General features: G+C 61.9%; 87 protein-coding genes, 1 tRNA gene, 1 other RNA gene and 1 pseudogene. 50 read left to right on the forward strand and 40 right to left on the reverse strand.

What is annotated here, in order from left to right; translation table 11 throughout:
• Positions 1 to 839 (reverse strand): thiamine pyrophosphate-dependent enzyme (locus tag AC1DJO_RS25620; RefSeq protein WP_477973572.1); only part of this gene is annotated, 839 nt, incomplete at its 3' end.
• Positions 840 to 1,181: 342 nt separating this feature from the next.
• Between AC1DJO_RS25620 and AC1DJO_RS25625 the strand changes: the two genes are divergently transcribed.
• The 3 genes from AC1DJO_RS25625 to ssrS all read left to right on the forward strand — a co-directional run bounded on the left by AC1DJO_RS25625 (position 1,182) and on the right by ssrS (position 2,067).
• Entirely contained in the window at positions 1,182 to 1,457 is a 276-nt protein-coding gene (locus tag AC1DJO_RS25625) for a DUF4164 domain-containing protein (RefSeq protein ID WP_112385709.1), read from the forward strand.
• Positions 1,458 to 1,470: 13 nt separating this feature from the next.
• Complete coding sequence (locus AC1DJO_RS25630; RefSeq protein ID WP_112385469.1) at positions 1,471 to 1,848, forward strand: cell division protein ZapA; 378 nt, start codon at positions 1,471 to 1,473, stop codon at positions 1,846 to 1,848.
• A gap of 60 nt (positions 1,849 to 1,908) precedes the next feature.
• Positions 1,909 to 2,067, forward strand: a non-coding RNA gene (ssrS, locus tag AC1DJO_RS25635) — 6S RNA.
• A 10-nt stretch (positions 2,068 to 2,077) separates the two neighbouring features.
• Here ssrS and AC1DJO_RS25640 read toward each other — a convergent pair.
• Complete coding sequence (locus AC1DJO_RS25640) at positions 2,078 to 2,230, reverse strand: hypothetical protein (RefSeq protein ID WP_162698732.1); 153 nt, start codon at positions 2,228 to 2,230, stop codon at positions 2,078 to 2,080.
• Positions 2,231 to 2,315: 85 nt separating this feature from the next.
• Between AC1DJO_RS25640 and AC1DJO_RS25645 the strand changes: the two genes are divergently transcribed.
• On the forward strand, positions 2,316 to 3,236 hold the full coding sequence (locus AC1DJO_RS25645) for a LysR substrate-binding domain-containing protein (RefSeq protein WP_477973574.1): 921 nt from the start codon (positions 2,316 to 2,318) through the stop codon (positions 3,234 to 3,236).
• A gap of 4 nt (positions 3,237 to 3,240) precedes the next feature.
• On the opposite strand, the gene AC1DJO_RS25650 is transcribed toward AC1DJO_RS25645, so the two are convergent.
• A complete protein-coding gene (locus AC1DJO_RS25650; protein ID WP_112538695.1) occupies positions 3,241 to 3,642 on the reverse strand; it encodes a hypothetical protein in 402 nt (133 codons plus the stop codon).
• A gap of 276 nt (positions 3,643 to 3,918) precedes the next feature.
• On the opposite strand from AC1DJO_RS25650, the gene AC1DJO_RS25655 reads away from it, so the two are divergent.
• The gene (locus AC1DJO_RS25655; protein WP_477973576.1) at positions 3,919 to 5,115 is read left to right on the forward strand and encodes an MFS transporter; all 1,197 of its coding nucleotides are present in this window, start codon (positions 3,919 to 3,921) and stop codon (positions 5,113 to 5,115) included.
• 38 nt (positions 5,116 to 5,153) lie between these two features.
• Here the strand turns inward: AC1DJO_RS25655 and AC1DJO_RS25660 are convergent, their stop codons facing one another.
• A complete protein-coding gene (locus AC1DJO_RS25660; RefSeq protein ID WP_477973578.1) occupies positions 5,154 to 5,480 on the reverse strand; it encodes an ArsR/SmtB family transcription factor in 327 nt (108 codons plus the stop codon).
• A 56-nt stretch (positions 5,481 to 5,536) separates the two neighbouring features.
• On the opposite strand from AC1DJO_RS25660, the gene AC1DJO_RS25665 reads away from it, so the two are divergent.
• A complete protein-coding gene (locus tag AC1DJO_RS25665) occupies positions 5,537 to 6,031 on the forward strand; it encodes an SRPBCC domain-containing protein (RefSeq protein WP_477973580.1) in 495 nt (164 codons plus the stop codon).
• Positions 6,028 to 6,402 (forward strand): VOC family protein, encoded by a 375-nt coding sequence (locus tag AC1DJO_RS25670; protein WP_477973582.1) that lies wholly within the window; start codon positions 6,028 to 6,030, stop codon positions 6,400 to 6,402. The genes AC1DJO_RS25665 and AC1DJO_RS25670 overlap by 4 nt, the downstream gene beginning before the upstream one ends.
• Position 6,403: 1 nt before the next feature.
• Here AC1DJO_RS25670 and AC1DJO_RS25675 read toward each other — a convergent pair whose 3' ends face one another.
• From AC1DJO_RS25675 to AC1DJO_RS25685, 3 genes are read right to left on the reverse strand one after another with little or no spacing between them, the layout of a single operon-like run.
• Positions 6,404 to 8,572 (reverse strand): glycosyltransferase family 2 protein, encoded by a 2,169-nt coding sequence (locus AC1DJO_RS25675; RefSeq protein ID WP_477973584.1) that lies wholly within the window; start codon positions 8,570 to 8,572, stop codon positions 6,404 to 6,406.
• Entirely contained in the window at positions 8,557 to 9,846 is a 1,290-nt protein-coding gene (locus AC1DJO_RS25680) for a hypothetical protein (RefSeq protein ID WP_112538699.1), read from the reverse strand. The genes AC1DJO_RS25675 and AC1DJO_RS25680 overlap by 16 nt, the downstream gene beginning before the upstream one ends.
• Positions 9,847 to 9,900: 54 nt before the next feature.
• Positions 9,901 to 11,199, reverse strand: a complete 1,299-nt coding sequence (locus AC1DJO_RS25685) for an HlyD family secretion protein (protein ID WP_477973587.1) — start codon at positions 11,197 to 11,199, stop codon at positions 9,901 to 9,903.
• Between the two features lie 578 nt (positions 11,200 to 11,777).
• On the opposite strand from AC1DJO_RS25685, the gene gnd reads away from it, so the two are divergent.
• From gnd to AC1DJO_RS25705, 4 genes are all read left to right on the forward strand, one after another.
• A complete protein-coding gene (gene gnd, locus AC1DJO_RS25690) occupies positions 11,778 to 12,797 on the forward strand; it encodes a phosphogluconate dehydrogenase (NAD(+)-dependent, decarboxylating) (protein ID WP_112385460.1) in 1,020 nt (339 codons plus the stop codon).
• Between the two features lie 89 nt (positions 12,798 to 12,886).
• On the forward strand, positions 12,887 to 15,040 hold the full coding sequence (locus AC1DJO_RS25695) for a mechanosensitive ion channel family protein (RefSeq protein ID WP_477973589.1): 2,154 nt from the start codon (positions 12,887 to 12,889) through the stop codon (positions 15,038 to 15,040).
• A 203-nt stretch (positions 15,041 to 15,243) separates the two neighbouring features.
• Complete coding sequence (gene mprF, locus AC1DJO_RS25700; RefSeq protein ID WP_477973591.1) at positions 15,244 to 17,847, forward strand: bifunctional lysylphosphatidylglycerol flippase/synthetase MprF; 2,604 nt, start codon at positions 15,244 to 15,246, stop codon at positions 17,845 to 17,847.
• The gene (locus AC1DJO_RS25705; protein WP_477973593.1) at positions 17,844 to 19,223 is read left to right on the forward strand and encodes a virulence factor family protein; all 1,380 of its coding nucleotides are present in this window, start codon (positions 17,844 to 17,846) and stop codon (positions 19,221 to 19,223) included. Before mprF ends, AC1DJO_RS25705 begins: the two co-directional genes overlap by 4 nt.
• 9 nt (positions 19,224 to 19,232) lie before the next feature.
• Here AC1DJO_RS25705 and AC1DJO_RS25710 read toward each other — a convergent pair whose 3' ends face one another.
• The 8 genes from AC1DJO_RS25710 to ruvC form a co-directional block, all read right to left on the reverse strand.
• Positions 19,233 to 19,796, reverse strand: a complete 564-nt coding sequence (locus AC1DJO_RS25710) for a DinB family protein (protein ID WP_477973595.1) — start codon at positions 19,794 to 19,796, stop codon at positions 19,233 to 19,235.
• 30 nt (positions 19,797 to 19,826) lie between these two features.
• Positions 19,827 to 20,045 (reverse strand): hypervirulence associated TUDOR domain-containing protein, encoded by a 219-nt coding sequence (locus AC1DJO_RS25715; protein WP_477973597.1) that lies wholly within the window; start codon positions 20,043 to 20,045, stop codon positions 19,827 to 19,829.
• Positions 20,046 to 20,095: 50 nt separating this feature from the next.
• Entirely contained in the window at positions 20,096 to 20,608 is a 513-nt protein-coding gene (locus AC1DJO_RS25720; RefSeq protein ID WP_477973599.1) for an NUDIX hydrolase, read from the reverse strand.
• 8 nt (positions 20,609 to 20,616) lie between these two features.
• Positions 20,617 to 21,657, reverse strand: coding sequence for a Holliday junction branch migration DNA helicase RuvB (gene ruvB / locus AC1DJO_RS25725; protein ID WP_112385455.1), 1,041 nt, complete (start codon positions 21,655 to 21,657; stop codon positions 20,617 to 20,619).
• Between the two features lie 76 nt (positions 21,658 to 21,733).
• Complete coding sequence (ruvA, locus tag AC1DJO_RS25730; protein ID WP_477973601.1) at positions 21,734 to 22,348, reverse strand: Holliday junction branch migration protein RuvA; 615 nt, start codon at positions 22,346 to 22,348, stop codon at positions 21,734 to 21,736.
• Between the two features lie 10 nt (positions 22,349 to 22,358).
• Positions 22,359 to 22,772, reverse strand: a complete 414-nt coding sequence (locus AC1DJO_RS25735) for a type II toxin-antitoxin system VapC family toxin (RefSeq protein WP_477973603.1) — start codon at positions 22,770 to 22,772, stop codon at positions 22,359 to 22,361.
• Between the two features lies 1 nt (position 22,773).
• Entirely contained in the window at positions 22,774 to 23,025 is a 252-nt protein-coding gene (locus AC1DJO_RS25740) for an AbrB/MazE/SpoVT family DNA-binding domain-containing protein (RefSeq protein WP_477973605.1), read from the reverse strand.
• Between the two features lie 56 nt (positions 23,026 to 23,081).
• Positions 23,082 to 23,594 carry a crossover junction endodeoxyribonuclease RuvC gene (gene ruvC / locus AC1DJO_RS25745; RefSeq protein WP_477973607.1) on the reverse strand — a complete coding sequence of 171 codons (513 nt, stop codon included), beginning with the start codon at positions 23,592 to 23,594 and terminating at the stop codon, positions 23,082 to 23,084.
• Between the two features lie 231 nt (positions 23,595 to 23,825).
• On the opposite strand from ruvC, the gene AC1DJO_RS25750 reads away from it, so the two are divergent.
• Positions 23,826 to 26,141, forward strand: a complete 2,316-nt coding sequence (locus tag AC1DJO_RS25750) for a methyl-accepting chemotaxis protein (RefSeq protein WP_477973609.1) — start codon at positions 23,826 to 23,828, stop codon at positions 26,139 to 26,141.
• Between the two features lie 67 nt (positions 26,142 to 26,208).
• Here the strand turns inward: AC1DJO_RS25750 and AC1DJO_RS25755 are convergent, their stop codons facing one another.
• Positions 26,209 to 26,376, reverse strand: a complete 168-nt coding sequence (locus AC1DJO_RS25755; protein WP_477940574.1) for a hypothetical protein — start codon at positions 26,374 to 26,376, stop codon at positions 26,209 to 26,211.
• A gap of 359 nt (positions 26,377 to 26,735) precedes the next feature.
• On the opposite strand from AC1DJO_RS25755, the gene AC1DJO_RS25760 reads away from it, so the two are divergent.
• Complete coding sequence (locus tag AC1DJO_RS25760) at positions 26,736 to 27,737, forward strand: LLM class flavin-dependent oxidoreductase (RefSeq protein WP_477973611.1); 1,002 nt, start codon at positions 26,736 to 26,738, stop codon at positions 27,735 to 27,737.
• On the opposite strand, the gene AC1DJO_RS25765 is transcribed toward AC1DJO_RS25760, so the two are convergent.
• The 5 genes from AC1DJO_RS25765 to AC1DJO_RS25785 form a co-directional block, all read right to left on the reverse strand.
• Positions 27,734 to 28,291, reverse strand: a complete 558-nt coding sequence (locus AC1DJO_RS25765; RefSeq protein ID WP_477973613.1) for an SH3 domain-containing protein — start codon at positions 28,289 to 28,291, stop codon at positions 27,734 to 27,736. The two genes, AC1DJO_RS25760 and AC1DJO_RS25765, sit on opposite strands and share 4 nt — an antisense overlap.
• 1 nt (position 28,292) lies before the next feature.
• On the reverse strand, positions 28,293 to 28,781 hold the full coding sequence (locus tag AC1DJO_RS25770) for an invasion associated locus B family protein (protein WP_477973615.1): 489 nt from the start codon (positions 28,779 to 28,781) through the stop codon (positions 28,293 to 28,295).
• A 152-nt stretch (positions 28,782 to 28,933) separates the two neighbouring features.
• Complete coding sequence (locus AC1DJO_RS25775; protein ID WP_477973617.1) at positions 28,934 to 29,368, reverse strand: DoxX family protein; 435 nt, start codon at positions 29,366 to 29,368, stop codon at positions 28,934 to 28,936.
• A 62-nt stretch (positions 29,369 to 29,430) separates the two neighbouring features.
• Complete coding sequence (locus AC1DJO_RS25780; protein ID WP_477973619.1) at positions 29,431 to 29,916, reverse strand: tetratricopeptide repeat protein; 486 nt, start codon at positions 29,914 to 29,916, stop codon at positions 29,431 to 29,433.
• Positions 29,917 to 29,936: 20 nt separating this feature from the next.
• Positions 29,937 to 30,911 carry an MBL fold metallo-hydrolase gene (locus tag AC1DJO_RS25785; RefSeq protein WP_477973621.1) on the reverse strand — a complete coding sequence of 325 codons (975 nt, stop codon included), beginning with the start codon at positions 30,909 to 30,911 and terminating at the stop codon, positions 29,937 to 29,939.
• A 292-nt stretch (positions 30,912 to 31,203) separates the two neighbouring features.
• On the opposite strand from AC1DJO_RS25785, the gene AC1DJO_RS25790 reads away from it, so the two are divergent.
• Both AC1DJO_RS25790 and AC1DJO_RS25795 read left to right on the forward strand, forming a co-directional pair.
• On the forward strand, positions 31,204 to 31,947 hold the full coding sequence (locus AC1DJO_RS25790; RefSeq protein WP_477973623.1) for a sigma-70 family RNA polymerase sigma factor: 744 nt from the start codon (positions 31,204 to 31,206) through the stop codon (positions 31,945 to 31,947).
• Positions 31,944 to 32,747 (forward strand): anti-sigma factor family protein, encoded by an 804-nt coding sequence (locus AC1DJO_RS25795; protein WP_477973625.1) that lies wholly within the window; start codon positions 31,944 to 31,946, stop codon positions 32,745 to 32,747. Before AC1DJO_RS25790 ends, AC1DJO_RS25795 begins: the two co-directional genes overlap by 4 nt.
• 57 nt (positions 32,748 to 32,804) lie before the next feature.
• Here the strand turns inward: AC1DJO_RS25795 and AC1DJO_RS25800 are convergent, their stop codons facing one another.
• Positions 32,805 to 33,551 (reverse strand): YebC/PmpR family DNA-binding transcriptional regulator, encoded by a 747-nt coding sequence (locus AC1DJO_RS25800; RefSeq protein WP_310297382.1) that lies wholly within the window; start codon positions 33,549 to 33,551, stop codon positions 32,805 to 32,807.
• Between the two features lie 174 nt (positions 33,552 to 33,725).
• Here AC1DJO_RS25800 and AC1DJO_RS25805 point away from each other — a divergent pair, with 174 nt between their 5' ends.
• On the forward strand, positions 33,726 to 34,229 hold the full coding sequence (locus AC1DJO_RS25805; RefSeq protein ID WP_112385703.1) for a pyridoxamine 5'-phosphate oxidase family protein: 504 nt from the start codon (positions 33,726 to 33,728) through the stop codon (positions 34,227 to 34,229).
• A gap of 191 nt (positions 34,230 to 34,420) precedes the next feature.
• Here AC1DJO_RS25805 and AC1DJO_RS25810 read toward each other — a convergent pair whose 3' ends face one another.
• The 4 genes from AC1DJO_RS25810 to AC1DJO_RS25825 form a co-directional block, all read right to left on the reverse strand.
• Entirely contained in the window at positions 34,421 to 35,266 is an 846-nt protein-coding gene (locus AC1DJO_RS25810) for an MBL fold metallo-hydrolase (RefSeq protein ID WP_477973627.1), read from the reverse strand.
• A 317-nt stretch (positions 35,267 to 35,583) separates the two neighbouring features.
• The gene (locus tag AC1DJO_RS25815) at positions 35,584 to 36,408 is read right to left on the reverse strand and encodes a TIGR00282 family metallophosphoesterase (protein WP_310297390.1); all 825 of its coding nucleotides are present in this window, start codon (positions 36,406 to 36,408) and stop codon (positions 35,584 to 35,586) included.
• A 3-nt stretch (positions 36,409 to 36,411) separates the two neighbouring features.
• Positions 36,412 to 37,005, reverse strand: coding sequence for a 5-formyltetrahydrofolate cyclo-ligase (locus tag AC1DJO_RS25820; protein WP_477973629.1), 594 nt, complete (start codon positions 37,003 to 37,005; stop codon positions 36,412 to 36,414).
• Positions 37,006 to 37,072: 67 nt separating this feature from the next.
• Complete coding sequence (locus tag AC1DJO_RS25825) at positions 37,073 to 37,777, reverse strand: hypothetical protein (protein WP_477973631.1); 705 nt, start codon at positions 37,775 to 37,777, stop codon at positions 37,073 to 37,075.
• Positions 37,778 to 38,007: 230 nt separating this feature from the next.
• On the opposite strand from AC1DJO_RS25825, the gene ybgC reads away from it, so the two are divergent.
• The 13 genes from ybgC to serA all read left to right on the forward strand — a co-directional run bounded on the left by ybgC (position 38,008) and on the right by serA (position 53,518).
• Positions 38,008 to 38,463 carry a tol-pal system-associated acyl-CoA thioesterase gene (gene ybgC / locus AC1DJO_RS25830; RefSeq protein WP_112385435.1) on the forward strand — a complete coding sequence of 152 codons (456 nt, stop codon included), beginning with the start codon at positions 38,008 to 38,010 and terminating at the stop codon, positions 38,461 to 38,463.
• Between the two features lie 395 nt (positions 38,464 to 38,858).
• A complete protein-coding gene (gene tolQ / locus AC1DJO_RS25835) occupies positions 38,859 to 39,578 on the forward strand; it encodes a protein TolQ (RefSeq protein ID WP_112385434.1) in 720 nt (239 codons plus the stop codon).
• A gap of 21 nt (positions 39,579 to 39,599) precedes the next feature.
• Complete coding sequence (gene tolR / locus AC1DJO_RS25840; protein WP_112385433.1) at positions 39,600 to 40,055, forward strand: protein TolR; 456 nt, start codon at positions 39,600 to 39,602, stop codon at positions 40,053 to 40,055.
• 8 nt (positions 40,056 to 40,063) lie between these two features.
• Complete coding sequence (locus AC1DJO_RS25845) at positions 40,064 to 41,200, forward strand: hypothetical protein (RefSeq protein ID WP_112541090.1); 1,137 nt, start codon at positions 40,064 to 40,066, stop codon at positions 41,198 to 41,200.
• A 21-nt stretch (positions 41,201 to 41,221) separates the two neighbouring features.
• Positions 41,222 to 42,532 carry a Tol-Pal system beta propeller repeat protein TolB gene (tolB, locus tag AC1DJO_RS25850; protein ID WP_112541091.1) on the forward strand — a complete coding sequence of 437 codons (1,311 nt, stop codon included), beginning with the start codon at positions 41,222 to 41,224 and terminating at the stop codon, positions 42,530 to 42,532.
• 157 nt (positions 42,533 to 42,689) lie between these two features.
• Entirely contained in the window at positions 42,690 to 43,220 is a 531-nt protein-coding gene (gene pal, locus AC1DJO_RS25855; protein WP_477973634.1) for a peptidoglycan-associated lipoprotein Pal, read from the forward strand.
• A gap of 163 nt (positions 43,221 to 43,383) precedes the next feature.
• On the forward strand, positions 43,384 to 44,421 hold the full coding sequence (gene ybgF / locus AC1DJO_RS25860; protein WP_477973636.1) for a tol-pal system protein YbgF: 1,038 nt from the start codon (positions 43,384 to 43,386) through the stop codon (positions 44,419 to 44,421).
• A gap of 11 nt (positions 44,422 to 44,432) precedes the next feature.
• Entirely contained in the window at positions 44,433 to 45,767 is a 1,335-nt protein-coding gene (gene tilS / locus AC1DJO_RS25865; protein WP_477973638.1) for a tRNA lysidine(34) synthetase TilS, read from the forward strand.
• 98 nt (positions 45,768 to 45,865) lie between these two features.
• The gene (ftsH, locus tag AC1DJO_RS25870; RefSeq protein ID WP_112385427.1) at positions 45,866 to 47,797 is read left to right on the forward strand and encodes an ATP-dependent zinc metalloprotease FtsH; all 1,932 of its coding nucleotides are present in this window, start codon (positions 45,866 to 45,868) and stop codon (positions 47,795 to 47,797) included.
• 247 nt (positions 47,798 to 48,044) lie between these two features.
• Positions 48,045 to 49,397, forward strand: coding sequence for a phosphoglucosamine mutase (gene glmM, locus AC1DJO_RS25875; protein ID WP_112518006.1), 1,353 nt, complete (start codon positions 48,045 to 48,047; stop codon positions 49,395 to 49,397).
• Positions 49,398 to 49,599: 202 nt separating this feature from the next.
• Complete coding sequence (locus tag AC1DJO_RS25880; protein WP_477973640.1) at positions 49,600 to 50,457, forward strand: outer membrane protein; 858 nt, start codon at positions 49,600 to 49,602, stop codon at positions 50,455 to 50,457.
• A gap of 190 nt (positions 50,458 to 50,647) precedes the next feature.
• A complete protein-coding gene (locus AC1DJO_RS25885; RefSeq protein WP_477949969.1) occupies positions 50,648 to 51,829 on the forward strand; it encodes a phosphoserine transaminase in 1,182 nt (393 codons plus the stop codon).
• A 93-nt stretch (positions 51,830 to 51,922) separates the two neighbouring features.
• Entirely contained in the window at positions 51,923 to 53,518 is a 1,596-nt protein-coding gene (gene serA / locus AC1DJO_RS25890; protein WP_112385423.1) for a phosphoglycerate dehydrogenase, read from the forward strand.
• A 67-nt stretch (positions 53,519 to 53,585) separates the two neighbouring features.
• Here serA and AC1DJO_RS25895 read toward each other — a convergent pair whose 3' ends face one another.
• Both AC1DJO_RS25895 and AC1DJO_RS25900 read right to left on the reverse strand, forming a co-directional pair.
• Positions 53,586 to 54,179 carry a YidB family protein gene (locus AC1DJO_RS25895; protein ID WP_477973642.1) on the reverse strand — a complete coding sequence of 198 codons (594 nt, stop codon included), beginning with the start codon at positions 54,177 to 54,179 and terminating at the stop codon, positions 53,586 to 53,588.
• A gap of 88 nt (positions 54,180 to 54,267) precedes the next feature.
• Positions 54,268 to 56,493 carry a heavy metal translocating P-type ATPase gene (locus tag AC1DJO_RS25900; RefSeq protein WP_477973643.1) on the reverse strand — a complete coding sequence of 742 codons (2,226 nt, stop codon included), beginning with the start codon at positions 56,491 to 56,493 and terminating at the stop codon, positions 54,268 to 54,270.
• Between the two features lie 70 nt (positions 56,494 to 56,563).
• On the opposite strand from AC1DJO_RS25900, the gene AC1DJO_RS25905 reads away from it, so the two are divergent.
• The 4 genes from AC1DJO_RS25905 to AC1DJO_RS25920 all read left to right on the forward strand — a co-directional run bounded on the left by AC1DJO_RS25905 (position 56,564) and on the right by AC1DJO_RS25920 (position 59,732).
• Positions 56,564 to 56,986, forward strand: coding sequence for a MerR family transcriptional regulator (locus AC1DJO_RS25905; protein WP_112385420.1), 423 nt, complete (start codon positions 56,564 to 56,566; stop codon positions 56,984 to 56,986).
• 51 nt (positions 56,987 to 57,037) lie between these two features.
• A complete protein-coding gene (locus tag AC1DJO_RS25910) occupies positions 57,038 to 57,244 on the forward strand; it encodes a hypothetical protein (protein ID WP_477973645.1) in 207 nt (68 codons plus the stop codon).
• Positions 57,205 to 57,459 carry a pyridoxamine 5'-phosphate oxidase family protein gene (locus AC1DJO_RS25915; protein ID WP_477973647.1) on the forward strand — a complete coding sequence of 85 codons (255 nt, stop codon included), beginning with the start codon at positions 57,205 to 57,207 and terminating at the stop codon, positions 57,457 to 57,459. Before AC1DJO_RS25910 ends, AC1DJO_RS25915 begins: the two co-directional genes overlap by 40 nt.
• 119 nt (positions 57,460 to 57,578) lie before the next feature.
• A complete protein-coding gene (locus tag AC1DJO_RS25920; RefSeq protein WP_477973649.1) occupies positions 57,579 to 59,732 on the forward strand; it encodes a putative bifunctional diguanylate cyclase/phosphodiesterase in 2,154 nt (717 codons plus the stop codon).
• Here the strand turns inward: AC1DJO_RS25920 and AC1DJO_RS25925 are convergent.
• A complete protein-coding gene (locus tag AC1DJO_RS25925; protein ID WP_477973651.1) occupies positions 59,709 to 60,602 on the reverse strand; it encodes a LysR family transcriptional regulator in 894 nt (297 codons plus the stop codon). The genes AC1DJO_RS25920 and AC1DJO_RS25925 overlap by 24 nt on opposite strands.
• A gap of 96 nt (positions 60,603 to 60,698) precedes the next feature.
• Here AC1DJO_RS25925 and AC1DJO_RS25930 point away from each other — a divergent pair, with 96 nt between their 5' ends.
• The 3 genes from AC1DJO_RS25930 (at position 60,699) to AC1DJO_RS25940 (ending at position 63,450) form a co-directional block, all read left to right on the forward strand.
• Positions 60,699 to 61,826 carry a TDT family transporter gene (locus tag AC1DJO_RS25930; RefSeq protein WP_477973653.1) on the forward strand — a complete coding sequence of 376 codons (1,128 nt, stop codon included), beginning with the start codon at positions 60,699 to 60,701 and terminating at the stop codon, positions 61,824 to 61,826.
• Positions 61,827 to 62,042: 216 nt separating this feature from the next.
• Positions 62,043 to 63,242 (forward strand): tRNA 2-thiouridine(34) synthase MnmA, encoded by a 1,200-nt coding sequence (gene mnmA, locus AC1DJO_RS25935; RefSeq protein ID WP_477973655.1) that lies wholly within the window; start codon positions 62,043 to 62,045, stop codon positions 63,240 to 63,242.
• A gap of 131 nt (positions 63,243 to 63,373) precedes the next feature.
• Positions 63,374 to 63,450 (forward strand) — tRNA-Met (locus AC1DJO_RS25940).
• 611 nt (positions 63,451 to 64,061) lie between these two features.
• On the opposite strand, the gene AC1DJO_RS25945 is transcribed toward AC1DJO_RS25940, so the two are convergent.
• Positions 64,062 to 65,633, reverse strand: coding sequence for a putative bifunctional diguanylate cyclase/phosphodiesterase (locus tag AC1DJO_RS25945; protein WP_477973657.1), 1,572 nt, complete (start codon positions 65,631 to 65,633; stop codon positions 64,062 to 64,064).
• A 227-nt stretch (positions 65,634 to 65,860) separates the two neighbouring features.
• Here AC1DJO_RS25945 and AC1DJO_RS25950 point away from each other — a divergent pair, with 227 nt between their 5' ends.
• From AC1DJO_RS25950 to AC1DJO_RS25965, 4 genes are all read left to right on the forward strand, one after another.
• Complete coding sequence (locus tag AC1DJO_RS25950; protein WP_112385414.1) at positions 65,861 to 66,103, forward strand: DUF6894 family protein; 243 nt, start codon at positions 65,861 to 65,863, stop codon at positions 66,101 to 66,103.
• A gap of 74 nt (positions 66,104 to 66,177) precedes the next feature.
• Positions 66,178 to 66,522 carry a hypothetical protein gene (locus tag AC1DJO_RS25955; RefSeq protein WP_477973659.1) on the forward strand — a complete coding sequence of 115 codons (345 nt, stop codon included), beginning with the start codon at positions 66,178 to 66,180 and terminating at the stop codon, positions 66,520 to 66,522.
• Positions 66,523 to 66,636: 114 nt separating this feature from the next.
• Positions 66,637 to 68,130, forward strand: a complete 1,494-nt coding sequence (locus AC1DJO_RS25960; RefSeq protein WP_477973661.1) for a sensor histidine kinase — start codon at positions 66,637 to 66,639, stop codon at positions 68,128 to 68,130.
• Positions 68,127 to 68,570 carry a response regulator gene (locus AC1DJO_RS25965; RefSeq protein WP_112385412.1) on the forward strand — a complete coding sequence of 148 codons (444 nt, stop codon included), beginning with the start codon at positions 68,127 to 68,129 and terminating at the stop codon, positions 68,568 to 68,570. Before AC1DJO_RS25960 ends, AC1DJO_RS25965 begins: the two co-directional genes overlap by 4 nt.
• 257 nt (positions 68,571 to 68,827) lie before the next feature.
• Here the strand turns inward: AC1DJO_RS25965 and AC1DJO_RS25970 are convergent, their stop codons facing one another.
• The gene (locus AC1DJO_RS25970) at positions 68,828 to 69,385 is read right to left on the reverse strand and encodes a histidine phosphatase family protein (RefSeq protein ID WP_477973663.1); all 558 of its coding nucleotides are present in this window, start codon (positions 69,383 to 69,385) and stop codon (positions 68,828 to 68,830) included.
• A 206-nt stretch (positions 69,386 to 69,591) separates the two neighbouring features.
• Between AC1DJO_RS25970 and AC1DJO_RS25975 the strand changes: the two genes are divergently transcribed.
• The 3 genes from AC1DJO_RS25975 (at position 69,592) to AC1DJO_RS25985 (ending at position 71,332) form a co-directional block, all read left to right on the forward strand.
• Positions 69,592 to 69,801, forward strand: coding sequence for a CbtB domain-containing protein (locus AC1DJO_RS25975; protein WP_097590488.1), 210 nt, complete (start codon positions 69,592 to 69,594; stop codon positions 69,799 to 69,801).
• A gap of 12 nt (positions 69,802 to 69,813) precedes the next feature.
• Positions 69,814 to 70,551, forward strand: a complete 738-nt coding sequence (locus tag AC1DJO_RS25980) for a CbtA family protein (protein ID WP_477973665.1) — start codon at positions 69,814 to 69,816, stop codon at positions 70,549 to 70,551.
• A 169-nt stretch (positions 70,552 to 70,720) separates the two neighbouring features.
• Positions 70,721 to 71,332 (forward strand): hypothetical protein, encoded by a 612-nt coding sequence (locus tag AC1DJO_RS25985; RefSeq protein ID WP_477973666.1) that lies wholly within the window; start codon positions 70,721 to 70,723, stop codon positions 71,330 to 71,332.
• Here AC1DJO_RS25985 and AC1DJO_RS25990 read toward each other — a convergent pair.
• Positions 71,317 to 71,979, reverse strand: coding sequence for a sulfite oxidase-like oxidoreductase (locus AC1DJO_RS25990; protein ID WP_477973668.1), 663 nt, complete (start codon positions 71,977 to 71,979; stop codon positions 71,317 to 71,319). The genes AC1DJO_RS25985 and AC1DJO_RS25990 overlap by 16 nt on opposite strands.
• A gap of 212 nt (positions 71,980 to 72,191) precedes the next feature.
• Here AC1DJO_RS25990 and AC1DJO_RS25995 point away from each other — a divergent pair, with 212 nt between their 5' ends.
• From AC1DJO_RS25995 to AC1DJO_RS26025, 7 genes and pseudogenes are all read left to right on the forward strand, one after another.
• Complete coding sequence (locus tag AC1DJO_RS25995; RefSeq protein WP_477973670.1) at positions 72,192 to 73,985, forward strand: sensor histidine kinase; 1,794 nt, start codon at positions 72,192 to 72,194, stop codon at positions 73,983 to 73,985.
• Positions 73,982 to 75,313, forward strand: coding sequence for a sigma-54-dependent transcriptional regulator (locus tag AC1DJO_RS26000; protein ID WP_477973672.1), 1,332 nt, complete (start codon positions 73,982 to 73,984; stop codon positions 75,311 to 75,313). Before AC1DJO_RS25995 ends, AC1DJO_RS26000 begins: the two co-directional genes overlap by 4 nt.
• A 200-nt stretch (positions 75,314 to 75,513) precedes the next feature.
• Positions 75,514 to 76,497, forward strand: coding sequence for a tripartite tricarboxylate transporter substrate-binding protein (locus AC1DJO_RS26005; RefSeq protein WP_477973674.1), 984 nt, complete (start codon positions 75,514 to 75,516; stop codon positions 76,495 to 76,497).
• Between the two features lie 179 nt (positions 76,498 to 76,676).
• A complete protein-coding gene (locus tag AC1DJO_RS26010) occupies positions 76,677 to 77,138 on the forward strand; it encodes a tripartite tricarboxylate transporter TctB family protein (RefSeq protein ID WP_477973676.1) in 462 nt (153 codons plus the stop codon).
• 10 nt (positions 77,139 to 77,148) lie between these two features.
• Positions 77,149 to 78,654, forward strand: a complete 1,506-nt coding sequence (locus AC1DJO_RS26015; RefSeq protein WP_310297477.1) for a tripartite tricarboxylate transporter permease — start codon at positions 77,149 to 77,151, stop codon at positions 78,652 to 78,654.
• A gap of 93 nt (positions 78,655 to 78,747) precedes the next feature.
• On the forward strand, positions 78,748 to 79,917 hold the full coding sequence (locus AC1DJO_RS26020) for a M20 aminoacylase family protein (protein WP_477973678.1): 1,170 nt from the start codon (positions 78,748 to 78,750) through the stop codon (positions 79,915 to 79,917).
• 17 nt (positions 79,918 to 79,934) lie between these two features.
• Positions 79,935 to 80,136 (forward strand): annotated as a pseudogene (locus AC1DJO_RS26025) (hypothetical protein); the annotation flags it as partial.
• On the opposite strand, the gene AC1DJO_RS26030 reads toward AC1DJO_RS26025, so the two are convergent.
• The 8 genes from AC1DJO_RS26030 to AC1DJO_RS26065 all read right to left on the reverse strand — a co-directional run.
• Positions 80,110 to 81,900, reverse strand: coding sequence for an adenine deaminase (locus AC1DJO_RS26030; protein WP_477973680.1), 1,791 nt, complete (start codon positions 81,898 to 81,900; stop codon positions 80,110 to 80,112). The pseudogene AC1DJO_RS26025 and the gene AC1DJO_RS26030 overlap by 27 nt on opposite strands.
• On the reverse strand, positions 81,897 to 82,817 hold the full coding sequence (locus tag AC1DJO_RS26035; RefSeq protein ID WP_477973682.1) for a nucleoside hydrolase: 921 nt from the start codon (positions 82,815 to 82,817) through the stop codon (positions 81,897 to 81,899). Before AC1DJO_RS26035 ends, AC1DJO_RS26030 begins: the two co-directional genes overlap by 4 nt.
• A gap of 4 nt (positions 82,818 to 82,821) precedes the next feature.
• A complete protein-coding gene (locus AC1DJO_RS26040; RefSeq protein WP_477973684.1) occupies positions 82,822 to 83,844 on the reverse strand; it encodes an ABC transporter ATP-binding protein in 1,023 nt (340 codons plus the stop codon).
• Entirely contained in the window at positions 83,837 to 84,616 is a 780-nt protein-coding gene (locus tag AC1DJO_RS26045; protein WP_477973686.1) for an ABC transporter permease, read from the reverse strand. Before AC1DJO_RS26045 ends, AC1DJO_RS26040 begins: the two co-directional genes overlap by 8 nt.
• The gene (locus tag AC1DJO_RS26050; RefSeq protein WP_112385400.1) at positions 84,613 to 85,440 is read right to left on the reverse strand and encodes an ABC transporter permease; all 828 of its coding nucleotides are present in this window, start codon (positions 85,438 to 85,440) and stop codon (positions 84,613 to 84,615) included. The genes AC1DJO_RS26045 and AC1DJO_RS26050 overlap by 4 nt, the downstream gene beginning before the upstream one ends.
• Before the next feature lie 64 nt (positions 85,441 to 85,504).
• Positions 85,505 to 86,524 (reverse strand): ABC transporter substrate-binding protein, encoded by a 1,020-nt coding sequence (locus AC1DJO_RS26055; protein WP_477973688.1) that lies wholly within the window; start codon positions 86,522 to 86,524, stop codon positions 85,505 to 85,507.
• A complete protein-coding gene (locus tag AC1DJO_RS26060) occupies positions 86,521 to 87,570 on the reverse strand; it encodes a LacI family DNA-binding transcriptional regulator (protein WP_112517975.1) in 1,050 nt (349 codons plus the stop codon). Before AC1DJO_RS26060 ends, AC1DJO_RS26055 begins: the two co-directional genes overlap by 4 nt.
• A gap of 165 nt (positions 87,571 to 87,735) precedes the next feature.
• Positions 87,736 to 88,099: TolC family protein (locus AC1DJO_RS26065; RefSeq protein WP_477973690.1), on the reverse strand; the 364-nt coding region annotated here is incomplete at its 5' end.

Genomic DNA, 88,099 nt, shown 5'->3' on the forward strand with positions numbered 1-88,099 from the left:
GCTTCCCAGTTCAGAGCCTTGCGGGTAGCGGCGATTTCCTCGGCACCGAGCGGGTTGCCGTGAACCTTGTGGCTGCCCTGCTTGTTCGGAGCGCCGAAGCCGATGATCGTCTTGCAGGCGATGAAGGTCGGGCGGTCGGACTTGTGGGCGGCTTCGATGGCAGCGGCGATTGCTGCCTGGTCGTGACCGTCGACTTCGATCGTGTTCCAGTGAACCGCCTTGAAGCGCATGATCTGGTCGGTCGAGTCAGACAGGGAGACGGCGCCGTCGATGGTGATCGAGTTGTTATCCCAGAAGAGGATCAGCTTGTTCAGCTTCAGGTGACCGGCAAGCGCGATCGCTTCATGGCTGATGCCTTCCATCAAGCAGCCGTCGCCGTTGATGACATAGGTGTAGTGGTCCTGCAGGTCGGAACCGAATTCCTCGCGCAGCTTGCGCTCGGCGATCGCCATGCCGACAGCATTGGCAATGCCCTGGCCGAGCGGACCGGTGGTCGTTTCGATGCCGGTCGCGTGGCCGTATTCAGGATGGCCGGCGGTCTTCGAACCGAGCTGGCGGAACTGCTTCAGGTCCTCGATCGTCATGTCCGGATAGCCGGTTAGATAAAGGAGCGAATAGAGAAGCATCGAGCCGTGGCCTGCGGAGAGGACGAACCGGTCGCGGTTCGGCCAATGCGGCTTCTTCGGGTCGAAGCGGAGATACTTGCTGAAGAGGACAGTGGCGACATCAGCCATGCCCATCGGCATGCCCGGATGGCCGGAATTAGCCTTTTCGACTGCATCCATGGCGAGGAAGCGGATCGCATTTGCCATCCGGTCGTGTTGTTCAGGAGAGGTCATGGCTATTCCACGGGTTCCGGGTGTCGGGGGATGGCCTCGAGCCTTCTGAAGACCATCGATGAGAGCGGGGTGACACATAGCAGTTGGAACGGCCAAGTCAATAAATTGCAGGCCGAATCCGGGACGGGTGCGACGATTTTTAACATTTGACCATCAAATTTTACAAAAGACCAATTCACTGCAAAGACTGGGACTATTTCAGTCATCCACAGAATAGGGCCGGTGCCCCCATGCCGCCTTTATTGACGGGCAGTTGGCGAGCTGCATATCCTCTTGAAAACACTGAACCGGCACCGCTTGCCGATTCGAATGGTCTTCTGCGGGAACACCGGACTTAAGACAATGACGCCGACAGGCAACGCCATGGAAGCAGCGCTCAACGAGCTCAAACAGGCCATCTCAGGCCTGGAGAACGCCGTCGACATGCGCATCGAACGCCAGCGCGAGCAGGGCGATATCGAGGGCGAGGTACGGCGCGTTCATGCCGACCGCTCGAAACTGGCGCAGGAGCTGGATCAGGCGGAATTCCGGGCGAACCGCCTGGAAGAGGTCAATCGTGAGGTCTCCCGCCGGCTGGTAACGGCGATGGAAACCATTCGCGCGGTTCTGGACCGGTAAAGGAAGCAGCGACATGGCGCAGGTGACTGTTACGATCGACGGCAAGGCCTATCGCATGGCCTGCGAAGAAGGCCAGGAAGGCCATCTGACGGATCTCGCCAACCGCTTCGACGGCTATGTAGGCCATCTCAAGGGCCAGTTCGGCGAAATCGGCGATCTCAGGATCACTGTCATGGCCGGTATCATGGTGATGGACGAGATTGCCGAACTCACGCGCCGGGTGGCGGGTCTCGAGGCGGAGCTCGATGGTCTGCGCAGCAACCGTGATACGGTGCTTGCCGCGACCTCGCGCACCGAGGAGACGCTGGCATCGGCGCTTGGCGAAGTTACCAGCCGCCTGCGTAGCATCACCGAAAAGCTGAACGGCCGGACGCCTGCCGAGCTGAATTAATTCGCCGAAACACTGTCTTCTGCCACTGGCGCGGCCTCGAGAACGCCTTTATATATTGAAGGCGATCTGCGCCTCTCGACAGGAATCACAATCCCTGGGGCCATACTCGATCCAACGGGAGCTGTCCCTGACCAGGCTCGTGGGCCTGGACATATGGCGCCCACCTACGTTTGTAGGCACCCAGGATCGTAAACATCCACCGGTTGCCGCGGATCGCACTTTTTCCCCTTCACAGTTTCCCTTCCCCGATTGCCACGTCCTTCTTCAGGTGAGCGCTTAGGTCGTTGGCCTTGGCGGGGCGGGGCGGTTTGGCCGCCGATTTGGCCCGATATGGCTGAACCAAGCGCAGCAAGATATTCAGAAATTTCATGGAAACGGTCATGGTCTTTCCTTCCATGACGCCAATTTACTGCTGTGTAGTAGCGCAGTATAATGAAACTCCCTCCGCTCAATGGTGAAGGATTTTCATGCCAAATCGAGTTCTGCCGCCTGTCGCCACATTGCAGGCCTTCTGCGCAATTGCGGAAACCGGTGGCTTTGCCAAAGCGGCGGAGCGGCTAGGGCTGACGCAGACGGCGGTCAGCCACCAGATCGCGCAGCTGGAAGGCTGGCTTGGCGGGCGGCTTTTCGACCGCGGGCGGCATGGGGCCAGGCTGTCAGCTTTCGGAGCGAAGCTTCATCCGGAAATCTCCGCAGCGATGACCGCGCTGGAGACGGCCCTGCATCAGGGCCGTGCGGCAAGCCTCAATCCTTCGCTGGTCATTGCCACGACACCTGAATTTTCCAGCCAATGGCTGGCGCCGCGTCTGGAAGCCTTCTGCCGCCGTTATCCGAAGATTGAGGTGCGCACCGCGGTCACCTATCAGCGCCCCGATTTCACCAGCGTCGATCTGGCGATCTGGCTTGGGCATGGCGGCTCAGAGCTTGTGACCGAATCTTTATTGCTCGACGACGAATTCGTGGTGTGTGCGCCGGAAGTCTCCGCGCGGCTTCCGCGCCGGGGTGCGGTTCGTGCGGCACCTCTGCTTGCCTATCGCGGCATGCGTCATACCGTTCTCGATTGGCAGCGATGGTTCGAGCAGGTTGGTGGCGACCTGAATTCGCAGGAACTTGCCGGTTTCGATATTGGCGAAGCGGTGCGGGAAGCACAGGTCTTCGATACATTCGAGGAGATGCTGGAAGCCTGCGGCCGGGGCGAAGGCTTTGCGCTCGTTCGAAGTTCGCTGGTGGATGCAGATCTTCAGTCGGGAAAATTGGTGCGCTGTTTCGTCGAACAGCAGCCGGCGGCATTGAATTATGCGATGCTTTATCCGGCGGGCGCCCTGGAAAAATCGTCAGTCGCGCTCTTCAGGCAGTGGCTGCTCAGCCAGACAGGGCCGCAGCAATAGGTTCTTATTCGGCTGCAGCCAGATAGATGGTGTTCTGCGAGGATGCGGCGAGCGCCTGCACTCTTGCTTCGGCCTTGGCGATCAGCTGGTAGAACTCGTCCTGTGCATCGACATCGAGCTGGATGACGGCGTTGACGTCCTCCGGGGTATCGCAGACGCAGGCAACAGCCGATATCGGACAGATGCCGCCCGGATAGCGCTTTCCATTGCCGGTATAGGCGCGGCGGCCCCAGCGCTCAGAGAAAACTGTCTCTTCGCGGTCGAGATGCAGAATCGTGCCCTTGCAGGCTGTCACGATCGCAGCCTTGCCGTAAGCGAACCAGTGATAGTTCAGCTTGCGCAGGATATATTTGCCAGTGATGTCTTCTCCGGCCAGTTCGGCGGGATCTTGAATCATTCTGATCATAACGGCGTCCTCGAAGTTGCCTTCAATATCCGGTATGTCGGTTTCCGCCGCAAGTCGAAAAACATCAGGTTTTGTATAGACTTAGTCACAAACTATTTCCAATTTTTACAAACGGACCGCTGTCGCGCATGCCGGACTGAGTTCCATTTGGTGAATTGAATTCATAAGTGTTGGGATTTTCATCCGGATTATCGTCGTAATGGCGGTCGCCCATATTGTGAGCCGAACAATAATTTGCCGCGCCGTTCGGATGCGGCTTTCACATCGGATCTCATTATGCCCCTTGCACTTTTTGCTTTGACGATCGCGGCCTACGCGATCGGAACCACCGAATTCGTCATCGTCGGCCTGCTGCCGACCGTGGCCGATGACCTTCACATCACCTTGCCGCTCGCCGGCCTGATCGTCAGTGTCTACGCCCTCGGCGTCACTTTCGGTGCGCCCATCCTGACGGCGCTCACCGGCCGGATCGAGCGCAAGCCGCTGTTGCTCGGGCTAATGGCGCTGTTTGTCCTCGGCAATGCGATGGCCGCGCTCAGCCCCGGCTACCTGCCGCTGCTGGTCGCCCGTGTGCTGTCGGCCTTTGCCCATGGCGTGTTCTTCTCGGTCGGCTCGACGATCGCCGCCGGTCTGGTTCCTGAAAATCGCCGTGCCTCGGCCATTGCGATGATGTTCATGGGCTTGACGGTGGCGATCGTCACCGGCGTGCCGCTCGGCACGTTCATCGGCCAGACTTTCGGCTGGCGCGCGACATTCGCAGCCGTTGCCGGGCTGGGCGTCATCGCCTTGATTGCGATTGCCGTCCTACTGCCCTCGACGCTGACGAGAGCTGAACCGGCGACGCTGCGCCAGCAGGCGGGCGTCCTCGGTAGCGGGCGCCTGCTGATGGTGTTTGGAATGACGGCACTCGGATATGGCGGCACCTTCGTGGCCTTCACCTTTCTGGCTTCCATCCTGCAGCAGGTCACCGGCTTCTCGGCTTCCTCAGTTAGCCTCATCCTGGTGCTCTACGGCCTGGCGATCGCTGCCGGCAACGTCGTCGGCGGGCGGATCGCCAATCGGGATCCGGTGCGGGCGCTGACCTGGCTCTTCGTTGCCCAGGCCGCGGTTCTGGTGCTCTTCAGCTTCACGGCCGTCTCTCCCTGGCTGACGATCCCGACGCTGGCGGCGCTCGGCTTCCTCTCCTTCGCCAATGTGCCGGGCCTGCAGCTCTATGTCGTTCAGCTTGCCAAGCAGGTTCGGCCGGCAGCCGTCGATGTGGCCTCGGCCCTGAACATCGCCGCCTTCAACCTCGGGATTGCCGCAGGCGCCTGGATCGGCGGGCTGGTCGTGGAATCCCGTCTCGGCCTGCAGGCGACGCCATGGGTCGGCGCCATTCTGGTCGTTGGTGCGCTGCTTCTGACGCTGAAGAGTGCGGCTCTCGACCGGCGGGCGACGGTTCCGGCGGCGGAGCCGATGCGCAGGGCGGCCTGAACGGTCATGCAATCAACGGGCGCCTCGGCGCCCGTTTTCTATTGCGCTTCAAGATCGCTCTTCAACCGGTCGATAATCGAAAGCGCGTGCCCGGCATAGGCGCTGATCCAGCGGTCGTAGATGTGCTTGATCGGCAGGCTGTTGAGGTGGTTCCAGCGTTCGCGGCCCTCCTTCTTCGCGATCACCAGACCGGATTCCTCCAGAACCCTCAGATGCTGCATCACCGTGCAGCGGTCCATATCCGGAAAATTTTCGCAAAGCATGCCGGTCGTGCGCGGTCCGTCCTTCAAAAGGTCGAGGATCTCGCGGCGCCGGAAATGGGCGAGGGCCTTGAAGACAGGGTCGTTTTCCGATTCGCTTGACATGTTATGTTTTTATAACATAATGGCGCCGATCACAATGGAAAAGAGGAGGAAGTGCCATGTCCCTCGGTATTCGTGTCGGAGGCCGGATCGGCCGCCCTGCCGCGGAGGTTTTCGATGCGGTGGTCAATCCGAAAAAGCTCTCGGGCTATTTCACGACGGTCGGTGGCGCGAGCGCGCCGCTCGTCAAGGGAACCACGGTGACCTGGTGGAAGGACGCGCCGGTGGAGGTCGTCGATCTGGTGCCGGAGAGCCTGATCGTGCTGCGCTGGGACGGCGGAACGGATGCGGACAAGGTCCGCTACAAGACGAGGGTCGAAATGAAGTTCGAGGCGCTTGAGGATGGCGGCACGATGGTGACCATCTCCGAAGACGGCTGGCACGAAGACGAAGCCGGACGGCGCGGCACCTATCTCAATTGCGAGGGCTGGGCCAACATGCTGTGCTGCATGAAGGCCTTTGTCGAGCACGGCATCAACCTGCGCGATGGCATGTTCCTCAGCGAGATGCGCGGTGAGCCGGCTGAAGCGCCTGACTACGAGGCGCGGACATGAGCGCGGCTTTCGAGGGCGGCGTCGATGTCGCGATGAAGGTGCCGCCGCATCAATATCAGCCCGTCTTGAATTTCTACCGCGATGTCGTCGGGCTGAAGGAAATCGGCAATGAGGGTACGCGCGGTTTCGAACTCGGGCCGATCCGGCTTTGGATCGACGAGAGTCCGGGCATGAGCCAGGCGGAACTCTGGCTGGAGCTCTTCACGCCGGATTTCGGCCAGGCCGCAGAGCATCTTCGCCAGGCTGGCGTGACGCGCTGCGATGCCATCGAGCCGCTCGGCGAGAATTTTCGCGGCGGCTGGATCCTCAATCCAGCCGGCATCGTCCATATGGTGCGGGAGCCGGATACCTGGGAACCGCCCTCGGAGTGACCTATTCGGCCGCGGGCGGCAGCAATCCCTGGCCCGGCGCCGGCAATGCCCTTGATCCGCTCGCCAGGATGCCGCCCGGCGACGGGCGCCATCTGGAGCGGCGCACGGAGACGGTGTTGGCTGCCATCCGCGTCTGGCCGGAATAGGCGGACGGCTTCTGGAACATGCGGCTGAACAGGGCGCGGAGCGCTGCCAGCGGATAGGCCCTGCCCGGCATTGCTTCCGGCATCTCGCTGTAGAGCCGCTGGATCATCTTGCGCCGGACGATCGCCGGATGGGCGTGGATATCCTCGCTTTCGCGCCGTTCCTTCACCGCGACGACGGAGACGGTGAAGGACGACCGGTTCTGATCAATGCGGTCGATGCGTCCGGCAACGTCGAAGCCGGGGAAGGGCGAAAAGAGAAGCAGATCGCCGACACCGGCATTCATGCCGATGCGCGGCTGCTGCAGGCTGATTTCCGCCTGTGTCAGAGACAAGCTATCGACGGTGCAGGGCAGGGCCTGGCCGTTGCAGGTCATTGCCGTCTTGCGTCCGACCGGAAACTTGATGGCATCGAGCGGCTCGCGGGGCAGCTCGATACACACGAGCATCGAGACGAATGCATAGACCATCACCACCATGCCCCAGGCGACACTAAAGCTGTCGAGCCCGCTGTAGTTACTGAGTAGCGGTCCGTTCAGCATGCCGGTGAAGGTGAGAATGATGATCAGCGCGAAGGTGGTGGCGATCGGATAGAGGATATCGACGCGGGTGCGGTACTCGCCCTTCGCCGTCACCTTGAATGGCCGTCCGAAGGGGTGGGCGATGGCGTGGCAGATGGCGATGGTGATCGGAATGGCCGAGACCATCTGCGAGACCTCGGTGAACAGCGGCAGGCTGCGCCAGCCGGAGACCCAGGCGTGGAAGGTCCACATCGCGCCGACCATCGGCAGCGCATAAAGGAAGAAGGCTTCGGGCTCCATCAGGATCGCCGGCAGGCCGAGGAAATAGAAGAGGATCGGCGCTGCCATCAGAAGCAGCATGAACGGCCGGCAGAACCAGAACAGCAGCCCGTGGAAATAATGCAGCCGCTGCATCAGCGTGTAGCCGCGGCCGAAGAACGGCCCGTCGCGCAGCAAGGCTACCTGGATGGTGCCGAGACACCAGCGGCAGCGCTGGGTGATGTAGCCCGACAGGCTTTCGGCGGAGAGGCCGACGCTGAGCCGCTCGTTCAGCCAGCGCGTCCGCAATCCCTTCTGCATCAGGCGGTAGGTGAGATGAATGTCTTCGGTAACCGTCTCCTCGGGCATGCCGCCGATCAGTTCAAGGGCATCGCGCCTGACGACGCAGGATGTGCCGACGCAGAAGGCCGCGCCCCAGCCGTCCTTCGACGGCTGCATGACGTCGAAGAAGATGCGCTGGTCGTCGACCCAGGCTTTGGACGCCAGAAGGTTATGCTGCACCGGGTCGGCATTATAATAGAATTGCGGGGTCTGGATCAGGCCGATCTCGGGATCGACGAACTGGCCGATGATGCGCTTCAGGATTGGCCGCTGCGGCGCGAAGTCGGCATCGAGGATCAGGATGAAGGGGGCGTTGGTGATCTGCTTCGACCAGCGGATGGCATTGTTGATGTTGCCGCCCTTGGCGCCCTTGTTGTCGTCGCGCGTCAGATAGCGCACGCCGAGTTCGCCGCAGTAGTCGCGCAGCCATTCGCGCCGCCCGTCGTCGAGGATCCAGATGGTGAAGTTGCCGTAGTCGATCGCCTTGGCGGCGAGGATCGTCCGCTCCAGGATGGTGACATCCTCGTTGTAGGTGCAGATGAAGACGTCGACGGCCGGTGGCTTTCCCATGCGCGAGATCATCGCCTCGCTGGTATCGGCTGCTCCCGTATGGTCGGTTCGACGGAAGAAGAAGACGATCGACAACAGTGTGTAGAGAATGACCACGGCCTCGAAAGTCAGGTAGATGCGCGGCCAGATCGCGTAGGCGCTCCAGTCGAAAGCCGGCAGCGTCGTGGTCAGCCGGAAATAGACGTAGTTCGCAAGCATCAGGATCAGGATGGTGCCGAAGACGGCGCGGTCCTTGCTCCTGTTACTGTCGAGTAGCAGTGCGCAGCCCAGAATGAGGGCAAGCGTCACCAGCGAGAAGAGGATGGCATCCGAGAGAGTGACTACTTCTGGGGACATGGCTTTTCCTCGTTCTTAGCCGCAAAGGAATCTGCATTGAAGGGATTGAGCCTGAGCGCCGCGAGCACGGCCCATCCCGTCGCCCCGACATGGGGCAGGCGATAATATTTGAAGTCGCCGGGCTCGGAGTTCGGCCCGACCTGCAGCCCGGTGGTCAGCTGCTCGTCGACGGTGGCGTAGATCAGTTTCTCGGGTGAGATCTGGGCCGATATGGTCTGGAACAGCGGCTCCGCCTTCTGCGCATCGCCGACCATCTGATAGATCAGCGCAGCCTGCGCGGTGCCTTCCAGCCAGATGCCGTCGCGATCGTCGTTGAAGTCGAAGCCGCCGGGAACGCCGTGGTTGGCCTCGGTCCATTCGAGCACCTGCGGTGCCTTGGCGGCGAAATCCTTGACGGCGATCAGCGGCCAAAGCTCGGCATCGAGACCGGACATGTTGACGTTCGGCGCGTTGCTGTCCGGCACGCTGCCGATATAGAAGCGGCCCTCTGCCTTGTTCCACATGGCGTCGAGGAAGTCCTTGGCGCTCTCGCCGTCGTGCTCCCAGTCGCCGGCCTCGTCGATTGTCGCCAGCCAATGATCGGCAGCGTAGATATCGAGATTGTGCTCGGTGGATTTCCAGGTCATCCGGTCGGGCGTCGGCTCGTGGCCGAAGAAGCCGCCGAAATAGCCGGGGTTCTTGGGGTCGGCAGTCGAACGGTGGATGAAGTCCATGATCTTGCGGGCGCCGTCGAGATAAGCTGTCTGGCCGGTCTCGGAATAGGCGGCGAGCAGGCCCAGCGCGCCCCAGGCGGTGCTGCCGGTGGCGCTGCCGACCTGATAGCCGTCCTCGATCCAGGAATTGCTGGCCGTGCTCCAGTAGCCGGGAAGCAGCATGCCGTCCTTGCCTGTTATGACCGGCCCGGAGCGATAGGCGTTGCGCAGCCGTCCGTCGTGATAGTGGCGGTCGGTTTCCAGCGCCAGCACCAGCGCATCGGCGACGCGTTTGGCCTCCTTGGCGCGGCCGCAGCCATAGAGCGCCATCATCGCCAGCGCGTTGTCATAGGTGAAGCCGGTATTGTCGAGCGCCGGGTGCAGCTTCGAGCCGCCGTTTGCCGGTTCGAAACTTCGAAAGACGAAAGCCTGCTCCGGTTCGCCCGTCATCAGCGCGGCAAGGCCGTCGCAGAGCGTGCAGGCCAGTTCGTCATGTTTGCCTGCGGCCGCAGCAGGCGGTGGGCTGAAGGCAAATGCCGCCATGGCGAGCATCGCCGCTAGGAACGTTCTACGCAAAACCATATCAAAGTCTTCCCTGTTATCGCCGCTCGATAACGTGAAGCGAAAGCGCGCTTGTTACTGGTGGAGGCTCGCCATCTTGTGGCCCTTGTCGAAAAAGGCCGACGCGGAGAGCAGGCCGTCCGCCTCTGACAATTTGTCGACGGCCATTTTCGAATAGCGGGTGAGGCGCGCGACGACGGTCTCTCCAAGCGAGACAATCACGTCCTCACCGACATTGCATCCAAAGAACTTGTCGTTGTTCGGCTGTCCGGCAGCGGTCAGCTCGACAGGATCGTCATCGACCTTGACGAGGACATAGACCTCGTCGCCCTCGGCCTTCGGAAACTTGGCGAAATAGCGGTTCTGCTGGCCACTGTCGAAGTAGCGGACGATCTTGTAGACGTGGCCGCTTTTCTTGACGCCGAGCGAGCGGAAATTGACCATCGCCGGCGTGCCGATATCGAGGGAGGAGACGTCGCGGCTTCTGTAGACCGCCGCAGCGAACGCCTCGGTGCAGTCGAGAGACTTGGCGACCGCCTGACCCTGCATGACGAAATCGCCGAAGGAGGCGTCGACGCTGACGACCTGGCCGTGATGGTCTGCGACCACCTCGGCTGCCCCCGACTTGCCGAGCCGGCCTTCCTCGCGGTTGATTAGTTTCTCGACCTGCGCCTTGCGCTCGGTCATCTGATTGATCTCGATATTGTCTTCGGCGATGTCGCCGGCGAGCTTGGTGCGCTGCATTTCCAGCGTCAGCAGGTTGGCTGCGACCGTGCCGCCCGTATAGATGTCGCGGCTGACCAGCGACTGGACGATCTCGTTGCGCTTCAGTTCGCCGCGGGCTGCATCGAGCTCGCCCTGGGCGGCATTGCGTTTCTGCCGCTGCGGCTCGACACTCGCTTCGGAAGTCATCCCCTTCTTCAAAAGCACGGTGGCGCGCTGCAGCAGTGCATCCTGCTCGGCAAGCCGCGCCTCGTAGATCGAGACATTCGATTGAGCGTTGCTGATGACGGCGCCGAGCTCGCTCAGAACCCCGTCTTTCACATCCGATATCTGCGCCTTGACCTTGCTCAGCTGGTCGTTGCGCTCGGCAACCACGTTGATCGTGTTGTTGAGCTTCTCTGTCAGGTCGAGCTTCTCAAGCCGGAGACCGGTGAGAGACGTCTGATCCTGATTGGGATTGGAGACGGTTGCCGTCACGTCGCCGAGATTGACCACCTGGCCGACCTGAAGCGAAATCTTGTCGACGCGGCCGTAGATCGGCGAGGCGATCATCTGCACGGGCGCGTTAATCACCGCCTTCGGCGAAACGACGAAGAACTGGTTGGGTACCATGGACATGCCGATGGTGAAGAGCAGCAGGAATGCGAACAAATACCCGGCAATCCGCGAAGCGGACAGTATTCGTACGTCTTTTGGATGAATATTAATTGGTGTGGCCTTCATAGTCTTCAATCCTGAACTGACAAATCATAGATCGAAATTGAAGGGCACTTCCCCCGTTGTTTTTTTATTTAGTTGTTAATCAAAAAGTACCATCGAGATTTCGCCAAGGCAACTGCTCACCAAGTGCAAAATTTTGCGGGACAGTGTTGTGACGAAGATGAGCGATAAGTTAAGAATATGAAAAGAAACGGATTAATCAGCTTTATTTCGGGCATAGAAAATTTTCGTGACTGCTTTGATTGGCCGCTTGAAAGCATCCGCCGGTAACTGCGGCATGCTGCAATGCAACTGCCATACGTCTTTGCCGCCGGGCTCCGGGCGGCTCTTTTACTGAGTTTTTCACTCCGATTTTAACAGGGCTACACCCATTGCGCGAAACGTTTCGCGGTATGAAAGCAAGGCAGCGCGGTTTCATCTCCCGAATGTGACAGAGACTTCGCTTGCCTGCGGCGGCATGAGTGCTAATTTCCGGAATCATATCGATTAGATTCCCAGGAGAATATAAAATGCAGCTTGGCATGGTAGGTTTGGGCCGTATGGGCAACTACATGGTCCAGCGCTTGATGCGGGATGGCCATGAATGCGTGGTCTATGACGCGAAGCCGGAAAGTGTTGCGGACTTGACGGGCAAGGGCGCCACCGGAGCCAGCTCGCTGGAGGAGTTCGTTTCGAAACTGTCGCGTCCGCGCGCCATCTGGCTGATGCTGCCGGCTGCCATTACCGACAAGGTGATCGCCCAGCTTCTGCCGCTCCTGCATGATGACGACATCATCATCGACGGCGGCAACTCCTATTATCACGACGATATCCGCCGAGGCGCGGAGCTGATCACCAAGGGCATCCATTATGTGGATGTCGGCACCAGTGGCGGCGTCTTCGGTCTCGAACGCGGCTATTGCCTTATGATTGGCGGCGAAAAGGGCATCGTTCAGTCGCTGTCGCCGATCTTTGCATCGCTGGCGCCTGGCGTCGGCGACGTGAAGCCGTCGGAAAACCGCACCGCTGGCGAACACAGCACGGCCGAGCAGGGCTATCTGCATTGCGGTCCGCATGGCGCCGGCCATTTCGTGAAGATGGTCCACAACGGCATCGAATACGGCCTGATGGCCGCCTATGCCGAAGGCTTCAACATTCTGAAGAATGCCAATATCGGCGCGGCGACGCATGAAGCCGATGCCGAGACGGCGCCGCTCGCACATCCGGAACATTACCGCTACGACTTCAATCTGCAGGATGTTTCGGAAGTCTGGCGCCGCGGCAGCGTCATCACCTCCTGGCTGCTCGACCTGACGTCGGATGCGCTGCATGCCGATCCGGCTCTGGCGAAATATGCTGGCCGCGTCTCCGATTCCGGCGAGGGACGATGGACGATCATGGCGGCAATCGACGAAAGCGTTCCGACGCCGGTGCTGAGTGCTGCGCTCTACGGCCGCTTCTCGTCGCGCGACCAGGATGAGTTCGCCAACAAGGTGCTCTCGGCGATGCGTGCCGGTTTCGGCGGTCACGTCGAGAAGCCGAAGGCGTAAAGCCCAACAGGTACTCATATAGTCTTGAAGACCCGCGCTTTCCGAGCGCGGGTTTTTTCGTGCCCATTGCCTATGGCATCGCAAGCGATATGGTTGATTCCAGTCATACCGGAGGGCGTCGGGTGTTGGGTTCAAGGTTCGTGAGGGGGAGCCTCTGGGCTTGCCTGTTTTCGTTGACGATTTTTCTCGGCACTTCCGATGGCGCATACGCGCAGACCGCGCCGGCGCCACCCGCAGCCGATGCCGCCACGCCGCCCGACAAGGTGCGGCAGATGATGCAGCTGATGCAGGCGCCCGAGGTGCAGACATGGATGGCGTCACAGATGAAGACGGCGCCAGCGGCAGCGGCCGATGACGTCGGACAGATGTCGGTGCTGTCAGACCTACTTGCTCATGCGCGCCACCATGTCGAGATGGTCTCGGACGCGGCCATGGAACTGCCGCAGGAGGTCGAGGCGGCCGATGGCATCGTCGATCGCGAGGTCGAGCCGACGGGGCCGGGCTGGATCGCTGTTCAGGGCCTGACGCTGCTGCTGATCGGCACTTTGGCTGAGCTCTTGTTTCGTGCCACGACGCCGCGGCCGCGCATCCGCCGCTCCGATGTCGAGGAGCCAGCGGTCCTGCATCACGCTGGCGCCAATCTCTTCTATCGCGTGATCCCGGCCATCGTGTTTGCCATGGCGACGATCGTGCCGCTGGTTGCGTTCAGCTGGCCGCCGATCAGCCAGGCTATAGCGATTGCCGTTGCGATCGCGCTGATCGCGACCCGCTTCACCATTTCCATCGGCCGGATGCTGGTCGTGCTGGTGACGCTGCCGCGCGCCGACGGCGAGCGCGATATTTCCCGCGCCAAGGCGCTGTACTGGTTCCGGCGCTCGGCCATATTCGCCATCTACTTCGCCTTCGGCTGGGTGGTGATCCAGATCATGGAGCCGCTCGGCTTTTCAGTCGGTTCCCGCTTGTTCGTCGCCTACATCCTCGGGATCGGGCTCTTCCTGATTGCCGTCGAGGCGGTCTGGTCGCGCCCCAGCGATGGCGTCAGGCACAGCACGGCAACAGCCTGGTTTCTGACGATCTACTTCCTCGCGCTCTGGCTCCTGTGGGTTACCGGCTTCATGCTGCTGCTCTGGCTCGGCATCTATGCCCTGCTTCTGCCCAAGGTGCTGCGTGTCGCGACGGCTGCGGTCCGTTCGCTGCATCAGGCGGAAGCGGGTTTTCTCGCCAATCGCCGGATGGCGACCGTGCTGCTGGACCGCGGCGTTCGCGCCATCATCATCGCGGCAGCGGCGGTCTGGATGGGGCGGATCATGGGCTTTGCGGCAGACAGGATGGCGGCGGGCGACACCATGGTCGATCGCATCACTCGCGGCGCCATCGGCGGCATCGTCATTCTGCTTGCGGCTGACCTGCTGTGGCACATCGTCAAGGCCTATATCAACGGCAAGCTTATCGATTCACCRCTCGACGCTTCGGCTTCGGATGAAGAGAAAGCCAGGCGCGCGCGCCTGCAGACCTTGCTGCCGATCTTCCGCAATATCTTCGCGGTGGTCATCGCCGTCATCGCCGTTTTGATGGTCCTGTCCGGTCTGGGTATCGAGATTGGACCGCTGATTGCCGGCGCCGGTGTCGTCGGTGTTGCGGTCGGCTTTGGGGCGCAGACGATCGTCAAGGACGTGATCAGCGGCATGTTCTATCTTTGGGACGACGCCTTCCGGGTCGGCGAATATATCGAGAGCGGCAGCCACAAGGGCGTTGTCGAAGCCTTCAGCCTGCGCTCCGTGAAGCTGCGTCATCACCGCGGACCGCTGACGACCGTTCCGTTCGGCGAGCTCGGCGCGGTCAAGAACCTCAACCGCGACTGGACAATCGACAAGATCAGCCTGAACGTCACCTACGACACCGATCTCGTGAAGGCAAAGAAGGTCGTCAAGCAGATCGGCCAGCAGCTGCTCGACAACCCCGATTTCGGCCCGCACATCATCGAGACGCTGAAGATGAAGGGCGTTGAGCAATTCGGAGAGTTCGCCATCGAGATCCGGCTGTCGATGATGACCAAGCCGGGGGAGCAGTTCGTCATCCGTCGCAATGCGCTGGCGATGATCCGCAACGCCTTCAAGGAAAACGGCATCGAGTTCGCGGTGCCGACGGTGCAGGTTTCCGGCGACGGGCGGGACCACGAGGCGATGGCCGCTGCCGCACGCTATGCGGCCCAAGCGCGGGCAGGCGGCGAACCTGCCGCCTGACATCAGGAAGGGGTGCGACGGAATGCTACAAAAGCGCTGTGGAGGACTATGTCACCCAGCGCTAATTTTGCCCCAATTCGGGCCGATGAGGCGCGCTTGGCGGTAGCGGGGTAGCGCTGTCGGGGGCCGATAGAGCTTGCCTGCAGCATATGCTAGTTCTTTGCCGAACGACTCACGCCAAGCTGGCAGTCGGCAGGGGTAAGATGGCGAATCAAGGCAGTCTGGAAGAAATGGAAAGCGAGGAAGCCGGTGGCTTTCGGGGCTTTATCCGGCGTTACCGTACGCAGCTTGTCGCGGCAGCGACGCTTATCCTGTTTTGCATGGTCGGTTATGCGATCATGCAGCTCACCAATGAAGTCCGCTATGACGACGTCGTCCAAGCGCTTGCCGACACGCGCTTCAGCTCCATCCTGCTGGCACTTCTCTTTACAGGCCTCAGCTTCTTCGCGCTGATCTTCTACGATCTCAATGCGATCGAGTACATTGGCAAGAAGCTGCCCTTTCCGCATGTGGCGCTCACGGCTTTCAGCGCCTATGCGGTCGGCAATACGGCCGGCTTTGGCGCGCTCAGCGGCGGCGCGATCCGCTACCGCGCCTATTCGCGCCTCGGCCTGACGCCCGAAGATATCGGCCGCGTCATCGCCTTCGTGACGCTGTCCTTCGGTCTCGGTCTTGCCAGCGTCGCGGCGATCGCGCTGATGATCATCGCCGATGAAATCGGGCCGTTGATCAATACCAATGCGCTGCTGCTGCGGATCATCGCCGGGGCGATCCTGGCGGGGCTCGGCGTCATGGTCTATCTCGGGCGTGATGGCCGGGCGGTCGCTCTCGGCCCGATCGCCGTCCGCCTGCCGGATTCGCGCACATGGTCGCGCCAGTTCCTGGTCACCGCCTTCGATATCGCCGCGTCGGCAACCGTGCTTTATGTGCTGCTGCCACAGACGGCGATCAGCTGGCCGGTCTTCCTGGCGGTCTATGCGATTGCCGTCGGCCTCGGCGTTCTCAGCCATGTTCCGGCCGGTCTCGGCGTCTTTGAGACTGTCATCATCGCCTCGCTCGGCAGCGCGGTGAATATCGACGCGGTTCTCGGATCGCTGGTTCTCTACCGCCTGATCTATCATGTGCTGCCGCTGCTGATCGCCGTTCTGGCAGTGTCGTTGACCGAGCTTCGGCGGTTCGTCGATCATCCGGCCGCTTCCAGCATCCGCCGCATTGGCGGGCGCCTGACACCGCAGCTGCTGTCGGCCTTCGCGCTGATCCTCGGCGTCATGCTGATCTTCTCGAGCGTTACGCCGACGCCGGATGAGAATCTCGAATTCCTCGCCAATTATCTGCCTCTGCCGATCGTCGAGGGCGCCCATTTCCTGTCGAGCCTGCTCGGTCTGGCGCTCGTGGTTGCCGCGCGTGGTCTTGGCCAGCGTCTCGATGGCGCATGGCTGGTATCGGTGGTCTCCGCCGTTCTGGCGCTCACCCTGTCGCTGCTGAAGGCGATTGCGCTGGTCGAAGCGATCTTCCTCGCGATCCTGATCTTCAGTCTGTTCGTCAGCCGCCGTCTGTTCACGCGCCACGCCTCGCTTTTGAACCAGACGCTGACGGCGGCGTGGCTGATGGCGATTGCGGTCATCTGCGTCGGCGCCGTCGTCATCCTGCTCTTCGTCTATCGCGATGTCGAATACAGTAACGAGCTCTGGTGGCAGTTCGAATTCGCGGCCGAAGCGCCGCGCGGTCTGCGTGCCGTGCTCGGGATCACCATCATTTCCTCGGCGATCGCCATCTTTAGCCTGCTGCGCCCCGCGGCCTTCCGGCCGGAGCCGGCGAGCGAAGACGCGCTGCAGCGCGCCGTCGATATCGTCAGGGCGCAGGATTATGCAGACGCCAATCTGGTGCGCATGGCCGACAAGAGCATCATGTTCTCCGAAAAGGGCGATGCCTTCATCATGTATGGCCGCCAGGGGCGCTCATGGATCGCGCTGTTCGATCCGGTCGGCGAGCGGCATGCCATTCCGGAACTCGTCTGGAGCTTCGTCGAGGCGGCGCGGGCTGCGGGATGCCGCGCGGTCTTCTATCAGATCTCGCCTGCGCTGCTATCCCATTGTGCCGATGCGGGTCTGCGTGCATTCAAGCTCGGCGAGCTCGCCGTTGCCGATCTCGGCGCCTTCGAGATGAAGGGCGGCAAGTGGGCAAACCTGCGCCAGACGGCCAGCCGCGCCCAGCGCGATGGCCTGAGCTTCGAGGTCATACCGGCGGAAGAGGTGCCCGCCATTCTCGCCGATCTGGCTGCGGTCTCCAGCTCCTGGCTGGAAGACCACAATGCCAAGGAGAAGGGTTTCTCGCTCGGCGCCTTCGAGCCTGACTATGTCAATTCGCAGCCGGTCGGCGTGTTGAAGAAGGACGGCAAGATCGTCGCCTTCGCCAATATCCTCGTTACAGAAACAAAATCGGAAGGCACGATCGACCTGATGCGCTTCTCTCCAGAGGCGCCGAAGGGCTCGATGGACTTCCTCTTCGTGCAGATCATGGAATATCTGCGCGAGGAGGGATACCGCCACTTCAACCTCGGCATGGCACCGCTTTCCGGCATGTCGAAGCGCGAAACGGCCCCCGTCTGGGACCGCATCGGCAGCACCGTCTTCGAACACGGCGAGCGCTTCTACAATTTCAAGGGCCTTCGGGCATTCAAATCAAAGTTTCATCCGCACTGGCAACCGCGCTATCTTGCGGTTTCCGGAGGGGGCAATCCGATGATCGCGTTGATGGACGCGACCTTTCTCATCGGTGGCGGATTGAAGGGAGTCGTCAGGAAATGATCAGAAAATATATCCTCGCCGCAGCATGTGCCACGGCGCTTGCGTTTCCGGCCTATGCCGCCGACGAGAGCACGCAGGACTTCGAAACCGGGCTTATCCCGTCGCCGCACATCTTTCTGCCGAAGGGCGATGTGAAAGGCGCCGTGATGCTGATCTCGGATGCCGCCGGTTGGGGTGACAACGAGAAGACCGAGACAGACAAGCTGGTGGATGCCGGTGCCGTGGTGATCGGTGTCGACTTTCCGTCCTACATGGATGCGCTGCGCAAATACGATGCCAGCGATAATGACGGTTGCATCTATCTGGTCTCTGACATTGAGGCGCTGAGCCAGCAGGTTCAGCGCGCCGCCGGCAACAGCGCCTATCATCTGCCGATCATTGCCGGTGTCGGCGAGGGCGGCGCCCTGGCGCTGGCGATTGCCGCGCAGACCCCGGATGCGACGATCGGCCAGACGCTGGCGATCGATCCCGCGGCGGGCATTCCGCTGACGCAGCAGCTCTGCACGCCGGCCAGCAAGAAGACCGTCGGCGACCGGATGATCTACGGCCTGACCGAGGGCAATCTGCCGGATCCCGTCGTGGTGGCCCTGACGTCGAATGCACCGAAGGATGGGCGCGAGCATGTTGCGGAGCTGAAGAAGACGCATCCGGCGATCGATGTTCGCGATGCCGATGACGACGCGCAGACGACGCTGTCCGATACGCTTAACGACATGATCGACGCATCGGGCAATGCCGACAATCCGCTCGGCCTGCCGCTTGCGGTTCTCGATGCCAAGCCGGCGATGGATACGATGGCGATCGTCTATTCCGGCGATGGCGGCTGGCGCGATATCGACAAGGAAGTTGGCAGCAAGCTGCAGAAGGAGGGGATTCCCGTCGTCGGCATCGACTCGCTGCATTACTTCTGGTCGGAACGGAAGCCGCAGGAGACCGCCGACGATCTCGGCAAGATCATCGACCTCTACCGGAAGCAGTGGAAGGTCAAGCATGTGCTTCTGATCGGCTACTCGTTCGGCGCTGACGTGGTGCCGGCGACATACAAGCTGCTGAAACCGGCCGAGAAGGCGTCGATCGTCCAGATCTCGCTGCTGTCGCTGTCGCACGAGGTTGACTACGTGATCTCCGTCATGGGTTGGCTCGGCCAGAAGACCGACGGGGCCGGTGGCGATCCGGTCGCCGATCTGAAGGATGTCGATCCGAAGCTGATCCAGTGCATCTACGGCAAGGAAGACGATGATGAAGTCGCCTGCCCGGATCTCAAGCAGAGCGGCGCTGCCGTCGTTGAACTCGCCGGCGACCACCACTTCGACGAAAACTACGATCTGCTGACCAAGACGATCGTCGATGCGCTGAAGTCGCGGCTGAACGACTGAGTCTGGCGGTCAACGCATCAGCTTTTCCTCGCTCCAGCCGAGGGCGGCAATCTCGCCGCCCCGGAAACGGGCATCATCGTTGACAATGAATTCGTCGAGTTGCGGTGGGCGGACACTGGATTCCGCCAGCATCGCATGCACCTGGCCCCGATGATGGGTCTGGTGCTGGAAGAGGTGGCTGAGGATATCGTCCGCACGCTCCTCCTGAAACCGGCCGCCGCGATCCAGCCTGACGGTGGCCGCCAAGGTCTCCGGCGTCAGCGCCTCGCATAGCGCAACAAGGCGTGCATCGACATTCCGCTGCTCGGGGCTCAGCGCTTCAAGCGTATCGAACGGCTCTTCGATCTTCCATGCATCGGGTCCGAGGCTGCCGCCTTCCAGCCCATCCACGTAGAACCAGTCGACGGTGATGATGTGGTTCAGCGTCATCTTGATCGAAGGGAAAAAGCCGGTGCGATGGGCTTCGAACTCGCCCGGCTGCAGCAGGAGGCAGGCGTCGAGCAATCTGACATTGGCGAGCGCATTGTTATAGGCGAGCTTGCGGAAAGCCCGGCAGGGATCGAAAACGGTCATGTCATCTCCTGTCGGGCCGGTCATCGACCATCAATGAACCTTCCTGATTTCCGAGTGGCTCTTCAAGACCTTGCCGCCATCTTCCTGCTCGATCAGATAGGCGGGCTCCTCGCTGGTCGCCTTCCGCTTGATGTCGGCGCCCTCGATGGTGCGCTCGACGTCTTCGGTGAAACTCTTAGCGATCCTGCCCGTTCCCTTGCCTTTGCCCCATGTCCACTCGACGCTCGTGCCCGTCCTGTATTTCTGCATGGCGATGCTCCTTGTTCAGGATGCAATGCGCGGAGAAGGGGACAGTTCCCTCAATCGTCCCGGTCGAGGTCGCCGTCGCGCCAGACGACGTGGTGCGGTGCCGGAGGAAGCGCCTCGATCTCGTCGGCAATGAAATAGGGCGGAATATCAAGCGCCTTCAGCGCTTCGCGGGTGGCGGGCACCCATTTGAACTCCAGAATGCTCTTGCCGTCCTCGATCTGATGGACGATCTCGTTTGGCCGGAAGGGGAAGCTTTCTGGGACTTCCATCAGATAATAGAGCCCGAGTTCGTGCCAGTCGCGCTTCTCGAAATGGAAGAAATTCTCGACGATCCAGAGCAGGCGGCCGACCTCGACCGTTACACCGAGCTCTTCGACCATTTCCCGCCGCAGCGTTTCTTCCGAGGTCTCGCCAATCTCGGCGCGGCCACCCGGGAATGTCCAGAAATGTTCATGGACGGCCCGGTGAACGAGGACATGCTCATCACGGAAGCCTAGTCCGGCAATACGGTAGTTGAAGCGTCCGGCACTGCCATCCAGCCGGATCATCGTTCTCTTCGGCATCGGCGCGCTCAGTCGTCTTGCTGGAAGAGCCGGAACTGTGCGGCTTCCAGGTCCTTCGGCGGCTGCATGCCGAGGTGCTTCCAGGCGGTTGCGGTAAGTACACGGCCGCGCGGCGTGCGCTGGATGAAACCCTGCTGGATCATGTAGGGCTCGATGATGTCCTCGATCGCATCGCGCGGCTCGGAAAGGCCGGCGGCGATGGTTTCGATACCGACTGGGCCGCCGCCGAAGTTGACGGCGATCATGTTGAGGTAGCGCTTGTCGAGCTGGTCGAGGCCCATATTGTCGACGAGCAGCCGGGTCAGCGCCTCGTCTGCGATCTCGCGGGTGACGGCCTCGGCCCTGGCGACTTCGGCAAAATCACGGACGCGACGCAGCAGCCGCCCGGCGATGCGCGGCGTGCCGCGGGCGCGGCGGGCGATTTCCTTGGCACCCTCGTCGGTCATCGGCAGGTTCATCAGCCGCGCGCCGCGGCGGACGATCAGCTCCAGTTCCTCGACGGTGTAGAAGGAGAGACGCACCGGAATGCCGAAGCGATCGCGCAACGGCGTGGTCAGCAGGCCAAGGCGGGTTGTGGCGGCGACCAGCGTGAATTTCGACAGGTCGATCTTCACCGAGCGTGCGGCCGGGCCTTCGCCGATGATCAGGTCGAGCTGGAAGTCTTCCATCGCCGGATAGAGGATTTCTTCGACGGCCGGGCTCAGGCGGTGGATTTCGTCGATGAAGAGCACGTCACGCTCTTCGAGATTGGTGAGCAGCGCCGCAAGGTCGCCGGCCTTGGCGATAACAGGACCAGATGTGGAGCGGAAGTTGACGCCGAGTTCCTTCGCCATGATCTGCGCCAGCGTCGTCTTGCCGAGACCGGGCGGGCCGACGAACAGCACGTGATCCAGCGCCTCGCCACGATTCTTGGCGGCCTCGATGAAGATTTTCAGGTTTGCGCGTGCTTCCGCCTGGCCGGTGAACTCATCCAGCGACTGTGGACGCAGCGTCGCGTCAAAATCTTCGCCCTTCTTTTCCGGCGATATCAGGCGGGCGGGGTCGCTCATGTCAGCATTCTTCCAATTCGGTACTCACTCAATCCATACAGAACACGGCGCGGTTTTGCATCAAACCCATACGGAATTATCGCGCCAGTTCCTTCAGCCCCAGCCGGATCAGCTTGGCGCTATCGGCACCTTCGCCGGCGGTCTTCATGGCGGCGGCGACGGCATTCGCCGCTTGATCACGCGAATAGCCGAGATTGGTCAGCGCCGAGACCGCGTCGGCAACCGGGGCCGAAGCCACGCCTTCGCCGAGTTCCTGCTTGAGGCCGATATTCATCGCCTCGCCGGCGTAGGCGGGCGCCTTGTTCTTCAGTTCGGTGACGATACGGACCGCGACCTTCGGCCCAACCCCTTGAGCGCGTGAGACGGCGGTCTTGTCCTGGAGGGCAATGGCATTGGCGAGTTCCGGCGGCGTCAGCGTCGAGAGCACGGCGAGCGCCACCTTGGCACCGACGCCCTGAACGCTCTGCAGCAGGTTGAACCACTCGCGCTCAAGCACGCTCATGAAGCCGAAGAGCTTCAGCTGGTCTTCGCGGACATAGGTCTCGATGAAGAGGACGCAGGCCTCTCCGACGGAACCGAGCTTCGACAGGGTGCGACCCGAGCAATGGGCGATGTAACAGACACCATGCACATCGACGAGCACATAGTCTTCGCCGATTTCTTCGATGGTGCCTTTGAGCTTGCCGATCATGATATGTCCGTCAGGGGTGGGTTTCGGGAGTGATGAGGTCGAGCGACGGGAAGTAAGCGTGGTAGCCCTTCACATCGCGTGTCAGCAGTGAATAGCCGCGTATGGCGGCATGCGCGCCGATCAGAAAATCCGGCAGCACACGTTCGCGCTGGCCGCCGGCCTTGCGATAGATGCGAAATGCGGCTGCGGCCGCAAAAGCCGCTGGCCAGGGGAGATTTTCCCTGCGGAAGGCATCTTCCGGCAGTGCGTTATCGACTTCATCGATATCGCGGTAGCGTACCGAAAACTCGGCATAAATGATCGGGTTGATGAGCACCGGCCCCTGATCGAACGCTTCGATCGTTCGTTGCCGTGACCAGCCATGCCAGTTCGATGACGGGATGGCGAGATCGACCAGCACGTTGGTGTCAATCAAGGTCGCCATGTCAACGGTCACGTGTCATGGACATGAGCGCGTCGGCATCGATCGCCTGATCGCCGGTCCCTTCAAGCTTGGAGATCGCCCTGAGGACTTGATCAAGACGGTTTCGATCTTCGATGGCGCGACGACCAGTCTTCGGGGAGACAACCAGCTTGCCGCCTTCCATGGAGAACACGACTTCGCTGTTTGGCTCTATGCCGGCCAGCTCGCGGAGATCGCGGGGAATCGTGACCTGACCTTTCGAGGTAACGCGCATGACTTGCTCCTTCAAAGTAAGAATAATCCTTACCTATAGAACAAGTCAAGAACAAACTATCCGGCCAAGGCTGCCAGGCGCATGCGGTTGCTGCCACGATTGTGGGCATGGCAAATGGCAATCGCCAGCGCATCGGCCGCGTCGTCGCCCTTGAATTCCACCTTCGGCATCAGGATCTTCAGCATCATGTGGATCTGCTTCTTTTCCCCATGGCCAACGCCGATGACGGCTTTCTTGACGGCGTTCGGCGCATATTCGGAAACCTGTAGCCCGGCACGCGCCGGCACCAGCATGGCGATGCCGCGGGCTTGGCCGAGCTTCAGTGTCGCGACCGCGTCCTTGTTGACGAAGGTCTGTTCGACGGCGGCTTCATCGGGTGTGTAGCTGTGGACGATCTTGGCAAGCCCGTCATGCAGCTGGCAGAGGCGGGAGGCCAAGTCCATGTCGCCGTCCGACGTGACGGTGCCGGAGGCTACGAAGCGCAGCGAATTGCCCAGCGTGTCGATGACGCCCCATCCCGTGCGGCGCAGGCCGGGATCGATGCCGATGATGCGAATCGTGTTTTGCATGGCTCACCATATTGCAGTTGCAAAATAACTGCCATCGATATGTGAACAAAACAAAAACATCCCTTGTTTTTGTGTCGCGCCGTTTACTGCGAATTAAATCAGTTGTCTGAAATCTAATCCATCAAATGTGAGAGGGGCTCCTTTTTCGGAAGGTTAAGGCCCCCAGTGTTCTGTTTTCGGTCAAGCCAGCTGCGAAAAGCCAGGCAAGCCGCTCCGGAAGGGTTCTAGTTTATGGCTCAGAGATTTCAGTCTCTATCGTTTAAAGTGATTGCTACTTTCATTCTGCTCACGGCACTTGCCGTCAGCACCATCAGCGTGCTCGGCTATTTCGCCAGCAGCCGCATTTCCGACGAGCAGGCGCTGAAGGCGAAGGAGAGCGTGCTCATCTTCCGCGGCGACATGCTGCAGGATCAGCTGGAGCAGCTTGAAAACCAGGCGAACTCGATCGCGCGTATCGAAGCGCTGCAGATGTCGATCACCAGCCTGAAGAGCGGCTGGAAGACCATCGAGAAGTCCTCGGGCGATGCCCGCGCGGAACTGAAGAAGGTCTTCATCACCAACAATCCGAACCCGGCCGACCAGCGCGAAAAGCTGATGAAGCCGGAGGGGCCGAGCGGCTTCTACTACTCGAACCATGAGAAGACGCAGGGCGAAGTCGCCCGCGACCTCGAAAACACGGCCTTCAGCGATCTGCTGATTGCCGACATGGATGGTTCTGTCCTCTATTCCTACAAGAAGGACGACAATTTCGCCGAAAACCTGAAGGCCGATGCCTGGAAGGCGACCGGTGCCGGTCTCGCCTATGCGAAGGCTGTCGAGAACACCGCAAAGGCGACCGACGATTCCGCGCCGACAGGCTTCTCGGGTCTGCGCGTCGACGCGGGCAAGTCGGGGATCTTCTATGCCGTTCCGATCGTCAAGCTGGGCCTCGCGAAGGGCATCATCCTCTTCAAGGTTCGCGATGACATCGTCACCGGCATCCTGTCGAAAGGCATTGTCTCCGGCAGCACGGCGCAGGCGGCGATCATTTCCAGCGATGGTTCGGCTGTCGGCCTTGCCGACGGCAAGCTGGCGACGCTCGATACTGCGGCCTTTACCTTCATCCCGGACGCGCTTGCCAACAACCAGGGCATGACGGTCGATGATTTCGACCGCGCCGATGGCTCGGCCCGCGCCTATGTTCGCGGGATCGACTATCACGGCGACCGCTTCCTGGTGGTCGAGAGCGTCCGTCTCAGCGAGCTCAATGCCGGCTCGATCGAGATCGCCACGCTGCTGACGATGATCGGCCTCGGTGCACTCGTCGTTATGGCGATTGCTACCGGCCTGATCACCAAGCTCCTGTTCTCGCCGCTCGCCCGTCTTGCCGGCAACACCCGCGACGTGGCCGACGGCAAGCTCGATACCGAGATCGGCAGCCAGAACCGCCACGACGAAATCGGCACGATGGCAAAGGCGCTGGCGCGCTTCAAGCAGTCGCTGCTCGAAAGCCGCGAGCTCGAAGCCGCAAGTGCCGAGACCCGTACCCGCGCCGAGCGCGATCGCCAGGAAAACATGGCGCTGCGCGAAGCCGAGGCGAAGAGCCTGCAGGATGTCGTGCAGGCGCTGGACGAGGGCCTGCATCATCTGGCTAGCGGCAATCTCGCTTATCAGATCGAGACGCGCTTCCCGACCGAACTTGAGGGCCTGCGCGTCAACTTCAACGAGGCGCTGGCAACGCTCAGCGAAACGATGACGGCGATCGGCGGAAATTCGATGGCAGTTCGTTCAGGCTCGGAAGAGATGCGCAACGGCGCCGATGATCTGGCCGGCCGCACTGAGCGGCAGGCCGCCTCGATCACCGAGACCGCCAATGCGATCGATGCCATCACCCAGTCGGTTCGCATCCAGATCGAGCGCGCCGAGCAGGCCGAGCGGATCGCCCGTGACGCCAAGAAGGAAACGGCCGGTTCGAGCGATATCATGCGCGAGACCATCGCGGCGATGGAGGCGATCCAGTCGTCTTCGCGCCAGATCAACTCGATCATTTCGGTCATCGACGAAATCGCCTTCCAGACGAACCTGCTGGCGCTGAATGCCGGTGTCGAGGCAGCGCGTGCCGGTGAATCCGGCAAGGGCTTTGCCGTTGTCGCCATGGAAGTGCGTGAACTGGCACAGCGCTCCTCGAGCGCCGCCAAGGAAATCGCCAGCCTGCTGCAGAAGTCGACACATGAGGTCGAAAGTGGCGTATCGCTGGTCGAGAGGGCAGGGGTTGCGCTGACCGGTATCGGCAGCCGCGTCGAGGCGATCAACGGCCAGATCCACGAGATCATGGAATCGACCCGTGAAGAGGCCGATACGCTGCGCCAGATCAACAGCGCGGTCTCCGAACTGGATTCGATGACGCAGCAGAATGCGGCGATGGTCGAGGAAAGCACGGCGGCGATCCACCGTCTCGCCAGCGAGGCTCTGGAGATGGATCGCCAGCTCGGTAACTTCACGCTGCCGCAGGGCTATCATCACCAGAACGCGGAAGTGCATGTGCTCCGGCACCGCCGCGCTTCGTAACACCCTCAAAGTGTCAGGCGACTCCAGCCATCAGTTGGATCTGGAGTCGCTTGAAACAGCGGCCTCATCAGAGGCTCAGGTCCAGGCCGAGCTTCCTGCTCAGCAAGAAGGCGGCAAGCCCCACGCCAAGTACTGCCAGCGCGAAGACTGCAGCCATCATGCCGCCTGATCGCAGTAGCGCTCGCCTGTCGCTTTTCTCCGCACGGTCATAATGCCACTTGATGGCGAAGAACATGGCTATTCCCAAGGCAAGAACCTTGAATGTAACGAAGACTACAGGGACCCAATCCATCTCAAACACTCTCGTATGCATAAGCTGCGCTTCTTATGATCCCATCGCAGACAAGCGCCTACTTCCGATTATGCAACGCAGATATGTAATAGTAGGTGGTGGTTATTTAGCCTGTACTGCTGGCTCAGGAATGACCGTCTAGGGCCTGCGATAACAACGACATGCGGAATGCCGGAATTTGGCTTCCACATCTGAGTTGGTGGCAGGCGGCCGATCGGCCCTTTTTCTTTTCTCAGGGTTTGGATGCGGCGCCGTTACCACCTACATAGCCGGTAGCCCCATTATACCGACGGCAGGTTCTCATGATCCCCTTTTCCATCCTCGATCTTTCGCCCGTTCCCGAAGGGACGACCGTCAGCCAATCTCTTGCGGGTTCCGCCCGGATGGCGCAGAAGGCGGAAGAGTATGGTTACAAGCGCTTCTGGCTTGCCGAGCATCACGGCATGCCGGGCATTGCCAGTGCGGCGACTGCCGTCGTCATCGGTCATGTTGGTGCTGCGACGAAGCGGATCCGCATCGGCTCGGGCGGCATCATGCTGCCGAACCATTCGCCGCTTGTGATCGCCGAGCAGTTCGGCACGCTGGCGGCGCTCTTTCCCGGCCGCGTCGATCTCGGTCTCGGCCGTGCGCCGGGTACGGATATGCGCACCGCCCAGGCGCTGCGCCGCAATCTCGATGCCGGCGCCCAGAGCTTTCCGCATGATGTCGTCGAACTGCAGCAGCTGCTCGGAGAGCCTGTCGAGAACCAGGCGATCCTCGCGGTGCCCGGCAACCGGACGCACGTGCCGGTCTGGCTGCTTGGCTCCAGCCTCTACAGCGCCCAGCTCGCTGCCATGCTTGGTCTGCCCTATGCCTTCGCCTCGCATTTCGCACCGGATTCGCTGCTCGATGCGATCGATATCTACCGTAGCAAGTTCCAGCCATCCGCGGTCCTCGACCAGCCATATGTGATGGCCGGTGTGATGGGCTCCGTCGCGCCGACCGATGAAGAGGCCGAGTATCACTTCACTTCGGCGCAGCAGCAGTTCGTCAATCTCCGGCGCAATGTTCGTGGCCAGTTCCCGAAGCCGGTGAAAGATATGGAGAGCTTCTGGTCGCCGATGGAAAAGCTCAATGTCGAGCATACGCTGCGCTATGCCGTCGTCGGCTCGCCGCAGACGGCTGAAGCCAAGCTTAAGGAATTTCTGAAAGAGACGGAGGCCGACGAGCTGATCATCTCCATGCCGATCCACGATATCGAGGCGCGGCTGAAGTCGGTCGAGCTCTTTGCGGGCCTCGGCAGCTTTATGAGCGCCGCCGCCTAATCGGCGATGGCTTCGCCGGGATAGACGCCCCAGAGGGCCGATTGCTCGACGAAGCCGGTGAGATTCTGGTGTGGCAGGCCGATGCTGCACCACGCTCCGTCGCAGCGTCCGACATGGACGAGGACGCGGGCCATCAATGCCGCCGAGATAGCCGCACTTTCCCGGGCTCCGGTGTGAAGTGCGGCGGGCTCTCTCAGCCAGGGGCCGATCACCGCGGTCCGGCGCGATGAGAGCAGGGCGCGATGCATCCAGCCTGTGATGCCATCGCTGTCGCGCACCTGACGCCAATTGTCGTATTCGGCGGTGATCTCCAACGGCAGGCCTGATTTCACGTAGATCCACTTGGTCCCGTAATCCAGCGACGGCCCGATGCGCATGCGCGCGTTGGCCGATTTGAGCGAGACGAAGCGGGGAACCGGCAGACCGGTTTCCCGGCCCTTTGGTGTGCCCATCTCAACCGGGACTGCCGATGCCTGGCTGGCTAGGCAGGCGGCAAACAGGCTGCAGAGGGCAAGCAGCCCCATCGTCCGGCGCAGAAGAGAAAGACGGCGCATGTCAGCTACAGCTGGCCACCTGTTTCAAGGCGGCGGTGATGCCATCGAGCGAATAGGTGTAGCTGGTGTCCGTCCCACGGCTGGAGGTCGCCTCGATCACCATCTCGCTGCCGCCGCGCATGGCGCGGATCATTTCCGGTTCACGCTCCTCATGCTGCATCCAGGCGGCGTTCTCGCGGGTGAACATCCAGAATGTCTGGTCGCCAATGCGCACCTTCACGCGCGATCCCTGCTTCAACTCGTAGCCCATCCGTGCCTGCGGCTCGTATTTCGCCGAGGCGCCGGGGCCGACCATGAAGAAATTCTTGCCGTGATCGACACTGGTCGGCGTCTGGCCGGTCGGCACGGTCAGCAGATAGCAGACCGTCTGGCCACCGGCCTTGTAGGAATAGACGCCCCAATCGTTGAAGCGCTTGACCATTGTGGGCTGCGCTTGTGCGGAGAAGGCGCAAAGCAGCGAAATGGAGAGAGTGAGAGCAAGTTTCTTCATGGCATTTTCCCCGCCGATGGTGTGAGAGACGCTGGCCTGAGACAGACCGGCTGGAGGCAGGGACATTGAACGGTTGCAGCGTTACCGCTTTCTTAAAATCAGGCTGCGGCTCACGGAGCTGTGAACCGCTTTGATCCAGATCCTCGCGGAGGTCAGAAGAAGACAGCCATCGGCACCGGGACGATGCGCTTCAGGACTGCATCGACAGACAGCGATCCGGCGCCCGAGATCGCCAGCACAAACATGCCACCGGCGATCGCAAAGTCCTTCTCGAAATGCAGCAGTTCGTTCTGGCTGGTGAAATCGGTGTGGAAGAGCAGGGCCGTCATCAGGCAGAAGATGCCGAGCGCAACAGCACCCAGCCGTGTGGCCATGCCTGCCGCGACCGAGAAGCCGGCCGCAAGCTGCAGCAGGATGACGCCGATAGCGACCGGTAGTTCGAGACCGAGCCTTTCGAAGGCCGCTGCCGTGGCGTTGAAGTTCAGCGCCAGCGTTGCGCCTTCATGCAGGAAGATGGCCGAGAGCAGCAGACGTCCGGCGAGAAGTGCTGCATTGCTGCCGGCGGATCGGATAGGGGAATGTTCCATGATCATCTCCAATGGGTGAGCAGGGCGAGCGGCATCTGCCGCCCGCCCCGGGGCAATCACCGTCAGTTGCCGCCCCGTGCGGCGATCGCCTCTTGTAGGTCTTCCAGCTCCTCGCAGCCTGCGGGGCACAGCTGCTTCAGCGAAGCGAGCTGCTCGTTCGCCTTGTCGGGCTTGCCGGTCTGCAGATAGAGCTCGCCAAGATATTCGTGCGCTGCCTTGTGATCGGGCTGCAATTCGAGAGCCTTGGTGTAGTAGGTCAGCGACGTGTCGTAGTCGCCGGTCATGCGCAGCGTGTAGCCGAGCAGGTTGTAGACATCGGCCTGCTGGTTATCCTCGGCGAGGCCGCGCAATTCCTCGAGTGCGCCCTGATAGTCCTTGGCAGCGATCTTGGCGCGGACGGAAGTGAGGTCCGGACCGTCGCCGGTTTCCATGTTGTCGACGGCAAAGGCGGGCATCGCCGTCAATGCCGAGATGGTCGAGCCGCCTGCCGACAACGCGCAGAAGCTGATGACGCCGAGAACGGCGTAGCGGGTGAATGATCTTTTCATGACGATAGTCTCCTCAGGCGTCAGGCCTGGCTGGTAGGCGTGAAGGCATAGGCATTTCCGTCCTTGACGAAGCTGCCGGAGCCGGGGAAGGGGAAGTGCGAGCCGCAGATGGCGATCTTGTCCGATATGACGCGATCGATCAGTTTGCGGCGGCTGGTGATGGCAAGCGGCCCGTCCTGATCGTAGCTGCCCTGCCATTCCGGATGCGGCGCCAGCAGCGCCGGGACGTACATGATGTCGGCCGAAACCAGCAGCTGGCTTTTTCCGGAGTTGACCAGATAGGTCGAATGACCCGGCGTATGGCCTGGCGCCGAAATCAGCTCGATGCCGGGCGCCACTTGCGCACCGTCCTCCACCAACTTCCAGTTCTTCCATTTCGGGAAGACTTCGGCGATGCGCTTTCCGGCAGGCTTGCGCCCCTCCGGGAGTTTCGAGAGGCGGCCGGGATCGGTCCACCAGTTATATTCGGCCGAATGAACGATGAGCTCGGCATTCGGGAAGACAGGCGCATTGGTGCCCTTTTCCATCAGGCCCCAGACGTGGTCAGGGTGGAAATGCGAGATCATGACCGTGTCGATCTTGCGGTAGTCGATGCCGGCGGCTGCCATGTTGCCGGGAAGGTTGGTTGCATTGGCCTGCCACTGGCCGACGCCGGAGCCGGCATCCATCATGATCAGCCGTCCGCCGACCTTCAGGACGACCACCGTCAGCGGGATCGGCATGAAATCGGTCGGCAGATGCGCCTTGGCGAGCGCATTCTTGGTCTCGTCGACCGTGGCATTCTTGATGAAGGCGGGATCGTGCGGCTTACGCCAGATGCCGTCATAGATGGCCGTCACTTCGATATCGCCGACATTGTAGCGGTAGAAGCCGGTTGCCGGTTCGTCCGGCGATGCGGCGAAGGCCGGGGGCACGAATTCGAGCTTCGATGCGAGGCCGAATGCGGCTGCCGCGGCGGCCGAACCAAGCAGTGTACGGCGTGACATTTCAAACATTGGGGTGCCTCCTCTGGCTTGTCCTGTGTCTCAGCGGAGACGGGATGGGTTCGACGCCGCCGCTGAAGAACTAGACCGGAGAGGCCTGCTGCTTATTCCGAGCCTGGCGTAATTTTCCATGCAAGTCATTGAGAATGAATGGATAATTTTTTCACCCCGGCAAAGCGGTAAAAAAATCTCAGTTGGCAGGGAATAAAACCGGGTGCTTGGCGATCTAGGCAATAAAGGGTCGCATTGCGCTGAGGGCGGCCCGAGGACTAGAGTCGGCTGCGCCGCAGCCGCAGAGGGTGTGATGACCGAAGCCTGTCTTGCTATCCCCACATCGTTCGACGATCAGGTGGCCGCGGCTCTGCTGCGCTGGCGCCGCCGCTCGCGATCGTTTTCTCAGCTCGCAAGCTGTTTTCTCGCCGAGGCAGCGTCGGTCCTCGTCGGCTATATGGAAATGGCACAGGCGAGGGGCGGGCGGCAGACCGCTGCCGCCTCCGCGCAGCCCGATCACACATTGCGTTTCCAGCAGAACATCCTTCCGCACATGGATGCAGCCTACAACTTCGCGCGCTTTCTCAGCCGCGATCAGGATGCGGCGCAGGATATCGTCCAGGACGCCTTCCTGCGCGCCTATCGCAGTTTCGAGACCTATCGCGGCGGCGATTCACGGGCGTGGATTTTTGCCATCGTCCGCAACTGCCATCTCGCCTGGCAGCAGCAGGGACGGCGGAAGGCACGTTTCGAAACGCCGCTGGATGCCGATGCCGGAAGCGACAGCCCGGCCCATGAGATCGCATCGGATGACGAGACGGCGGAGACCGCGATGATCCGCGAGAGCGAGACGTCGCGCGTGCGCCATGTCATCGGCCTGCTTCCGGAGGCGATGCGGGAAATTCTGGTGCTGCGCGAACTCGAGGAGCTTTCCTACAAACAGATCGCCGAGGTCATCGATGTGCCTATAGGTACCGTGATGTCGCGCATCGCCCGGGCGCGGCGCGAATTCGGCGAGGCCTGGGATGCGTTTGAGAATGGCGGGGTGCGGGCATGACCGAGGCGCCGAAGCAGGGCTGCGACCAGTGGGGCCCGGTGGTGCATGCCTTCATCGATGGCGAGCTGGATCTGGTGCGCGCGGCCGAGCTGGAAAGTCATCTGGCGGGGTGCCCGGATTGCCGGGCGGAGATCGAAAGGGTGCGCGGGGTGCGGCAACGGATCGGACAGGACGGCGTGCGCTTCAAGCTTCCGGACGAGGTCCGGTCGCAGGTTCTTTCCGCGCTGTCGCACGAGCAGGCCATCTCCTCATCCGCTCTTCAGCCGCGCCAGAAGCCTGCTTCGCCGTGGGAGCGGTTCTTCCGTTTCGTTCGCGACTGGAGCTTCGTGCCGTCACTGGCGGCGCTGGCGGCGAGCGCAATGCTCTTCATCAATGCACCGGCGCCGGATCTCGGCATTGAGGACCAGCTGCTGGCGAGCCACGTTCATTCAATGCTCGCCGATCACCTCGTCGATGTGCAGACCTCGAACCAGCATACGGTAAAGCCCTGGTTCAACGGCCGCATCGATTTCTCGCCGCCCGTCAACGATCTCGCCAAGGATGGTTTCCCGCTGGTCGGCGGCCGGGTCGATTATATCGGCGGCCGGGTGGTGGCAGCGCTCGTCTACCGGCGCAACGGCCATGTCATCAACCTGTTCATCTGGCCGCAGGCGAAAGGCGGGCAGGCGACGCGCGAGCATGAGGGGTACAACATGACGGACTGGTCGTCCGATGGACTTGTCTTCTGGGCGGTCTCCGATGTCAGCGCCGGCGATCTTGCCGCCTTCCGCGACAGCTTCATCCGGGCGGCGGCCCCCTGATCCAACGAAAAAGGCGGGCATCAAGCCCGCCTTTGAAAACAGTTCCGGAAGAGGCGATCAGGCCGAAAGCTTGGCCATTACTTCTTCGGAGACTTCGAAGTTCGAATAGACGTTCTGGACGTCGTCATCGTCTTCGAGGTTGTCGATCATCTTCAGCAGCGACTGAGCCTTTTCCTCGTCCACCGGCACGTTGTTCTGGGCGCGCCAGACGGCCTTGACGGTTTCGGCTTCGCCGAGCGTCGCTTCGAGCGCCTTGGCGACTTCGCCGAGCGATTCAAAAGCGCAGGTGATGTAGTGGCCGTCTTCGTCGGTCTCGACATCGTCGGCACCGGCTTCGATGGCGGCTTCCATCATTTTGTCGGCATCGCCGGCTGCGAGCTTGTAGGTGATTTCGCCGACGTGGTCGAAGGAGAAGGAGACCGAACCGGTTTCGCCGAGTGCACCGCCGGCCTTGGTGAAGATCGAGCGCACATTCGAGGCGGTACGGTTGCGGTTGTCGGTCAGCGCCTCGACGATGACGGCGGTGCCGCCCGGGCCATAGCCTTCGTAGCGGATCTGCTCGTAGTTTTCGCCGTCGCTGCCTGCCGCCTTCTTGATGGCGCGGTCGATATTGTCCTTCGGCATGGACTGGGCCTTGGCGTTCTGGATGGCCAGGCGCAGGCTCGCATTCATCGACGGGTCGGGCAGACCGGCCTTGGCGGCGACAGTGATTTCGCGCGCGAGCTTGGAGAACATTTTCGATCGCACGGCGTCCTGACGGCCCTTGCGATGCATGATGTTTTTAAACTGTGAATGGCCAGCCATGGCACCCCTGTTCACGTCTCATTATTCGGAATGGGCCGCCTTATAAGAGCGAAACGGGCCGTATTCAAGCGGAAAGCACCTTTTCACGCAGGCGGTTGGCTTGTGCAGCGCGGGGGAACAAAGGCGGCAGACCTGACGTTTTGAACCGGAAACTGAAAACGGAAGGGAATGGCCATGGCAAGCTTCAGCGAAGCCCGCGAACATCCGGCGCAGCAGCTCTGGGATCAGGTGAACGGCATTCATGCCGGCATGCTCGGTGTCGATGGCGCAGACATGCATATGCAGCCCATGGCGCCGCATGCCGATCCGAAGACCAACACCATCTGGTTCTACACCAAATCGGACGCGGATATCGTTCGTGCCGTGAAACCGGGAACACGCGCGCATTTCTGCGTGGTCGGCAAGGATCACGACTATCACGCCTGCCTGGCAGGCAAGATCGAACTGAAAGCCGATCCGTCGAAGATCGAGGAATACTGGAACTCCGTCGTTGCCGCCTGGTACGAGAACGGCAAGAAGGACCCGAAGCTGACGATGCTCGCCATGCATGTGGACGATGCCGAAATCTGGGTCTCGACCGGCAGCAAGCTCAAATTCGGCTGGGAGATCGCCAAGGCCAATCTCGATGACGACAAGATGCCGGATGTGGGGATAAAGCGGCATCTGCAGTTTGCTTGAACAAATTCCCGTTTTATCGCGAGGCCCCCCTCATCCGGCCCGTTGGGCCACCTTCTCCCCGCTGGGGAGAAGGGACGCCGGAGCCGCAGCGTCCACTTCCCCCTCTCCCCTCGGGGGTCCGAAGGACGGGTCGAGACCGTTGGCTCGGCCCCGGTGGGTAGGGTGAGGGGGCTACGGGCGCCAAGCACGCTCTACTGCACGTCCCTCATCACATAAATCTGCGGCTTCCTTGGCAGCGTCCGCAGCGACACCGTCAACGTGTTGTTCTGCGCCATCTGAATATCGAATTCCTTGCCGATCATCGACAGGAAGCGCTCGACCGGCGGCCCACGGCGGTGCATCGGCAGGACGATCGAGGCGCGCAGGCGCTTGATCACCCGGCTCATGCTGTCCGGTCCCATGGTCAGCCCGCCATCGACGGGCACCATCACCACGTCGAGACGGCCGATCTCGGTGTAATGCGCATCCGTCAGCTCGTAATGCAGATGGCCGAGATGGCCGATGCAGAGACCGGCGATCTCGAAGATGAAGATCGAATTGCCGTCCTGCTGTGATCCGCCGAGGCCGTAGCTGAAGCGGATGTCGGTCGTGACGTTGCGGATATAGGCGTCGCCGACGACGAGATCGACCTTGGCCTTTTCATCGGGGATATCGCTCCAGCCGTGCAGCACATGCTGGATCGCCGGATCCGGCGTCAGCGTGTAATGCGTCTGGTGCGCCTTGTTCATGGTGACGACATCGGGGGTCACCGAGGGCTGGTAGATGCCGTTATAGTCGGTGGCGATGACGATGCCGCCGGGCGTGTCGATCTCGAAGGTGGAGTGGCCGAGAAAGGTGAAGGTGACGTCCTCGCCTTCGGAGACGGCTGGAATCACGGGTGCGGTGGTCGAGAAGCTGGCGAACTGCGCCTTCGGAATGCGTTGGGCAATCGCCTGGCACTGGCTGACGTTCCTGCGCTGCTCCTGGGCGCTCGGGGCCTGCGGCAGGGCGAAGGTGGCAAGGCATGCGATAGCGAGGATAAGCAATTGCGGCTTCATGCCACCCCTCCGGCGCTTTCACGAAGCCGGGAGGATGCGGCAAGGCGCCGCAGGGGTCCAGATGCGGGGTGCTCACAAATGCGTGTTGGGGGTTGTCTGCATTTGCGTCGGTGGGTGCCGGCCCCCCCCCTCTGCCCTGCCGGGCATCTCCCCCACAGGTGGGGAGATTACAAGTGCCGAGCTCCCCATTGCCTAGCGAACGTTGCGGCTCGTGGAACGGCGATTTGGAGTGACCGGGCGCGCCCAGCCAATCTCCCCACCCGTGGGGGAGATGCCCGGCAGGGCAGAGGGGGGCTGCCACCCGCGAACGTCAAATGTTACCGCCAGAACTCCGGGATAGTCTCCGCCAGTCTCGGCCCCAGCCGCAGTGGCGCAATCTTCTCGGCCAGTCCCGTCGCATCCGAAATCTCGACGCCGACGCCGCAGATCGTCGCAGGCCCGGTCGCCGCCTCCATCCGCCCCTTCGGCATCTTGGAGATGAACCGGTTGAGCGGCTCCTCCTTGTCCATGCCGAGCGAGGAGTCGTAGTCGCCGCACATCCCGGCGTCAGACATATAGGCGGTGCCGCCGTTCAGGATCTGGTGGTCGGCGGTCGGCACATGCGTATGCGTGCCGACGACAAAGCTGGCGCGGCCATCGACGAAATGGCCGAAGCATTGCTTCTCGCTGGTCGCCTCGGCATGGAAGTCGAAGATGATGGCGTCGGCCTGTTCCTTCAGAGGCGCAGCGGCGAGGATCGCCTCGGCCGACTTGAAGGGGTCGTCCAGCTCGGGATGCATGAAGACGCGGCCCATGATGTTGGCGACCAGAACGCGCGCGCCGTTGCGGGCATAGAACAGGCCGGAGCCGCGGCCGGGCGTGCCCTGCGGATAATTGGCCGGGCGCAGGAACTGGTCGTGGCGGCCGGCGAAAGCGACGGCGTCCTTCTGGTCCCAGACGTGATTGCCTGTCGTCACGACATCAGCGCCGGCATTGATCGTCTCGAGGAAGATGTCTTCGGTGATGCCGAAGCCGCCGGCAGCGTTTTCGCCGTTGACGATGACGAAATCGAGTTTCAGGTCCGAAACGAGCCCCGGCAGGCGGTCCCAAACCGCCGTCCGTCCCGTCTTGCCGACCATGTCACCCAGAAAAAGCAGTCGCATTCACTATCCAATCCAAGAGGCAAAAAAGCGAAGGCCGCTTTCTGTCAGGATGGCATCCAGGCTTATGTCATGCGGCTCGTCAGGCACATGTGCCACTTCCTGGCAGTCGAATGCAATGCCGATCAGCCGAGGCCTGTGGCCTTTTTGCCGCAAAAGGCTAATGGCGCGGTCATAATAGCCGGCGCCATAGCCGATCCGGTGGCCACGCGCATCGAAGGCCGAGAGCGGTACGAGCATGATATCGGGGTCTAGAACCGGCGCGTCCGGGCCGGGGCCGGAGGTGCCGAAGCCGGTCGCGATCAATGGCGCATCGCGCAGCAGTTCGCGGAAGACAATCGTCTGCTTGTCGAGAATGGCGGGCACGCAAAGGCGGGCGCCGCGGGTCTGAAACCTTGCCATCAGTGGCCGCAGATCGGCCTCCGAGCGGATCGGCAGGAAGCCTGAAATGACGGCGCCGGGATCGAAGGCGACGGCGTCGCCTGCGTGGGCGGCCATGGCAAGGGCCATGTCGATGCGCGCTTCTGGGGCGATCGCATCGCGAAGGGCGAGCCGTTCGGTTCGCAGATCCGCCTTGAGTTGCTTGAAATCGGTCAGCATGCCGCAAACCATAAACCGCTGACGGGCCAATGCAATGCGTGAAAGCGGCGTTCGCTTTGCCGATCGGCTAGATGACGATGCTCGAGGGAATGCCCGACGAACCGGTTGGAAGCGGCATGGCCTGCGTGTAGTCGCCGCCGGTCTTACCGTTTCTCACTTCATCCATCGCCTTTTCGAGAATCTGACGGACCTCGCGCAGAAGCGACTGCAGCTTTTCCAGCGATACGCGGTCTTCGTTCGACACGCCTGATGCCTGTTGCTCGCCATCGGCGGCCGTGTCCTGGTAGGCCTTGCGTGCCTGCGCGGTATCAACAGGCTCGGTTTCTCCGGCGGGCGGATCGGCGGGTGTTTCGCCCGAGGCGGAATCTGCGGAAGCAGAACCGGCCGTTGTTCCGGCGGTGCCCGCTTCGGCGGAAGCAGCTGCAACAGCACCTGGCGTGGCGCCCGCGCCAGCGATGGAAGAGGCAAATTGCGCGGCGGCCGAGGCAATCTTCTGTGACAGCTGTGCGGCGAGCCGCGCCGTGGCTTCGGGCGAGAGCCCGCCGCTCTTCAGCATCTCCACCTGCTGCTGCAGTTCGGCAAGTTTGCGCGCGGCGCGTTCCTTGGCGATATCGGAAGACGATTTCTTGTCCTGCTGCAGGGCAGCGAGGGCCTGATCGGCGCGCTCGGCCAGCCGCACCTGCGGATCGCTGCTCGGTGTTGCGGAGGCCGCAATCGACTGTTGTGGTGTGCTGCGCAGTATGTTCAGCGCATTCGACTGTGCGACCTGCATCATATCCCCCGATATCGTCAGGGATGGTTTCTGCAACTTCAGGCTTGCGCGGGCCTTGGCAGTAAACGCCGGGCGAGCGTCTTTTGTGTCTCGCAACGATGCAGCGCGGCAGGGGGGCGGATGCAGCCCTCTCTGCAATCCTCTCCGCATTGCCTCCGGCTTGCTCATCCACTATCGGGGGGGACGCAGAACGATAACGACCTGGCAGGCATGCCCATCTGGAGACGGCTATGGTGGATGAGAGTTTTTCGATTTCGGGCAAGCTGACGGACGAGGGCCACAAGCTGGTCCAGCGCGTCTATTATGAAGACACCGATTTCTCCGGCCTCGTCTATCACGCCCGCTACCTGCATTTCCTCGAGCGCGGACGCACCGACTACCTGCGTTGCCTCGGTGTCGAACAGCGCGAGCTTATCACCGCCGATGATGAAGGGCTGGTTTTCGTCGTCCACCGCATGGAGATCGACTTCAAGAGCCCGGCGCGGATGGATGATATCCTGACAATCGTGACGCGGACCGAAAAGGCGGGCGGCGCCAAGATGATTCTGTCGCAGGAAATCCGCCGCGGCGAAACGCCGCTGATCGCGGCAAAGGTCATCATCGCTGTCATCAACGCCAAGGGCCGGCCGCGCCGCCTGCCGGAGGGCTTGGCGAAGCAGATGCTGATTGCGGCTGACGCAGGCTAAAAGGAAGCGTTTTATGCTGTAGAACGGCTGTAAACCGGCTCTTGCAAAAACATGAGTTTCATGTGAAGGAATTTCCGCGCTGCAGGAAATGCGCGGTGCTCCGCCGCCGGACCAGCTCAGATCAGTTCTGACCGGCTAGAAAAACCCAGCTGAATTAAAGCTTTCAGTCGCACTCTGACACTAACGATGTGTTAACCATAATGGTGTCTTACTCTGAATGTCAGAGTTTGTGCGGTGCACGCCTTCCTTTGACCAAATTTGACGGCAAGGAAGGCGGAAGAAAAGCTTCAAGCTTGACCAGGGCTTAGGGCGGCGGTCGCCAGACATTTCTTGCGAGATCACTTTTGTGCCGCCCGGTCAAGCACCGGGCGTTTGGATTCGGGGATTTTGGATCAATGGAACAAGCAGGATTGGCAGCAGCAACGGCCGACGTCAGCCTCTGGTCGCTGTTCATGCAGGCAGGCATCGTCGTCAAGCTCGTCATGCTCGGGCTTCTCGCGGCCTCCGTCTGGACGTGGGCGATCGTCATCGACAAGTATCTGGCTTATGGCCGTGCGCGGCGCCAGTTCGACAAGTTCGAACAGGTGTTCTGGTCGGGCCAGTCGCTGGAAGAACTCTACAGGACGCTCTCCGAGCGCAACAACACCGGCCTCGCGGCGATCTTCGTTGCGGCGATGCGCGAATGGAAAAAATCCTTCGAGCGCGGTGCGCGCTCGCCGATCGGTCTGCAGATGCGTATCGACCGTGCCATGGACGTGACGCTGTCGCGTGAATCTGAAACACTTTCGTCCCGCTTGGGCTCGCTCGCGACGATCGGTTCGGCCGGTCCGTTCATCGGTCTCTTCGGTACGGTTGTCGGTATCATGACCTCGTTCCAGGCTATCGCCGGCTCGAAGTCGACCAACCTCGCGGTTGTGGCGCCGGGTATCGCCGAAGCGCTTCTTGCGACGGCTATCGGCCTCGTCGCCGCTATTCCGGCGGTTATCGCCTACAACAAGTTCTCCGCCGATGCCGGCAAGCTTTCGGCTCGCATGGAAGGCTTCGCGGATGAATTCTCCGCCATCCTTTCGCGCCAGATCGATGAAAAGCTGCAGCCGCGTCAGGCCGCGCAGTAACGGAACGGCGGGAGTACGACCATGGGTATGGCTGTTGGAGGCAATTCCGGGAGCGGTGGCGGACGCCGCCGCCGCGGTGGCCGGAACAAGAATGTAATTTCCGAAATCAACGTGACGCCGCTCGTCGACGTCATGCTGGTGTTGCTCATCATCTTCATGGTCGCAGCACCGATGATGACGGTCGGCGTGCCGATCGACCTGCCGGAAACGCAGGCCAAGGCGCTGAATTCCGAGACCCAGCCGATCACGATCTCGGTCAAGAACGACGGCCAGGTGTATCTGCAGGAAACGACGATCCCGGCTGAAGAGATTGCCGCGAAGCTCGAGGCGATTGCGACGACGGGTTACAACGAACGCATCTTCGTGCGCGGCGACGCGACGGCGCCTTACGGCGTGATCGCTGATGTGATGGCGCGCATCCAGGGTGCGGGCTTCAAGAATATCGGCCTCGTCACACAGCAGAAGAAGGACCAGTAGAAAGCAAGATGAAGACCAGCGTCGTCACATCTGCTGTTCTGCATGGACTGGTGCTCGCTGCAGCGCTGGTGACCATCGGCTCGCCCGAGCATTTCAAGGTTGATGATTTCGAAGCGATGCCAGTCGATCTGGTGCCGGTCGAATCGATCACCCAGATGCAGCAGGGCGACAAGAAGGCGCCGATGAAGGAAACGTCGGCACCGAAGCCGACGACGCGGCCGCCGACCCCTGATCAGGGCGAGAATGTCGGCGACAACAAGGTTGATCTCAAGACACCGCCGGTGCCGAACGCCAAGCCGAGCAATACGGATGCGGCGGCTGCCAATTCGAGCGAGAAGCCGGCGCAGAAGATCGATCCTATCCCGAACGAAGTGAAGGAAATCAACAAGGAAGAGACCGAGGTCGAGCAGCCGAAGGAAGTCGCTTCCATTCCGCAGACCAAGCCTGACGTCGCGCCGACCCCGCCGAAGCCGGAGGAAAAGCCGGTCGAGGAAGCAAAGCCCGAAGAAGCGCCGAAGCCCGATGCTGAAGCGCTGCCGGACAAGGTCCCGACCCCGGTTGCCAAGCCACAGGTGAAGCCGCCTGAGGAAAAGCAGGCCGAGAAGCCGCCGGAAAAGCCCCAGGACCAGCCGAAGACGGCTGAAAAGCCGACCGACAAGAAGAAGGACGACCAGAAGCGCGACGTGGCGAAATCCGCATCGTCGATGAAGAGCGACTTCAACGCCGACGATATTTCTGCGCTCCTGAACAAGACCGATCCTTCGGCCGGCGGCACGAAACACTCGACACAGGAAGCCTCGCTTGGCGCCAAGAAGGCGACGCAGGGTGCTTCGAAGCTGTCGATGAGCGAGATGGACGCGCTGAAGAGCGCGATCGCCGGCAACTGGAATGTCATTCCGGGCATGGAAGGCATGGGCGACGTGCGCATCAAGGTGCACATGAAGCTCGACGAAGACGGCAACATCATCGGCCAGCCCGAAGTCGAAGCAACCGGCGGCGACAACGATTCGACCCGCCGCGCGCTTGCCGGCGGTGCCTATCGCGCGATCATGAAGTCCGCGCCGTTCTCCACGCTTCCAAAAGATAAATACGATGCCTGGAACGAAGTTGTCGTGAACTTCGATCCCAGCGATCTAGGGATTTAAATGCTGAAAGGCCTCTGTCATATGAGAAAGTCTTCCCTTCTCCGCGCCTTGATGATGGTGGCGGGTCTCGTCACCGCGGGTGCGTTTACGACGCCTGCGAACGCGCTCGTCGAAATCAACATCAACAAGGGTAACGTCCAGCCGCTGCCGATCGCCGTCACCGACTTCCTGCAGGGCGACATGGGCGCGCAGGTTTCTCAGGTGATCGCCGCCGACCTGCAGCGCTCGGGCCTTTTCGCGCCCGTCAACAAGAATGCCTTCATCGAGAAGATCTCCAACCCCGATGCTGCTCCGCGCTTCGAGGACTGGAAGGTCATCAATGCGCAGGCGCTGGTGACCGGCCGGGTTACGCAGGAGGCCGATGGTCGCCTTCGCGCCGAGTTCCGCCTCTGGGATACGTTCGCCGGCCAGCAGATGACCGGCCAGCAGTTCTACACGCAGCCGGAAAACTGGCGCCGCGTGGCCCACATCATCGCTGACGCGATCTACAAGCAGATCACCGGCGAAGAGGGCTATTTCGACACCCGCGTCGTCTTCGTGTCGGAATCCGGCACCAAGCAGCAGCGCAAGCGCCAGTTGGCGATCATGGACCAGGACGGTTTCAACGTCCGCACCCTGACCGATGGCAGCGACCTGGTTCTGACGCCGCGCTTCTCGCCGAACCGGCAGGAAGTCACCTACATGTCCTTCGCCAACCAGCAGCCGCGCGTCTATCTGCTGCAGCTGGAAACCGGACAGCGCGAAGTGGTCGGCAACTTCCCGGGCATGACCTTCTCGCCGCGCTTCTCGCCTGATGGCCAGAAGGTGGTGATGAGCCTTCAGCAGGAAGGCAACGCCAATATCTACACGATGGATCTGCGTTCGCGCACCACGACGCGCCTGACCTCGACGGCGGCGATCGACACGTCCCCGTCCTATGCGCCGGATGGCGGCCGCATCGTCTTCGAAAGCGACCGCGGCGGCCACCAGCAGATCTACGTGATGAATGCCGATGGCTCCGGCCAGACGCGTATCTCCTTCGGCGACGGCAACTACTCGACGCCGGTCTGGTCTCCGCGTGGCGATCTGATCGCCTTCACCAAGCAGTCGGGCGGCAAGTTCTCGATCGGCGTGATGAAGCCGGATGGCTCCGGCGAGCGTATCCTGACGACGGGCTTCCACAACGAAGGCCCGACCTGGGCGCCGAACGGCCGCGTGCTGATGTTCTTCCGCCAGGCCGCCGGTGCCGGTGGTCCGCAGCTCTACTCGATCGACCTGACGGGCTACAACGAACAGCTCATCAAGACTCCGAACTACGCTTCCGACCCGGCATGGTCGCCGCTGCTGGAGTAGTGGACGGCCTGGAATACGCCTTCATGTCGCCGCAAAGTCCTGAAAATGGGCAATGTAGGGACAAATCAGTAAATCATTAACCATACTTCTTGAGCGCCGATTAACCTCGTACGGTTACAGTCCGGCAACCCTGATGAAGTCGCAAGGAGACCCGGCCATGAGCCGAATTCATACCCCGGCAATGAGCCGCATGCAGAGCCTCGCCCGCAACCCCGTCATGATCGCACTCGTCGCTGGCCTCGCTCTCGCAGGCTGCGCCAACAAGAAGAACATGGCCAACAGCGCTGGCGATCTCGGCCTTGGCGTCGGTGCAGCAACGCCGGGTTCGGCTCAGGACTTCACTGTTAACGTCGGCGACCGCATTTTCTTCGACACCGACTCCACGTCGATCCGCGCAGACGCTGCCCAGACGCTCGACCGTCAGGCACAGTGGCTTGCCCGCTACCCGAACTACGCGATCACCGTCGAAGGCCATGCCGACGAACGCGGCACGCGCGAATACAACCTGGCTCTCGGTGCCCGCCGTGCGGCTGCCACCAAGGACTACCTCGCTTCGCGCGGCGTTCCGGCTCAGCGCCTGAAGACGATCTCCTACGGCAAGGAACGTCCGGTTGCTGTCTGCGACGATATTTCCTGCTGGTCGCAGAACCGCCGCGCCGTGACCGTTCTCGGTGGAGCAGGCATGTAATCTGCGGAAATCGCATTACATTTTGGAAAGGCGGTCCGTTCGCGGGCCGCCTTTTCTTTTTGAACACACTTTGGCCAGACTCCGTTGCTTTTTGAAAGCAATTGGCAAAATCTCCTGTTCGTGCCATCGGGGCGCGAAGAATCACTGGGACAGGACGATACCTATGAAGAAATATGTCGTGGCAGGGGTGCTCTGCCTTGCGGCTGTGACGGGGACCGAGCGAGCGGCGTATTCCGCCTCGTTTCTCGGTCTGAACCTTGGCGGCAAGCCGGTGCAGACGCAGGCGCAGCCTCCCGTCGTCAACGTGCAGAGCAGCGGCACGGAAATGCGCGTCCAGCAGCTGGAAGATCAGCTGCGCCAGCTGAACGGCCGCATCGAAGAGATGAGCTATCAGATCCTGCAGATGCAGGAATCGCTGCGCAAGACGCAGGAGGACAACGAGTTCCGTTTCCAGCAGCTTGAAAAGGGCGGCGGCGGCGCTGGCGGCGGTTCGACCGGCGGCAGCACCAAGGGCACCAAGAAGAGCGAAGCCGACGTTCCCCCCGCATCGACGAACCAGGCGCAAGCCGGTTCTCAAGGGCAGGGCGGCGATGATGTTGCGACCATTATCGAAGCACCGCAGGGAGCCGAAACGGCTCCCTCCAACGACGTGCCGTCGAACAGCGGTCTTGGCCAGCCGCCGCAGCAGCTGGGTTCGATGGACTTCGACCAGAACGGCACTCCGATCGGCGGCACGGTCAATCCGGGCGCCGAGGTCGGCTCCGCGCCGCTTCCGCCTCCGGGCTCCGGCGCCTCGCCGCAGCAGACGGCATCGCTCGGCAGCGAGGCCGACCAGTACAAAGCTGCCTACGGCCATGTTCTCTCTGGCGATTACGGCACGGCGGAGCAGGAATTCACCCAGTACATCGCGCAGTATCCGGGCAGCGCCCGGGCGGCGGATGCAAATTTCTGGCTGGGCGAAGCGCTTTATTCGCAGGGCAAGTTCAATGAAGCGGCCAAGACCTTCCTGAACGCGCATCAGAAATACGGCTCATCTGAGAAGGCGCCGGAAATGCTGCTTAAGCTCGGCATGTCGCTGGCTGCGCTCGACAACACCGATACGGCCTGCGCCACGCTCAAGGAAGTCTCGAAGCGTTATCCGAAGGCATCGCGCGCCGTCATAAGCAAGGTCGCGAGCGAACAGAAGCGTCTCGCCTGCTAAGGGTTTCCGGTTTGTCTCCGGAAGCCATCCTGCCGCCCAAGGCCGCGGTCCGCCGCTTCCTCCAATCGCTTGCCGAGCCCACGCGCTTTCTCGTCGCGATTTCAGGGGGCAGCGATTCCACCGGCCTTCTCGTCGCCCTCAACGAAGCGATCAAATCCCAATCGAAATTCTCGCTCTGCGCCGCCACCGTCGATCACGATCTGCGTGCTGGCTCTGCGGATGAAGCGCGCGCTGCCGCTGCTCTCTGCCATTCGCTTTCCATAGATCACCTGATCTCCCGCTGGACAGGTCCGAAGCCGAAGACCGGCATCATGGCCGCTGCGCGCGAGGCCCGCTATCAGTTGCTCGCGGCCGCCGCGCGGCAACTCGGCGCAAATCTTGTTGTCACCGCCCACACGCTCGACGATCAGGTCGAGACGCTGGCGATGCGCGCCAGCCGTGGCGCCACGTCCGCGGCCGAGACCGGGATTGCCGACGCTGTACTGTTCGATAGCAGAATGTGGATCGCGCGGCCGCTGCTTGCTTGCAGCCGCAGCGGCATTCGCGCACTGCTCACCGCCAGCCATATCGGCTGGTCGGATGATCCGAGTAACGAGGACATGAAATACGAGCGCGTTCGAACGCGCGCGGCCCTTGCTGCGCAATGCGCCGACCGTCTCGACATGCCTTCCATGGAAACGAGGGCGGCGCTTGCGGAGAGTGCTGCAGACTGGCTCGACCGGCATTTCGCTCTCGCCGCACCCGGCCTGGGGCGCGTCTCGCCTGAGGGGATCGAAGTTGGCGATCCGGCCTTTTGCTATGCGCTTGGCCGTCTGGCAGCGGTTTTCGGCGGGCAGGCGTTTCCGCTCTCGTCTTCGTCGCTCGAACGCGTCCTCGCATTTCTCGGAACCGGCGAGCCGGGGAGGGTGACGGCTGGCCGCGTGGTCTTCGACAGGCGGCGTGACGGTCTTTACCTGACGCGCGAGGACCGCGGCATCTTGCCACTCGCGCTTGCGCCCGGCGCCTCCGCCATCTGGGACGGGCGGTTTGTGATCACCAACCATTCCGGCTTGGAAATCCGTGTCGAAAAGCAGGGTGCCAAGCCAGACCAATGCGGCGTTGACGATCGCCTGCCGCGATCAGCCCTCAAGCGCGCTCTGGCTGCGGCTCCGGCCGTATTCGCTGGAGATGACGCAAATGTGTCCGGAGCATTTTCCGCCGGCGTGGAGGTCATCCCGTATTTCGCGCCATTCGACCGCTTTTTGACACGATTCGACTTCAAGTTCGCCCAACGCCTCGCGGCGGCTTTTGGAACACGCCCCTATCCAAGGCCACCTTTAGGTCTTATTGACGGAAAAACCATCTGACGGATCGGATCGCCTTGGCAATGACACGGCGCAACCCTATGTTAGAGTTCAAATAAGACGGCCGCCATGAGGCGGCTGTTCCAGTGCTGGGGAGTTCGATGAACCCTAACTTACGTAATTTCGCCTTGTGGGCGATCATAGCTCTGCTGCTGATCGCTCTTTTCAGCATGTTCCAGACGACGCCGGCACAGACCAGCTCGCGCGAAATCCCTTACTCGCAGTTCCTGCGTGAGGTTGATGCGGGCCGCGTGAAGGAAGTCGTGGTCACGGGCAACCGTGTCTCGGGCAGCTATGTTGAAAATGGCACCACCTTCCAGACCTATTCTCCTGTGATCGACGACAACCTGCTCGATCGCCTGCAGCAGAAGAACGTCCTGGTTTCGGCCCGCCCGGAGACCGACGGTTCTTCCGGCTTCCTGAGCTATCTCGGCACGCTGTTGCCGATGCTGCTGATCCTCGGCGTCTGGCTGTTCTTCATGCGGCAGATGCAGGGCGGCTCGCGCGGCGCGATGGGCTTCGGCAAATCCAAGGCCAAGCTTCTCACCGAAGCGCATGGCCGCGTGACGTTTGAAGACGTCGCCGGTGTCGATGAAGCCAAGCAGGACCTCGAAGAAATCGTCGAATTCCTGCGCGATCCGCAGAAGTTCCAGCGTCTCGGCGGCAAGATCCCGCGCGGCGTGCTGCTCGTCGGTCCTCCGGGTACCGGTAAGACGCTGCTGGCGCGCTCCGTTGCCGGCGAAGCCAACGTGCCGTTCTTCACGATCTCGGGTTCCGACTTCGTTGAAATGTTCGTCGGTGTCGGCGCAAGCCGCGTCCGCGACATGTTCGAACAGGCCAAGAAGAACGCGCCTTGCATCATCTTCATCGACGAAATCGACGCCGTCGGCCGCCATCGTGGCGCCGGTCTCGGCGGCGGTAACGATGAACGCGAGCAGACGCTGAACCAGCTCCTCGTCGAGATGGACGGCTTCGAAGCCAACGAAGGCATCATCCTGATCGCCGCGACCAACCGTCCTGACGTTCTCGACCCCGCACTCCTGCGTCCGGGCCGTTTCGACCGCCAGGTTGTGGTTCCGAACCCTGACATCGTCGGCCGCGAGCGTATCCTCAAGGTTCACGCCCGCAACGTGCCGCTGGCACCGAATGTCGATCTCAAGGTTCTGGCCCGCGGTACGCCCGGTTTCTCCGGTGCCGATCTGATGAACCTCGTCAACGAAGCTGCTCTGATGGCCGCTCGCCGCAACAAGCGCGTCGTCACCATGGCGGAGTTCGAAGACGCCAAGGACAAGATCATGATGGGTGCCGAGCGCCGCTCGTCCGCCATGACCGAAGCCGAGAAGAAGCTGACTGCCTATCACGAAGCCGGTCACGCCATCACCGCGCTCAAGGTTGCCGTGGCCGATCCGTTGCACAAGGCGACGATCATTCCGCGCGGCCGTGCTCTCGGCATGGTCATGCAGCTCCCCGAGGGCGACCGCTACTCGATGAGCTACAAGTGGATGGTCTCGCGCCTGACGATCATGATGGGTGGCCGTATCGCGGAAGAGCTGACCTTCGGCAAAGAGAACATCACCTCCGGTGCGTCCTCCGACATCGAGCAGGCCACCAAGCTTGCCCGTGCCATGGTGACCCAATGGGGCTTCTCCGACGTGCTTGGCCAGGTCGCTTACGGCGAGAACCAGCAGGAAGTGTTCCTGGGTCATTCGGTTTCGCAGTCGAAGAATGTTTCGGAATCGACGGCTCAGAAGATCGATAGCGAAGTGCGCCGTCTGATCGAGGAAGCCTATGCCGAGGCACGTCAGATCCTGACGGACAATCACAACGAGTTCGTTGCGATCGCCGAAGGTCTGCTTGAGTACGAAACGCTGACCGGTGAAGAGATCAAGGCCCTGATCCGCGGCGAAAAGCCGGCGCGCGATCTCGGCGACGATTCACCGCCGAGCCGCGGTTCGGCTGTTCCGAAGGCGGGCGCACGCCCGGCATCGAAGGGCGATGAAACGGAAGGTGGCCTCGAGCCGCAGCCGCATTGACCGAAAGTACGAAAGCCTAAGCTTAAGAGAGGCCGGGTTTCCCCAGGAAATCCGGCCTTCTCGTATCGGTAACGCGATATAATCGGTTTTCGCGGTAATTGACGTGATGGCGCCTGCGTTTTGTGGCATGCCGCTATTATGAGCAAGCCGCGTTAGGGACATCGAACGAATTGATTCGTTCTTGCGGCCAGGATTTGCTTGGCACATGGCGCCGTCTGCTTGGCGCGCCGGAAGCATAGGGGTACATATGAAGAGACGTTACTTCGGCACGGACGGCATTCGCGGCCAGTCGAACATTTTCCCGATGACGCCGGATCTGGCGATGCGGGTCGGCATCGCGGTCGGTACCATCTTCCGCCGCGGCAATCACCGCCACCGCGTGGTCATCGGCAAGGACACACGCCTGTCCGGCTATATGCTCGAAAACGCGATGGTTGCGGGTTTTACTGCTGCCGGCGTCGATGCCTTCGTTCTCGGCCCGATCCCGACACCTGCTGTCGCCATGCTGACGCGCTCGCTTCGCGCGGATATCGGCGTGATGATCTCGGCCTCGCACAATCCTTACGAAGACAACGGCATCAAGCTTTTCGGCCCCGATGGCTACAAGCTTTCCGATGATATCGAGCAGCAGATCGAGGACCTTCTTGAAAGAGACCTGTCCAGTCAGCTCGCCAAGTCCGACGATATCGGCCGCGCTAAGCGCGTCGATGGCGTCCACGACCGCTATATCGAACATGCCAAGCGTACACTGCCGCGCGACGTGACGCTGCAGGGCCTGAGGATCGCGATCGACTGCGCCAATGGCGCTGCCTACAAGGTTGCGCCGGCCGCGCTCTGGGAGCTCGGCGCCGAGGTTGTCACCATCGGCAACGAGCCGAATGGCACCAACATTAACCTGAATTGCGGCTCGACCAGCCCGGTTGCCCTGCAGAAGAAGGTCGATGAAGTCCGGGCCGATATCGGCATCGCGCTCGATGGAGACGCGGACCGCGTGATCATCGTCGATGAGAACGGTGCCGTCGTCGATGGCGACCAGCTCATGGCTGTGATTGCCGAGAGCTGGGCCGAAAGCCAGCAGCTGCGCGGCAATGGCATTGTCGCAACCGTGATGTCGAACCTTGGCCTGGAACGCTTCCTTGAGGACAAGGGCATGACGCTGGCACGCACCAAGGTCGGCGACCGCTATGTGGTCGAGCACATGCGCCAGAACAATTTCAACGTCGGCGGCGAACAATCCGGCCATATCGTCATGTCCGACTACGGCACGACGGGTGATGGCCTCGTGGCGGCGCTGCAGATCCTGGCTGCCGTCAAGCGCACCGGCAAGACCGTCAGCGAAATTTGCCGCCGCTTCGAGCCCGTGCCGCAGCTGCTGCGCAATGTGCGCATCTCCGGCGGCAAGCCGCTTGAAGATATCCAGGTGCAGAAGGCGATTGCCGATGCCGAAGCCGAGCTGTCGAAGAACGGCCGCCTCGTTATCCGCCCGTCGGGCACCGAGCCGCTGATCCGCGTCATGGCCGAGGGCGACGACCGCGCCCAGATCGAGCGCATCGTCAACGACCTGATCGGCACGATCTCGAACGTCCGCAGCGCGGCGTAAGATCCTCCCGATGTCTTGCATTGAACCGGCGCCACAAGCGCCGGTTTTTTGTTGCGGCAAGAATTATGGTGTCCGCTCTATGAACAAACACGGTAAATATTCGTAGTTAAGCGGGTTTTAACGTTTCCCGTTCATTATCCAGACAAAGCGTATCAGATTGGCAGGCTCGCGCTCGGCCAATGTAACTTCTTTGGAGTGGATCATGAAAAAAGGCTTGGCCGGCATCTTCGCCGCACTGCTTATGACCTCGAATGCACTGGCAGCCGATCTCGCTCCTGTCGAGCCGGTTCCGGAAATGCCGCCTGAGGTGACTGTTACCGAAGCAACCGGCTGGTATCTGCGCGGCGACGTCGGCTATGGCTTCAATGATCTGCGCGGTGCCAACTTCTACCAGGGCGGAAGCTCCGCTGACGAGGTGGACTTCACTACCTCGGACCTGCGCGATAGCTTCACCGTCGGCGGCGGTGTTGGTTATCAGGTCAACAGCTACCTGCGTACCGACTTGACCCTCGACTATCTCGGCAAGAGCGACTTCCACGGCTCGACGACCGGCGGCGGTTCTGCCTTCGGTGCCTGCCAGGTCACCTGCTCTTCGACCGATCTGTCTTCCCTGACGGCATGGACGCTGATGGCAAATGCCTATGTGGATCTTGGCACCTACGGCGTCTTCACGCCTTATGTCGGTGCCGGTATCGGTGGTTCTTACGTTAAGTGGAAAGATCTGCGCAACACGTCTTGCGACACCAGCGGCAGCGGCTTTGGTTGCGACGATACCGTCACGCATAACGGCAAGGGCGACTGGCGCTTCAGCTACGCTCTGATGGCCGGTACATCGATCGACGTCACCTGCAACGTCAAGGCTGATGTCGGTTACCGCTTCCTGCATGTCGATGGCGGCAACATGTTCGGCTATGCTGAAAACGGTGGCCCGGGCCGCGACAAGGGCTTCAACGTCCACGAAGTCCGCGCCGGCGCGCGCTACCTCTTCGGCGGTTGCGAGCAGCCTGTCGCTTACGAGCCGCAGCCGGAAATTCCGCTGCAGCAGCCTGTCTACAAGTAATCGGATCTCTATCGATCTTGCGAAAGCCGCCTTCGGGCGGCTTTTTGCTTTTCAGGCCTCGCGTCGCACCTGCGTCAAAAAATCCCCAGTGTGCGACACTTCTCCGTTGACCATGACGGGCGAGGTCTGTATTTACGGCGGCGGGACACCTCTCCCCAACGAGAGGCTAATTACCTGGAAGGGTATACATATGGCCGCTGCCACCGCAAAGCCGGACGTCCGTCCGAACAACACTCATTTCTCTTCTGGCCCTTGCTCGAAGCGCCCCGGTTGGTCGCTCGATGCTCTCTCCGACGCGCCGCTTGGCCGTTCGCACCGCGCGAAAGTCGGGAAGACGAAGCTGAAGCAGGCCATCGATCTTACCCGTGAAATTCTGGAAGTGCCGGCGGATTACCGCATCGGCATCGTTCCTGCCTCCGATACCGGCGCCGTCGAAATGGCGCTCTGGTCGCTGCTCGGCGAGCGCGGCGTCGACATGGTCGCCTGGGAAAGCTTCGGCGCTGGCTGGGTCACCGATGTCGTCAAGCAGCTGAAGCTGAAAGACGTCCGCAAGATCGAAGCCGGTTATGGCGAGCTGCCGGATCTTTCGACCATCGATTTCGACCGCGACGTCGTCTTCACCTGGAACGGCACCACCTCGGGTGTCCGTGTTCCCAACGCCGATTTCATTCCTGCCGACCGCAAGGGCCTGACGATCTGCGACGCGACGTCCTCTGCCTTTGCGCAGGACATGGACTTTGCCAAGCTCGACGTCGTCACCTTCTCCTGGCAAAAGGTTCTCGGCGGCGAGGGCGCACATGGCGTCATCATCCTGTCGCCGCGCGCTGTCGAACGCCTGACGACCTATGCACCGGCCTGGCCGCTACCGAAGATCTTCCGCATGACCTCGGGCGGCAAGCTGATCGAGGGCATCTTCACTGGCGAAACCATTAACACGCCGTCGATGCTCTGCGTCGAGGACTATATCGATGCGCTGCTCTGGGCCCAGAAGCTCGGCGGCCTGAAGGCGCTGATGGCGCGCGCCGATGCCAATACCAAGGTCATCGCCGACTTCATCGTTGCCAACGACTGGATCGCCAACCTGGCCGTCAAGGCCGAAACGGCTTCCAACACCTCCATCTGCCTGAAGATCGTCGATAAGGATGTCACCGCTCTCGATGCCGATGGCCAGGCAAATTTCGCCAAGGGTCTCGTCGCTCTCCTCGAGAAGGAAGGCGTTGCCTATGACATCGGCGCTTACCGCGACGCCCCGTCGGGTCTGCGCATATGGGCCGGTGCCACCATCGAAGCTTCCGACATGCAGAAGCTGATGCCGTGGCTATCCTGGGCGTTCGAAACGCAGAAGGCCACGCTTTCCCAGGCTGCTGCCTGAGTTCTGAGTTGATCGCATAAGGCTCCGCCGGAATGGCGGAGCCCAGCATCCCTGATTTCATCCATCGCTGAACACTTTTGAAGGAAGCCCACAATGGCACCTCGCGTTCTCGTATCCGACGAACTGTCGGAAACCGCCGTCCAGATTTTCCGCGACCGCGGCGTCGAAGTCGATTTCCAGCCGCAGCTCGGCAAGGACAAGGACAAGCTCGCCGAGATCATCGGCAACTATGATGGCCTTGCCATCCGCTCGGCCACCAAGGCCACCGAGAAGCTGATCGCTTCGGCGACCAACCTCAAGGTCATCGGCCGCGCCGGTATCGGCGTCGACAATGTCGATATTCCGGCTGCCTCGCGCCGCGGTATCATCGTCATGAACACGCCGTTCGGCAACTCGATCACCACCGCCGAGCACGCCATCGCGCTGATGTTTGCCGTTGCCCGCCAGTTGCCACAGGCCGATGCCTCGACGCAGGCCGGCAAGTGGGAAAAGTCGAAGTTCATGGGTGTCGAAATCACCGGCAAGACGCTCGGCGTCATCGGCGCCGGCAATATCGGCGGCATCGTCTGCAAGAAGGCGATCGGCCTCGGCATGCATGTCCTGGCCTACGATCCCTTCCTGTCGGCCGAACGCGCCCAGGAAATGGGCGTTACCAAGGTCGAGCTCGACGAGCTGCTGGCTCAGGCCGACTTCATCACCCTGCACGTGCCGATGACCGACAAGACCCGCGGCATTCTCGGCAAGGACAACCTTGCCAAGACGAAGCCCGGCGTTCGTATCATCAACTGCGCCCGCGGCGGTCTGGTCGATGAAGCCGCACTCGCCGAAGCCATCAAGTCCGGCCATGTCGCCGGCGCTGGCTTCGACGTCTTCGAAGTCGAACCTGCCAAGGAAAGCCCGCTCTTCGGCCTGCCGAACGTTGTCTGCACGCCGCATCTGGGCGCATCGACCACGGAAGCCCAGGAAAACGTTGCCCTGCAGGTTGCCGAGCAGATGTCGGATTATCTCGTCAAGGGTGCGGTTTCCAACGCCATCAACATGCCGTCGATCACTGCCGAGGAAGCGCCGCTTCTGAAGCCGTTCATCAAGCTTGCCGATGTTCTCGGCGCCTTCGTCGGTCAGGTCACAGACGAGCCGATCAAGGAAATCGAGATCCTCTATGACGGCGTCACCGCTGGCATGAACACCCGCGCGCTGACCTCGGCAACGCTTGCCGGTCTGATCCGCAGCCAGGTGGCCGACGTCAACATGGTTTCGGCACCGGTGATGATCAAGGAAAAGGGCATCGTGCTCTCCGAGGTCAAGCGCGACAAGACCGGCGTCTACGACGGCTACATCAAGCTGACGGTCAAGACCGACACGATGACCCGCTCGATCGCCGGTACCGTGTTCTCGGACGGCAAGCCGCGCTTCATCCAGATCAAGGGTATCAACCTCGACGCCGATGTCGGCTCGCACATGGTCTATATTACCAACACCGACGTCCCCGGCATGATCGGCTTCATCGGCACGACGCTCGGCTCGGCTGGCGTGAACATCGCCAACTTCCAGCTCGGCCGTGACAAGCAGGGCGGCGATGCGATCGCGCTGCTTTACGTCGATGGACCGCTGAACGACGAAGTCCTTGCCAAGCTGACCGCCAATGCGGCGATCCGCCAGGCCAAGCCGCTGGTCTTCGCAGTCGATTGATTTTCCTCCCAGGAAAACATGAAAGCCCGGCGCGGGAAACTGCGCCGGGCTTTTCCGTTTTGAGCGATCAGGCGCTGATGCTGCCTGCGTCGGGCACGCGGCCCTGCGGCGTCAGCCCGTCGACCGCCTGCGGCGGGGTCTTGGAGAGGCGGGCGAGAAGGTCATCCTTGTTGAGGCCGGTCGCCTTGGCGAGCTCGTCGAGAATATCGGGGCCGAGGGCCTGGGAGAGCTGGCCGTTGTCGATCGGCTTGTTCTCGCCAGAGGAAACCCAGGAATTCGCCGTGTCGCCGAAGCCGTTCTGCTGGAAGTGATCGAGCAGTCCGCCAAGGCCGCCGCTCAATATGCCGCCGGCCGAGCCGCCTTTCAGCAGGTCGCCAAGGCCGCCTGCACCGGCAAGCCCCCCGAGAATGCCACCCAAGCCGCCGAGGCCGCCAGTTTGTGTCGCGCCGCCGCCATCTTGCCCGCCGCCGAGAATGCCGCCAAGGAGGCCGCCCAGGCCGCCGCCATCGGCTTGCGGCGCGGCTCCGCCGGGCTGGGTGCCCGAGGCTTGCGGCTGTGCGCCGCCGGTCAGTTCGCGAAGCGTGGCTGCAATCTTGTCGCGGTTCTGATAGCCCGCAACGGCCAATATGCCCAGCAATGCCGTAAGATTCCTGCGATCCATGGTGTCCTCCCGCTGAAATCGCCAGGGCGCAATCCGCCCGGATGCCTCAATGCACGAGACGGCAAAATGTTCCGCAGCGCCGGTGTTTTCAGCCGCGCGGCTTGAGCAGACGAAGCGCGTTCATCGTCACCAGCACCGTTGCGCCGGTATCGGCCAGGATTGCAGGCCACAGACCGGTGACGCCAATGATCGTCGTGACCAGGAAAACCGCCTTGAGACCGAGCGCGATCGTGATGTTCTGGAAGATGTTGCGCATCGTCCGCTGCGACAGTGCGATCATCTCTGCGACATCGCCGACGCGTCCGTGAAGGATCGCCGCATCCGCAGTTTCGAGCGCGACATCGGTTCCACCACCCATGGCGATGCCGATATCGGCGGCGGCAAGCGCCGGGGCGTCGTTGATGCCGTCACCCACCTTGGCAACGGTGAAGCCCTCGCGCTTCAATTCGCCGACGATGCGCTGCTTGTCCTCGGGCATCAGCTCGGCGCGCACATCGATACCGAGCTGCTTGCCGATCGCCTGGGCGGTGCGGGCATTGTCGCCCGTCAGCATGACGATCTTGACGCCGCGGGCCTTGAGAGCGTCGAGGCCGGCCCGCGCGTCGTCTCGCGCTTCGTCGCGCATGGCAATCAGACCGGCAATCGTATCATTGACGAGAAGGATCGAGACGGTCTTGCCGTCGTCGTTCAGTGTCTGGATCGCTTCGCCCTGCTGGTCGGTCAGCCGCTCGCGCACGGCGGCAGGGGAAAAGAGGTCGAGCTTCTCACCACCGGCACGGCCGCTCATTCCCTTGCCTGCAATAGCCGAGGCTTCAAGGGCAGGCGGGACCGGCAGCTTTTCGGCCGTCGCCCTGTTGAGGATTGCCAATGCCAGAGGGTGGCTCGAATTGCGCTCGAGCACGGCAGCGCGCGACAGGATCTGCGCCTGGGTCAACGTGCCGAAGGAGACGATGTCGGTAACCTTCGGTTTGCCTTCGGTCAGCGTGCCGGTCTTGTCCAGCGCCACGGCGTTGATCTTGCCGAGGCCTTCCAGCACGGCGCCACCCTTCAACAGCAGCCCGCGGCGCGCACCTGCCGAGAGCGAGGCGGCGATGGCGGCGGGCGTCGAGATCACCAGCGCGCATGGGCAGCCGATCAGCAGGATCGCCAGCCCCTTGTAGATCCATTCATCCCAGGCGCCGCCTGCGACAAGAGGCGGCAGCATGGCGACCAGTGCGGCAACTGCGACGACACCGGGCGTATAGTAGCGCGAGAAGCGGTCGATGAAACGCTCGGTTGGCGCCTTCGATTCCTGCGCTTCCTCGACGAGCTTGACGACGCGGGCAATGGTGTTGTCGGCCGATGCCGCGGTGACGCGGATGCGCAATGCGCCATCGCCATTCACCGTTCCGGCAAAGACGGTATCGTCAGGCGTCTTGCGAACCGGAACGCTCTCGCCTGTAACGGGCGCTTCGTCGATTGCGCTTTCTCCGGAGACGATGATGCCGTCGGCCGAGATCCGGTCGCCGGGGCGCACCAGAATGATGGCGCCGACGGCAAGCGTCTCGGCCGGGACTTCGCGGGTTGCGCCGTTTTCCTCAAGCAACGCGCTTTTCGGCACGAGCGCGGTCAGCGACTGGATGCTTGCCCGGGCTCTACCCGCCGCAACGCCTTCCAGCAACTCGCCGACAAGGAAGAGGAAGACGACGGCTGCGGCTTCTTCGGCCGCGTTGATCACGACGGCGCCCACCGCGGCGATGGTCATCAGCATCTCGATCGAAAACGGCGTTCCCGCCAGCGCCGCCATCACCGCCCGCCTTGCGATCGGCACCAGACCGATCAGCATCGCGACCATGAAGGCGTAAGGCGCGATCGCCTGGACAAGGTGACCCGCCGCATAGGCTATGACGAAAGCGGCTCCTGACAGGATGGTGAGCCGCCCCTTGCTGCTTTTCCACCAGGGGCCGCTGGACGGCGTGTGATCATGACCATGCAGGCCGGGGATTTCGGCCTCATCATGCGAATGCCCTGTATGCTCATGCTCGTGATTGTGGTCATGTCCGGAATGGTCGTGGTGGACAGCGGCCTTTTCGCGCCTCGCATCTTTGCCGCCCGCTGCCATTGGCACGACGGAGTAGCCGAGGCCGGTGACGCGTTTCTCGATGGTGCCGAGATCGCTGCTGCCATCGTGGCTCACCGTCATCGTACCAGCCGTCACGGAGACCGAGACATCCTCGACGCCAGGCACGCGGCGCACCGCCGTGTCGATCTTTGCCGCGCAGGAGGCGCAGTCCATGCCGCCGACGCGGTATTTTGCCTGGGATGTTTCGGCCATGATCCGGTTCCTTGTCTTCTACCGGTTTTCTTCCTACATCCTCTAGTCACTAGAGGTGCAAGAGGCGATCATGAAAAAAATCACCATTGGAGATGCCGCGCGTCAGAGTGGCGTCAAGGTGCCGACGATCCGCTATTACGAAAGCATCGGATTGCTGGCCGCGCCAAGCCGCAGTGAGGGCAATCAGCGCTCTTATGAAGTGTCGGACATCCGGCGGCTGGCCTTCGTGCGGCACGCGCGCGAGCTCGGTTTCGAGGTCGACGCCATCCGGGCGCTATTGACGCTGCAGGACGATCCGCATCAATCCTGCGCTTCCGCCGATGCCATCGCCAAGGCCCGTCTCATCGAGGTCGAGCAGCGTATCCGCAGCCTGACGGCGCTGAAGGCGGAACTGGAGACCATGGTGGAGGGTTGCTGCCACGGGCGCGTCGACCAGTGCCGGGTCATCGAGATCCTCGCCGATCACGGTCAATGCATGCACGACCATCATTGAACTTAAAACCGCCGTGGCCGTTTCTTCGACTGGACAACGGAGGAGCCAGTCATGACGAAGATGAGCCTTGCGGATATTTCCAAGAAGATGCGCGATATCGATGTCGCGATGCTATCGACCCATACCGACGGCGGCGCAATTGCCGGCCGGCCGATGAGCAACAACCGGGAGGTCGATTACGACGGCGATTCTACTATTTCACATGGTCGGATTCACGCATGGTCTCCGATATCGAGCGTAACCCCAAGGTCTCGCTGACATTCCAGGGGAAGCAGTTCTTCTCGATCGCCGTCGAGGGTAAAGCCGAGGTCGTGCGCGACAAGAAGGCCTTTGAGGAACATTGGACCAAAGACCTCGACGATTGGTTCAAGGATGGTATCGACACCAAGGGCGTAGCGATGATCAAGGTCCATGCCGATCGCATCCATTACTGGAGTGGCGAAGAGGACGGCGAGGTGAAGCTGAAGAACTAGGCCATGCGGCGCCGGTGGCAAAAGAATAGTCATCGGCGCGGTGACGGGAAGCACTTGCCGAGATTTTACAGAACGACGATGCCTATTCATCGGGCTTTCGCCTAAAGTTTAGGCGCGCTATGATTCTGATTTTATTTAGCTTTTTCAGTTATAACGGCGGAGTTCCGTTTCAATTTCCGATAAGATTCATGGCATCCACCACGACGAATCCAGATGATTTCCACGCCCCGAACGATGACTTCCGTTCGCTGTTCGAGACCCATCCGTCGCCGATGTGGGTCTACGATCCCGTCACGCTGCGTTTCCTGATCGTCAACGATGCGGCCCATGATCTCTACGGCTATTCCGCCGAGGCCTTCGCGCGGATGACGGTGCTCGACATCCGGCCCGCGACCGAGCGCGAGCGGATGGTCAGCGCCATTCAGGGCCGGACCGATATCGAGCGCGCCGAGCGCTGGACGCATCTGAAGGCCAGCGGCGAGCCCTTCGAAGTGCTGACCTACGGGCGCGAAGTGCGCTTCGACGGCGGCAATGCCATTCTTGCCATCGTTCAGGACCGAACCGAGGTCAACGCCGCCAGACGGCAGGTCACCGATGCCCGCTCACTGCTTGACAGCATCGTCGATAACCTGCCGGTCGGTGTCTTCGTCAAGGATATGGAAGACGACGGGCGCTATGTGCTGTTCAACCGCCAGAGCGCCACGATTGCCGAAATGCCCGGCCGCGAGATCGTTGGCAAGACCGACCGCGTGGTGTTTCGCGACAAAACGCGGTTCTTCCGCGAGCAAGACAAGCGGGTTCTGGAAGAAGACATCACGATCACTTTCGAGGAAGTCATTGCCAAGAAGGGCGGTGGTCACCGTCTGCTGAAGACGGTGAAGCGTGCGCTTCCAGCATCTGAGGGCCGTCAGCGCCGCTATCTTCTCGGCATCTCGCAGGACGTGACCGAGGAGCGCGCCTTCGAAGCGCGCCTCGCGCATCTTGCCATGCACGATGCCCTCACCGGGCTGCCGAACCGCGCAGCCTTTGCCGATCATATCGAGAGCCATGCCGCGGCGGCGACGGCGCAGACGCCGATCGCGCTGCTTTACCTCGATGTCGATCACTTCAAGCTGATCAATGACAGCAAGGGTCACGCGGCCGGCGATGCGCTGCTCTGCCAGGTGGCGCGGCGGCTGAAGATGCTGCTGGAGGAGGGGGATCTCGTGGCGCGCCTTGGCGGCGACGAGTTTGCGATCGTGCTGAAATCCGGCGATTGCGGCCGGACGGGACGCTTTGCCGAGCAGCTGCTCGCCGTGCTCAGCGCGCCCTTCGATCTCGACGGCAGCAACGAGCACGTGACCTGCAGCATCGGCGTTGCCTTGGCACCGGATCATGCCGGCGATGCCGACGTGCTGATGCGACATGCCGATCTAGCGCTCTACGCCGCCAAGGAAAGCGGCCGGTCTACCTACCGCTTCTACGAAACGGAAATGCGCCTCGAAGTGGAGCGGCGTCATCAGCTCATCGCCGAATTGCGCGACGCTGTCGAGAAGGGGCAATTCGAGCTTCACTACCAGCCGATCGTGCAGGCAGCGAGCGGCGAACTCGCCGGTTTCGAAGCGCTGATCCGCTGGCATCATCCGAGCCGCGGGCTTGTGGCGCCGATGGAATTCATTCCGCTCGCCGAAGAAACCGGGCTGATCGTGCCGATCGGCGAATGGGTGCTGCGCGAAGCCTGCCGCGTTGCCGCCGGCTGGCCCGAGCATCTGAAGATCGCCGTCAATCTTTCGGTCTGCCAGTTCCGCCACAACACGCTGCTCGCCACCGTCGTTTCGGCGCTCGGCGACAGCGGCTTGCAGGCGCAGCGGCTGGAGATCGAAATCACCGAGTCCGTCTTCCTCGCCGATGTCGAACAGAGCCTGCCGCTGCTTCGGGCCCTGAAGGAGCTCGGCCTGCGCATCGCCATCGACGATTTCGGCACAGGCTATTCGTCTTTCAGCTATCTGCGGGCCTTTGCATTTGACAAGATCAAGCTCGACCGCAGTTTCGTCGCCGGTATGGAGAGCGACCCCGGCAATCTGGCGATCATCCGTGCCGTTGCCGGCATCGGCTCAGGGTTCAATGCGGTGACGCTTGCCGAAGGCATCGAGACCGAAGAGCAGCTGCAGATGCTACGGCGGGAAGGCTTTGCGGAAGTGCAGGGTTATCTGCTCGGTAAGCCGATGCCGCAGGCCGACGCCGAGCGGATGATCGAAGGCGATGTGCCGTTAAGGCGCGCCCGGTACCGTTGAGATCATCGCATCGAAGGCGTCTGCTGCCTTGCTGCGATAACGCTCTTCATGCCGCAGCAGGAAGAAGGGCCGCGGCAGCGGCTTTATGGCCGCTTCGACGATCGTGCCGCTCTTGAGCAAGGGGTCGGCGAGGATCCGCGACATCAAGGTCGCCCCCAATCCAGCCTCGACGGCGCTGATGATCGGCTCGTTGGCGGGCAATTGCAGGGTAACGTCAAGCTCGGCGAGACTGAGACCCTCTGCCTCGATCATGCTTTCGAAGGCATGCCGCGTGCCCGATCCCGCCTCGCGCATCACCCACGGGGTTTGCCGGAAGTCGCCGATGCTGCGCGGCTTGCCGTCCGTCCAGGGGTGACCGCGGCCGACGATGACGATCATCTCGTCGATCGCAACCCGCCGGGCCGAAACGCCGCGGCGATCCTCGCGCCATTCGATAAGCCCGATTTCCGTCTTGCCGTTCATCACGGCGTCAGCCGTTTCGACGGTGTTGCCGATGCCGATATTGAGCTTGATGCCGGGATAGAGCTTGCGATAGGCGGCCAGCTTCGGCGCCAGCCAGTGGGCGGCGGCCGTCTGGCTGGCGATGATCGACAGCTCGCCATGCATCAGGCCGGAGAGATCCATCAGGGCCGCCTCCGCCGCCTTGGCACTTGCCAGCACCTGCTGTGCTTCCTTGAGAAACAGCTGGCCCGTCCGGTTGAGGACGATCGAGCGGCCGACGCGGTCGAAGAGCGTCACGCCGTGACGGGTCTCCAGCGCGGTTATTGCGGCGCTGACGGCCGATTGCGTCATGTTCAGATATTCGGCGGCGCGGGTCACATGCTGGCGGGCGGCGACTTCGACGAAGATGCGGAGCTGCTCAAGGGTCATTTCATCGATTTTATCGAACGTTCTTACAATTACAATTCGTTGGAAGCGATTAATTCAAGGGGCTATTCGTGACGCCGAAAGATGAGGCGGGCGGCAATGACCATTTTGATGAAAACCGGTGCGGGTGATGTTCCCAGCGAAGGGCTGCGACTTGTCCGCCATTTCACGCCCAACTGGTTTGCAGCGACGATGGGGACCGGGATGTTCGCCGTCTGCCTGGCGCAATTTCCATCGGTTCCGGCGCTCTACAGCCTCGGCGAAACGCTCTGGGTGCTGAACATCCTGCTTTTTGCGGCCCTTTCGCTGATCTATGCGGCCAAGTGGATGATTTATCCCGGCGATGCCCGCCGGATCTTCGATCATCCGGTGCTTTCGATGTTTTTCGGCTGCATTCCGATGGGCCTCGCCACCATCATCAACGGCTTCGTGATCTTCGGACAGCCGCTGATCGGGGATTTGGCGATCGATATCGCGCAATCGCTCTGGTGGTTCGATGCGGGGATGGCGATCCTTGCCGGTCTTTCCATTCCGTTTGCCATGTTCACCCGGCAGGAGCACGCGATCCATCAGATGACGGCGGTCTGGCTGCTGCCTATCGTCGCCTCCGAGGTGACCGCCGGCAGCGGCGCGATGCTAATGGCGCACCTGCCGTCCGGTGCGCCGCAATTCACCATGCTGTTCGCGAGCTATGTCCTCTGGGCCTGCTCCGTGCCGCTGGCGCTCGGCATTCTGGTAATCCTGTTCCTGCGCATGGCGCTGCACAAATTGCCGCCTGCCAATATGAGCGCGACGAGCTTTCTGGCGGTCGGCCCGATCGGCACCGGTGCTTTCGGTCTGGCTCTCTTTGCCGCCAATAGCGGCAGCGTGCTGGAAGCAAAGGGGCTCGGTGAACTGGCGACGGCGATGGCTGGCGCTAGCCTGCTCGGCGCCGTTCTGCTCTGGGGCTATGGGCTCTGGTGGCTGGCGATCGCCATCGCGACGACCGTCAGCCATGCGCGCGAAGGGCTGCCGTTCAATCTCGGCTGGTGGGCCTTCACCTTTCCGATCGGCGTCTATGCGGTGACGACGCTGCGGCTGGGTCAGCTGCTCGACTTTCCGCTGCTGACAAGTTTCGGCGGCGTGCTGGTGATGGCGCTTGCGATGATCTGGCTGGTCGTGGTCGGCAAGACGCTCTCCGGCGCGCTGAAAGGTTTTCTTTTTGCCGATCCCTGCCTCGAGAACTGAATTCTGCGCAGTATAGGCCATTCACTCGTCGGGACGGCGGCCGAATTCCGGCCGTGGCGGCTGCCCCTTGCGTGGGCGGCCAATCCTTTCTATATCCAGCGGCACAGAAAGCCCGGCGGACGAGCCCGCCGGTGGCATTGAAACCGGCCGTATTTGCAGCGCAAAGCATGCCGGTCGCATCAATCGCGGAACTCGCGCAGAATTTGGCAGTCGGACGTGAATACACTGGATTTTGACAAGAAGCCGGAAGACACCCGTGTCGTCGTTGCCATGTCGGGCGGCGTCGACAGCTCCGTCGTGGCCGGAATTCTGAAACGCCAGGGCTATGACGTTCTCGGCATCACCCTGCAGCTTTACGATCATGGCGCCGCCGTTCACCGCGCCGGTTCGTGCTGCGCCGGTCAGGATATCGACGATGCGCGCCGCGTCTGCGAGACGCTCGGTATTCCGCATTACGTGCTCGATTATGAAAAGCGCTTTCGCGATACGGTGATCAACCCGTTCATGGAAAGCTATGTGGCCGGTGAAACGCCGATCCCCTGCGTGTCCTGCAACCAGACAGTCAAGTTCGCCGATTTGCTGGAAACCGCCAAGGAGCTCGGCGCCGATGCCTTGGCCACCGGCCATTACATCCGCTCGCGGCCCAATCCTACAAGCGGCGCGGCGGGACGCCGGGCGCTCTATCGCCCTGCCGATGCCGATCGCGACCAGAGCTACTTCCTGTTCGCGACGACGCAGGAGCAGATCGATTACCTGCGCTTTCCGCTCGGCGGCCTGCCGAAGTCCGAAACCCGCAAGCTTGCCGAAGAGATGGGTCTCGTCGTTGCCAAGAAGGCCGACAGCCAGGACATCTGTTTCGTGCCGCAAGGCAAGTATTCCGATGTCATCAACAAGCTGAAGCCAAATGCTGCACTGGCCGGGGAGATCGTTCATCTCGACGGCCGCGTGCTCGGCCGTCATGACGGTATCCTGCATTATACGATCGGCCAGCGCCGCGGCATCGGCGTCGCCACCGGCGACCCGCTCTATGTCGTCTATCTCGACGCGCGCTCGCGCCGCGTCATCGTCGGCCCCAAGGAAGCGCTGGAAACTCACCGCGTCTACCTGCGCGACGTCAACTGGCTGGGCGACGAACCGCTGCTGCAGGCTGCTGGCGGCGAAGGCTTCGCCTGCTATGCGAAGGTGCGCTCCACCCGCGTGCCGGAACCGGCTATCCTGCGTGCCGACGCATCGGGCATCTATGTCGATCTGACCGTCGGCGAAGCCGGTATCGCACCGGGCCAGGCCTGCGCGCTCTATTCGGCGCCGGGCGATGACGCCCGCGTTTTCGGCGGCGGCTTCATCGAGCGCTCCGAACGTGAGCCCGCAGCGGAAGCCTCGCTGAAAGCGCTTCTGAGCCAGCCGGTGGCTGCGTGAAATTGTTGGGAAAAGCCATGCTGCAGCGCTCCCTTTTTCTCCTTCACGTGCTTGACACAAAGCCGAGACGCTCTTAATAACCCGCTCATCCGACGGGCCGCCGCTTTGCGAAGGGCTTGTCCGGATGGTGTGGCTGGGTAGCTCAGTTGGTGAGAGCGCAGGATTCATAACCCTGAGGTCGGCGGTTCAATTCCGCCCCCCGCTACCATTCTTCATCACCGAATACGCATTCTAAGGTGAGGCTTGAGAAAGCCTCTGATCGCTCTTTTGCGATGAGACTTTTGGGCAGCTCTGCTTGCTTTGATTCTGGTCAGATGCGTTCTGTGCCGGCAGCGTCTTCATCCTGACATTTCCCAAGCGCTCGACGTTTTGATCAAAAATGCCCGCCGCAATGGTGTGCGACGGGCATAGGTTGATCCGAAGACTGATCTGTCAGGCTATCACCGGCAAATCCGTTCACGTCTTTGAATGAGATCACCGTGACGCCAATAGCGAACGGTCTCCGTATGGCAACGTGGACGGTAACGTCTGTCGTCGCGGTAATCGCGGCTATGGCGCAACGGACGATACTCCTGTCCGTGGGTTCTTGCCCACGTTTCCCTTTGCCGCTCCGTGGGAGCCGCCATGCTTGGCGACGGGATTGCCGAAATCGAGGTGATGGCGAGCAGGCAGGCCACTATTATTTTCTTCATGCTTCTTCCAACGTTCTGTTGACGAGACTGGAAAAGCAACGCGGTCTACGCGGTTTGGTTCCTGAGAGCGTGGTGATTTGCATCGGCTCACCGGATTCAGACCCGTAGGCTTTCAGGATACCCCCGGCTATCCCGCAGCAGACAGCGTCTGCATCCGTTCCGCGATAAACGCGCTGGCCTGTTCTGCAGGCATCGCCTTGCCGAACAGATAGCCCTGGCCGATATCGCAGCCGAGGCGAGTGAGGTAGCCGAGCTGGCTGTGTTCCTCGATGCCCTCGGCCGTCGTTTTGATGTTCAGGCTGTGGCCGAGGCCGAGCATGGCGCGGACGATCTTTTCCTGGCGTTCGTCGTCCTGGTAGGTGGCAACGAAGCTCTTGTCGATCTTGATCTTGTCGAAGCGGTAGCGGGCAAGCTGGGCAAGGCTGGAATAGCCGGTGCCGAAGTCGTCAAGGGCGATCTGGACGCCCGCCGCATGCAGTTCGTCGAGGATGACGGCGGCAACCGCCGGATCCTGGATCAGCGCGTTTTCGGTGATCTCGATCTCCAACCGCTCCGGCGGCAGGCCGGAGGCGACCAACACTTTGAGTACGCGCGAGGCCAGCAATCTGTCTTCCATCTGCACCGGCGAGATGTTGAAGGAGAGCACGATCCGGTCATGCCAAGCCAGTGCATCGCTGCAGGCCTGGGTCAGCAGGTTTTCGAAAAGCTCGGTGATCATTCCTGTCTCTTCGGCAATGCCGATGAAGACAGGCGGCGGGATGCTGGTGCCGCTATCGTCGGTCCAGCGGGCTAGCGCCTCGAAGCCGCAAATATCACCGGTCTTCAGGTCGATCAGCGGCTGGTAGAAGGGCCGGATGGCCTTTTGCTGGATGGCGGTACGCAGTTTGGCTTCGAGGGCAGCGCGTTCGGCGACCTTGTCCTGCATCGAGGCTTCGAAAGCGAGGGCATGGTTGGGACCGCGCGACTTTGCCTCGTACATGGCAAGATCGGCCCGGTGCGCGGCGTTTTCGAGCGGCTCGCTGCCCTCGATCCACCGCTCGTAGCCGACACTGGCGCCAACCTCGACGGCAAAGCCATCGATGCTGATTGGCCGGGTGACGGCCTGAATCAGGACGCGCGCGAAATGCCGCTCGCGCTCCTCGGTCATGCCGGCGCCGATGATGACGAATTCGTCGCCGCCGAAGCGGTAGACGCAATCGGCATTGCCGAGCGAACAGATGCGCCGGGCAACCTCGATCAACAGGATGTCGCCGCCCTTGTGGCCGACGAGATCGTTGACCTTCTTGAAGCCGTCGAGATCGACGGAAAACACGGTGACATTCAGCGCTTCCGTCTCCGCATGCTCGTGGTTCTTCGGTGTGGAGCGGGTGAGTTTCTTGCGCTCGAAGGCGTAGCGGTTTGGAAGCTTGGTCAGGTGATCGTGGGTGGCCGTCCAATCGGCCTTGAACTGGGCCGCGGCACGAAGCTCCATTTCCTGGCGGAGATCAGCTATGCGCAGGATCGAATAGATGAAGCTCATCGCACCGGCGATGACGAAGGCGAGCACCAGCTTCTCGGCGCCGTAATCATCGAACATCTGTACAAAAGCCGACAGCCCGTCGCCGAATTGCAGCCAGGCGCCGAGCAGCCAAAGGACCGTTCCCAGCATCATGACCGATAAACATTGCCTTCCGGCACGGCTACGAAAGAACCCCGGCATCGTCATTCCTCACCCCATATAAGACATAGCAATATCATCGAAGTCTGAAATGTTCGTTGAAAACGGGTAGTGATTGTTTGCTGCAATCGGGAGGCTAGGGAAAGGCATTCCGGGCCGGTGATGCCACCTCAAAGTCTGATCTCGGCCAGGAGCATCATATTTTTCCACACGAATTGAAACCTTTAGCCTGTTTCCCGCTTTAAAGAGCAAAACCAGAGTGGGAAGCAATGTCCGCATTCTATTTCAAGACGCATGACAATGACGGCACTGTGCCAGCCGACCGGGCTTTCGAGTTTCCGGATCTGATCTCGGCCGTTGAACAGGCCAAGCGCGTGCTGGCGGAAATGGCGCTGGATGGGTTGCCGTCGGCGCCGGGCGAGCGGCTCAGCATTGAGGTACAGAACGGTCAGCGCATGCCGATCGTCAATCTCGAACTGGAGCTGACGATCAGCTACCTGCGCCAATCGTGACGGTGGCCGGCGGAACCAAGCGATCGCTCCTGCCGTTTGGACATTGAAGTTGAAACGCTTAGGAGGATAGGTCCATGCAGGTCGTCGGCACTCAGGTCATTCCCAGCCATGGCGGAAAATCGGGATTCACCGTCGAATTCGTCAGTGATGGCGGCGAGGTCGTTTCCGTTCAGATGAAGGGAGCCGATGATCTCAACCGGCAAAACGCGATCGACAAGGCGAAGGCGCTAATGGGCGAATTTGCTTCGGCCGAGGCGCGGGACGGCGGCGACATGCGCGTTCGCGAGAGTGCGCGCGTTTCCAAGGCAGAGCAGGAGCTGGAAGCGCAGCTTGATCGCGGCCTTGAGGATACGTTTCCGGCAAGCGATCCGGTTTCGGTGACCAGTCCGTCAATAGCGGGCGACGGCGTCAAACACTGACGCAAATCCCATTTATAGTCACGCTGGATATCATTGCCTTGCGGTCATCGGGTTGATCGCAAGGCGTTTTTCCGTCACTTGTATTTCAGAAAATCCTTTTCAGAGAAATCCCTGATGTCATCCAACACCTCCTTCGTTCGCTCGACGCTGATCATGCTCGGGCTCGGCGTTCTGCTTCTGGTGGGCATCGTCGGGACCTCGCTGTGGTTGACGAGAGAAAACCGGGTCTATTCCGATACCGTTGCCGAGATGCGCCGGATCCGCAGCGGCTCGGCCGATCTGCTTTCGGCGCTTCAGGATGCCGAAACCGGCCAGCGCGGCTTTCTGCTGACCGGCGAGCAGAGCTATCTCGATCCTTTCAATCTGGCCTTGAAAAATCTGCCGGAGCGGCGAAAGCGCCTTGCCGATGCCGTTGCCAACTACCCGGAATATGCCGGGAAACTGCCTGACCTCGACAAGGCGATCGACGGCAAGCTGGCAGAGGTCGAGAACACTGTGGCGCTCGCCCAGAGCGGCAGGCAGCAGGAAGCGCTTGCCATCGTCAGCAACGACAGCGGGCGCGTCTACATGGACGATGCCCGGCGCATTATGATCGGCTTCATTGGGCTGACCGACGAGCATTTGCGGGTGATCGTTGCCGAGCAGCTTGAGGCCGCCAGCGATCTGCAATGGGTCACCGTCGGCGGTGCGCTGGCGATCGTGATTGTGCTTGGCGGCGCCATCCTCATTATCTTCCAGCACGTGCGCGATCTGTCGCGGGCGCGTGAGGAACTGGAAGCGCTGAACAGCGGCCTCGAGGAGCGCGTCAACGAGCGCACGGAGGATCTGATGCAGGCGAACCAGGAGATCCAGCGCTTCGCCTATATCGTCACCCACGACCTCCGCGCGCCGCTGGTCAATATCATGGGCTTCCTCAGCGAACTGGAGGCGAGCCTCATTGCAGTGACGGCCTATGTGATGGCAGACGAGAAGAAGCCGAGCGAAAGCGAGATCAAGGAAGCGCGGCTGGCGGTGGAGGAAGACCTTCCGGAGGCGATGAGCTTTATCCGCTCGTCGACGCGGAAGATGGATTCGCTGATCAACGCCATCCTCAAGATTTCCCGCGACGGGCGCCGCAAACTGGTTCCGGAGAGGGTCGATCTCAAGGCCGCGATGGAGACCGCGGCTGCGAGCGTTCACCATCAGGTGGTTGCGGCCGACGGGACGATGGAGATGGACATTCGCGTTCCCGCACTCATAACCGACCGCTTCTCGCTGGACCAGATCGTCGGCAACCTTTTCGACAATGCGGTCAAATACCGCTATCCTGGCCGCCCGGTAAACATTGCGGTCCGGGCAATGCCTGCCGGCAAGGGCCGCATCAAGATCGATGTCGAGGATAATGGCCGCGGTATTGCAAAGAACGACCGCGAGCGCGTTTTCGAGCTGTTCCGCCGCGCCGGCGAGCAAGACCAGCCGGGCGAGGGGATTGGCCTCGCATATGTGCGTTCGTTAATACGAAATTTGGGCGGCGACATTACTGTCGAGTCGACGGAGGGTACCGGCAGCACGTTCACGCTGCTCCTGCCTTCGGATCTCACCACCATCGTAAAGGGTACAGAGTCATGAAAGCCACGGGCCAGGAAGTCACGATCGTGATGATCGAAGACGATGAGGGGCATGCCCGCCTCATCGAGAAGAACGTGCGCCGGGCCGGCGTCAACAACGAGATCGTTCCCTTTACTAACGGGAAGAGTGCTCTCGATTTCATACTCGGTGCCGATCGCAGCGGCGAGGTCAGCAGGGACCGCTATCTGCTGGTGCTGCTCGATCTGAACCTCCCCGATACGTCGGGCATCGACATTCTCGAGCAGATCAAGGGCAACGAGCACACCAAGCGCATGCCGGTGGTGATCCTGACGACGACCGATGACGAGCGTGAAATCCAGCGCTGCTACGATCTCGGCGCCAATGTCTACATCACCAAGCCTGTGGACTATGAAGGCTTCGCGCACGCGATCCGCCAGCTCGGGCTGTTCTTTGCGGTCATCCAGATTCCGCAGCAATAAGCGAAAAGGCGAGCAGTTTGACTGCTCGCCCTTCTTTCAGCTCACCAGCATCGGGATGCTGATGACAAAGCCTATGAGAACAACGGCGGTAACGATCTTCAGAAGACGCACGCGCCGTGTACGCTCCCCACTCCAATCATACGTCATGGCTGGTCTCCCAGGGGCAAGGACTTAGCGCCCGGCAAGCCGGGTTCAATAGGTATCGCGCAACTTGCTTGCGTAAGGCTTATCTAAATTTCGCGTTGGGAATGGTCGCCTTAGCGGCCGAAGCGCAGCGCCCAGCGGCGGCCGTCATGGCTCATGCGCAGGATGGCAAGCGGCTCGATGTCGGCCAGCCAAAACGAGGCGAGCGGCGCGTTCAGTACATGGAGAACGGCTGTCCGGATCACCGCAGCATTGGCGATTGCGATCATGTGCCCGTCGAGGCTCTGCTGTTCTTCCATCCAGCCGGTGACGCGAGACTGAAGTTTGGCGAGACTTTCTCCGCCATGCGGCGCCGATTGCGGGTCCGTCATCCATTGAGCCAGGGCGTCGGGTTCCTTTGCCTGCAGATCGGCAAGTGAGCGTCCCTTCCAGCGGCCGTAGTCTGGATCGGCGAGCCTTGGGTCGCCCGTGGCGGCAAGGCTCAGGATTTCGGCCGTCTGCAATCCTGCCAGGGCAGGGCTGCTTGCGCTACGATCGGCGTGCTGAAGCCTCTCCGTCAACGCTGCGGTTTCCACAACGGCGCTCTGTTCCAGTGGCTCGTTCAAAGGGAAGCGGCCTTCGCGGTTGGCGCTGGTCGGGCCGTGGCAGATCCAGGTCAGCCGGGTATGCACAGGTGAGCCTCCGGCTTGCCGTGGATGGCAAATGAAGTTTCGTTGACAGTTCTCAGCCTAGAGATATAACGGGCATGTTGCGGGTTTGGAAGCCGGTGGAAATCCGGCGCGGTCGCGCCACTGTGACCAGGATGCGAAAGCAAGCTGGAAGTCAGACCTTGCCGCCAACACTCTTTCGACTGAACGCGTCATTCCAGGAGGAATACATGTCTGACACGACTTTTGCGCCCGTCGCAGCACCGGCGCCAATCCCGGTAGGCGAAATCCTGCCATGGGCGATCTTCGGCGGCCTGCTGATGATCATCGCCATCTATTTCGTCGGCACGGAAGAAGGCGCCATGGCGCTTTTCAACGGCATGTATGTGCACGAATTCGTGCATGACGGCCGCCACCTTCTCGGCTTCCCCTGCCACTAAAGGACGACAGACATGGTTGGAAATCTTCTACTCCGTGGGATGATCGCGGGGGCGATTGCTGGCATCCTGGTTTTTGCCTTCGCCCATACATTCGGTGAGCCGCTGGTCGACAAGGCGATTGCCTTCGAGGAAGCCGCAGCCACGGCTGCCGGTGAAGCCGCCGAACCCGAAATCGTCAGCCGCGCCACGCAGGCCGGCATCGGCCTCTTCACCGGGGTAATGGCTTACGGCATCGCCGTCGGCGGTCTCTTTGCTCTTGCCTTCGCCTTCGTGCATGGCCGCTTCAGCAAGCTCAGCGCCCGCGGCACGGCTGCGGTCATCGCGCTGGCAGCCTTCGTCGCCATCATCCTCGTTCCCGGCATCAAGTACCCGGCCAATCCGCCGGCTGTCGGCAATCCGGACACGATTGGCGTTCGCACCGAGCTGTTCTTCCTGATGATCGTCGTCTCGGTTGGGGCGCTCGTTGCCGCCGTGGCATTTGCCCGCAATCTGGCTATCCGCTTCGGCATCTGGAACGGTTCGATCATCGCCGGTATCGCCTATATCGTCTTCATCGGCGCCGTGCAGTATCTGCTGCCGCCGATCAACGAGGTGCCGGAAAACTATTCGGCAGCGGTGCTCTGGAGCTTCCGCACGACGTCGCTTGGCATGCATGTGATCCTGTGGTCGGTGCTTGCAGTGGTCTTCGGTTTTCTGGCCGAGAAGCGGCTGGAAGCACGGTCCCCGGTTGGACGTCCGGCGTTTCGGTGAGAGGTTGGTGAGGGAGGTGTTCCGCACTCTCCCTCATTCCTGTGCTCGTCACAGGAATCCAGCCACCGCGCGTCGGCGCGGTGAATGACTCTAGTTTCCCGCGTCCATGGACATGGACGCACTGGATTCCTGTGACAAGCACAGGAATGAGGGATTGGTAAGGGCTGCGATGAAACGGCTGCTTCTTCGTTCGGCGATGTCTGTAGCTGCGCTCGCACTGCTGGCCGGCGGCGCCGTGGCCCATAGCCGTACCGCGTCGGAAAACCACAGCGGCATCCCCGTTCCCGAAATCTCTCATGGTGAAATGGCCGTCATGGCCGGCTATCGCGACCGGATCATCGCGCTGGCGTCCACCGCCACCGATACCAACGAGCCGTTCCGCCGTGTGCTGAACTATGCGCAGATCCAGTATTCCTACTGTCTCTGGGGCCGGATGCCGGGAAGCGTCACCGACGAGGAGAGCCCGTTCAACGAATGCGCTCACGCCTATCTGGCGGCGACGAAGGCGGTGCTGCTTTCCCTCCGCGAGATGCCGCGCGAGGCTGGAGAGGCTGACGCGATCATCTCGGATGCCGATGCCGACATGGTGCGCCGCGGCCTGTCGCTGATCACCTGCCGCTTCAGCGGCGAGGCTTTCAACACTGCCGATGTCATCAAGCCGCGCTGGAGCGAAATTCCGCTGCATACGGCAAGCATGGCGTCGCTGACCGGTTTCTTCGCGGTGATCTTTGGCGTCTTCTTCGCCGGCCGCAGGCTGCTGAAGGTTCAGTCCTCGGAGTAGCGCTGCTCGCGCCAGGGGTCGCCGAGCATGTGATAGCCGTTCATTTCCCAGAAGCCCGCCCTGTCTGACGGCATCAGGTCGATGCGGCGCAGCCATTTGGCGCTCTTCCAGAAATAGAGATGCGGCACGACCAGCCGCATCGGGCCGCCGTGATCAACCGTCAGCGGCTGCCCCTCCCAGGCGGTTGCCAGGATCGCGTCTTCGGCGGCGAAATCCGCCAGCGGCAGATTGGTGGTGTAGCCGTCATAGCTCGTCAGCATGACGTAACCGGCTTCGGCCTTCGGCATCGCGGCATCCAGCAGATCGCGGGTCGAAACGCCTTCCCAGCGGTTGTCGTAGCGCGACCATGTCGTCACGCAATGGATGTCGCTGACATGAGTGCTCTGTTGCATCGACTGGAAATCAGCCCATGTCAGCGCAAGCGGTGTCTCGACGAGACCGCGCAGCTCAAGCGTCCAATCATCCAGCGAGATCGCCGGCTGTTCGCCGAGATCGAGCACCGGCCAGTTCTTCACCAGATGCTGCCCGGGCGGCAAACGCTCGGTCTCCGGCCGGGAGATGCGGCCGGTCAGGAACTTGCCTTCCGCTGCCCAACGGCGCTTGGACGTGGTGAGCTTGCTGTCAACAGGCGCCTGTTCGTCGGTCATCGCGGTCTCCCATCACAGTCGGCCGATAGGACAATTCCGGGCCCGGAGTGTCAAGGGCAGGGTGATCGCCTTGGCCATGCCGCTGGCCTCTTGGAATTCGCGGCGCCGGTCAGTACAATCGGGCGGTCGGGGTTGCCTTCCTGGGGAGGGAGGCAAAATGGGAGGAGCCGCCGCTGTCTCAGAGGCATAGGCTTATATTTGCGCTGTTTTCAGTGCCTTTCGTCGTTTTCGCCTTCTTCTATTACGGCGGATCGCTGGCGACGCGCGCCTATATGGGCGAGGCCTCGGCGCAGGCTGGTACGGCGCTGAGGCTGGCCGTCTCCGCCCTCAGCGGTCACCTGAACCGCTACGAGGCGCTGCCGGCGCTGATTGCTGATCACGACGACATCAAGGAACTGGTCACACATCCCGACGACAAGGATCTTCGGGACGCCGCGAACCTCTATCTCAAGGAGATCAACCATCTCCTCAAGTCCTCCGATATCTATGTGATCAAGCCTGACGGAGAGACGATCGCGGCCAGCAATTTCGATATGCCGGGAAGCTTCATCGGCGAGAATTTCAGCTATCGCCCGTATTTCCAGGAGGCGATTGCCGGAAAGCAGTCGCGTTTCTACGCACTGGGGACGACCTCGCTGAAGCGCGGTTATTATTTCGGATCACCGATCAAGGCCGGCGATGACATCCGCGGCGTCATCGTCTTCAAGGTGGATATCGACATGATCGAGTCTTCCTGGACAAGTGGCGAGTACCGCATCTTCGTCTCCGATCCTGAAGGCATCATCTTCATGTCCGGCAAGCCGGCCTGGCTCTATAACAGCATCCTGCCGCTGACGGCGGATCGCATGCAGCGGACCGAGGCCTCCCGGCGCTATGCCAACGCGGCGCTGACGGCACTGCCGCTCGGCCGCAGCCGGTTCGCAGAGCATGATCTGATGACGATGATCGAGGAGGGCGCGCAGAAGGAATATCTGGTGCTCTCGCAATATATGCAGGCCGAAGACTGGACGGTGAACGTTCTGCTCGACACCGGCTCCGTCCGGGCGCAGGCGCGCACGGCGCTGGTTGCCGGTTTCCTGATGCTCTGCATTGCCGGTCTCGCCTTTGCCGTTCTGCGCCAGCGCCGGATGCGGCTCAATGAGCGCATGCAGCTTCAGGCCGACGCCCGCAACCAGCTGGAACGGCGCGTCGAGGAGCGCACGGCCGATCTCGCCCGGGTCAACAGCCGCATCGAGGAAGAGATCGCCGAGCGGCGCCTAACCGAACAGCAGTTGCGGCAGACGCAGGCCGATTTGATCCAGGCGGGCAAGCTTGCCGGGCTCGGCCAGATGTCGGCGGCACTCTCTCATGAATTCAACCAGCCCCTGGCGGCCGCCAAGACCTATACGGACAGCGCCGCCGTGCTGCTCGACCGCGGACGAAACACAGAGGCGCAGGACAATATCCGTCGTATCGGCGGGTTGATCGACAGGATGGCGGCGATCAGCAAGCATCTTCGCAATTTTGCTCGCAAGCCGAACGAGAAGCTCGGCCCGGTGCCGCTCGACGAGGCGATCCGCGATACGCTGGAGATCGTCGCCTGGCGGCTGAAGGCGGCGGATGCCGATCTGCAGCTCGATCTTGGCCTGCATCCGCCGGTCGTTCGGGCAGGTTCGGTGCGTCTGCAGCAGGTGCTGGTCAATGTCATCTCCAATGCGGCTGATGCCGTGGAGGGGCTGAACGACCGGCGGATCGAGGTCAGCGCCTTCGAGAGCGCCGGCAAGGTGGTGCTGACAGTGCGCGATTTCGGGCCCGGCGTGCCGGCGGCGATCGCCGAGCGCATCTTCGATCCGTTCTTCACCACCAAAGGCGTCGGCAAGGGGTTGGGGCTTGGTCTTTCCATCTCCTACAACATCATCAAGGATTTCGGCGGCAGCCTGACTGTTGCGAATCATCCCGATGGCGGCGCCGAATTCCGCATCGAACTGCAATCGGCGGCGGGCGCCATGCCGGAGGCTGCGGAATGACCGATACCAAGATCCTGCTCGTGGATGACGAGGAGGAGCTGCGCCGTTCGACGGCGCAAGCGCTGGAGCTCTCCGGCTTCAATGTCGAGACTTTTTCGAATGCCGACCATGTGCTCGAGCTGATCGGCTACAGTTTCCCGGGTGTCGTCGTCAGCGATATCCGCATGCCCGGCACCGATGGCATGACGCTGATGAACCGCATCCGCGAGATCGATGCGGAAGTGCCCGTCATTCTCGTTACCGGCCATGGCGATGTGCAGCTGGCTGTGAAGGCGATGCGCGAAGGCGCCTATGATTTCATCGAGAAGCCGTTCACGCCGCAGATGCTGGCGGGTGTCATCAAGCGCGCCCTAGAGCGCCGTAGTCTTGTCCTCGAGAACCGGCTGCTGAAGGCCGTTGCTGGAAAGCGCGATGACATCGAGTCACGGCTGCCGGGGCGGACGCAGATAATGGTCGATCTGCGCTACCGCATCCGGGCGATCGGGGCGAGTGACGCCGATACGCTCATCGTTGGCGAGACAGGGGCGGGCAAGGAAGTAGTGGCGCGGGCGCTTCATGACATCAGCGCCCGGGCCAGCCGCCCTTTCATCGCCATCAACTGCGCGGCCTTGCCTGCGAACCTCATCGAGAGCGAGCTGTTCGGCCACGAGGCCGGTGCCTTTCCCGGCGCCGTGCGCCCGCGTTACGGCAAATTCGAGCATGGCCGCGGCGGTACGATCTTGCTCGACGAGATCGGCTCGATGCCCTTCGATCTGCAGGCGAAGTTTCTGAGAGTGCTGCAGGAGCGGGTGATCTCGCGGCTCGGCTCCAACGAAATCGTGCCTCTCGACGTCCGCTTCATCGCAACCAGCAAGGTCGACCTGCAGGYCGAGGTCGCCGCGGGCCGCTTCCGCGCCGATCTCTTCTACCGGCTGAATGTCGCGACCCTGCATGTGCCGGCGCTGACGCAGCGGCGCGCGGATATTCCGCTGCTGTTTCTCCAGCTGGTGCGCGAAGCGGCGGCGCGCTATGGGCGCGACGATCTGCCGGTTTCGCCTGACCTGATCTCCGATATCGCCCAGCGCGACTGGCCGGGCAATGTACGGGAACTGCGCAACGCTGCAGACCGCCTGGTTCTCGGCCTCGATGGTGGCGAGCGGCCTAATGGTGAGGTGTCGGGGCTTGCCGATCGCGTCGCCGAATTCGAGCGCGGCTTGATTGCCACGGCGCTTGTCGCGCATGGTGGAAGCCTCAAGCCCGTCTACGAGTCGCTGCAGATTTCGCGCAAGACGCTGTACGAAAAGATGCAGAAATACGGGCTCGACAAGAAGATGCTCGTTTCCGAATAGTCGAAATGGGTGAATTTCCACCCATCGTCTTTGGCCTTTGTTTCCAAATCGACCCATGGTGCAGCGCACGCAGCCGAAATCTCTGCCTGTCGGGGACGCATGACGATTGCCGGGGCTTGTTTACCTCCTGTTAATGGCCGCATTCCGCTGGCGCATGGGAAGCGCCGATGGACAGCCTGTTTTCATCAGGGAGGAAAACGATGAAACTCTTCAAGGCCATGCTTGGCATGGCGGCCGCTGCCGCCGTCTCTCTTTTCGCTGCCGGCGCTTCGGCGCAGGGCTATCCTGAACGCACAATCACCATGGTCGTGCCGTTTGCGGCCGGCGGCCCGACGGATACCGTCGCGCGCCTCGTTGCCGAATCCATGTCGAAGGATTTGGGACAGCCGATCGTCGTAGAAAATGTCGGCGGTGCCGGCGGTACGCTTGGCGCCGGACGTGTCGCGGCTGCGGATGCTGATGGCTACACGATCTTGCTGCATCATATCGGCATGGCGACATCGGCCACGCTCTACCGCAAGCTTGCCTATGACACGCTCAATGCCTTCGATTATGTCGGCCTCGTCACCGACGTTCCGATGACGATCGTCGCCCGCAAGGATTTCGAGCCGACCGATCTCAAGGGCCTCGTCGAATATGTCAAGGCGAACAAGGACAAGGTCACCTACGCCAATGCCGGCATCGGTGCGGCCTCGCATCTCTGCGGCATGATGTTCATGAGTGCCATCCAGACGCCGCTGACGACCGTTCCCTACAAGGGCACCGGCCCGGCGATGACCGATCTTCTCGGCGGCCAGGTCGATATCATGTGCGACCAGACCACCAACACCACCAAGCAGATCCAGGGTGGCACGATCAAAGCCTATGCCGTGACCTCGCCGAAGCGCCTCGATGTCCTGAAGGACGTTCCGACCGCCGTCGAAGGCGGCCTGCCGGGCTTCGAAGTCGGTATCTGGCATGGCATCTACACGCCGAAGGGCACGCCTGCTGACGTCAACGAGCGTCTGTCGAAGGCACTTCAGGTGGCGCTGAAGGACAGCAACGTCGCCGCGCGCTTCGCCGAACTCGGCACAGTTCCGTCGCCGGACGCCGATGCGACGCCTGCGGCTCTGAAGGCAAAGCTCGAGAGCGAAATCACCCGGTGGAAGCCGGTGATCGAAGCGGCCGGCGAATACGCCGACTGAGTGGCCGTCGCAAGCCCGGAGCTTGTGGCCCCCTCACCCTAACCCTCTCCCCCAGGGGAGAGGGGACGCGGTTTTCCTTCTCCCCAGCGGGGAGAAGGTGCCGCAGTTTCAGGCGCAACGCGTTGCGCCGGGGATGAGGGGGCTCCACCCACAGTTCTCTCCAACCCCACGGAGACACCATGAAATCTGTCACATTCGACACCACCAATGCGATCTGCGGCGCGCTGCTCGTCGCGACCGGCGCATTCTTCGCCTATCAGTCCTTCACGCTGGAACTTGGCACGGCGCTGCGCATGGGGCCGGGCTATTTTCCGCTGGTGCTCTCAGGGGTGCTCGTCATCCTTGGCGGGATCGTCTTCTTCCAGGCGCTCCGCGTCGAGGGTGAACCGATCGACCCCTTTGCCTGGCGCGGCATGCTCTTCATTCTGCCGGCACCTGTCATCTTCGGCCTGACGGTTCGTGGGCTGGGCTTTGCGCCCTCGCTGTTTCTCACCGCCTTCATCGCCTGTTTCGCGTCGGAGAAGATGAATGTCTTCTATGCGCTGATCCTGTCGCTGGGCCTGACAGTCTTCTCGGTCGCGGTGTTCAGCTATGGCCTCGGCCTGCCGTTCGAGCGCTTCGGTCCGTGGACCAGGTTCTGAGGAGAGAGATATGGAACTTTTCAACAATCTCGCCCTCGGTTTCGCCACGGCGGCAACGCCGGCAAATCTGCTCTTCTGCCTGATCGGCGTTTTGCTCGGCACGCTGATCGGCGTGCTGCCCGGCATCGGCGCCACGGCGACGATCGCCATGCTCTTGCCGATCACCTTCCAGCTGGAACCGGTCTCCTCGCTGATCATGCTCGCCGGCATCTATTACGGCGCGCAGTATGGCGGCTCGACGACGGCGATCCTCATCAACATGCCTGGCGAGTCATCCTCGGCGGTGACGGCGATCGACGGCTATCAGATGGCCCGTAAGGGCAGGGCGGGGGCGGCGCTGGCAATCGCGGCACTCGGCTCATTCTTCGCCGGAACGGTCTCGACCTTCCTCGTCGCCATCTTCGCGCCGCCGCTGACGGAGATCGCGCTGAAATTCGGCGCGCCTGAATATTTCTCGCTGATGATCGTCGGCCTGGTGTCGTCGATCGCGCTGGCGCATGGCTCGATCATCAAGGCGCTGGCGATGGTGGCGCTCGGGCTGCTGCTCGGGCTCGTCGGTACCGATATCTATACCGGGACGCCGCGCTTCACGCTCGGCATCCGCGAATATGCCGATGGGTTGAACTTCGTGGCGCTGGCGGTCGGTGTCTTCGGTATCGCCGAAATCCTGCGCAATCTCGAAGGCGAAAAGACCCGAACGGTGCTGATGGCAAAAGTGTCCGGATTGCTGCCGTCGAAGAGCGAGTTCAAGCAGATGATCGCGCCCGTGATCCGTGGCACGGCGATCGGCTCGGCGCTCGGCATCCTGCCCGGTGGCGGCGCCATTCTCGCGTCCTTCGCCTCCTATACGGTGGAGAAGCGCACGTCGAAGAACCCGGAAGAATTCGGTCATGGGGCGGTGGCGGGCGTCGCCGGTCCCGAATCGGCCAACAATGCGGGCGCTCAGACCTCGTTCATCCCGCTCTTGACGCTCGGGATCCCAGCCAACCCCGTCATGGCGCTGATGGTCGGTGCGATGATCATCCAGGGGATCGTTCCGGGTCCTAATGTCGCGACCGAACAGCCGGCGCTGTTCTGGGGCATCATTGCCTCGATGTGGATCGGCAACCTGATGCTCGTCATCCTCAACCTGCCGCTGATCGGTCTCTGGGTGAAGCTGCTGACGGTGCCCTACTACGTGCTCTTCCCTGTCATCATGGCCTTCTGCTCGATCGGGGTCTACAGCGTCAACGCCAATGTCTACGATCTCTATGCCGTCGCCTTCTTCGGCCTGATCGGCTACGTGCTGGCGAAGCTGCGCTGCGAGCCGGCGCCGCTGCTGCTCGGCTTCGTGCTCGGGCCGCTGCTGGAAGAAAACCTGCGGCGGGCGATGATCCTGTCGCGCGGCGATCCAACGACCTTCGTGACGCGTCCGATCAGCGCCGTGCTGCTCGCCATCGCGCTCGGCGTCTTGATCATCGTCTTCCTGCCGAGCGTCAAGAAGAAGCGCGAAGAGGTGTTCGTCGAGGAAACGTGAGGGGTTGAACTCACCGCTCCTTTGTTGAACAAAGGATCCATGAAGCGGGCGCCGGTCTGGCGCCCGTTTTCGCATGCAAGGACATCCCGGCTCATGACCATTCCCGCAGGGATCATCGACGATCTGCCTTTTCTCACCTCGCTTCGCCGCGATCTGCACGCCCATCCGGAACTCGGCTTCGAAGAAGAGCGCACCAGCGATATCGTCGCGAAACTGCTGGAGGAGGCGGGCATCAAGGTGCATCGCGGGCTGGGGATGACGGGCGTCGTCGGCACGCTGCAGGTCGGCAACGGCACGCGCGTCATCGGTCTGCGCGCGGATATGGATGCACTGGCGATGCCCGAGATTGCCGAGCGGCCCTACAAGTCCACTGTTCAGGGCAAGATGCATGCATGCGGCCATGATGGCCACACCGCGATGCTTCTCGGCGCGGCGCGCTATCTCGCGGAAACCAAGGGGTTTTCGGGCACGGTTCATTTCATCTTCCAACCGGCCGAAGAGGGACGGGGCGGTGCGCGGCGGATGGTCGAGGAGGGGCTGTTCAAGCTATTCCCCTGCGATGCCGTCTATGGCCTGCACAATATGCCGGGGCTGGATGTCGACGAGATCGCCGTCGTCGAGGGTCCGCAGCTTGCTTCATCCGACAGCTGGCGCGTTACCTTCCGCGGTACCGGCACGCATGGCGCCAAGCCGCATCTCGGCCGCGACCCGATCACTGCTGCGGGTACCTTCCTCGCTTCGCTGCAAACCATTGTCGGACGTGTCGTCGATCCGCTGCAGCCGGCCGTCGTCAGCGCCTGTTCGTTGCAGGCGGGTGACCCGAAGGCGCTGAACGTCATCCCCGATATCGTCGAGATCGGCGGGACGGCGCGCGCCTATTCGCCTGAGGTGCGCGATCAGCTGGAAGAAGAGATCGGCCGTCTGGCGCATGGCACGGCGCAAATGTTTGGCATTGCGGCGGACTATCAATTCGAACGGCGCATTCCGCCTGTCGTCAATGACGCCGATGCGACGGCGCGGGCGCGGGGTGCTGCGGGCGAGGTGTTCGGGGCGAAAGTGCGCACCAGCTTTCCGCCGTCGACGGCGGGGGACGACTTTGCGTTTTTCGGGCAGAATGCGCCGGGCTGCTATGTCTGGCTGGGCAACGGCCCGGCCGTGGACGGGGCGCTGCATCACAATACGGCTTATGATTTCAACGATGGTGCGCTGGGGTATGGGGCGGCTTATTGGGTGAGGCTGGTGGAGCGGGAGTTGGTGGCTTAGGTTTCAGGGGGAGGTCAGTGGGCGTGGCCCCCTCATCCGGCCCTTCGGGCCACCTTCTCCCCGCTGGGGAGAAGGGAACTCGCTTTGTTGTGCCCCCAGGATATAGGCGAGGCATTGCCACACCTCCCTTCTCCCCAAAGGGGAGAAGGTGCCCGAAGGGCGGATGAGGGGGCCACGCCCTCCAAGCGATCCTTAGGACAATATCTCCAGCACCGGCGTCTCCAGCACCGTCCCCGTCAGCACATCGGCAATCCCCATATCCGTCTGATGCGGACCGATATTGCAGGCGAGCGTCGCGCCAAAGCAGGCCTTGAAGACGAGGTAGGGCGGCTGCCAGGTGACGATCTCTTCCATCGCCTGACGGATGTCGCGGAAGGCTTGTGCCGTCTCGGCGAGCGAGGCTTCGCTGACGAGGCCTGATAGCGCCAGAGGCAGCAGCGCCAGGATGACGCCATCCTTCGCGACGGCCATGCCGCCGCCTGCTGCGATCACCGCATTCGCCGCCGCCACCATATCCCCGGTGTTGCCGCCGAAGACCGTCAGGTTGTGGCTGTCATGCGAGACGGTGGTGCAGAAGGCGCCGCGCCATTCTCCCCAGCCCGTCAGAAAACCGGTGCGCGGGTGGCCATCCGCCAGTCCGTGGCGGTGGGCGACCGAGATCATCGTGCTGCCTGACGGCGGGACCACGAAGCCGTTTTCGACTGACGTTTCAGCTTCGGCCCATTGGGTGAAGCGCGGACGGTCGATGGTGGCAACGCGCACGCGCGTCCCCTCGGAACGAACCTTGAAGTCGCCTTCGCGGCAGGGAGTGAGCTTGACGGAATTGGTGAGGGGTGCGGTTTCAAGCGGCTTCAGCGCCGCGGTCATGGTGCCATCGCGGGCAATGGTAAGGCCGCTGGCGATCACCCGCCGCGCCCTGAAATCGGTCAGATCCTCGAAGAGCACGATATCGGCGCGGCGCCCGGCGGCGATCAGGCCGAGATCGCTGCGTTTCAGCCGCTGGGCGGCATTGAACGTAGCGGCGCGCAGCGCCCATTCTGGGCGCATGCCGTAGCGCACCAGGCGGCGGATCACGTCGTCGAGGCCGCCACCATCAAGCAGTTCATCGGGGAAAACATCGTCGGTGCAGAGCGTCACCGTCGGCGGCAGATGGCCGATGGTGTTCAAGGCTTCGACGAATTCGGCGAGCAGGTGATCGTGTGAGCCGCGCAGCTCGATGGTCATGCCGGCAGCCAGCTTCTGCAACAGGTCGGCACCGGAGGTCAGTTCGTGGTCGGAGGTGATGCCTGCGGCCATGAAGGCGTTGAGATCGGCGCCCTCCAGCCCGCGGGCATGGCCGCAGACGAGCTTTCCGGATGCCAGACCGGCATTGACGATCTCGGTCATGCGCGGGTCGCCGTCGATGACGCCGCGCATGTTCATGACCTCGGCGACGCCGCCGATCGCAGGCAAGCGCAGCATCTCGGTGATGACGGAAGCGTCGAAATCAGCCCCGGCGCGCTCCAGGCCGGGTGCCGAGGGCACACAGGATGGGGCGAGCAGGATCATGCGGAGCGGCAGACCGGCGGATGCCTCGATCGCCCAGCGCACGCCGTCGAGGCCGTGGACATTGCCGAACTCATGCGGATCCCAGAGGATCGTGGTGACGCCCCGCGGCAGCACGGCCCGGGCATATTCGGCCGGTGTCACCATCGAGCTTTCGACATGCATATGGGTGTCGATCAGGCCGGGGGTGATGATGGTGCCAGATGCGTCGATGATTTCGGCGGCATCGCTGCGGCTTTTCGGAGCGTGCACGCTCGATATCAGCGGGCCGGTCAGGCCGATATCCGCCTCGCGGATCAGGCCGGTGACGGCATCGAGCAGCTTGCCGCCCGTTATGAGAATGTCGAAGGGCAGGTGGCCGCGGGCGGCGGCCACGGCGCGGGCGCGCAATTGGGGATCGTTGAGATCGGCCGGTTCCTGGCGCAACGAATGGGTCATTTGCGGGCCTCGCTTTCGAGCGCGCCGAGGATCATCGCGCGGGCGGCCTCGGCATCGATCTCGACAGCAAATTCGGCATTGGGCGCGGCATGGGTTGCGCGCGTCTCGACGACGGTGCGGCCGCGGGTGAACTGGCCGGCGAGTTCGACATCGATGCGGGCGGCGCGGAAGTTGACCAGATCAGGGGCCACGAAGGCGACGGCGGCAGAGGGGTCGTAGATCGCCATGGCGGCGCGGCCGCGGCTGATGCCGATATTGACGTAACCCGCGAGCATGTCGGCGATCAGTTCGGCATTGGTGCCACCGGCTGAACGGATCGGGCCGATATCGTCGGGCCTGGCCAGGACTTTGCGGCAGAGATCGAGATCGACCATCTTCAGCGGCAGGCCGTGGCTGATGACGATCGCCAGCGCTTCCGGGTCGGCGAGCGCGTTGAACTCTGCTGAGGCCGTGTGATTGCCGATGGTGACACCGCCGCCCATCCAGGTGAGTTCGGTGATGCGGGCAGCGAGATCGGGACGGGCGAGCGCTAGGGCTGCGATATTGGTCAGCGGTCCCAAGGCCAGGATGCGATGCGGTCCATCTGTTTCGAGCCAGCGGCAGAGTGCGGTGAACGCATCGCTATCGGGCAGCGCCGGGCCTTGCGGCAGCGTGCGGCCCGCCGTCGGGATGCCTGTGTCGCCGAGGATGGCTTGAGCTGTTTCGATCTTGCCGAGCACCGGATTGGCACGGCCGCTGTGGATCGGGAAGGTCCAGCCGAAGGCATGGGCGGCGCCTGATGCGTTCACTTTTACCTGCGGCAGCGGCGTGTTGCCGAAGACCAGCGAGACGCCGTCGATTACAAGCCCCGACTGCTTCACCACCAGAATTGCGGCGATGTCGTCGAAGCCCATGTCCGTATCGATCCAAATTCCCATCATGTCACCCGAAGCGCGAAAGGCTTGCGGCTGCAGCAAGCGGAAGGTCGAAGGAGAGGGCGGTGCCGATCGCATGGGCGGGCAGGCCTGCATCGACCTCCGCCTTGATCGGCCCGAGCGGCGTGTCGAGCAGGTATTCCCGGGTATTCCCGGCAAAGGAGGTGCCGCGCACGGTTCCCTGGAAAGGACCGGAACCAAGGATGACCGTGCGCGGCCGCCAGGCCAGCCCTGCAGCCTGAGGCGCAGGGGCCGGCAAATCGATCGGGCCGTTTTGCGTGACGAGCTTGCCGCCTTCGAGTTTGAAGACGTTCTCGAAGCCGACGAAATCGGCGACGAAGGCCGAGACGGGGCGATTGTAGATGTCTTCGGGCGTGCCGATCTGCTCGATGCCGCCGTTCAGCATCACGACAATGCGGTCGGCGAGCGCCAGCGCCTCGACCTGATCATGGGTGACGAAGATCATCGTTACGCCGGTCTCCTTCTGGACGCGCTGCAGCTCGGCGCGCATTTCCAGCCGCAGGCGGGCGTCGAGGTTGGAGAGCGGCTCGTCGAGCAGCAGCACCTTCGGCTCCATCACCATCGAGCGGGCGAGCGCCACGCGCTGCTGCTGGCCGCCGGAGAGTTCGGCGGGCTTGCGGGAAGCGAAGTTTGCGAGGCCGACCGACTTGATGCCCGAGGTGACCCGCTTGTCGAGATCCTGGCCGGATATGCCCTTGAGGCGTAGGCCGAAGGCGACGTTTTCGTAGACGGTCAGATGCGGGAAAAGGGCGTAGGACTGGAAGACGAGGCCGACATTGCGCTTGTTGGCCGAGACGCGGGTGATGTCGTCGCCATCGAGATTGATGCGGCCGGAGGCGGGCGTCAGCAGGCCGGCGATCGAGCGCATCGTCGTCGTCTTGCCGCAGCCGGAGGGGCCGAGCAGGGCGACGAGCTCGCCCTTTTCGATCGTGAGGTCGAGGTCCTTCACCGCGACCGTATCGCCGTAGGCCAGCGTCAGCTTGTCGAGTTGAAGATAGGCATCAGACATAACGCGAGAATCCCAGGAAGCGTTCGGCAAGAAAGACGATGCCGATGGAAAGGAAGGCGAGCAGCGAGGAGAGGGCTGCGATCGACGGATCGTAGGTGGTTTCCATGTAGCCCAGCATGTCGATCGGCAGGGTGCGGACACCGGGGCCGGAAAGGAACAGCGAGACTGGCACCTGATTGAAGCTGGTGACGAAGCCGAGGATGAAGGCCGCGAGAATGCCGCCGCGGATATTCGGCATCACCACCCGGAAGAAGGCGCCGGATCGCGATGAGCCCAGGAGAACGGCGGCTTCCTCGATATCGGAGCGCAGGTTGTTGAGGCTCGCCGAGACGACGCGCACGGCATAGGGCAGCACCAGCGCGGTGTGGGCGAAGAATAGCGCCAGCGTGATGTTGAAGCCAAAGGGCACGACCAGATAGCGCAGCAGCGCCAGGCCGACGATGATGCCGGGAACGATGATCGGCAGGGAAACGATGGTGCGGATGGTTTCGGCGAAGGGCAGCTTGTAGCGCGACAGCGCATAGGCGGCGGGAATGCCGAGGATGAGCGCCGAGAGCGTGCCGAAAACGGCGAGGAACATCGACATGCCGAAGCTCTCGCGGAAGCTATCGATGGTGAAGACCTTGGCGACCCATTTCAGCGACAGGCCCTGTGGCGGGAAGGCCAGCGTATCGCCGGCCGAGAGCGATGCGGCGATGATGATCAGGAACGGGCCGATCAGGAAGGTCAGCAGCAGGATCAGAACGATGGGCGGGAAGAGGCGTGCGGTCATCGCTTGTTCCTCGCGGTCGCCAGACGTTTCAGCAGGATGTTGGCGGCAAAGCTCATGACGATCAGCATGAAGGCGATGACGCTGGCCGAGACGAAATTGTTGGAAACGGAGACCTGCTGGTAGAGCAGGGTTTCCAGCATCAGTACCTTGGAGCCGCCGAGCACGGCGGGGGTGATATAGGCGGTCAGCGAGCCGGTGAAGACCAGCGTGCCGCCGACCACGAGACCCTCCTTGGTGAGCGGCAGAATGACCTTCCAGAACACCTGGAACCAGTTTGCGCCGAGCACCCGGGCGGCCGGGATCGCATCCTTCGGCATGTTTTCAAGGGCGCTGATCAGTGACAGGATCATCAGCGGCAGGAAAAGCTGCAGCAGGCCGATGAAGACCGCGGTTTCGGTGAAGAGCAGCCGCAGCGGCTCGTCGCTGAAGCCGAGACCGGTGATCGCCTGGTTGATGATGCCGGTGCGGCCGAGGATGACGATCCAGGCGTAGGTTCGGGCCACCGGCGAGATCATCAGCGGCAGCGTCACCAGGCCGATCATCCGGCCCTTGCCCTTGGGCGGCAGGTTGACGATGGCAAAGGCCGCGGCATAGCCGATGACGGCCGAAACGGCGGTGACTTCGAGGCCGAGCCGGAAGGTGCGCAGAAAGACGGTGCGGTTCAGCTGCTCGGAGAAGAAGTCGGTGTAGGCCGAGAGAGTCCATGCGCCGTCAGCGCGAAAACCTTCGGAGAGCAGAATGGCGACGGGCAGCAGGAAGACCACGGCCGCAAAGATTGCGGCCGGCAGCGCAAGCGCCAAAGCTTCTGCTCGGTTCTGAAACATCGGGAGCCTTTCGGGCGGCTAAGAAGCGGTCCCGGGCTTGCCGGGACCGGATGTTATTTGTGGCTTACTGGCCGACCGTGCTGTTCCATTCCTTCAGCCAGGCATCGCGATTATCGAGAGCCACGGCAGAGGGGATGAGCTTCAGGCTCTTGGCGGTGTCTTCGCCATAGGTGAGGTTGTTGGCAGCGGCCTCGGAGAGCTTGACCTCCTTGTTGGCGGGGCTGTCGACGAGCTTTTCGGCAAGCTGGGTCTGAATGTCGGTGGAGAGCCAGAAATCCATGAATTGCAGGGCGAGATCCTGGTTCTTCGAGCCCTTGGTGAGAACCATGACGTTCATGCCGCCGGTCTGGCCTTCCTTCGGGGTTGCCCAGGCAACGGGCACGTCGAGCTTGGTGAAGCCGGCCCAAGAGAAGCGGCCGATCGGGGCAGCCCAGATCTCTTCCTGCTGCATCAGCTGCACGAGCTGAGAGGACTTTTCATAGAAAGTGACGATATCGTCCTTCTTTTCGCCGACGGCCGCGATCGCGCCCTTAAGGTCAGGCGTATCCTTGCCGATCGCCTTGCCGAGCATGAAGAGTGCCGGCGGTCCCTGATTGGTGGTGACGTTCGGGAAAGCGACGTGGCCGACATATTCAGGCTTCAGCAGATCAGCCCAGGACTCGATCTTCATCTTGTCGGAGCGGTAGGCGATCGAGGTGGCGTAGAAGGTGTAGCCGACGCTCATGCCGTCGCCGTTCGGATCCTTGGCGACGTCATAGAGCTTGTCGAAATTCGCGAGCTTGGAGGTGTCGATCTTGTCGATCAGATCCTTGCGGGAGGCCGAGAGCGCGTCGGCCATCGAGACGACGGCCATGTCTATGACGGGGTTCGCCTTGTTCGCTTCCATCTTGGCGATGCGCTCGACGCTATTGCCGGTTTCGACGACGAGCTTGCAGCCGCATTTCGCTTCGAAAGGATCGTAGACGATCGTCTTGAAGTCGTCCTGTGCGAAGGCATAGACGGAAATGGTCAGCGTCCGGTCCTGCGCGGCTGCCGCCAGCGGGGAGAGCGCCAAGAGCGCTACCGATGCGATGAGGGATTTCATGTCGCGAGTTCTCCATCTGTCAGGTTTTCTTTTGCCGGGCGGGCTGGCCCGGAGGATTGGCGGACGATCAATTGCATGGGTACGCGATCGGTCTCCGCAGTGACGATGACACCCTCCCGGGTGCCGCTTTCCAGAATGGTCTTCAGCAGCGCCGAGATGGCGATCTCGGCGATCCTGTCCATGTCCATCCGTGCCGTGGTCAGCGCCGGGGTGACGACCGGTGACCAGATCAGGTCGTCGAAGCCGGTGACGCTGACATCGGCAGGCACATTGATACCTTCCTGCTGCAGCTCGGTCAGTGCTCGAAGGGCCTGCAGATCGGAGAGGGCGGCGAAGGCGGTAAAGCCTTCGGCAGCCTTCCTGGCGAGGCCCAGCCGGCAGCCGGCACCGGCCGTCTGTTCGAGCCGTTCGATCCAGAGCATTTCCGAGCTCATGCCCTTGGCGAGCCCGGAGCGAATGCCGCCGGCGCGATCGTTCTGGACGTTCGATTCCGGATTGTTGCCGATGATCAGGATGCGCTTGTGGCCAAGCCCCGCCAGATGGGCGGCGATCTGCTGGCCGCCCTGCCAGTGATCGGCCGCGACAGTGTTGCCCGGTGTCGAGGCTGTGTCGATGACGGCGACGGGGCAGCTGGAAGCGGAGATGCGGGTGGCGCGGCGGGGGACGACGACCATGCCGTCGACGCCGCGCTCGATCAGCCGGTTGATCGCCTCGGTCTGTGCCGTCACGTCACCGCGCGAGTCGGCGATGAGCACGCCGTAATCAGCGGACTTGGCGGCGAATTCGATCGCCTGGGCGATTTTCGGGAAGAGCGGATTGGCAATATCCGGAAGCACGAGGCCGAGGACGCCGCTGCGGCCGGTGCGCAGTGCCCGGCCTGCCTGGCTGGGGATATAACCAAGCTCGGCGGCATGCTCGCGGATCTTTTCCGCCAGCTGCTCGGAGACACGGCCCTTACCCGAAAGCGCGTTCGAAACGGTCGCGACGGAGACGCCGAGCGACGTTGCTATCCTGCTCAAGTTCGGTCCCGGGCGTGACGAAGCCATGGTTTACCGTGCGTTTGATTAATCGTTTAATCAGGCTCTACAGGAAGCATGCGGCGTTGTCGAATCGAATCTTAGCGTAACTGGCGTTTTCCGCACTGTATTAGATGTTGCGGACATAAAAAAAGCCCCGCAGAGCGGGGCTTCTTCTGGATCGTTCAGCGGTGATTACTTCTTCACCGCAACCGTCTGCACCTTCGCGACGGCACTCGGCTTTGCGCCATCGGGCGCATAGCCGCCGCCGACGGCGACGTTGAGCGAGACGTAGTCCTTGGCCATCTGCTGGACGGCGGCGGCCAGGCTTGCCTGGGCCGTCGAGACGTTGCGCTGGGCATCGAGAACGTCGAGCAGCGAGGACGCGCCGTCCTTGTAGCTGGCGGTCGAGAGCTCAAGCGATTCCTGGGTGGTCTTCACCTGGGCACGCAGGGCCTGAACCGTCTGCGCATCGCGGCGCACTGCCGACAATGCGTTCTCGACCTGCTCGACGGCGCTCAGCACCGCAGACTTCCAGGCGAGATAGGCAGCCTTGGCA

It is taken from the genome of Rhizobium sp. 05N430 (assembly GCF_056396985.1).

Bases quoted from the DNA above. Each gene is read 5' to 3' on its own strand.
- AC1DJO_RS25625 (WP_112385709.1), top strand. From the start codon at position 1,182: ATGACGCCGACAGGCAACGCCATGGAAGCAGCGCTCAACGAGCTCAAA.
- AC1DJO_RS25630 (WP_112385469.1), top strand. From the start codon at position 1,471: ATGGCGCAGGTGACTGTTACGATCGACGGCAAGGCCTATCGCATGGCC.
- AC1DJO_RS25640 (WP_162698732.1), bottom strand. From the start codon at position 2,230: ATGACCGTTTCCATGAAATTTCTGAATATCTTGCTGCGCTTGGTTCAG.
- AC1DJO_RS25645 (WP_477973574.1), top strand. From the start codon at position 2,316: ATGCCAAATCGAGTTCTGCCGCCTGTCGCCACATTGCAGGCCTTCTGC.
- AC1DJO_RS25650 (WP_112538695.1), bottom strand. From the start codon at position 3,642: ATGATCAGAATGATTCAAGATCCCGCCGAACTGGCCGGAGAAGACATC.
- AC1DJO_RS25655 (WP_477973576.1), top strand. From the start codon at position 3,919: ATGCCCCTTGCACTTTTTGCTTTGACGATCGCGGCCTACGCGATCGGA.
- AC1DJO_RS25660 (WP_477973578.1), bottom strand. From the start codon at position 5,480: ATGTCAAGCGAATCGGAAAACGACCCTGTCTTCAAGGCCCTCGCCCAT.
- AC1DJO_RS25665 (WP_477973580.1), top strand. From the start codon at position 5,537: ATGTCCCTCGGTATTCGTGTCGGAGGCCGGATCGGCCGCCCTGCCGCG.
- AC1DJO_RS25670 (WP_477973582.1), top strand. From the start codon at position 6,028: ATGAGCGCGGCTTTCGAGGGCGGCGTCGATGTCGCGATGAAGGTGCCG.
- AC1DJO_RS25675 (WP_477973584.1), bottom strand. From the start codon at position 8,572: ATGTCCCCAGAAGTAGTCACTCTCTCGGATGCCATCCTCTTCTCGCTG.
- AC1DJO_RS25680 (WP_112538699.1), bottom strand. From the start codon at position 9,846: ATGGTTTTGCGTAGAACGTTCCTAGCGGCGATGCTCGCCATGGCGGCA.
- gnd (WP_112385460.1), top strand. From the start codon at position 11,778: ATGCAGCTTGGCATGGTAGGTTTGGGCCGTATGGGCAACTACATGGTC.
- mprF (WP_477973591.1), top strand. From the start codon at position 15,244: ATGGCGAATCAAGGCAGTCTGGAAGAAATGGAAAGCGAGGAAGCCGGT.
- AC1DJO_RS25705 (WP_477973593.1), top strand. From the start codon at position 17,844: ATGATCAGAAAATATATCCTCGCCGCAGCATGTGCCACGGCGCTTGCG.
- AC1DJO_RS25710 (WP_477973595.1), bottom strand. From the start codon at position 19,796: ATGACCGTTTTCGATCCCTGCCGGGCTTTCCGCAAGCTCGCCTATAAC.
- AC1DJO_RS25715 (WP_477973597.1), bottom strand. From the start codon at position 20,045: ATGCAGAAATACAGGACGGGCACGAGCGTCGAGTGGACATGGGGCAAA.
- AC1DJO_RS25720 (WP_477973599.1), bottom strand. From the start codon at position 20,608: ATGCCGAAGAGAACGATGATCCGGCTGGATGGCAGTGCCGGACGCTTC.
- ruvB (WP_112385455.1), bottom strand. From the start codon at position 21,657: ATGAGCGACCCCGCCCGCCTGATATCGCCGGAAAAGAAGGGCGAAGAT.
- ruvA (WP_477973601.1), bottom strand. From the start codon at position 22,348: ATGATCGGCAAGCTCAAAGGCACCATCGAAGAAATCGGCGAAGACTAT.
- AC1DJO_RS25735 (WP_477973603.1), bottom strand. From the start codon at position 22,772: ATGGCGACCTTGATTGACACCAACGTGCTGGTCGATCTCGCCATCCCG.
- AC1DJO_RS25740 (WP_477973605.1), bottom strand. From the start codon at position 23,025: ATGCGCGTTACCTCGAAAGGTCAGGTCACGATTCCCCGCGATCTCCGC.
- ruvC (WP_477973607.1), bottom strand. From the start codon at position 23,594: ATGCAAAACACGATTCGCATCATCGGCATCGATCCCGGCCTGCGCCGC.
- AC1DJO_RS25750 (WP_477973609.1), top strand. From the start codon at position 23,826: ATGGCTCAGAGATTTCAGTCTCTATCGTTTAAAGTGATTGCTACTTTC.
- AC1DJO_RS25755 (WP_477940574.1), bottom strand. From the start codon at position 26,376: ATGTTCTTCGCCATCAAGTGGCATTATGACCGTGCGGAGAAAAGCGAC.
- AC1DJO_RS25760 (WP_477973611.1), top strand. From the start codon at position 26,736: ATGATCCCCTTTTCCATCCTCGATCTTTCGCCCGTTCCCGAAGGGACG.
- AC1DJO_RS25765 (WP_477973613.1), bottom strand. From the start codon at position 28,291: ATGCGCCGTCTTTCTCTTCTGCGCCGGACGATGGGGCTGCTTGCCCTC.
- AC1DJO_RS25770 (WP_477973615.1), bottom strand. From the start codon at position 28,781: ATGAAGAAACTTGCTCTCACTCTCTCCATTTCGCTGCTTTGCGCCTTC.
- AC1DJO_RS25775 (WP_477973617.1), bottom strand. From the start codon at position 29,368: ATGGAACATTCCCCTATCCGATCCGCCGGCAGCAATGCAGCACTTCTC.
- AC1DJO_RS25780 (WP_477973619.1), bottom strand. From the start codon at position 29,916: ATGAAAAGATCATTCACCCGCTACGCCGTTCTCGGCGTCATCAGCTTC.
- AC1DJO_RS25785 (WP_477973621.1), bottom strand. From the start codon at position 30,911: ATGTTTGAAATGTCACGCCGTACACTGCTTGGTTCGGCCGCCGCGGCA.
- AC1DJO_RS25790 (WP_477973623.1), top strand. From the start codon at position 31,204: ATGACCGAAGCCTGTCTTGCTATCCCCACATCGTTCGACGATCAGGTG.
- AC1DJO_RS25795 (WP_477973625.1), top strand. From the start codon at position 31,944: ATGACCGAGGCGCCGAAGCAGGGCTGCGACCAGTGGGGCCCGGTGGTG.
- AC1DJO_RS25800 (WP_310297382.1), bottom strand. From the start codon at position 33,551: ATGGCTGGCCATTCACAGTTTAAAAACATCATGCATCGCAAGGGCCGT.
- AC1DJO_RS25805 (WP_112385703.1), top strand. From the start codon at position 33,726: ATGGCAAGCTTCAGCGAAGCCCGCGAACATCCGGCGCAGCAGCTCTGG.
- AC1DJO_RS25810 (WP_477973627.1), bottom strand. From the start codon at position 35,266: ATGAAGCCGCAATTGCTTATCCTCGCTATCGCATGCCTTGCCACCTTC.
- AC1DJO_RS25815 (WP_310297390.1), bottom strand. From the start codon at position 36,408: ATGCGACTGCTTTTTCTGGGTGACATGGTCGGCAAGACGGGACGGACG.
- AC1DJO_RS25820 (WP_477973629.1), bottom strand. From the start codon at position 37,005: ATGCTGACCGATTTCAAGCAACTCAAGGCGGATCTGCGAACCGAACGG.
- AC1DJO_RS25825 (WP_477973631.1), bottom strand. From the start codon at position 37,777: ATGCAGGTCGCACAGTCGAATGCGCTGAACATACTGCGCAGCACACCA.
- ybgC (WP_112385435.1), top strand. From the start codon at position 38,008: ATGGTGGATGAGAGTTTTTCGATTTCGGGCAAGCTGACGGACGAGGGC.
- tolQ (WP_112385434.1), top strand. From the start codon at position 38,859: ATGGAACAAGCAGGATTGGCAGCAGCAACGGCCGACGTCAGCCTCTGG.
- tolR (WP_112385433.1), top strand. From the start codon at position 39,600: ATGGGTATGGCTGTTGGAGGCAATTCCGGGAGCGGTGGCGGACGCCGC.
- AC1DJO_RS25845 (WP_112541090.1), top strand. From the start codon at position 40,064: ATGAAGACCAGCGTCGTCACATCTGCTGTTCTGCATGGACTGGTGCTC.
- tolB (WP_112541091.1), top strand. From the start codon at position 41,222: ATGAGAAAGTCTTCCCTTCTCCGCGCCTTGATGATGGTGGCGGGTCTC.
- pal (WP_477973634.1), top strand. From the start codon at position 42,690: ATGAGCCGAATTCATACCCCGGCAATGAGCCGCATGCAGAGCCTCGCC.
- ybgF (WP_477973636.1), top strand. From the start codon at position 43,384: ATGAAGAAATATGTCGTGGCAGGGGTGCTCTGCCTTGCGGCTGTGACG.
- ftsH (WP_112385427.1), top strand. From the start codon at position 45,866: ATGAACCCTAACTTACGTAATTTCGCCTTGTGGGCGATCATAGCTCTG.
- glmM (WP_112518006.1), top strand. From the start codon at position 48,045: ATGAAGAGACGTTACTTCGGCACGGACGGCATTCGCGGCCAGTCGAAC.
- AC1DJO_RS25880 (WP_477973640.1), top strand. From the start codon at position 49,600: ATGAAAAAAGGCTTGGCCGGCATCTTCGCCGCACTGCTTATGACCTCG.
- AC1DJO_RS25885 (WP_477949969.1), top strand. From the start codon at position 50,648: ATGGCCGCTGCCACCGCAAAGCCGGACGTCCGTCCGAACAACACTCAT.
- serA (WP_112385423.1), top strand. From the start codon at position 51,923: ATGGCACCTCGCGTTCTCGTATCCGACGAACTGTCGGAAACCGCCGTC.
- AC1DJO_RS25895 (WP_477973642.1), bottom strand. From the start codon at position 54,179: ATGGATCGCAGGAATCTTACGGCATTGCTGGGCATATTGGCCGTTGCG.
- AC1DJO_RS25900 (WP_477973643.1), bottom strand. From the start codon at position 56,493: ATGGCCGAAACATCCCAGGCAAAATACCGCGTCGGCGGCATGGACTGC.
- AC1DJO_RS25905 (WP_112385420.1), top strand. From the start codon at position 56,564: ATGAAAAAAATCACCATTGGAGATGCCGCGCGTCAGAGTGGCGTCAAG.
- AC1DJO_RS25910 (WP_477973645.1), top strand. From the start codon at position 57,038: ATGACGAAGATGAGCCTTGCGGATATTTCCAAGAAGATGCGCGATATC.
- AC1DJO_RS25915 (WP_477973647.1), top strand. From the start codon at position 57,205: ATGGTCTCCGATATCGAGCGTAACCCCAAGGTCTCGCTGACATTCCAG.
- AC1DJO_RS25920 (WP_477973649.1), top strand. From the start codon at position 57,579: ATGATTCTGATTTTATTTAGCTTTTTCAGTTATAACGGCGGAGTTCCG.
- AC1DJO_RS25925 (WP_477973651.1), bottom strand. From the start codon at position 60,602: ATGACCCTTGAGCAGCTCCGCATCTTCGTCGAAGTCGCCGCCCGCCAG.
- AC1DJO_RS25930 (WP_477973653.1), top strand. From the start codon at position 60,699: ATGACCATTTTGATGAAAACCGGTGCGGGTGATGTTCCCAGCGAAGGG.
- AC1DJO_RS25945 (WP_477973657.1), bottom strand. From the start codon at position 65,633: ATGCCGGGGTTCTTTCGTAGCCGTGCCGGAAGGCAATGTTTATCGGTC.
- AC1DJO_RS25950 (WP_112385414.1), top strand. From the start codon at position 65,861: ATGTCCGCATTCTATTTCAAGACGCATGACAATGACGGCACTGTGCCA.
- AC1DJO_RS25955 (WP_477973659.1), top strand. From the start codon at position 66,178: ATGCAGGTCGTCGGCACTCAGGTCATTCCCAGCCATGGCGGAAAATCG.
- AC1DJO_RS25960 (WP_477973661.1), top strand. From the start codon at position 66,637: ATGTCATCCAACACCTCCTTCGTTCGCTCGACGCTGATCATGCTCGGG.
- AC1DJO_RS25965 (WP_112385412.1), top strand. From the start codon at position 68,127: ATGAAAGCCACGGGCCAGGAAGTCACGATCGTGATGATCGAAGACGAT.
- AC1DJO_RS25975 (WP_097590488.1), top strand. From the start codon at position 69,592: ATGTCTGACACGACTTTTGCGCCCGTCGCAGCACCGGCGCCAATCCCG.
- AC1DJO_RS25980 (WP_477973665.1), top strand. From the start codon at position 69,814: ATGGTTGGAAATCTTCTACTCCGTGGGATGATCGCGGGGGCGATTGCT.
- AC1DJO_RS25985 (WP_477973666.1), top strand. From the start codon at position 70,721: ATGAAACGGCTGCTTCTTCGTTCGGCGATGTCTGTAGCTGCGCTCGCA.
- AC1DJO_RS25990 (WP_477973668.1), bottom strand. From the start codon at position 71,979: ATGACCGACGAACAGGCGCCTGTTGACAGCAAGCTCACCACGTCCAAG.
- AC1DJO_RS26005 (WP_477973674.1), top strand. From the start codon at position 75,514: ATGAAACTCTTCAAGGCCATGCTTGGCATGGCGGCCGCTGCCGCCGTC.
- AC1DJO_RS26010 (WP_477973676.1), top strand. From the start codon at position 76,677: ATGAAATCTGTCACATTCGACACCACCAATGCGATCTGCGGCGCGCTG.
- AC1DJO_RS26015 (WP_310297477.1), top strand. From the start codon at position 77,149: ATGGAACTTTTCAACAATCTCGCCCTCGGTTTCGCCACGGCGGCAACG.
- AC1DJO_RS26020 (WP_477973678.1), top strand. From the start codon at position 78,748: ATGACCATTCCCGCAGGGATCATCGACGATCTGCCTTTTCTCACCTCG.
- AC1DJO_RS26030 (WP_477973680.1), bottom strand. From the start codon at position 81,900: ATGACCCATTCGTTGCGCCAGGAACCGGCCGATCTCAACGATCCCCAA.
- AC1DJO_RS26035 (WP_477973682.1), bottom strand. From the start codon at position 82,817: ATGGGAATTTGGATCGATACGGACATGGGCTTCGACGACATCGCCGCA.
- AC1DJO_RS26040 (WP_477973684.1), bottom strand. From the start codon at position 83,844: ATGTCTGATGCCTATCTTCAACTCGACAAGCTGACGCTGGCCTACGGC.
- AC1DJO_RS26045 (WP_477973686.1), bottom strand. From the start codon at position 84,616: ATGACCGCACGCCTCTTCCCGCCCATCGTTCTGATCCTGCTGCTGACC.
- AC1DJO_RS26050 (WP_112385400.1), bottom strand. From the start codon at position 85,440: ATGTTTCAGAACCGAGCAGAAGCTTTGGCGCTTGCGCTGCCGGCCGCA.
- AC1DJO_RS26055 (WP_477973688.1), bottom strand. From the start codon at position 86,524: ATGAAATCCCTCATCGCATCGGTAGCGCTCTTGGCGCTCTCCCCGCTG.
- AC1DJO_RS26060 (WP_112517975.1), bottom strand. From the start codon at position 87,570: ATGGCTTCGTCACGCCCGGGACCGAACTTGAGCAGGATAGCAACGTCG.